At 61.8% G+C, this 115343-nt stretch carries 102 protein-coding genes and 1 riboswitch (1 of these 103 cut by a window edge); of the genes, 53 read left to right on the top strand and 49 right to left on the bottom strand.

All coding sequences use genetic code 11. The features are described 5' to 3' along the window. Both QN219_RS06020 and QN219_RS06015 read right to left on the bottom strand, forming a co-directional pair. Positions 1–195, bottom strand: partial view of an NAD(P)-dependent oxidoreductase gene (locus QN219_RS06020; protein ID WP_283998678.1) — the 5' end (the start) only. 675 nt of this gene lie to the left of the window's left edge; 195 of the gene's 870 nt are visible here — the first part of the coding sequence; it begins with the start codon at positions 193–195; the stop codon falls past the left edge of the window. 108 nt (positions 196–303) lie between these two features. Continuing rightward, entirely contained in the window at positions 304–1131 is an 828-nt protein-coding gene (locus QN219_RS06015; protein ID WP_283998677.1) for a methyltransferase domain-containing protein, read from the bottom strand. A 212-nt stretch (positions 1132–1343) separates the two neighbouring features. Between QN219_RS06015 and QN219_RS06010 the strand changes: the two genes are divergently transcribed. From QN219_RS06010 to QN219_RS06000, 3 genes are read left to right on the top strand one after another with little or no spacing between them, the layout of a single operon-like run. Beyond that, positions 1344–2075, top strand: a complete 732-nt coding sequence (locus tag QN219_RS06010; protein WP_283998676.1) for a DUF2270 domain-containing protein — start codon at positions 1344–1346, stop codon at positions 2073–2075. After that, a complete protein-coding gene (locus QN219_RS06005; RefSeq protein WP_283998675.1) occupies positions 2068–2325 on the top strand; it encodes a hypothetical protein in 258 nt (85 codons plus the stop codon). Before QN219_RS06010 ends, QN219_RS06005 begins: the two co-directional genes overlap by 8 nt. 43 nt (positions 2326–2368) lie before the next feature. Beyond that, positions 2369–3073, top strand: coding sequence for an SDR family oxidoreductase (locus QN219_RS06000; protein WP_283998674.1), 705 nt, complete (start codon positions 2369–2371; stop codon positions 3071–3073). Positions 3074–3097: 24 nt separating this feature from the next. Here QN219_RS06000 and QN219_RS05995 read toward each other — a convergent pair whose 3' ends face one another. From QN219_RS05995 to QN219_RS05980, 4 genes are all read right to left on the bottom strand, one after another. After that, positions 3098–3364 (bottom strand): usg protein, encoded by a 267-nt coding sequence (locus tag QN219_RS05995; protein WP_283998673.1) that lies wholly within the window; start codon positions 3362–3364, stop codon positions 3098–3100. Positions 3365–3582: 218 nt separating this feature from the next. Then, positions 3583–4413 (bottom strand): ABC transporter permease, encoded by an 831-nt coding sequence (locus tag QN219_RS05990; protein WP_283998672.1) that lies wholly within the window; start codon positions 4411–4413, stop codon positions 3583–3585. Continuing rightward, the gene (locus tag QN219_RS05985; RefSeq protein WP_283998671.1) at positions 4410–5213 is read right to left on the bottom strand and encodes an ABC transporter permease; all 804 of its coding nucleotides are present in this window, start codon (positions 5211–5213) and stop codon (positions 4410–4412) included. Before QN219_RS05985 ends, QN219_RS05990 begins: the two co-directional genes overlap by 4 nt. A gap of 271 nt (positions 5214–5484) precedes the next feature. After that, on the bottom strand, positions 5485–6267 hold the full coding sequence (locus QN219_RS05980; RefSeq protein WP_283998670.1) for an ABC transporter substrate-binding protein: 783 nt from the start codon (positions 6265–6267) through the stop codon (positions 5485–5487). Between the two features lie 388 nt (positions 6268–6655). Between QN219_RS05980 and QN219_RS05975 the strand changes: the two genes are divergently transcribed. Next, a complete protein-coding gene (locus QN219_RS05975; protein WP_283998669.1) occupies positions 6656–8953 on the top strand; it encodes an OmpA family protein in 2298 nt (765 codons plus the stop codon). A gap of 101 nt (positions 8954–9054) precedes the next feature. On the opposite strand, the gene mobB is transcribed toward QN219_RS05975, so the two are convergent. Genes mobB through QN219_RS05960 form a run of 3 tightly spaced genes read right to left on the bottom strand, consistent with a single transcriptional unit; the run spans position 9055 to position 11144 of the window. Beyond that, complete coding sequence (mobB, locus tag QN219_RS05970; protein WP_283998668.1) at positions 9055–9567, bottom strand: molybdopterin-guanine dinucleotide biosynthesis protein B; 513 nt, start codon at positions 9565–9567, stop codon at positions 9055–9057. Further along, entirely contained in the window at positions 9564–10217 is a 654-nt protein-coding gene (mobA, locus tag QN219_RS05965; protein WP_283998923.1) for a molybdenum cofactor guanylyltransferase MobA, read from the bottom strand. Before mobA ends, mobB begins: the two co-directional genes overlap by 4 nt. Positions 10218–10235: 18 nt before the next feature. Then, positions 10236–11144, bottom strand: a complete 909-nt coding sequence (locus QN219_RS05960; protein ID WP_283998667.1) for a DMT family transporter — start codon at positions 11142–11144, stop codon at positions 10236–10238. 437 nt (positions 11145–11581) lie between these two features. Here QN219_RS05960 and QN219_RS05955 point away from each other — a divergent pair, with 437 nt between their 5' ends. Then, a complete protein-coding gene (locus QN219_RS05955; protein ID WP_283998666.1) occupies positions 11582–14131 on the top strand; it encodes a methyl-accepting chemotaxis protein in 2550 nt (849 codons plus the stop codon). 76 nt (positions 14132–14207) lie between these two features. On the opposite strand, the gene moaA is transcribed toward QN219_RS05955, so the two are convergent. Beyond that, entirely contained in the window at positions 14208–15257 is a 1050-nt protein-coding gene (gene moaA, locus QN219_RS05950) for a GTP 3',8-cyclase MoaA (RefSeq protein WP_283998665.1), read from the bottom strand. 289 nt (positions 15258–15546) lie between these two features. Here moaA and QN219_RS05945 point away from each other — a divergent pair, with 289 nt between their 5' ends. Further along, on the top strand, positions 15547–15921 hold the full coding sequence (locus QN219_RS05945) for a DUF971 domain-containing protein (protein WP_283998664.1): 375 nt from the start codon (positions 15547–15549) through the stop codon (positions 15919–15921). Between the two features lie 15 nt (positions 15922–15936). On the opposite strand, the gene QN219_RS05940 is transcribed toward QN219_RS05945, so the two are convergent. Then, entirely contained in the window at positions 15937–16416 is a 480-nt protein-coding gene (locus QN219_RS05940) for a MarR family transcriptional regulator (protein ID WP_283998663.1), read from the bottom strand. Positions 16417–16463: 47 nt separating this feature from the next. Between QN219_RS05940 and QN219_RS05935 the strand changes: the two genes are divergently transcribed. Together QN219_RS05935 and QN219_RS05930 are read left to right on the top strand one after the other, a co-directional pair. Further along, entirely contained in the window at positions 16464–17381 is a 918-nt protein-coding gene (locus QN219_RS05935; protein WP_283998662.1) for an alpha/beta hydrolase, read from the top strand. 67 nt (positions 17382–17448) lie between these two features. Further along, positions 17449–18057 (top strand): pyridoxamine 5'-phosphate oxidase family protein, encoded by a 609-nt coding sequence (locus QN219_RS05930; protein ID WP_283998661.1) that lies wholly within the window; start codon positions 17449–17451, stop codon positions 18055–18057. 55 nt (positions 18058–18112) lie between these two features. Here the strand turns inward: QN219_RS05930 and QN219_RS05925 are convergent, their stop codons facing one another. Next, a complete protein-coding gene (locus QN219_RS05925) occupies positions 18113–19183 on the bottom strand; it encodes a GGDEF domain-containing protein (protein ID WP_283998660.1) in 1071 nt (356 codons plus the stop codon). Between the two features lie 192 nt (positions 19184–19375). Beyond that, entirely contained in the window at positions 19376–20767 is a 1392-nt protein-coding gene (fumC, locus tag QN219_RS05920; protein ID WP_283998659.1) for a class II fumarate hydratase, read from the bottom strand. 520 nt (positions 20768–21287) lie between these two features. On the opposite strand from fumC, the gene QN219_RS05915 reads away from it, so the two are divergent. Further along, entirely contained in the window at positions 21288–23186 is a 1899-nt protein-coding gene (locus QN219_RS05915; RefSeq protein WP_283998658.1) for a murein L,D-transpeptidase, read from the top strand. A gap of 29 nt (positions 23187–23215) precedes the next feature. Here QN219_RS05915 and QN219_RS05910 read toward each other — a convergent pair whose 3' ends face one another. Then, on the bottom strand, positions 23216–23899 hold the full coding sequence (locus QN219_RS05910) for an HAD family hydrolase (protein ID WP_283998657.1): 684 nt from the start codon (positions 23897–23899) through the stop codon (positions 23216–23218). 222 nt (positions 23900–24121) lie between these two features. On the opposite strand from QN219_RS05910, the gene rpiA reads away from it, so the two are divergent. The 5 genes from rpiA (at position 24122) to QN219_RS05885 (ending at position 29245) form a co-directional block, all read left to right on the top strand. Beyond that, positions 24122–24817, top strand: coding sequence for a ribose-5-phosphate isomerase RpiA (gene rpiA / locus QN219_RS05905; protein WP_283998656.1), 696 nt, complete (start codon positions 24122–24124; stop codon positions 24815–24817). 119 nt (positions 24818–24936) lie between these two features. Then, on the top strand, positions 24937–25482 hold the full coding sequence (locus tag QN219_RS05900; RefSeq protein WP_283998655.1) for a DUF2059 domain-containing protein: 546 nt from the start codon (positions 24937–24939) through the stop codon (positions 25480–25482). A gap of 265 nt (positions 25483–25747) precedes the next feature. Beyond that, positions 25748–27139: a glutathione-disulfide reductase gene (gene gor / locus QN219_RS05895; RefSeq protein WP_283998654.1), complete on the top strand. Its 1392-nt coding sequence runs from the start codon at positions 25748–25750 to the stop codon at positions 27137–27139. A gap of 207 nt (positions 27140–27346) precedes the next feature. Continuing rightward, the gene (locus QN219_RS05890; protein WP_283998653.1) at positions 27347–28720 is read left to right on the top strand and encodes a class II 3-deoxy-7-phosphoheptulonate synthase; all 1374 of its coding nucleotides are present in this window, start codon (positions 27347–27349) and stop codon (positions 28718–28720) included. A gap of 129 nt (positions 28721–28849) precedes the next feature. Continuing rightward, positions 28850–29245: a GFA family protein gene (locus QN219_RS05885; protein WP_283998652.1), complete on the top strand. Its 396-nt coding sequence runs from the start codon at positions 28850–28852 to the stop codon at positions 29243–29245. A 10-nt stretch (positions 29246–29255) separates the two neighbouring features. Here QN219_RS05885 and QN219_RS05880 read toward each other — a convergent pair whose 3' ends face one another. From QN219_RS05880 to QN219_RS05865, 4 genes are all read right to left on the bottom strand, one after another. Continuing rightward, entirely contained in the window at positions 29256–30161 is a 906-nt protein-coding gene (locus QN219_RS05880) for a hypothetical protein (RefSeq protein WP_283998651.1), read from the bottom strand. Between the two features lie 250 nt (positions 30162–30411). Beyond that, positions 30412–30873: a hypothetical protein gene (locus QN219_RS05875; RefSeq protein WP_283998650.1), complete on the bottom strand. Its 462-nt coding sequence runs from the start codon at positions 30871–30873 to the stop codon at positions 30412–30414. Then, a complete protein-coding gene (locus QN219_RS05870; RefSeq protein WP_283998649.1) occupies positions 30855–31436 on the bottom strand; it encodes a hypothetical protein in 582 nt (193 codons plus the stop codon). Before QN219_RS05870 ends, QN219_RS05875 begins: the two co-directional genes overlap by 19 nt. A gap of 195 nt (positions 31437–31631) precedes the next feature. Continuing rightward, positions 31632–33554, bottom strand: a complete 1923-nt coding sequence (locus QN219_RS05865; protein WP_283998648.1) for an LTA synthase family protein — start codon at positions 33552–33554, stop codon at positions 31632–31634. A 267-nt stretch (positions 33555–33821) separates the two neighbouring features. Here QN219_RS05865 and QN219_RS05860 point away from each other — a divergent pair, with 267 nt between their 5' ends. Together QN219_RS05860 and QN219_RS05855 are read left to right on the top strand one after the other, a co-directional pair. Next, complete coding sequence (locus QN219_RS05860) at positions 33822–35504, top strand: NAD+ synthase (RefSeq protein ID WP_283998647.1); 1683 nt, start codon at positions 33822–33824, stop codon at positions 35502–35504. 3 nt (positions 35505–35507) lie between these two features. After that, positions 35508–36332 (top strand): TolB family protein, encoded by an 825-nt coding sequence (locus tag QN219_RS05855; RefSeq protein ID WP_283998646.1) that lies wholly within the window; start codon positions 35508–35510, stop codon positions 36330–36332. A 24-nt stretch (positions 36333–36356) separates the two neighbouring features. Here QN219_RS05855 and QN219_RS05850 read toward each other — a convergent pair whose 3' ends face one another. Beyond that, on the bottom strand, positions 36357–37379 hold the full coding sequence (locus QN219_RS05850; RefSeq protein ID WP_283998645.1) for a LacI family DNA-binding transcriptional regulator: 1023 nt from the start codon (positions 37377–37379) through the stop codon (positions 36357–36359). Positions 37380–37476: 97 nt separating this feature from the next. Between QN219_RS05850 and QN219_RS05845 the strand changes: the two genes are divergently transcribed. The 3 genes from QN219_RS05845 (at position 37477) to bluB (ending at position 40601) form a co-directional block, all read left to right on the top strand. Next, positions 37477–38670 carry a phytanoyl-CoA dioxygenase family protein gene (locus QN219_RS05845; protein ID WP_283998644.1) on the top strand — a complete coding sequence of 398 codons (1194 nt, stop codon included), beginning with the start codon at positions 37477–37479 and terminating at the stop codon, positions 38668–38670. 71 nt (positions 38671–38741) lie between these two features. Continuing rightward, positions 38742–39563, top strand: a complete 822-nt coding sequence (locus QN219_RS05840; RefSeq protein WP_283998643.1) for an SDR family oxidoreductase — start codon at positions 38742–38744, stop codon at positions 39561–39563. 81 nt (positions 39564–39644) lie between these two features. Beyond that, positions 39645–39859: riboswitch (cobalamin riboswitch) on the top strand. Positions 39860–39902: 43 nt separating this feature from the next. Next, a complete protein-coding gene (bluB, locus tag QN219_RS05835; protein ID WP_283998642.1) occupies positions 39903–40601 on the top strand; it encodes a 5,6-dimethylbenzimidazole synthase in 699 nt (232 codons plus the stop codon). A gap of 93 nt (positions 40602–40694) precedes the next feature. On the opposite strand, the gene QN219_RS05830 is transcribed toward bluB, so the two are convergent. From QN219_RS05830 to QN219_RS05815, 4 genes are all read right to left on the bottom strand, one after another. Further along, the gene (locus QN219_RS05830; protein WP_283998922.1) at positions 40695–41738 is read right to left on the bottom strand and encodes a DUF2865 domain-containing protein; all 1044 of its coding nucleotides are present in this window, start codon (positions 41736–41738) and stop codon (positions 40695–40697) included. Between the two features lie 355 nt (positions 41739–42093). After that, positions 42094–42738: an acyl-homoserine-lactone synthase gene (locus QN219_RS05825; RefSeq protein WP_283998641.1), complete on the bottom strand. Its 645-nt coding sequence runs from the start codon at positions 42736–42738 to the stop codon at positions 42094–42096. 155 nt (positions 42739–42893) lie between these two features. Then, positions 42894–43631 carry a LuxR C-terminal-related transcriptional regulator gene (locus QN219_RS05820; RefSeq protein WP_283998640.1) on the bottom strand — a complete coding sequence of 246 codons (738 nt, stop codon included), beginning with the start codon at positions 43629–43631 and terminating at the stop codon, positions 42894–42896. 172 nt (positions 43632–43803) lie between these two features. Next, positions 43804–46116, bottom strand: coding sequence for an NADP-dependent malic enzyme (locus QN219_RS05815; RefSeq protein WP_283998639.1), 2313 nt, complete (start codon positions 46114–46116; stop codon positions 43804–43806). 175 nt (positions 46117–46291) lie between these two features. Between QN219_RS05815 and QN219_RS05810 the strand changes: the two genes are divergently transcribed. Together QN219_RS05810 and QN219_RS05805 are read left to right on the top strand one after the other, a co-directional pair. After that, positions 46292–47137 carry a UDP-2,3-diacylglucosamine diphosphatase gene (locus QN219_RS05810; protein ID WP_283998638.1) on the top strand — a complete coding sequence of 282 codons (846 nt, stop codon included), beginning with the start codon at positions 46292–46294 and terminating at the stop codon, positions 47135–47137. A 140-nt stretch (positions 47138–47277) separates the two neighbouring features. After that, positions 47278–48498, top strand: coding sequence for an MFS transporter (locus QN219_RS05805; protein ID WP_283998637.1), 1221 nt, complete (start codon positions 47278–47280; stop codon positions 48496–48498). Here the strand turns inward: QN219_RS05805 and dgcA are convergent. After that, a complete protein-coding gene (gene dgcA / locus QN219_RS05800) occupies positions 48450–49433 on the bottom strand; it encodes an N-acetyl-D-Glu racemase DgcA (RefSeq protein ID WP_283998636.1) in 984 nt (327 codons plus the stop codon). The two genes, QN219_RS05805 and dgcA, sit on opposite strands and share 49 nt — an antisense overlap. A 203-nt stretch (positions 49434–49636) precedes the next feature. Between dgcA and QN219_RS05795 the strand changes: the two genes are divergently transcribed. From QN219_RS05795 to QN219_RS05780, 4 genes are all read left to right on the top strand, one after another. Further along, positions 49637–50791 (top strand): ABC transporter permease, encoded by a 1155-nt coding sequence (locus tag QN219_RS05795; protein ID WP_283998635.1) that lies wholly within the window; start codon positions 49637–49639, stop codon positions 50789–50791. Between the two features lie 10 nt (positions 50792–50801). Continuing rightward, a complete protein-coding gene (locus QN219_RS05790) occupies positions 50802–51611 on the top strand; it encodes an ABC transporter ATP-binding protein (RefSeq protein WP_283998634.1) in 810 nt (269 codons plus the stop codon). Between the two features lie 97 nt (positions 51612–51708). Further along, positions 51709–53079, top strand: a complete 1371-nt coding sequence (locus QN219_RS05785; protein WP_283998633.1) for an MlaD family protein — start codon at positions 51709–51711, stop codon at positions 53077–53079. Between the two features lie 87 nt (positions 53080–53166). Next, positions 53167–53784: an ABC-type transport auxiliary lipoprotein family protein gene (locus QN219_RS05780; RefSeq protein ID WP_283998632.1), complete on the top strand. Its 618-nt coding sequence runs from the start codon at positions 53167–53169 to the stop codon at positions 53782–53784. Positions 53785–53866: 82 nt separating this feature from the next. Here QN219_RS05780 and QN219_RS05775 read toward each other — a convergent pair whose 3' ends face one another. Together QN219_RS05775 and hemF are read right to left on the bottom strand one after the other, a co-directional pair. Next, positions 53867–54145, bottom strand: coding sequence for a BON domain-containing protein (locus QN219_RS05775; RefSeq protein WP_283998631.1), 279 nt, complete (start codon positions 54143–54145; stop codon positions 53867–53869). A gap of 90 nt (positions 54146–54235) precedes the next feature. Continuing rightward, a complete protein-coding gene (hemF, locus tag QN219_RS05770) occupies positions 54236–55147 on the bottom strand; it encodes an oxygen-dependent coproporphyrinogen oxidase (protein ID WP_283998630.1) in 912 nt (303 codons plus the stop codon). Positions 55148–55388: 241 nt separating this feature from the next. On the opposite strand from hemF, the gene QN219_RS05765 reads away from it, so the two are divergent. Beyond that, positions 55389–55649: a hypothetical protein gene (locus tag QN219_RS05765; protein ID WP_173513216.1), complete on the top strand. Its 261-nt coding sequence runs from the start codon at positions 55389–55391 to the stop codon at positions 55647–55649. Between the two features lie 186 nt (positions 55650–55835). After that, on the top strand, positions 55836–57017 hold the full coding sequence (locus QN219_RS05760; RefSeq protein WP_283998629.1) for an MFS transporter: 1182 nt from the start codon (positions 55836–55838) through the stop codon (positions 57015–57017). Here QN219_RS05760 and soxR read toward each other — a convergent pair. Continuing rightward, complete coding sequence (soxR, locus tag QN219_RS05755) at positions 57014–57487, bottom strand: redox-sensitive transcriptional activator SoxR (RefSeq protein ID WP_283998628.1); 474 nt, start codon at positions 57485–57487, stop codon at positions 57014–57016. The genes QN219_RS05760 and soxR overlap by 4 nt on opposite strands. Positions 57488–57567: 80 nt before the next feature. On the opposite strand from soxR, the gene QN219_RS05750 reads away from it, so the two are divergent. Together QN219_RS05750 and QN219_RS05745 are read left to right on the top strand one after the other, a co-directional pair. Then, complete coding sequence (locus QN219_RS05750) at positions 57568–58143, top strand: NADPH-dependent FMN reductase (protein ID WP_283998627.1); 576 nt, start codon at positions 57568–57570, stop codon at positions 58141–58143. After that, a complete protein-coding gene (locus QN219_RS05745; RefSeq protein ID WP_283998626.1) occupies positions 58140–59378 on the top strand; it encodes an MFS transporter in 1239 nt (412 codons plus the stop codon). The genes QN219_RS05750 and QN219_RS05745 overlap by 4 nt, the downstream gene beginning before the upstream one ends. Positions 59379–59395: 17 nt before the next feature. Here the strand turns inward: QN219_RS05745 and QN219_RS05740 are convergent, their stop codons facing one another. Beyond that, the gene (locus QN219_RS05740; RefSeq protein ID WP_269283374.1) at positions 59396–59857 is read right to left on the bottom strand and encodes a tRNA (cytidine(34)-2'-O)-methyltransferase; all 462 of its coding nucleotides are present in this window, start codon (positions 59855–59857) and stop codon (positions 59396–59398) included. A gap of 469 nt (positions 59858–60326) precedes the next feature. Between QN219_RS05740 and QN219_RS05735 the strand changes: the two genes are divergently transcribed. From QN219_RS05735 to QN219_RS05715, 5 genes are all read left to right on the top strand, one after another. Next, a complete protein-coding gene (locus QN219_RS05735; protein WP_283998625.1) occupies positions 60327–62180 on the top strand; it encodes an ABC transporter ATP-binding protein in 1854 nt (617 codons plus the stop codon). Positions 62181–62431: 251 nt separating this feature from the next. Next, a complete protein-coding gene (locus tag QN219_RS05730; protein WP_283998624.1) occupies positions 62432–64297 on the top strand; it encodes an ABC transporter ATP-binding protein in 1866 nt (621 codons plus the stop codon). A gap of 363 nt (positions 64298–64660) precedes the next feature. Beyond that, positions 64661–65239 carry a ubiquinol-cytochrome c reductase iron-sulfur subunit gene (gene petA / locus QN219_RS05725; RefSeq protein WP_283998623.1) on the top strand — a complete coding sequence of 193 codons (579 nt, stop codon included), beginning with the start codon at positions 64661–64663 and terminating at the stop codon, positions 65237–65239. A 14-nt stretch (positions 65240–65253) separates the two neighbouring features. Continuing rightward, entirely contained in the window at positions 65254–66534 is a 1281-nt protein-coding gene (locus QN219_RS05720; protein ID WP_283998622.1) for a cytochrome b N-terminal domain-containing protein, read from the top strand. Positions 66535–66566: 32 nt separating this feature from the next. Beyond that, positions 66567–67439, top strand: a complete 873-nt coding sequence (locus QN219_RS05715; RefSeq protein ID WP_283998621.1) for a cytochrome c1 — start codon at positions 66567–66569, stop codon at positions 67437–67439. 320 nt (positions 67440–67759) lie between these two features. Here QN219_RS05715 and QN219_RS05710 read toward each other — a convergent pair whose 3' ends face one another. Together QN219_RS05710 and QN219_RS05705 are read right to left on the bottom strand one after the other, a co-directional pair. Then, positions 67760–68182 (bottom strand): VOC family protein, encoded by a 423-nt coding sequence (locus QN219_RS05710; protein WP_283998620.1) that lies wholly within the window; start codon positions 68180–68182, stop codon positions 67760–67762. Positions 68183–68724: 542 nt separating this feature from the next. Then, a complete protein-coding gene (locus tag QN219_RS05705; protein WP_283998619.1) occupies positions 68725–74964 on the bottom strand; it encodes a kinesin in 6240 nt (2079 codons plus the stop codon). A gap of 517 nt (positions 74965–75481) precedes the next feature. On the opposite strand from QN219_RS05705, the gene QN219_RS05700 reads away from it, so the two are divergent. Then, the gene (locus QN219_RS05700; RefSeq protein ID WP_283998618.1) at positions 75482–75850 is read left to right on the top strand and encodes an Hpt domain-containing protein; all 369 of its coding nucleotides are present in this window, start codon (positions 75482–75484) and stop codon (positions 75848–75850) included. A gap of 207 nt (positions 75851–76057) precedes the next feature. After that, positions 76058–76378, top strand: a complete 321-nt coding sequence (locus QN219_RS05695) for a 2Fe-2S iron-sulfur cluster-binding protein (protein ID WP_173513229.1) — start codon at positions 76058–76060, stop codon at positions 76376–76378. Between the two features lie 491 nt (positions 76379–76869). Here the strand turns inward: QN219_RS05695 and QN219_RS05690 are convergent, their stop codons facing one another. Beyond that, on the bottom strand, positions 76870–77496 hold the full coding sequence (locus tag QN219_RS05690; protein WP_283998617.1) for a DUF922 domain-containing Zn-dependent protease: 627 nt from the start codon (positions 77494–77496) through the stop codon (positions 76870–76872). 207 nt (positions 77497–77703) lie between these two features. Here QN219_RS05690 and folP point away from each other — a divergent pair, with 207 nt between their 5' ends. The 3 genes from folP to folK are packed head-to-tail and all read left to right on the top strand — an operon-like array spanning position 77704 to position 79452. Continuing rightward, positions 77704–78555 (top strand): dihydropteroate synthase, encoded by an 852-nt coding sequence (gene folP, locus QN219_RS05685; RefSeq protein WP_283998616.1) that lies wholly within the window; start codon positions 77704–77706, stop codon positions 78553–78555. A gap of 14 nt (positions 78556–78569) precedes the next feature. Continuing rightward, on the top strand, positions 78570–78941 hold the full coding sequence (gene folB, locus QN219_RS05680) for a dihydroneopterin aldolase (RefSeq protein ID WP_283998615.1): 372 nt from the start codon (positions 78570–78572) through the stop codon (positions 78939–78941). Continuing rightward, positions 78928–79452, top strand: a complete 525-nt coding sequence (gene folK, locus QN219_RS05675) for a 2-amino-4-hydroxy-6-hydroxymethyldihydropteridine diphosphokinase (protein WP_283998614.1) — start codon at positions 78928–78930, stop codon at positions 79450–79452. Before folB ends, folK begins: the two co-directional genes overlap by 14 nt. A gap of 64 nt (positions 79453–79516) precedes the next feature. Here folK and QN219_RS05670 read toward each other — a convergent pair whose 3' ends face one another. Beyond that, a complete protein-coding gene (locus QN219_RS05670; RefSeq protein WP_269283398.1) occupies positions 79517–80068 on the bottom strand; it encodes a hypothetical protein in 552 nt (183 codons plus the stop codon). Between the two features lie 239 nt (positions 80069–80307). Between QN219_RS05670 and QN219_RS05665 the strand changes: the two genes are divergently transcribed. Beyond that, positions 80308–81162: a cytochrome b/b6 domain-containing protein gene (locus QN219_RS05665; RefSeq protein ID WP_283998613.1), complete on the top strand. Its 855-nt coding sequence runs from the start codon at positions 80308–80310 to the stop codon at positions 81160–81162. After that, positions 81159–81950: a molybdopterin-binding protein gene (locus QN219_RS05660; protein WP_283998612.1), complete on the top strand. Its 792-nt coding sequence runs from the start codon at positions 81159–81161 to the stop codon at positions 81948–81950. The genes QN219_RS05665 and QN219_RS05660 overlap by 4 nt, the downstream gene beginning before the upstream one ends. 42 nt (positions 81951–81992) lie before the next feature. Here the strand turns inward: QN219_RS05660 and QN219_RS05655 are convergent, their stop codons facing one another. The 3 genes from QN219_RS05655 to QN219_RS05645 form a co-directional block, all read right to left on the bottom strand. Next, positions 81993–83060 (bottom strand): TIGR01620 family protein, encoded by a 1068-nt coding sequence (locus QN219_RS05655; RefSeq protein WP_283998611.1) that lies wholly within the window; start codon positions 83058–83060, stop codon positions 81993–81995. Then, on the bottom strand, positions 83057–84553 hold the full coding sequence (locus tag QN219_RS05650) for a YcjX family protein (protein ID WP_283998610.1): 1497 nt from the start codon (positions 84551–84553) through the stop codon (positions 83057–83059). Before QN219_RS05650 ends, QN219_RS05655 begins: the two co-directional genes overlap by 4 nt. Before the next feature lie 165 nt (positions 84554–84718). Then, entirely contained in the window at positions 84719–85255 is a 537-nt protein-coding gene (locus tag QN219_RS05645; RefSeq protein ID WP_283998609.1) for a histidine phosphatase family protein, read from the bottom strand. A gap of 399 nt (positions 85256–85654) precedes the next feature. On the opposite strand from QN219_RS05645, the gene dksA reads away from it, so the two are divergent. Next, complete coding sequence (gene dksA, locus QN219_RS05640; RefSeq protein ID WP_136505565.1) at positions 85655–86074, top strand: RNA polymerase-binding protein DksA; 420 nt, start codon at positions 85655–85657, stop codon at positions 86072–86074. A gap of 161 nt (positions 86075–86235) precedes the next feature. Here the strand turns inward: dksA and QN219_RS05635 are convergent, their stop codons facing one another. Then, complete coding sequence (locus QN219_RS05635; protein ID WP_283998608.1) at positions 86236–87219, bottom strand: flagellar biosynthetic protein FliO; 984 nt, start codon at positions 87217–87219, stop codon at positions 86236–86238. A 373-nt stretch (positions 87220–87592) separates the two neighbouring features. On the opposite strand from QN219_RS05635, the gene cckA reads away from it, so the two are divergent. After that, positions 87593–90205 (top strand): cell cycle histidine kinase CckA, encoded by a 2613-nt coding sequence (gene cckA, locus QN219_RS05630; protein WP_283998607.1) that lies wholly within the window; start codon positions 87593–87595, stop codon positions 90203–90205. A gap of 171 nt (positions 90206–90376) precedes the next feature. Here the strand turns inward: cckA and QN219_RS05625 are convergent, their stop codons facing one another. Together QN219_RS05625 and QN219_RS05620 are read right to left on the bottom strand one after the other, a co-directional pair. Then, positions 90377–91306 carry a pseudouridine-5'-phosphate glycosidase gene (locus QN219_RS05625; RefSeq protein ID WP_283998606.1) on the bottom strand — a complete coding sequence of 310 codons (930 nt, stop codon included), beginning with the start codon at positions 91304–91306 and terminating at the stop codon, positions 90377–90379. Positions 91307–91437: 131 nt separating this feature from the next. Continuing rightward, positions 91438–92385, bottom strand: coding sequence for a carbohydrate kinase family protein (locus QN219_RS05620; RefSeq protein WP_283998605.1), 948 nt, complete (start codon positions 92383–92385; stop codon positions 91438–91440). Positions 92386–92652: 267 nt separating this feature from the next. Here QN219_RS05620 and recA point away from each other — a divergent pair, with 267 nt between their 5' ends. Continuing rightward, the gene (gene recA, locus QN219_RS05615; protein ID WP_173513243.1) at positions 92653–93744 is read left to right on the top strand and encodes a recombinase RecA; all 1092 of its coding nucleotides are present in this window, start codon (positions 92653–92655) and stop codon (positions 93742–93744) included. A 223-nt stretch (positions 93745–93967) separates the two neighbouring features. Continuing rightward, a complete protein-coding gene (gene alaS, locus QN219_RS05610) occupies positions 93968–96631 on the top strand; it encodes an alanine--tRNA ligase (RefSeq protein ID WP_283998604.1) in 2664 nt (887 codons plus the stop codon). A 45-nt stretch (positions 96632–96676) separates the two neighbouring features. Here the strand turns inward: alaS and QN219_RS05605 are convergent, their stop codons facing one another. The 3 genes from QN219_RS05605 to QN219_RS05595 form a co-directional block, all read right to left on the bottom strand. Next, complete coding sequence (locus QN219_RS05605; RefSeq protein WP_283998603.1) at positions 96677–98335, bottom strand: SulP family inorganic anion transporter; 1659 nt, start codon at positions 98333–98335, stop codon at positions 96677–96679. 135 nt (positions 98336–98470) lie between these two features. Next, the gene (locus QN219_RS05600) at positions 98471–99238 is read right to left on the bottom strand and encodes an HAD family hydrolase (RefSeq protein ID WP_283998602.1); all 768 of its coding nucleotides are present in this window, start codon (positions 99236–99238) and stop codon (positions 98471–98473) included. A gap of 90 nt (positions 99239–99328) precedes the next feature. After that, positions 99329–100543 (bottom strand): NADP-dependent isocitrate dehydrogenase, encoded by a 1215-nt coding sequence (locus QN219_RS05595; protein ID WP_283998601.1) that lies wholly within the window; start codon positions 100541–100543, stop codon positions 99329–99331. A 311-nt stretch (positions 100544–100854) separates the two neighbouring features. On the opposite strand from QN219_RS05595, the gene QN219_RS05590 reads away from it, so the two are divergent. Together QN219_RS05590 and murI are read left to right on the top strand one after the other, a co-directional pair. Next, on the top strand, positions 100855–101685 hold the full coding sequence (locus QN219_RS05590; protein ID WP_283998600.1) for an RNA methyltransferase: 831 nt from the start codon (positions 100855–100857) through the stop codon (positions 101683–101685). Beyond that, positions 101672–102517 carry a glutamate racemase gene (gene murI / locus QN219_RS05585; protein WP_283998599.1) on the top strand — a complete coding sequence of 282 codons (846 nt, stop codon included), beginning with the start codon at positions 101672–101674 and terminating at the stop codon, positions 102515–102517. Before QN219_RS05590 ends, murI begins: the two co-directional genes overlap by 14 nt. Here murI and QN219_RS05580 read toward each other — a convergent pair. Beyond that, entirely contained in the window at positions 102514–102705 is a 192-nt protein-coding gene (locus QN219_RS05580) for a hypothetical protein (protein ID WP_283998598.1), read from the bottom strand. The genes murI and QN219_RS05580 overlap by 4 nt on opposite strands. Positions 102706–102964: 259 nt before the next feature. Here QN219_RS05580 and QN219_RS05575 point away from each other — a divergent pair, with 259 nt between their 5' ends. The 5 genes from QN219_RS05575 (at position 102965) to QN219_RS05555 (ending at position 108194) form a co-directional block, all read left to right on the top strand. Beyond that, on the top strand, positions 102965–104479 hold the full coding sequence (locus tag QN219_RS05575; RefSeq protein ID WP_283998597.1) for an ATP-binding protein: 1515 nt from the start codon (positions 102965–102967) through the stop codon (positions 104477–104479). Between the two features lie 244 nt (positions 104480–104723). After that, complete coding sequence (gene rpsD, locus QN219_RS05570; RefSeq protein ID WP_173513251.1) at positions 104724–105341, top strand: 30S ribosomal protein S4; 618 nt, start codon at positions 104724–104726, stop codon at positions 105339–105341. Positions 105342–105438: 97 nt separating this feature from the next. Next, a complete protein-coding gene (locus QN219_RS05565; protein WP_283998596.1) occupies positions 105439–106386 on the top strand; it encodes a glutaminase in 948 nt (315 codons plus the stop codon). A gap of 102 nt (positions 106387–106488) precedes the next feature. Next, complete coding sequence (gene ttcA / locus QN219_RS05560; RefSeq protein WP_283998595.1) at positions 106489–107373, top strand: tRNA 2-thiocytidine(32) synthetase TtcA; 885 nt, start codon at positions 106489–106491, stop codon at positions 107371–107373. Then, entirely contained in the window at positions 107370–108194 is an 825-nt protein-coding gene (locus QN219_RS05555) for an inositol monophosphatase family protein (RefSeq protein ID WP_283998594.1), read from the top strand. The genes ttcA and QN219_RS05555 overlap by 4 nt, the downstream gene beginning before the upstream one ends. A gap of 3 nt (positions 108195–108197) precedes the next feature. Here QN219_RS05555 and QN219_RS05550 read toward each other — a convergent pair whose 3' ends face one another. Then, a complete protein-coding gene (locus tag QN219_RS05550) occupies positions 108198–109157 on the bottom strand; it encodes a LysR family transcriptional regulator (RefSeq protein WP_283998593.1) in 960 nt (319 codons plus the stop codon). A gap of 87 nt (positions 109158–109244) precedes the next feature. Between QN219_RS05550 and QN219_RS05545 the strand changes: the two genes are divergently transcribed. Then, positions 109245–109694: a cupin domain-containing protein gene (locus tag QN219_RS05545; protein WP_283998592.1), complete on the top strand. Its 450-nt coding sequence runs from the start codon at positions 109245–109247 to the stop codon at positions 109692–109694. Between the two features lie 61 nt (positions 109695–109755). On the opposite strand, the gene QN219_RS05540 is transcribed toward QN219_RS05545, so the two are convergent. The 6 genes from QN219_RS05540 to QN219_RS05515 all read right to left on the bottom strand — a co-directional run. After that, positions 109756–111063: a multidrug effflux MFS transporter gene (locus QN219_RS05540; protein ID WP_283998591.1), complete on the bottom strand. Its 1308-nt coding sequence runs from the start codon at positions 111061–111063 to the stop codon at positions 109756–109758. A gap of 87 nt (positions 111064–111150) precedes the next feature. After that, the gene (locus tag QN219_RS05535; protein WP_283998590.1) at positions 111151–112389 is read right to left on the bottom strand and encodes a multidrug effflux MFS transporter; all 1239 of its coding nucleotides are present in this window, start codon (positions 112387–112389) and stop codon (positions 111151–111153) included. A 459-nt stretch (positions 112390–112848) separates the two neighbouring features. After that, a complete protein-coding gene (grxD, locus tag QN219_RS05530) occupies positions 112849–113184 on the bottom strand; it encodes a Grx4 family monothiol glutaredoxin (protein WP_153440927.1) in 336 nt (111 codons plus the stop codon). Between the two features lie 136 nt (positions 113185–113320). Beyond that, positions 113321–113563 carry a hypothetical protein gene (locus tag QN219_RS05525; RefSeq protein WP_283977286.1) on the bottom strand — a complete coding sequence of 81 codons (243 nt, stop codon included), beginning with the start codon at positions 113561–113563 and terminating at the stop codon, positions 113321–113323. Between the two features lie 6 nt (positions 113564–113569). Continuing rightward, positions 113570–113803: a BolA family protein gene (locus tag QN219_RS05520; RefSeq protein ID WP_057248940.1), complete on the bottom strand. Its 234-nt coding sequence runs from the start codon at positions 113801–113803 to the stop codon at positions 113570–113572. A 226-nt stretch (positions 113804–114029) separates the two neighbouring features. Next, positions 114030–115343: AIR synthase-related protein (locus tag QN219_RS05515; protein ID WP_283998589.1), on the bottom strand; the 1314-nt coding region annotated here is incomplete at its 5' end.

Here is a 115343-nt window from a genome sequence, read left to right as displayed (position 1 = left end):
GGAGAACACGAAATCCTGGCCGTCCGCTGCGTCGGCCGGCGTCGCAGCCGTGCGGCCACCAAACTCGGTCGCCCACTTTTGCGCCTTCTCTGCGGTGCGGTTATAGACGGTCAGTTCGTGCCCGCCTCGAACCTTGAGGTGACCGGCCATGGGGTAACCCATGACGCCGAGACCGATGAATGCGACTTTGGCCATTTCCTGCAGACTCCCATTTGCTTCGGAGCAGGTGTAACCGATGGCCGGCGTGCATAAAAGAGCCGGGATGCGTTCGCCGTCGCATCCGCTGGTTTCACGCCCCTCGTCTCAGGGCTTGAAGCGGGCGACCACCAACTGCCCGGCGATCGGCTCGCCTTCCTCCATGCGCACCGTGATATCACCGATCTCGATGATTTCGAACCCGGTCGCCGTCAGGCGATCGCGCAGGTAGGCTTCCGAATGGGCGAAGCGCTGATGCGGACCAACCTTGTAGTCGCGGCCGGCGAACGCTTCCGTGGGAAGCGTTTCGCTGGAGAAGATCAGCAGACCACCTGGAACGAGATTGTCGACGGCACCGAAGAACAACGCTTCGAGCGCGCCCATATAGGGCAGCACATCGGTGGCGACGATCAGGTCAAAGGGGGCTTCGTCGTTATCGTCCAGGAAATCGGCCGCTTCGGCGACGTAGAGCGTCTCGTAGAGATCCTTTTCGTGGGCGATCTCGACCATGTTTTCGGACAGGTCGATGCCAGTGATGTCTTCCGCCATGTCGCGCAGCGCGCCGCCGGTGAGGCCCGTGCCGCAGCCGAGATCGAGAACGCGCTGGAAGGGTCCGAGTTTCAGTGCCTGCAGGCGCTGGCGAACGAGCAGCGGCACGCAATAATCGAGCTGATCGACGAGGACGTCCTCGAAGACGTCGGCGTGCTGGTCGAAGAGCGTCGCGACATAGGCGTCGGGTGCCTTCAACGGCGTTTCGCCGCGACCAATCGATGCGAGGCGAACGGCAGCGCCGCCGTGATCCTCCGGGTCGAGTTCCAGGACTTCCGCGTAAGCCGCTGCGGCCGCATCGAGATTGCCGGACTTCTCCAGCGTAAGCGCGCGGTTGTACGCCTCCGCCAAGGCTTCCTCGTCGATTTTCTTGCTCTGTTGCGTCATGGGCGCTTCTTACGACCGTCCACAGGCTTTGGCAATCCGCCTTTCGCCGTGCGCCCCGGGAGGGCGACTCATTCATCGAATGGCGTGCCTGAAACAAAAAACGAATATTTAGCGTTCGGTAAAAAATGACAATGCTCAGGCTCGACGGGATTTATCCCCGGCTGGAAAGGAGTCATCATCCATTCAACAACGAAGACCGGGAGGAAATGCCGATGTCCGCTGAACTGAGCCCGCTGACATTGGAAACGGAAACCCAATTGCCGGAGCGGCAGGGGCCGCCGTTGCCGCAGACGTCCCAAGAGACGATCAACACGATCGTGCACTATTATCGCGGCGAAATGGGGCGAATGGCCGGATGGCGGGACCGCATCGACCGCACGTCGAACTGGGCGATCACCGTTGTTGCGGCGATGCTTTCCGTATCTCTGTCGACGCCGTCCTCGCATCATGGTGTCCTGCTGTTCGCGATTCTGCTGATAAGTTTGCTGCTGTTGATCGAAGCGCGACGTTATCGCTTCTTCGACGTCTATCGCGCGCGTGTACGCCAACTCGAGCGTGGTTATTTCGCGCAAATTCTTGCGCCGGAGGGGGTGCCGAGCCTCAAATGGTCGGCGTCGATCGCAAAAAGCCTGCGCAAGCCCGCCTTCCTGATGAGTTACCGCGAAGCCGTCTATCGGAGGCTCCAGCGCAACTATTGCTGGATGTACCTGATCTTGCTTTTGGCCTGGGCGCTGAAGATCTCGTCGCCGAAGATTTCCACCAACGGCGAACCCTTCGGTCACGTTCGTTCCTGGGCCGACGTGACTGAAAATGCCGCGCTCGGGCCGCTCCCGGGCTGGGCGGTGATGATCGGGGTCGCGCTCTTCTACGTCCTTGTTCTTTACGCGTCGCTGCACAAGGAACATCACGAGGGCGAACTCGCCCACGGCGAGGTGCATGTCTGACGTTGCGCATCGCGCATCGATGATGTGTGCATTTGTTGCTGTCATCAGAAATTGTCGTTTGCGGTCAGCGAAAATGACTGCTTCAACTGCATCCGCTCTCGGGGCGGCTTCGGCCAGGGAGAAGCATGCTTGGTTTGAAATCAACGCGACTTTTGCGCCTTCGGCGTATGCCGGCGACTACAGCGCCGCGCATCTTGTCGGACGCACCGAGGACGCTAATGGCACTTTGAATTGCTGCATGTTTCCTTAAGCCGGCTGCGATTTGAGGAAACTTGCAATAAGGGGACGAGAAAATGAGTGGAGAGAAGGTAGCGATCATCACCGCCGGCGGCTCGGGCATGGGCGCGGTTGCAGCGCGAAGAATGGCGGCGGAGGGCTATCGCGTCGCGATCCTCTCCTCATCCGGCAAGGGGGAAGCGCTGGCGCACGAACTCGGCGGCATCGGCGTCACCGGCTCGAACCAGTCGAACGACGACCTGAAGCGCCTGGTCGATTCGGCCTATGATGCCTGGGGCAGGATCGATGCGCTGATCAATTCGGCCGGCCATGGGCCGCGTGCACCCGTATTGGAGTTGACCGACGAGGACTGGCACAAGGGAATGGAGGTCTACTTCCTCAACGCCGTGCGGCCGACCCGGCTGGTAACACCGATCATGGTCGAGCAGAAATCCGGCAGCATCGTCAACATCTCGACCTATGCGGCGTTCGAACCAGATCCCTTGTTTCCGACGTCGGGCGTCTTCCGTTCCGGTCTCGCCGCATTCACGAAGCTCTTTGCCGACCGCTATGCCGCCGACAACGTCCGTATGAACAATGTTCTGCCTGGCTTCATCGACAGCCTGCCGGAGACGGAAGAGAGGCGTAACCGCATTCCAATGGGACGCTACGGCACGTCGGAGGAAGTCGCTGAATTGATCGCGTTGCTCGCGACCGATCGCGGCGCCTATATCACCGGCCAGAACATCCGTATCGACGGCGGAATCACGCGTTCCGTGTGACGCTGGCAGGAACAATGCCCGCGCTCAGTGGAGAATGAACTCTCCCTTGAGCGCCCGCCATTCGCTGGCGGATACCAGCCTGCGATGCACATAGCGCACTGAATGCAACGGGCCGTCCAGTTTCTCCTGCCAGAACTTCAGGAAGTGGCGCATCTCCGGAAACTCCGGCGCGATGTCGTAATGTTGCCAGATATAGGTCTGGAGGAAGGTCGGATGGTCAGGCATCCGGTAGAGAATCTGGGCCGTTGTCAGGCCATAACCCTTGAGCTGCAGTTCCATCTCACTCGTCATCAGGACCTCACTTCTCGCAAAGGTGGTCTCTATGATGAAACGCTTGATCTATTAATCAAGTCCTAATATTCGTGTCGGAATGAGATTTCTTGCGGAATAACAAAGGCTTGTCAGCACTCGCTGATCAGTGCTGCCAAGCCTTCGAAGGAGCGGTTATTCCTGCTTCACACCGGCCTCGCCGAAGGCAGCCGAGAGACAGCTACCGTGTCGCCGTTCCGCTATCGCTTCAGATGCCGCGTCAGCCGTGCCTCGAACCAGGCCCAGATGTTGCGCAGCAATTCGACCATCAGCAGGTAGAGAACCGCTGCCCAGAGATACATCTGGTAGTCGAAGGTGCGGGAGAAGGCGCGGCGCGTCTCTCCCATCAGGTCCAGGACGGTGACGATCGCAACGATCGCCGAGCCCTTGATCATCAGGATGATCTCGTTGCCGTAGGGGCGCAGCGCGACGATCATCGCCTGCGGCAGAATGATCTTGAAGAACGCGACGCGCTGCGGCAGCCCAAGGGCCGCGGCGCCTTCGTGCTGGCCGCGTGGTACGCTCTGAATAGCGCCGCGCAGGATTTCGGCCTGGTAGGCGGCCGTGTTCAGCGTGAACGTAAAGAGCGCGCAGTTCCAGGCATCCCGGAAGAACCACCAGAGCCCCACCGCTTCGAGCTGCGGACGGAAGCTGCCGAGGCCGTAATAGACGAGGAAGAGCTGGGTGATCAGCGGCGTGCCGCGGAAGAAATAGACATAGGCATAGGAAAGCCAGGACCAGATCTTGTTCTTCGACATGCGCCCGAGCGCCACCGGCAGCGACAGGATGGCCCCCATGATGATCGAGGAGATCACGAGCGTCAGCGTCACGCCGAGACCGGACAGGAAACTCGGCCCGTATCGCGAGAACTTCTCCGGGTCCCAGCCGTTGACGACGGTGAGGAAGATGCCGACGGCAAGCGCAAGCCAGATGCCGAGCGTAACGCTGCCGATGAAGCGCGAAAGCGTATAGGGCCTTGGCGGAGCCGGTGGCGGTGCCTGCGGCGGGATCATGGTTTCGGCAATGCTCATCGGCTCATCTCCGCTCGTTTGGTCCAGCGTTCGAGCGCCGAGAAGACGATGGATGAAACCATCGCCAGGATGAGGAAGAGGATACAGGCGATGCCGAAGAACTCGAACGCGTGCTTGGTGACGCGAGCGGCGACGCCTGTCTGGCGGAGAATGTCGGGCAGCCCGACGACCGAAACGAGGGCGGTATCCTTGAGCAGCGCCATCCAGAGGTTGCCGAGGCCTGGAAGCGCGATGCGCACGAGCTGCGGCAGGATGATCAATCGCATCGTCTTGCCGCGATGGAAGCCGAGCGCATCGCCGGCCTCATACTGCCCGTGTGGAATGGCCTTGAACGCGGAGAGCAGCACTTCCGAGCAGTAGGCGGAGAAAACGACCCCGAGCGCAATCATGCCCGCAACGAAGGCGTTGATCTCCACCGGGCCCTCGTAGCCGAGGGTCGCAAGGAATTGCTGCACGAGGATCTGCATGCCGTAATAAACGATGAAGAGCGTCAACAACTCGGGCAGGCCGCGAAAGATCGTCGTATAAATGTTGGCCGTAAGGCGCAGCGACTTCTCGTTCGATTGCTTGGCAAGCGCGATGAAGAAGCCGACGACCAGCCCGACGGGCAGGGTGGCGATCGCAAGGCTTGCCGTGACAAGAAATCCGTAGGCGATCTCGTCGCCCCATCCAACGTCGCCGCACGCCAGAAGCGTGCCGGAGCCGAACCAACGAAACACTCCGACCGGACCACAGAGCGGATCGATGATCGATCCGATCCAGCCGAAAACGGAGAAAAGGGCGGCGAACAGTCCGCTCATGCCAATAAATTCCCCTTGCAGCGTTCTTTTTGGCGTCAATGACGCTTATTTTCGAAGGTTCTTGTCAAACAAAAACGGCGGAAGGGCAAGCCATCCGCCGTTGCATTTTTTGCATCAACCGAGATTTCCCCGGCATGATCGGCGCGAAAATCGAGCCTACTGCATGTATCCTTAAATCGGAGCCGATTTAAGGATAAAAACATGCAGCGATTCAAAGTGCTACAGCGACCTTTGTCCGTCTAAGAGGCGCACGGCGCTGTAGTGGCGCCGATCAGCTGCCGTAGACGTCGAACGGGAAGTACTTTTCGTTGATTTCCTTGTACTTGCCGTTTGCGCGGATGGCTTCGATCGCCTTGTTGAGCTTTTCGCGCAGCGCGTCGTCGCCCTTGCGGACAGCGATGCCGGCGCCTTCGCCGTTGATGACCGGGTCGATCGGCAGCGTGCCGAGCAGCTTGCAGCAGGCGCCGTCCTCGGTCTTCAGCCACTCGGAAAGCACGACGACGTCGTCGATGACGGCGTCGACGCGGCCATTGGCGATGTCGAGCTTGTATTCGTCGGCGGTCGGGTAGAGTTTCAGCTCAGACTCCTTCATATGCGCTTCGGCATAGTTGGAGTGGGTCGTGGAACCCTGCGCCCCGAGCGTCTTGCCTGCGAGTGCGGCTTCGGTCGCCTCGGTGATCGGAGAGTCTTTCGGAACGACGATCGCCGGCGGCGTGTTGTAGTACTTGTTGGTGAAGTCGACCTGCTGCTTGCGTTCGTCTGTGATCGACATGGAAGCGATGATCGCATCGAACTTCTTGGCGATCAGCGCCGGAATGATGCCCTCCCAATCCTGCGTCACAAAGGTGCACTCGGCTTTCATTTCCTCGCAAAGCGCCTTTGCGATATCGACGTCGAAACCTGTCAACGAGCCGTCCGGCTCAAGAACATTGAAGGGCGGGTAGGCGCCTTCCGTGCCGATAACGACCTTTTCGCCCTCTGCCATGGCGGTAGTGGCCATGAGCACGAAAACTGCAGCCGATGCGGCGGCTGCCAGCCGTCTGGAAATACGCATGATTATCCTCTCTGTTGGCTGACACCCGTTTTTTCTTTTTCGCGGATGCCAATTAGGGCCGGGGCGTACGCCGCGGTTGGCGGGATATTCGTACTTCTCCTGCAAAAATCAACTGGAAAGCGCCATCGCCCACCGCGAACCGCGGATCACGCGCCGTCCGCCCCTGCGAGGGAAGATGAACGGCCCGTTCAGCGGAGGTTAATGTAGCCTCCGATAGGCCTTGAAGCGGAACCGATCCGCGACTGCAGCGTTGCGATTACGAATGTGACCGACCACAAAAAAGTCGGAAACCGCGGGTCATGGCCCTGTGGGTGCAGGCATGCAGGTGTGACCGTTCAAGGACAGGACGCGCAGCGAGCCGAGCCTCCCAATAAGAGGAAGGAAGACAATGTCGATTCGATCCAGACTTTTCGCAACGGTGGCCTTGCCGGTATTCGCGGCAACCTTCGCCGTACAGCCCGCGCTCGCCGAGAGCCTGATGGCGCCGTTCGAAGTTGCTCAGGAAGGCGCGGAGCAGCCGTCGCCCGAGGATTTGCTGCTGCTCAAGAAGCGCAGAAAGCAAGCCGAGGAATCCCAGGGACAGGCTGAAGAGCAGCAACCGCAGGCCGAAGAGCAGCAGGCCCCAAGGCGCAAGAAGCGCCAGCAGCAGGCCGAGGAACAGCAACCGGCCGCTGAGGAAAGCGCCCCGCAGCAGGCCGAAGAGCAGCCGGCTCCAAGACGCAAGAAGCGCCAGCAGCAGGCCGAGGAACAGCAGCCGGCCGCCGAGGAAAGCGCCCCGCAGCAGGCCGAGGAGCAACAGGCTCCGAGGCGCAAGAAGCGTCAGCAACAGGCCGAGGAACAGCAGCCTGCCGCTGAGGAGGCCGCTCCGCAGCAGGCCGACGAGCAGCAGGCGCCAAGGCGCAAGAAGCGCCAGCAGCAGGCTGAGGAACAGCAGCCCGCCGCCGAGGAGGGCGCTCCGCAGCAGGCCGAGGAGCAGCAGACGCCGAGGCGCAAGAAGCGCCAGCAGCAGGCTGAGGAACAGCAGCCCGCGGCTGAGGAAGCTCCGCAGCAGGCCGAGGAACAACAGGCTCCAGCGCGCAAGAAGCGTCAGCAGCAGGCTGAAGAACAGCAGCCCGCCGCCGAAGAGGGTGCTCCACAGCAAGCTGAGGAGCAGCAGGCTCCGGCACGCAAGAAGCGCCAGCAGCAACAGCAGGCTGAGGAAGGCCAACCCGCCGCCGAGGAGGGCGCTCCGCAGCAGGCTGAGGAGCAACAGGCTCCTGCCCGCAGGAAGCGCCAGCAGCAGGCTGAAGAACAGCGCCAGACGGATCAGCCAGCCGAACAGATTGGTGAAGGCGAACAGCCCGCTCCTGGCGCGGAAGCACCCGCAACGGCAGAGCAGGGCACCGGAGAACCGCCGCGTGGCCAGCGCGCTCCGGAAGTGGTCGACGAGCGCACGGAGGATGAGAAGGTCAAGATCGCCAAGGATCCGGCGGCGACCGATGACACAGTTGTGCTTCCGGTCGAAAACGGTGCAGCCGTACTCGACAGCGACAAGGATGCCGACAATGTCGGCGGCAACCGTGCGCGCGAGGCTCGGCGCAAGCAGCGTGAGGAATTGCGCGCCAAGGAAGAAAGCGTAGCGCCTCCGACCGACGATGCCGCGGCCCAGGCGAAAATATCGACCGAGGTCCGGGAACAGATTCCACAGAGGATCGAGGCGAACCTGAACGAGGAAGGACAGCGTATCGAAGAAGCGCCGGTCTTCGCCGTGCCTGAGACGACCAACATCGTCAACAACACGATCGTCAACAACACCGTGATCAACAACACCACGACGAACAATGTCACCGAGGTGGAAGTGGTCGAGGAGGTCGATGACCGCGTGATCCTCGGCGTCGGCGATCGCATTTTCGTCCGCGGCGACGACCGGCCGCGGCTGCGGCGCGACTCACAGGAATCCTTCTACGACCAACTGCCGCGCGACCGCGTTCGCGAGACGATCGTCCGCCCCGATGGTTATCGAATCGTCACGATCTACAACCGCTACGGCGACATTGTGCAGCGCTCGCGCATTGACAGCGACGGCAATGAATATCTGATGATCTACGCGCCCGAGTACGACGAGGATCGGGACCGTCCGGCGATCGTCGACGTCGGTTACGAACTGCCGCCGATGCGCCTGACCATACCGGTGGAGGAATATATCGTCGATTACGCCGATGATCCGGATCGGGATTATTACGAATTCCTTTCCGAGCCGCCGGTAGAGCAGGTCGAGCGCGTCTACACGATCGATGAGGTGCGCAACTCCGCCCGCCTGCGCGACAAGGTTCGCCGCATCGACCTCGACACGATCCACTTCGAGACGGGTAGTGCCGAGGTGTCGATGTCGCAGGCCAAGACGCTGCGCGGCGTCGCGGAGGGCATGTCGAAAATCCTCGAGAAGGATCCGGGTGAAACCTTCTTCATCGAGGGCCACACGGATGCCGTCGGCTCGGACCGCTCGAACCTGGTTCTTTCCGACCAGCGTGCGGAATCGGTCGCGGTACTCCTCAGCGAAGTCTATGGCGTCCCCGCGGAAAACCTCGTGACCCAGGGCTACGGCGAGCGCTTCCTTAAGGTGCGCACGCAAGAAGATGAGCAGGAGAATCGCCGCGTGACCATCCGCCGCGTGACCCCGCTCGTGCGGCCGGTTGCTCAGCGCTGACGACAGCCTGCTGCCACTGCTTGATAAAACGGGGCCGGGAGACCGGCCCCGTCCTTATGTATGGCGCAGGAAGCCTTGAGAGATGAGTTCGGTCCGGAGGTTCAGCCGCGCAGTCCCGTAACCTTTTCGACGAAGTCGGCGATTGCGGCCGTGTCGTCGAGATCGAAAACCGAAAGGTCCGTGTCGACTACTGGATGATCAGCGGCGATGGCGACGATATGCGGGTCGGTCGGCGCCAGCGGCTGGCGGTTGGCTGATTCCACGCGGCGTGCTTCGATCTTCGGGATCGGCTCGCGCTTGTAACCTTCGATCAGGACGAGATCGCAAGGTGCAAGCCGCGCCAGGATCTCTTCGAAGGACGGTTCCGGCGCACCACGCAATTCATGCATGATCGCGAAGCGCGTCGAGGAGACGATCGTCACCTCATGCGCGCCGGCCTCGCGGTGGCGGTAACTATCGGCGCCGACCTTGTCGATGTCGAAGTCGTGGTGAGCATGCTTGATCGTAGAGACGACATAGCCGCGCCGTGTCATTTCACTGACGAGGCGGACCATAAGGCCGGTCTTGCCCGAATTCTTCCAGCCGGCAATGCCGAATATCCCGGGTTGGGTCATTGTTTGTGTTCCTTGAGGCGTTGCAGCCATGCTTCGGCCTCTCGAAGCTCTTCCGGCGTATTGATATTGAAAAAGGGGTCGAGCGGACCAGCCTTCGTGGCGATCATCGGAAAGTCTACCGCTAACGAAGGATGGCGCCCAACGAAAGCGCGTACGCGCAATTTGGTGTCGGTGCGGATCCAGGCTTCCAGATCATCGGCGATCGCGATTGGCCACAGCGCGAACAGCGGATGCATTTCCCCGTCGGAACAGGCGACGACAATTCTTCCCTCCATGTCGGGCGCGGCGGAAAGCCGGGCGACGAGGTCATCGGGGAAAAACGGTGTGTCGGCCGGCACTGTCAGCACGTGGGCGGCATGCGGTGCGACCTGCGCAGCGTGGCGCATGGCGGTTAGAACGCCGGCGAGAGGGCCGAAATAACCCGGCACCGTGTCGGCAATCACGGCAAGATCGGGGGGCAAGCCGATGCCGGGATCGGCATTGAGATTGAGCGCAATAACATCCGCTTGCGGGGCGAGACGCTCGACGATGCGATCGAGCATCGTTCGGCCATCGAGCACGAGGCCCACCTTCGCCCTGCCCATGCGCGAGGACCGGCCGCCGGCGAGAATGACGGCGGGCGGGCGCGGCAGTGGTTCTGGGACGTTCATAGCCATCGACGCGTTCCTCTATTCGAGAGGGCCGGCAAGGGAGCGTTGGGCAACGGCCTTCCTGCCGCGCCGGCTCTCGCGATAGAAGGTGTAGAGGCCGGAACCGACGATGATGGCGACCCCCGCCAGCATCCAGCGATCCGGTGTTTCCGAAAAGAAAAAAATGCCGATCGCGACCGACCAGAGCAGGCTTGTGTAGCGGAATGGCGCGATCACGGAAATGTCGCCGTCGCGCATCGCGAGCACGATCGTCTGATAGCCGAACATCAGGAGAACGCTGGCAGCGGTAATGTTGGTGAGCGACGTCGCCGACATTGGCTGCCACCCCCCGAACGGCACGATCAGCACGGCGCCGACGAGCGTCGTAATCAGGGCCGTCGTGACGGTGATGAAGAGCGACGGCACGTCGCTGCCGATGCGGCGGGTGCAGAGATCACGCGTCGCGGTGCAGAAGACGCAGGCGACGACGGTCAATGCTGCCGTGGTAAAGCCTTCCGGTCCGGGTCTCAGCACGATCAGCACGCCGACGAAGCCGATGGCGATTGCCGCCCAGCGGCGCCAGCCGACGGGCTCTCGCAGGAAGAGCGCCGCGCCGAGCGTCACCGCCAGCGGCAACGCCTGCATGATTGCCGAGGCGTTTGCTAGTGGTAGCTGGCCGAGCGCCGAAATATAGGTGATAGACGCTAGCGCCTCCATAGCAATGCGCAGGATGATCGCTGGCCGCAGGATCGTTCGGATCGGGCGAAACGCACGGAAGTGGACGGCGATGACCAGCACCATCACCGTGGTCAGCAGGCCGCGCACGAACATGATCTGGCCGGTATTCATGGCGCCGGTCACGGACTTGACGAGCGCGTCGTTGCAGGCAAAACTGACCATGGCAAGGCACATGAAAACGATGCCGCGGAAATTGGCAGATGAATGCATTCGTCTTTCCTGGTGGCCCCGGCCGGGGCCAATGCCGTGCTTGGCGGGAGGAGGCGAATCCGTCTGGCGAGATGCGCGCCCAGTGGCCAAGCATTGACCGTCCTTTCGCGCAAACTCAAGCATCGTTTGTGCGAAAACGCCCTCCACGGAAAGGTGAGCCGCACCGGCGCGGGATTTCTGGCAGCGCGCCACCGTGCCGCTGCTTCCGAGGAACATTCGCTGAATCTTAAGTTTCGCTGCCTATCGTCCCGATGATTCCGCAGTCCAATCGCATGAAGCGATCGGTGGAGACGGCCGTCAGATCTTTTTTGCGCCGTTCATCCGCGAAGTTCCCGCTGGAGCCTGGGAGGTGCTCCCGCCGGCATTTCATCGCCGCTTCCGTCAAGAGAAGCCACCGTGCGGGCATGTTCCTCATAAAAAAGAACCCGGGGTCCGCAATGTCTATGATCGATCGCCTTTTACAGCGCCTGCGTATCGTCACAAAAGTCCTCCTCTTCGTGGTTCCGCTCGTGGCCCTGATCGCCGGGATCGGTCTCGTCGGTTTCTTCACCGCCCGCACGCTCAACGGGCATATGACCGTGACCCGCGAGACCATCAACAATCTCTCGGATTTTCAGGCGCTGCGCAGCGCGTTGCAGGCCTTCGCCGACAGTCCGAGCGAGGAGGCGCGCGATGCCCTTGTGAAGCAGATCGATGAGCAGGAGCAGGGCGTCAGGACCCTGGAGGGGCTGTTGGCACGCGAGGCGGACAGGGCGCAAATCGCCTCTGTCGTCGCCCTTGGCTCTCAGATGCGCAGCCAGACCGACAAGCTCTGGGCGGTAAAGACCGAGCAGGACACGGTGACGACGTCCCTTGAAGCGGCGCTCGCCGACATGACCGAGAAGGGCAACGGCGCCTACAAGCAGATCGATATCATCCGGAAGGAATCGGGAGACAAGGAAGCCTTCGCCAAGGCGCTGCTCTTCGATGCGGCTGCTTACCAGGGCGTTGCCGAGCGGATCAAGAAATTCCGCCTGCCGGTGACCATGGCCGTCAATCCCGATGCCAAGATAGAGCAGGCAAACAAGCTGCTGCCGCATCTGCTGAAGCAGATCGGTGAAGCCGAGAAGATCGCCTCCGAAAAGGTCCAGAAACCGATTGGCGAACTCAAGGAACAGGCGCTGAAGATCCAGGCGATCCTCGCAAGTGCCGAGGAAAACGAAGCGAAGAAGACCGCACTCGTGCCGATCCTCAGCAAGCTCTCGAAGTACGAGGCCGATTTTGCCAAGGAAGCGGTCAAGAATTCCGACACCGCAGCCAAGCGCTTCGTCGGCATGGACGAAGAAATTTCGACACTCAAGACGTTGATCGCTTTGATGAGCGATACCTTCAAGGGTCTCGACAATACCCGGTTTCATATCAGCGAGTTGCACCGTTCGCGCGACGCGGCAAGCCGCGACCTCGTGATTGCCGATATCAACGGTGTGCGCGAAACCGCCCACAAGCTTTCCGAGCTCGGCGGCAAGAATGCAGCGCTCCGCGACCTGCCGGCGAAGCTTGGCCCCTCGCTCGACAGTATCGATAAGGGCACTGCCGCATTGATCGATGTCGGCGGCCGCTGGCAGGCCGCCAAGAGCGAGGCCGCGACGCTTGTCGCCGATGCAAGCCGCACGCTTGAAAGCTTTGTCAGCAGCGCGCAGGAAGCCGGGAAGCAGGACAGCCAGCGCTCGGCGACGGTGTCGATCATCGCCATGGTCGCCGGAACGCTGCTTTCCATCATCGGTGGCCTGATGCTGGTCGAGACACTGCGCGGCCCGCTGAAACGCGTGACAGAAACCATGACTCGGCTCGCCAACGGCGACCTCGAAGTGGCGATCGAAGGCCGCAATCGCGGCGACGAAATCGGCGACATGGTGCGCTCGGTTGCCGTCTTCCGCGACAACGCATTGGAAAACGTGCGGCTGGAACGCGAGGCGGAAGCAGCGCGGACCCTGTCGGCCGCGGAGGAGGCCCGCCGCTCGCAGGAACGCGCGCGCATCGAAGCCGAGCAGATGCAGGCGCTCAATGCTCTTTCCGACGTCCTTGCCCAGCTTGCCGCCGGCAACCTCGAGGAAGGCATGGCGGAGGATCTGCCTGCGGACTACGTGATCATGGCTCGCACCTACAACAACGCCGTCGAAGCGCTGCGTGCGACGCTGACGGATGTACGGCTCGTCACGGAGGAGATCACCGGCGGTACCGGCAATCTCTCGGCCTCGGCCGACGATCTTGCCCGGCGTACAGAGCAGCAGGCGGCGGCGCTCGAGGAAAGCTCGCGCGCGCTCCGTCAACTCACCGAACTCGTCCGCTCGACCGCCGAAAGCGCGCGCAGCACGACCATATCGGTCGATGAGACGAACAACTATGCCCGGCATTCCGGCCAGGTCGTCGCCAAGGCGATCGATGCCATGGCGGAAATCAATCGTTCGTCCGAGAAGATCGGCACGATCATCGGCGTGATCGACGAGATCGCCTTCCAGACCAACCTGCTGGCGCTGAACGCCGGGGTCGAGGCGGCCCGCGCCGGCGAGGCGGGTCGTGGCTTCGCCGTCGTCGCCCAGGAGGTGCGCGAGCTGGCGCAGCGTTGCGCGGGAGCGGCACGCGAGATCAAGGGGCTCATCTCGGCAAGCTCCGCCCAGGTGCGCAGCGGCGTCGCGTTGGTGCAGGAGACAGGCGACGCGCTGGCGGTGATCAACGACCACATCGCGACCATTCACCAGCTCGTCAGCAATATCGAGGCTTCCGCAGCGGAACAGTATACCGGTCTCAGCGAAGTCAATTCAGCTGTTCACGAGGTCGAGCTGATCACGCAGCAGAACGCTGCGATGGTCGAGGAGAACACGGCGGAAATCCACGGCCTGCGCCGGCAGGTCGAAGCGCTCAACGAGAAGATCGAGCGTTTCAAGACCGGCACTGGCGGGCTGAGCGACCACAGGCAGCTTCGTTACGGCTCAACTTACGCTGCCTGAACTATATTGAAAGCAGAAGGCCCCGCGGTCGCCGACGACTGCGGGGCCTTCTGGTTTTTCTGGTTCTGGGAAAACGTCAGCCGCCGGTTACGCTCATGTGGCGTGCGACGGCCGGGCGGTTGTGTTCGCGATCGATGATGAAGTCGTGGCCCTTCGGCTTGCGGGAGATCGCCTCATCGATAACGCGGGAGAGATAGGCATCGTCGTCGGTGGTGCGCAGCGCCGCGCGCAGGTCGGCGGCGTCGTTTTGGCCGAGGCACATATAGAGGGTGCCGGTGCAGGTGAGCCGGACACGGTTGCAGCTTTCGCAGAAATTGTGCGTCATCGGCGTGATGAGCCCGAGGCGTCCACCGGTCTCCACCACCTCGACGTAGCGGGCAGGTCCGCCGGTCTTGTAGGCGATATCCTTCAGCGTGAACTGGGTTTCGAGACGCTCGCGCATCTCGGACAGCGGCAGGTAGTGGTCAGTCCGGTCCTCGTCCACTTCCCCCATCGGCATGGTCTCGATCAGCGTCAGGTCCATGCCGCGTCCGTGCGCCCAGCGCATCAGTTCGGGAATCTCGGCAGCGTTGAAGCCCTTGAGGGCGACCGTATTGATTTTTACCTTGAGGCCGGCTGCCTGAGCCGCGTCGATCCCCTCAAGTACCTTCGAGAGGTCGCCCCAGCGGGTGATCTGGCGGAACTTGTCGTGATCGCGGGTATCGAGCGAAACGTTGATCCGCCGCACGCCGCAATCAGCCAGTTCGGCCGCGAATTTCGACAGCTGCGAGCCGTTCGTCGTCAGCGTCAGCTCGTCCAGGCGGCCAGCGTGTATCTCTTTGCCGAGTTCGCGCACGAGGAACATGATGTTCTTGCGCACCAGCGGCTCGCCGCCGGTGAGCCGGAGCTTGCGCACGCCCTTCGCAATGAAGGCGGAACAGAGCCGGTGCAGCTCCTCGAGCGTCAGCAGATCCTTCTTCGGCAGGAAGGTCATGTGTTCCGCCATGCAATAGGTGCAGCGGAAGTCGCAGCGGTCGGTGACCGAAACGCGCAAGTAACTGATCGCCCGGCCGAAAGGATCGATCATGGGCGTCTTCGAGCTGTCGAGCGGCTGTGCGCCGGTTCTGTCTATGGCGGCAGTGTTCAAGATTTTTCTCCGAGCGCTTCCAATGTCGGGGGCAAAAACCCTCGCGTCAAGGCGCATACTGTCGCAAATTTCGGTGAAGCGGCATTCGGTCCCAGCGTTATCTCCTGAATCTGGGCGGATGAAGCGTATTTGCGCCCGAAAGGGCTGGAAAGATTTGAAAATGTTTCGGCTTTTCCGGGATGTTTTCTCCTTTTCGGAGGTGAAGATCTGGTCTGCCGGGTGCACGAATCTGGTAGTTCCAGGGCCCGAACTGGGGTAGTGCTCAGCGGATGAATGCGGAGTGAGTATCATGAGTGAATTCTGGCCGACCGAGCTGCGCGTATCGAAAGACCGCCACCGCCTGACTGTCGCATTCGACGACGGCGCTTCCTTCGACCTGTCGGCGGAGCTTCTGCGCGTGCTTTCGCCTTCGGCCGAGGTGCAGGGACACGGGCCGGGCCAGGGGGTCACCGTACCCGGCAAGCGCAATGTCCAGATCATTTCGGTACAGCCGACCGGCAACTATGCCGTGCGCATCGGTTTCGATGATTTCCACGACACCGGCATCTTCACCTGGAGCTATCTGCGCGAATTGGGAGAGAAGGGTCAGGAACTCTTCGCCGCCTATGAGCAGGAGCTGGCCGAGAAGGGCATGTCGCGCGACAAGTCGGAAAAGCCGCGCTGAGCGGCGTCGATGCGCTCAATCGGCGTCTTCCTTCAGCAAGACGGCGATGATGCGCTCCATCGACTGCGCGACCGTCATGCAGTCCTCGATCGGTGAACCGGTCAGCGACTTCTCGATCAGCGCGGTCTGGATCTCCATTGCCTCCTCGGTGAGCGTACGGCCGGCCGGCGTCAGCGAGAGCCGCAGCACGCGCTTGTCACGCTCGTCTCCCCGCCGTTTTATCAGGCCGCGCTTCTCCAGCTGCGGTAGCAGCATGCTCATGTTGGAGCGGCCAACGAGCATCTTGCGGGCGAGTTCCTGCTGCGTGATGCCGTCGAAGCGATAGAGATTGATCAGGATATCGAGATGCGGCGGCTTGATGTCGAGGTGGACGAGCTCCCGCGTCAACGTCTGCTGCATCAATTGGCAGGCACGGGCAACGGCGATCCAGCTTCGAAATCGCGGATGATCCCAGGGGAAGTGATGATGTTCTGTTGTCACTTGCTTTTTGTTCATCGTTGTACAATCATGTTCAAAAGTGAACATTCGAAGAGAGTCTCACTATGACATCCTTCGGGATCAAGGTCATCCGTACCGGACTGAAGGCCGTATCCGCCGTCTCTCCCGAGGCTGCCGGTAGGCTGGCCTTCAGAATCTTCTGTCTCACGCCGGGCCGCAAGCCGAAAAGCGGCAAGGAGGCGGCCTTGTTGAAAGCGGCAGTGCCGATCATGGAGCACTCGCGGAAGGTCACACTGTCCTTCGCCGGCGGTTGGGTCGTTGCCCATCACTTCGCGCGGCGCGTCGATTCGGACGGGCCGCGGATCCTGCTCGCGCACGGCTGGGGATCGCGCAGCGACTATCTCGGGGCCTTGATCGATGGCCTGCTCGCAACCGGGGCGGAGGTGGTCGCACTCGACTGGCCGGGCCACGGTGCGTCGCCGGGACGGTCGCTGACCATGCCTCAGGCGGTGAGGGCGATCGACGCGGCCTGGCGCCACTTCGACGGCTTCGACGTGGCGATCGGCCATTCCTTCGGCGGCGCGAGCCTCGCCTGCGCGGCAGGCGCGGTCGTGTGCGACGTGCCCGCGCGTGTGCCGGCAAAAATGGTGCTGATCGGCGCGCCTAGCGAAATGACCTGGCTCTTCAACGGTTTCGGCAAGATGATGGCCCTTGCGCCGGCGGCCCAGGCAGCTTTCGAAGGCATGGTCGAACGCCTCTCGGGACGCCGGGTCGATGCCTTTGATGCGGCCCGCATTCTCGGCATGCTGAGGAAGCCGGTGCTCGTCGTTCACGCGGAGGACGACAAGGAGGTTTCCGCCACCCATGCCCGCCGCTACGGCGCGGCCGGACCGAATGTCGAATTGTACTGGGCGAACGGCTTCGGTCATCGCCGCATCGTTTCCGCGGACCCGGTCATCGACAGGATCAAGGCCTTCCTCAACGATAGTAGAAAAGGTGCTCACCTGAGAAGAATCGCGTGATGCTGTCATCAGGGCGTCATGCTATCCATCGAAAGCGCGTGCAAGAGCAAGCGTCACGGAGGATGAAATGACGATCATCAGCACGGTCGAGGAACTGAAGGCACTTTACGGCGACACGAGCGAAGCATCGGTGGTCAAGGTGACGAAGACGCTGACGGCCGAATACCGGCAGATGATCGAGGCCTCGCCCTTTGCCGCGCTTGCGACCGTCGGACCGGAGGGGCCCGATTGCTCGCCGCGCGGCGACGGCCGATGTGTCGTCCGGGTCGCCGACGAGAAGACCGTGCTGATGCCCGATTGGCGCGGCAACAACCGCGTCGATTCGCTTCTCAATATTGTCCGCGATCCGAGAGTGGCGCTGATGTTTCTCGTTCCCGGGTCGAATACGACGATGCGCATCAACGGCACGGCCGTCGTCAGCGTTGATCCGGCGCTGACCAGTTCCTTCGAGGTCGACGGCAAGCATCCCCGCAGCGTCATCGTGATCACGATCGGGGAGGTTTATTTCCAATGCGCGCGGGCGCTCATCCGTTCGCAGCTCTGGAATTCGGATCGCTTCGTCGATCCGGCATCGCTGCCGACGCCCGGCACGCTGCTGAAAGCCGCAAGGGCCGATTTCGACAACGAAACTTACGACCGGGAATGGGCCGGACGCGCCGCCAAGACGATGTGGTAAGCGCCGTCGATCATTCGATGACGGAGGCAGAACGCTGCTTGCATGGCTGCGGCGCCTAGCGGCGATAGATCAGCCAGTTGCGGCCGGAATCCTTGCGCATTCCTTCCTCGAAGAGAACCGTCCGGTTTCGTCCGGCATTCTTGGCCGAATAAAGAGCAATATCGGCCTTGTTGTAGAGATCGACCGGGTCGTCCGCTTCGGTCGCCATGCAGACGCCGACGGAGAGGGTGATCGGGCCATAATTAACGCCGGTCCTGGAATTCTTGAAGGGCGTGCCGGCAAGCACGGTGCGGATTCGGTCGGCCGCCTGCAGGCATTCTTCCTGGGTGCAATCGCTGAGAATGATGGCGAATTCCTCGCCGCCGGTGCGCGCGACGAACGCCTCCCGCCGCAAGTTGGCGCGGATGACATTGCCGACCGTGGCAAGGATCTTGTCGCCGACCGGATGACCGAACGTGTCGTTGACCTTCTTGAAATGATCGATATCGGCGACGAGCAGGCCGCTGAAGTTACGCACATGTTCGCTGTTGTAGACGGCAGCCAGGGTGTCGTCGAAGGCCCGCCGATTGGCAAGACGCGTCAGCGAATCGGTGTTGGCGATGCGCTTGTATTCATCGAGCTCCTGCCGGATGACCTCCATCTCGAAGGATTTCTGGACGACGGTCTGAACGCGCTCCTTGCCCTGGTTCATCGTGTCGACGGTCGCTTCGGTGAGGATGCCGATGGCGTGGCGCAGAATGTCGGCGCTCGCGGCGCTCTTGCTGGTCATGTTGAGATAGGCTTCGTCGAGAACCTTGTTGTAGTTCTCGAGCGCATATTGCTCGTCCTTCAAGAGGTTGACGAGCTCGGCCAGCTTGGCGGCAAGCGTGTTATGCGCCCGCTCGATGCCGTTCGGATGGTGAATATGGCTGAAGTATTGTGCGCCGATCGCGTCCAGTTCTTCCTGCGTCGCCCGGCTGCCAAGCGCCGCAAGCTCCTTGGACAGTTGCGGGTTCGAGCCAAGATAAGCCTCGTAATAAAGCTCGTAGTTGCGCGGTATCGGCGCCACCCCCATCATCCGCATCGCGTGGGTGACCTGCGCTGCGATATCGGGCGTCGGCGTCTTGCTTGAGGTTGCCGTTTGCATATGCAAGCCTCCTTAATTTATCCAATTCTAAATTCCGGTGATTTTTAGGGGGAAATGATTTGTGAAGTCTTAACAATTGCTTGAGCGCATCGGGACAATTCGACCAATTTCGGGCTGATGCGCCGAGCCGCGATATACTGGCGGCGGATATTGCCGCGGCGCCGGAAACAGGGGCCGCGGCAATCTGATCAATCAGGCAGGGCTGATCATCGTTTCCGGACGGACGATCGCATCGAACTCTTCGTTCGTCACATAACCGCCGCCGACGGCCTCCTCGCGAAGGGTCGTGCCGTTCTTATGCGCAGTCTTGGCGATCTTCGCGGCATTGTCGTATCCGATCTTCGGCGCCAGCGCGGTGACGAGCATCAGCGAGCGGTCGAGCGCCGCCTTGATGTTGTCTTCGCGAGCCTCGATGCCGACGACGCAGTTGTCGGTGAAGGAGATCGCGGCGTCAGCGAGAAGCTGTACCGACTGAAGGAAGTTGTAGGCCATGAGCGGATTGTAGACGTTGAGTTCGAAATGGCCCTGGCTGCCGGCGAAGGTCAGGGACGCATGGTTGCCGAACACCTGGACGCAGACCTGCGTCAGCGCCTCGCACTGCGTCGGATTGACCTTGCCCGGCATGATCGAGGAGCCGGGTTCGTTTTCCGGCAGCGCGAGTTCGCCGAGGCCGGAACGCGGACCGGAGCCGAGGAAGCGGATGTCATTGGCGATCTTGAAGAGTGCGGAGGCGGTGGCGTTGATGGCGCCGTGGCTGAAGACCATCGAATCGTGGGCCGCGAGCGCTTCGAACTTGTTCGGCGCGGATGTGAAGGCGATGCCGGTGATAGCAGCGATCTCTTGCGCCACCTTCTCGGCGAAGCCGACCGGCGCGTTGAGACCGGTGCCGACGGCAGTGCCGCCCTGGGCGAGTTCGCAGAGGCCGGGCAGGGTCATCTCGATGCGCTTGATCGATGAGGCGACCTGCGCCGCATAGCCGGAAAACTCCTGACCAAGCGTCAGCGGCGTCGCGTCCTGCGTGTGGGTGCGGCCGATCTTGATGATGTGGTCGAACGCCTTCACCTTTTCTTCAAGCGCCTTGTGCAGGTGCTTCAGCGCCGGCAGCAGGTCGTGGATGACGCGTTCCGCACAGGCGATGTGCATGGCCGTCGGATAGGTGTCGTTCGAGGACTGGCTCATGTTCACGTGGTCGTTCGGGTGAACGGGCTTCTTCGAACCCATCACGCCGCCGAGCAGTTCGATCGCCCGGTTGGAAATGACCTCGTTTGCATTCATGTTCGACTGCGTGCCGGAACCGGTCTGCCAGACGACCAGCGGGAAATGATCATTGAGCTTGCCGTCGATGACTTCCTGCGCGGCATTGACGATCGAATCGCCGATTGCCGGGTCGAGGCGGCCGAGCGCCATGTTGGCACGTGCCGCTGCCTGCTTGACGATGCCGAGCGCCCTTACAATCGCGACGGGTTGCTTTTCCCAGCCGATTTTGAAGTTCCCGAGCGAGCGTTGCGCCTGAGCGCCCCAGTAGCGGTCGTTCGCCACTTCGATGGGGCCGAACGTATCTGTTTCGGTGCGGGTCGATGTCATCGTGATACCTGCCTTCGTCTGCGGTTCATGAAGCCGAGGCGAGAAACGTGTCTCAGCCGGTCGTTCCACCCCGGTGCCGGGCATCTCTCTGCCCCGGTCACACAAGCTTGTAAAGGGGCGGCAAGTGCATCGCAGGGCCTACAATCGTTTGAATTGTTGCACTGCGGCGATTGCTCTGTTTCCCGGCTGCGCCGGCTGATCCGAGGGATTGCGGTCGCGGAGGTTGTGACCTTTCCGTCACATTGCGCGTTTTCCTTTTGCAGGGGCGACTGTGTCCGGGGAAACATCGAGACGCGCGCGAGGAGGGGAAAATGAAATGCGAATCAAATTTTTATGACGCTTCACGCATCTTCCGAGGGATGTGTTTTGGGACAGGTTTTGGCAGGTTTCGGCCGCGCGGGGGCCGGGCGTTTCCTTTTCATTCACCATCCTTTTCTATAAGTCGGAGAGCACGAGGGCGTGGCGAGAATCTGGCAGCGGCCGAATTCGGCGGCAACGCGATACGGGGATCTTTGTTCTTATGAAAATAATCAAATCGGCAGCGATTGTGGCGCTCATGGCCGGGTGTGCGGTCGCAACCATCGATGTGCAGCCGGCGTCGGCGATCACCCTGATGGACTTCATTCGCGGCGGCAAGAAAAGAACGTCGCCGGAGCGCGTCCAGCCTGGCCAGCCGCTGCCGGGCGCAGGCATGATGGTGCCGCAGCAGATCGACCCGCGAACAGCTGCAAAACCGCCGCGCGTCACCGGGCCGCGGTATTATACCTATAAGCCCGAACCGCTCCGCCGGATCGCCACGGACCGATTGCTTGATCCAGTTGTCACCGGTTCGGTGCAGAACGGCGCCTTGCCCCCGATGCTGCGCCAGCCGCTTTCCGATGCGCGGCAGTTTCTTCCCGAAATCAACGTCCGCGCCACGGCCGATGTCGCGAAGGCGGTCGAGAACTACTATGGCGCACGGACGGACTTCGTGTGGATCGATGGCACCGGCGTCAGCGCGCGCGCCAAATCGGCACTTTCCGTACTCGCGCAGGCCGCGAAAGTGGGCCTTGATCCCCAGGACTATGCGGTTGACGTGCCGTCCGACACCTTCGATCGCGGCGACATGATCGCTCGCGAAAAGGCGCTGGTGCAGTTCGAAATAGCGATGTCCGTTGCGACCCTGACCTATGTCCAGGACACGGTGCGCGGGCGCATCGATCCGAACAAGATCTCCGGCTATCACGACTTCAAACGCAAGAGCGTCGATCTCTTCGCCTTCCTGGACAAGCTGGCGGGAAGCGATGATGTCGCGGCGTTGCTCGAAAGCCAGAATCCCAAGAGCACACAGTTCCTGGCGTTGAAGGCGGACTTGGAACGTCTGCGCGCGCAGACCGATGCGACGCCGCGCGTGGAAATCGCTGCCGGTACGCTCCTGAAACCCGGCCAAAGCAACCCGGAACTCGCCAATGTCATCGCCGGCATCAAGCTCAAGGCGTCGGAAACGCTGAAGGCCGAACACGCCGTCGTGCTCGCCAGCTATAACGGGACACCGGACTATACGCCCGAGTTGGTATCCGTCGTCGAAGCCTTCCAGAAGGAGCACGGGCTGAAGGCCGACGGCGTCGTCGGCCAGGCCTCGATCCGAGTGCTGACGGGCGGCGACACGACCGCCAGCAAGATCAACAAGCTCGAGATCGCGATGGAGCAGGCGCGCTGGCTGCCTGACGGATTGGGCAGCCGCTACGTCTTCATCAACCAGCCGGCCTTCACGGCGTCCTATACGGACCAGGGCGTGGAGCAGTTCTCCATGCGTGTCGTGGTCGGCTCTAAGACGAACCAGACCTACTTCTTCCAGGACGAGATCCAGACAGTGGAAGTCAATCCCTACTGGGGCGTGCCGCAGTCGATCATCGTCAACGAGATGCTGCCGAAGCTGCGCAGCGATCCCGGCTATCTCGACCGCATGGGCTATCAGGTCGAAGTGGGTGGCCGCGTCGTCTCGTCGTCCGCCGTCAATTGGTATGCATCGACCTCCTCGATCGCAGTGCGCCAGCCGCCGAGCAGCGACAACGCGCTTGGCGAACTCAAGATTCTCTTCCCGAACGCCCACGCAATCTACATGCACGACACGCCGTCGAAGAGCTTCTTCAAGCGCGACCAGCGGGCGCTCAGCCACGGCTGCGTTCGCCTCGCCGATCCCCGCCGAATGGCGGCAGCGGTCCTCGGCGTCAGCATGGACGAAGTCGGCAAGGAGATTGCCGCGGGGCACAACCGGGCTTTGCCGGTGCCTCAGAAAGTGCCGGTCTATGTTTCCTATTTCACGGCATGGCCGAACAAGGACGGCAAGGTCGAGTATTTCAACGACGTCTATGACCGGGACATGTACATGAACCGGGCATTGGAGGCGACGCGCAGCACGCGACGCGCCGAAGGTTAGGAAAGGAAGGGCCGCGCAAGCGGCCCTTTTCATTTGGGCTTCCGGCCGATTACCGTCTCGACCAGATGTGGCGTCAGTTCATCGAAATGCTGGATGATACGATCGGGCGAGAGGCTTTCGATCGGCACGTCGGAATAGCCGAACGGCACGGCGATCGACGGAACGGAAGCGTTGCGGGCGACAAGGATATCGTTGAGGCTGTCGCCGACCATCACCGCTCGTTCCGCGAGGCCGCCGGCATTGGCGACCGTCGAGAGGAGGTGCTCGGCATGCGGCTTGCGCACGGTGAAGGTGTCGCCGCCCGAGACGGCCGCAAACCGGTCGAGCAGACCGAGCCCGTCAAGCAGGCGGCGTGCCAGCATCTCAGGCTTGTTGGTGCAGACGGCGAGCTTAAGGCCGGCATCCTGCAGGCGGTCGAGTGCGGCGACGAGCCCCGGATAGGGAACGGATGTCCCCGGCATCGAGCCGTGATAGAAGTCCACGAATTCCTTCATCTGCCAGACAAGATTCTCTTCGCTGAGTGCCTTGCCGCGCAGCGCAAACGTGCGCTCGATCATTGCACGGGCGCCATGACCGACGAGATGGGTCAGGTCGGCATAGGTGACGGGCTCGACGCCGGCCTGCGTGACGGCGTGATTGAGGCTGGCGACGAGGTCCGGAGCGGTGTCGACAAGTGTACCGTCGAGATCAAAGACGACAAGGGGAGGAGACACTGGGAACCTCGCGTTGGCGGAAATCGTAATGTTCGGGTAGGCGAAGTCCGCAAGAAAAGCAATGGCGCGGATCAGCGCAGCCGGCTTCGGGAATCCGGCAAAGCTCTCTTATTTTGACTTTTGTTTGCGGCGACGGGCGTGTAAGTGTCTCAGCGGAAATTGGACAGTGGCTGGCCTGCATCGGCCCTGTCATCTGCGCGATCATGAGGGAGCGAGTGGCGCATGGACGCCCGCCAAATGAAGATCAGGGCCGCCGCTGCGGCGCTTGAATATGTCGAAAATGGCATGCGGCTTGGAATCGGTACTGGTTCGACCGCCGAAGAGTTCGTCCGGTTATTGGGCGAAAAGGTTGCGTCGGGCTTTCAGATCGTCGGAGTGCCGACGTCCGAGCGCACGGCCAGGCTCTGCCTCGAGCTCGGTGTGCCGTTGAAGTCGCTCGACGAGGTGCCGGAACTGGATCTCACGATCGACGGCGCCGACGAGGTGGATGGAAAGCTTCGCTTGATCAAAGGCGGGGGCGGGGCGCTGCTGCGCGAGAAAATCGTCGCCAGTGCCTCTGCGCGGATGGTCGTCATTGCCGACGAATCGAAGATTGTCGACGTGCTCGGCGCCTTCAAGCTGCCGATCGAGGTAAATCCGTTCGGGCAGGTCGCGACGCGGCTGGCGATCGAGAAGGTGGCATCCCGGCTGGGATTGACTGGCGATATCGTCGTTCGTGCCTCGGGCGACGGCCCCTTCATGACCGACGGAGGACACCTCATTCTCGATGCATCTTTTGGCCGTATTCCTGATGCAGATGCGCTCGCGGCAGAGCTCAATGCCATCCCCGGGGTGGTCGAGCACGGGCTTTTCATCGGGATTGCGTCATTGGCGATCATCGCCGGTCCGGAGGGAGCGCGTACCCTGACGGCGTCCTGAGCCGATCCGACGCTTCGATGAGGCGTTGCGGACGGCGCAGAAAATAGGTTTCCGCACATATCTGCCTGGCGGCGGCAATCGGCCGGGCGACATGTGCCAACACAGGAGCATGGATAAAAATGAACAAACTCACAGGTCTTGCCCGCACTTTCGCAGCTGCTGCCGTCCTCGTTTCGGTTGCGGTTCCGGCAGTTCGCGCCCAGGACGTGTCGGAAGATCAGATCAAGGCAGCCCGCGCGACCATCGCTGCGCTTGGCGTGACCAACACTTTCGACAACATTCTGCCGCGTCTCGCCGAACGCCTGAAGAATACGCTTATTCAGTCCTCGCCCAACCACCAGGAACTGATCACTGCGACGGTCGACGAGAAGGCGCTCGCTCTTGCCTCCCGGCGTGCGGACCTGGAGCGCGAGGCCGCTGCCATTTACGCCAAGACCTTCTCGGTCGAAGAACTGAACGCGATCACCGATTTCTATGCCTCGCCCGCCGGCAAGAAGCTGCTGAACGATGGTCCGATCGCTTCCCGCGAGTTGCTGAAGGCCGCGGATATCTGGGCCGCCGGCGTTTCGCGCGACCTGACCAACGACGCCACCAAGTCGCTCGATGCGACCATCGGCAGCGCGCCTGCGGCCGACGCCGGCACGCAGGCTCCGGCGCAGCAATAAGCTGCGGCTACGGCGCCGCGCGTCTTATCAGACGCGGAAAGGTCGCTGTAGCACTTTGAATTGCTACGTGTTTTATCCTTAAGTCGGACACGATTTTAAGGAAACATGCAGCAGGCCGACAGCTTGTGCATAAAGCCCGGAGCGATCCGGGCTTTTCTTTTCTCGCGTCCCAATACTATATCAAAGACAAGGGCAGGCCCGGTTCCGTGCCTCGCCTTTCCAACCCAAATGCTTTCGACCGCAACACCGCGCCAGGAGTTCTCCCATGACCGCTTTCGACTATGACCTCTTCGTGATCGGCGGTGGTTCGGGTGGCGTCAGAAGCGGGCGGCTGGCAGCGGCGCTCGGCAAGAAGGTGGCGATCGCGGAGGAGTTCCGTTACGGCGGCACTTGCGTGATCCGCGGTTGCGTACCGAAGAAGCTCTATGTCTACGCTTCGCAATATTCGGAACATTTCGAGGATGCGGCGGGCTTCGGCTGGACCGTTGGCGAAAGCCGCTTCGACTGGGCGAAGCTGGTTGCCGCCAAGGAGCAGGAAATCACCCGTCTGGAGGGCCTCTACCGCAAGGGGCTCGCCAATGCCGGCGCCGAAATGCTTGATACCCGCGCCGAACTCGCGGGGCCCAACGCGGTGCGGCTCCTGGCGAGCGGCAAGACGGTGACGGCCGAGCGAATCGTGATCGCCGTCGGCGGCCATCCGAGCCCGCACGAAGCGCTTCCTGGGCACGAGCTCTGCATCAGCTCCAACGAGGCTTTCGATCTCGCCGAGCTGCCGAAATCGATCCTCATTGCCGGCGGCGGCTATATAGCCATCGAGTTCGCCAACATCTTCCACGGATTGGGCGTTGAGACGACGCTGATCTATCGCGGCAAGGAAATTCTCTCGCGCTTCGATCAGGACCTCAGGCGCGGCTTGCATGCGGCGATGGAAGAGAAGGGCATTCGCATCCTTTGCGAGGATATCATCCAGTCTGTATCGAACGACGCGCACGGCCGACGCGTCGCCCAGACGATGAAGCACGGCGAGCTTGTCGTCGACCAGGTGATGCTCGCTCTCGGCCGCGTGCCGAACACCGCGAGCCTTGGTCTCGAGAATGCGGGCGTCAAGGTCAATGAGCGCGGCGCAATCATCGTCGATGCCTTCTCGCGCACGAGCGCGCCGGGTATCTACGCGCTCGGCGATGTGACCGACCGCGTACAGCTGACGCCGGTGGCGATCCATGAGGCGATGTGCTTCATCGAAACGGAATACAAGAACAATCCGGCTTCGCCCGATCACGACCTCATCGCGACGGCCGTCTTCTCGCAGCCGGAGATCGGCACGGTCGGCATGACGGAAGAAGATGCCGCGCGGAAATTCGATGAGCTCGAAGTCTACCGCGCCGAGTTCCGCCCGATGAAAGCCACGCTTTCGGGGCGCAAGGAAAAGATGATCATGAAGCTTGTGGTCAATGCCGCCGACCGCAAGGTGGTGGGCGCGCACATCCTCGGGCACGATGCGGGCGAAATGGCGCAATTGCTCGGAATTTCGTTGAAGGCCGGGTGCACCAAGGACGACTTCGACCGCACGATGGCCGTCCACCCGACGGCGTCCGAAGAACTGGTGACCATGTATCAGCCGTCCCACAGGGTCAGAAAGGGCGAAAGGGTCGCTTGAGCCACTTGGAGTCGGCAAAGCGGCCGCCGATGTTTTCTGGTAGAATGGCTTTCCAAGCCCCATGTTAACGTTTATAAGCCGCATCCGCGAAGTCATCGGCTCGGGGCGGGCGCGGCGGCTTGGATCATGGAAATCCGAATACCGGGCGGTTTGAACACCGCCGGCGCGACGTGCGCGGGCCCCCGCGTCAGATAACAGGTGATGGAAATGGCACAGACTTGGACTCCGAACAGCTGGCGGCAGAAACCCATTCAGCAGGTGCCGGATTATCCGGAACTCGCAGCGCTCGAGGCAGTGGAAGCACGCCTGGCGAAATATCCGCCGCTGGTCTTTGCCGGCGAGGCGCGGCGTCTGAAGTCTGCTCTTGCCAATGTTGCCGAGGGCCGCGGTTTCCTGCTGCAAGGCGGCGACTGCGCGGAAAGCTTTGCCGAGCACGGCGCCGACACCATCCGCGACTTCTTCCGCGCCTTCCTGCAGATGGCCGTTGTCCTGACCTTCGGCGCACAGCAGCCGGTGGTCAAGGTCGGCCGCATCGCCGGCCAGTTCGCCAAGCCGCGCTCCTCGGGCGTCGAGAAGCAGGGTGACGTGACGCTGCCGAGCTACCGCGGCGACATCATCAACGGCATCGAGTTCACGGAAGAGGCCCGCGTGCCCAATCCGGAGCGGCAGGTCATGGCTTACCGCCAGTCCGCCGCAACGCTGAACCTGCTCCGCGCCTTCGCAATGGGCGGCTACGCCAACCTCGAAAACGTGCATCAATGGATGCTGGGCTTCGTCAAGGACAGCCCGCAGGCCGAGCGCTACCGCAAGCTCGCCGACCGGATCTCCGAGACGATGGATTTCATGAAGGCGATCGGCATCACCTCGGAAAACCATCCGAGCCTGCGCGAGACCGATTTCTTCACCAGCCACGAGGCGCTGCTGCTTGGCTACGAGCAGGCGCTTACCCGCGTCGACTCGACGTCCGGCGACTGGTATGCGACCTCCGGCCATATGATCTGGATCGGCGACCGCACGCGTCAGCCCGACCATGCGCATGTCGAATACTGCCGTGGCATCAAGAACCCGCTCGGTCTCAAATGTGGCCCGTCGCTTAGCGCCGACGGCCTGCTGGAACTGATCGACCTGCTCAATCCGGCAAACGAGGCAGGCCGCTTGACGCTGATCTGCCGTTTCGGTCACGACAAGGTGGCCGAGCATCTGCCGCGCCTCATCCGCGCCGTCGAGCGCGAGGGCAAGAAGGTCGTGTGGTCCTGCGATCCGATGCACGGCAACACGATCACGCTCAACAACTACAAGACCCGGCCCTTCGAGCGGATCCTGTCGGAAGTCGAAAGCTTCTTCCAGATTCACCGTGCGGAAGGCACGCATCCGGGCGGCATCCACATCGAGATGACCGGCAACGACGTCACCGAATGCACCGGCGGCGCACGTGCGCTTTCCGGCGACGATCTTGCCGATCGCTACCACACCCATTGCGATCCGCGCCTGAATGCGGATCAGGCTCTCGAACTTGCCTTCCTGCTCGCCGAGCGCATGAAGGGTGGCCGCGACGAGAAGAAAATGGTCGTCAACGGCTGACCGGAAGAGTGTAGTGCTGGTTCAAAATTTCTGAACGACCAGCGCGTCATCTGAATTTGACAGAGCCGGGCCAGCCGATAAAGCTGGCCCGGCTTTTGTTTGACTTGGAAAATGGGGGACGGGGACGGAATGGAGACTCATGAAGGCGCCTGCCTTTGCGGCGCTGTGCGGTTCAAGACGCGCGGGAAGCTCAGAGAGATCATCTTCTGCCATTGCTCGCAGTGCAGGAAACAGACAGGCCTCTATTACGCCGCCACGAATGTGCAGAACAGCGACATCGACGTCGAAGGGGCGGACAATGTCACCTGGTATCGTTCGAGCCCGGAGGCGCAGCGCGGCTTTTGCCGGTTCTGCGGATCGGCGCTTTTCTGGAAAGCCGAGGGACTCGACTATACGTCGATCCTTGCAGGCACATTCGAGGCGCCGACGCGGCTCGAACCCGGCTATCATATTTACTGCGCGGACAAGGGCGATTATTACGAAATCGACGACCGCTTGCCGCAGTTTGCCCAAGGGCGCGGCTGACAGGGCTCGCCTATGGAGCCGGTTCCGTGGCCGCCCGCTCGAAAGCGCTCGCCAACGCTTCGAACTTGACGGCCTGCCAGAAGACATACTCATCGATCAATTGTTCGCTCAGCCAGAACCGGCCCCGCGTGCCGTCATCCGGCCTGCCGATAAAGCCGGACTTTTCTGCGTTTGAAAACAGCCGGCGGACATGGGTGTTCGATATCAGGTAATGCTCTGCGAGCGTCGCCAGATTGACGTTGATCCAAACTTTTCCGTCGACGGGAACAAGGCTCGAGGGGCGCGCCATCAGGTCATCGAGCAGTATGCCGCCAGACTCCGACCAGACGAAGACGGCGACCCCTTGTGGAGGCTGCGTCCATTTCCTGTCAGCGAGGAGGCGCCGGGCCGCAAGCGGCTGAGCACGTTCAAAGATGGCGATATCGGCCTCTATGCGTTCGACCCTGGTTCCGCCGTCCAGCAGGTCGAGCGTCGTCATCTGGCTCTTGAACCAGAGCTGCATCGCATGCTGGCTGATCTCCGTCGGCTCAAGCGGGCGTGTCCTCCTCGTCCGCCCGCCGTTGGTCGGGCGGAGCAGTTTATAGGCGACCAATTCGGCAAGAAACGCTGTCGCGGTGTTGCGGCTCGCACCGCCGGTATCGCGCATCAGCTTCAGCAAGCGTGCCGCGGTGACGCCAGAGTCGGGATTGTTGCGGTCGCGTTCGAGGTGGAGCGCATAGGCCGCGTGGGTCAGCATCCACTTCTGGTGGGCCGCCACCATGCGTGCGACGCGGGGGAAGAGGTCATTCACCGCTATCAGGTTGCGTGCACCGATCTGCAGGACCGACCGAAATTCCGGGTTCTGCAGCAATGCCTCCACCGTGAAACCGGGTGGGCTCTTTTGCTCGACGCTTTCCTTCCCCGCAACCCGCTGCATCTGCACGCATGTCCTCAAGGGCGCTGCATCGGAACATGGCAATCGACGCGTGTTCCGGGGCAACACACAACTCGCTCTGGTCGTTCTCTAGCATTCCTACCTTGTGCCGAACGTGCAAGTCCGTTGTTTCGTTCAGACGAAGTTTCCGCACGCCACGCCCGTAGTGGCGGCAGTTTGCCGATCAATTGGATGAGAACGCGTCACTGTTCCCGCCAGCGATGTCATCGCGGCCGGTCGCTGCCAATGCTTGTCATTGGACCAAAACCGGCGGCTGGCACTTGACGCCGGTGACGCGCACGTCGGCCTCGCCGATGCGGACGCCGACCAATAGCAGCAGGTTGTAAAGCAGCTCATCGACGGGTGCGGTGACGGAGCCCAGCGTCTGCGCCAGTGCCTGCTGCAGCAATGTCGGCGTTCCGAGGGACAGAGGCCCCACATGGATCTCGGCGTTCAGGTTGTTGAGCAGGGTTTTGGTGGTCGAGGTGAGAATATCCTTCGTCGATACGCTTTTGATCGTCCGCGACGCGACTTGGTTCGGGCTGAAGCTCAGGCGCGACGCCTGAAGGTTCTTGGATTCGACTTGGGCGATGGCGTCGATCTTGAGGGCGGTCGCATCGACGAGGCGCGCGGGCGTCACCCTCGCATCGGCAGAGAAGCTCGCGAGGATAGTGGGGTCGACGTCGCCGATGGCGATTAAGGCGATGCCGGGCACTGCGTCGACGCGATACCCGGAAGACCGGCAACGGCATCCAGGGCAATCTGTCGGTCGCCATTGGCGATCGCTGCCGCCGCGGAAACGAGCTGCAAGGCGCTGACCTTCATCGCCCAATCCGATCCGGCGTTGACGCTCAGGCTCTTCTTCGGGTCGATATTGAGGACCTGGGCCAGCGTGAAGGTCTGTTTGTTGCCGGCGGCGGCGAGTTCGATCGTTTTCAGAGCGGAGGTAACGGTGCCGGACAGACCCTGCACAAGTCTCATCGACGCGAGCAACTGCGGCATCGTCAAATCGGCCGTCAGCACGTCCTCGTAGGATGCAGCGGTCAGGTTCAGGCGGGTGGCGATTGTCTTCAGGAAAGGCTGGACGTCGATATCGGCATCGATCAGAGCTTCGTAGTCCATCACCTTGAGCGAGACGGTGGTGCCAAGCATCTGTCCGAGAACGGCGTTCAGCAAGCCACCATTGAGGCTGGCAAGGCGGGACCCCACGGAAGAGGCCGCGACCTTGGAGCTGGCAGCGGTACCCGTGACGCTCAGGTCCGGCGGGCCGCTGAACATCGCGGCGAGGTAGAGGTCTCCCTTCTTTTCGAGAGTGACCCGGACCGCGTCGGCCGGGACCGCGTCGGCGGAACGCGGTGCGGCACTGACTTGTGGTCACGTGCGATCATTCGACGTCGTGAGAATGGCCGACCGGCAAAAGCGTGAGAGGCTTTGTCAGCGGCCGAGGCAGATTGCGCCCCGCCCGTCGAGATCTCAGGAGCCCACGGGGAAGAGTTCGGCGTGGGACTTGAAGAAACGTTCGGTGCTGTACCGCTTGCCGAACATCATGTCGTGCTGGAGGAAGCGGTAATCGCGCAGGGACGCAGGTATCTTCGGCTGCCGCGACCATTCCGCAATGTCCTTGCCATTCTTGCGAACCACCATATAGCGGTCGAGGATGCGGTACTGGTCGTAAACCTTGCCGAGGAAGCCGGTGTAATAGGGGTGCTCGTAACCGGCCTGCTTGAGGATCTGATAGGAAAGGAAGGCTGGGCTGATCGTTCCGATGTTCTTCTTCGGGCCGGTCTTGTTCGACCAGACGACGAGCGGCGTTTCATGCTGCGCCTTCATTTGCTCCTTCGAACCCTTACGCGACGCCGTCACGTCATTCATGTAACCGGTATTGGTGTAGACGGTGTTGAGCGGCGGCAGATGATCGCCGAAGAGCACGATGATCGTCTCGCGGTCGCGGTTCTTCGCCCAGTCCATCAGCATTTTCAGGCTGTCGTCCGCTTCCTTGATGCCCTGAGCATAGGTAGCGAGCACCTGGCGGTCACTTTCGGGGAGATTGCCTTCGACCTTGATCGTGTTCTTCGCATAGCGGTTCGGCTCATAGGGGCCATGGCCCTGCAGGGTCACCGTAAAGAAGAAGAAGGGGTCCTCCATGGCATCCGCCTGGCGAATGATTTCCTTCGTCAGCGCTTCATCCGAAGCGAAGATGCCGCGCTTCTGCATCACCGGCAGGTTCTCTTCCGAGCGAAACGTGTCGAAGCCGAAGGCCTTGTAGACGGCGGTGCGGTTCCAGAACCAGCCCTGGAAGGGGTGGATGGCGCGCGAGACATAGCCTTCGCTGCGGAAGAAGGTCGCCAGCGAGGGGATCGGGTTGCGGATATATTGCTGGTAAGGAATGCTGCCATAGGGCAGGAACGCGTTTGAGAACCCGGTCAGCGCCTCGAATTCGACATTGGCGGTCATGCCGCCGAACTCCGGCGAGAAGACGTTGCCCACCTGCATTTCGCGGACCGTTGGCATCGGATCGGGCGAAAGCTTCACATTTGGAAGACGGGTCGGATCCCAGAAGGATTCGCTCATCAGCACGATCACGTCGGGCTTGCCGCGATGCGTCGTTCCGGCAGGCGTCGGCTTGACCGGAATGCGGTCGATCGCGTCGGCCATATAGCCCGCAGGCGCGTTGACATTGGCCATCGGCAGGTTGATCGCGAAGGCAAGCGCAAAGCCGTTGTGACGATAATTCTCGGTCTGGTCCCACATGATGGGAACGACCCTCAGCCGGTCGCGGATCCACGAGAACTGGTTGTAATCCATGATGTGCCAGAAGGCGACGAGCAGGGGCAGGGCGAAGGCGGCGCGAACGATACGCTCCTTGCGCGTCAGCTTGGGGAAGTTCCGCCACGCATAGCGCAGGAGCAGGCCGATAACGGCGACCATGGCGATCAGCCCCACGACGACGCCAATGGCGGTCCCCGGCCGGTCTTTAACGAGAACCGGCATCAGCTCCATGATTTGCCGGCCGAAGAGAAAATCGGTCGGATAAAGTGGATCGGAGAGGAAGACTTGCTTCTGTTGGCAGACAAAGGCCGGAAGAACGGCGAGCGGCACGACCAACAGGCCCGCCTTGTGCTCGCGGCCGAACAGCGCGTCGATTGCAAGCAGAACGAGGAAGAATGCCGCAACCGTCGTCCAGGCGGGGCGCATCGGGTCGATAAAATAGGCGACGGTATCGGCAAAGGATTGGCGGACGATCAGCTCGATCGCGAACACAAGCGCTGCAGCAATGAAAAGAGAGAAGAACGCGCTGCGCGTGCCGGCCAGTGTCTTGGCGTTTCTGACGGAGGAGCCAGACCTGTCGATATAGGCCTGGGAGCGTCTCGCGGCGGCGGAATCGATACTGGCCAAGAGCTTCTCCAATTTCATAAATCCTTCGTCTAACTGTCATACGACTGTCATCTTGAACGGGGGATGAATGGGTAAACCAGCGCGGTTGGTTGCAAGTTCCGCGCGCGGCAAAAGATCGTCGTCTCCCCGCGTAAAGGGCCGGAAACGCAGAATTTTTCGGAATTTTTGAGTTGATTGCGATTGGCTGTGGGTTTTTTGTCGCGGTATGCGATAGAACATGCCGTACGTCAGAATGTATTCGCTGAGAAAAGACCGACAGGGCCGCTCATGACTGCACAGAATGCCGTTCCCTCGACGCTACGGATCGCCGTGGCCCAGCTCAATCCAACGGTCGGCGACATCGCCGGCAATCTGGCGAAGGCACGCGAGGCGCGCGCGGACGCGGCGCGCCAGGATGCCGATTTGCTGGTGTTCACCGAACTCTTTATCTCTGGCTACCCGCCCGAAGACCTCGTGCTGAAACCTGCGTTTCTGACGGCCTGCTTGCAGGCGGTCGAGAAGTTCGCCGCTGAAACGGCTGATGGCGGGCCGGGCGTCGTCATCGGGTTTCCCCGTCAGGCCGGAGCGCTCCGCCATAATTCGATCGCCGTCCTGGACGGAGGCAAGATCATCGCGGTCCGCGACAAGGTGGACCTCCCGAATTACGGGGAGTTCGACGAAAAGCGTGTGTTCGACGCCGGCCAGATGCCGGGTCCCGTCAACTTCCGCGGCGTGCGCATCGGCATACCGATCTGCGAAGATATCTGGGGCGATCTCGGCGTCTGCGAGACCCTCAAGGAAAGCGGCGCCGAAATCCTGCTTTCCCCCAACGGTTCGCCCTATTATCGCGGCAAGGTCGATGTCCGCCATCAGGTTGTCCTGAAACAGGTCATCGAGACCGGCCTGCCGATGATCTATGCCAACCAGCTCGGCGGACAGGACGAACTGGTCTTCGACGGTGCGAGCTTCGGCTTCAATGCGAACAAGTCGCTGGCCTTCCAGATGAGCCAGTTCGAGGAAGCGGTCGCAATCTCGGAATGGAGGCGGGGCGAGGACGGTTGGGCTTCATCCAACGGGCTCAATTCACGCATCCCGGAAAGCGAAGAGGCGGATTACCGCGCCTGCATGCTGGGCCTCAGGGACTATGTCAACAAGAATGGCTTCAAGAATGTCGTGCTCGGCCTGTCGGGCGGCATCGACTCGGCGATCTGCACGGCGCTAGCGGTTGATGCGCTTGGTGAGGAGCGGGTGCGCACGGTGATGCTGCCTTACCGATATACGTCGCAAGAATCGCTGAAGGACGCCGAGGCCTGCGCCAAGGCGCTCGGCTGCCGCTACGATATCGTTGCCATCGAGGAGCCGGTCGAGGGCTTCCTCAGCGCGCTCTCGGATGCATTCGAGGGCACCGAATCCGGGATCACGGAGGAGAACCTCCAGAGCCGCACGCGCGGGACGATCCTGATGGCGATCTCCAACAAGTTCGGCTCGATGGTCGTCACGACCGGCAACAAGTCCGAGATGTCGGTCGGCTACGCCACGCTCTATGGCGACATGAACGGCGGCTTCAACCCGATCAAGGATCTCTACAAGATGCAGGTCTATGCGCTTTCGCGCTGGCGCAACGGCGCCGTGCCGCCGGGGGCGCTCGGGCCCACGGGTGAAGTCATCCCGCGGAACATCATCGACAAGGCGCCGTCGGCCGAACTTCGGCCGAACCAGACCGACCAGGATTCGTTGCCGCCTTATCCGGTGCTCGACGACATCCTCGAATGCCTCGTGGAGAAGGAGATGAGCACCGAGGAAATCGTCGCGCGTGGCCATGACGAGCCGACGGTCCATCGCATCGAGCACCTGCTTTACATCGCCGAATACAAGCGCCGCCAGTCGGCTCCTGGCGTGAAGATCACCAAGAAGAACTTCGGTCGCGACCGGCGCTATCCGATTACCAATCGCTTCCGCGACCGGGGTTAGTCCATGCGCAGTTCGGTGGAAATCTTCGATCTCAGCAGCGGCGAGGCGCGCGTCGTCTGGCAGACCGAGCGGCTGGTCGAGGCGCCGAACTGGTCGGCGGATGGACGCTATCTAATCATCAATGGCGATGGCCGGCTTTATCGGCTTGCGCTCGACGGCTCCGAGCCGGTGGAGATCGACACGGGCTTTGCCCGGGAGTGCAACAACGACCATGGTATTTCCCCTGATGGCCAAACGCTCGTCATCAGCGACAAGACCGAATTCGGCAAGTCGGCGATCTACGTCCTGCCGATCGAAGGCGGTTCGCCCCGATTGGTGACGCCGAACCTGCCGTCCTACTGGCACGGCTGGTCGCCGGACGGAAAGACGCTTGCCTACTGCGGCATCCGTGACCAGATCTTCGACATCTACACGATCCCGGTCGAAGGCGGCGACGAGCGTCGGTTGACAACGGGCGAGGGCCGCAACGACGGACCGGACTGGTCGCCGGACGGGAGCTGGATCTATTTCAATTCGAGCCGCACCGGTCGCATGCAGATATGGCGCATTCGCCCGGATGGCAGCGACGTGCAACGCATTACCGACAGCCCTTATGGCGACTGGTTCCCTCATCCTTCGCCCGATGGCCGGCACCTGCTGGTGCTTTCCTATGACGGCGATGTCTTCGATCACCCACGCGACCTTGACGTCAGGCTTCGCCTTATGGACCCGGAAGGCGGCAATGCGCGGGTCCTGTTCGAGCTCTTCGGCGGGCAGGGGACGATGAACGTTCCGAACTGGTCGCCGTCGGGCGAGGCATTTGCGTTCGTGCGGTATCAGCCGGAGTGACTCCCTCGCAGCGTGGATGCCGCCTCAGGCAACCGGCAGATTGTAAGGTGTGATCACCTCGATCGCGGAAAGGCGTTGGCTTCCGGAGCCGGGCAGAGCGGCTCTTCTCCTCGTGATGGCGCGAAATGCTGTTCGCGCGTCCGTCCTCAGGTTGTGATGCAGGACGAAATGCACGCGTCCGTCCCTCAGGAGTTCCAGATTATCCTGATCGAGGTCATGAGCGATGAAGATTGAGCAAGTGCGGTCGAGCTGACGGAAAGCGGCGAGCACGGCCCGGTTTCCTCCACCGATCGAATAGACGGCGTTGATCTCGGGATGGCGCATTAGCGCCTCAAGCGCGAGGACGCCGGTTTCCTCGTTCTTGCCGTAACCCTCGCTGATCTCGACGATGCCGATCGAGGGGTAGCGTGCGCGCAATATCCGGCGGAACCCAATCTCCCGTTCCTCCTCCCCGCGGAAACGGTTGCTCGAGATCGTGACCAATACGGTCGCTGCCTGATGGGCAAAGCGCTCGCCGATCAGATAGGCGGCGGTCTCGCCGGCTGCGCGGTTGTCGGCGCCGGCATAGGCCGTTCTGGCGGAGTGGGGAAGGTCGGTGACAAGCGTCACAACCGCAATCCTTGCGCTTTCGAGCCGTGCCACGGCAGCGGTCACCTCGGGCACATCCGGTGCCTTGAGGACGATGCCATCGGTGCCGCGCAGGCGGATTCGGTCGAGCAATTGCGCGATCTCATGCGCTCGCATCGTTTCCGCGCGATATCTGCGCCAGCGGAAGTTCGTCGGCATGAAGGTCGTCGCTTCGTTTTCGAAAGCGCGTCGCACGGCGTCGGTAAACCGTTCCGGCGCTTCCATGACCACGTCGATTGCGTATTTCCGCCCCTGGACCTCCATGCCGGCCTGTTGTTTCTCAAGATCGCGGATCGCCGCCTTGACGCGGGCTTTCGTCTGCGGGCGAACACCCGCGCGATCATTGAGCACCCGGTCGACCGTGGCGGTGCTCACGCCTGCCTGGAATGCGATATCCTTGACAAGAAACGGGTGCGCCACCCCAGGGCTCCTGATGGTTTTTTGATGGATTTCTGCTCTATCTCAGAATTGGGCGACCCGTATAGTCGGTAAAGTGGTTTGCGAGGGAGAATGCCCGATGAAGACCGACAACACGGCGAGGATGCGCGTCGAACGCGTATGGCTGACGGAGGATTCCTGCAGCATCGAGGCGTTTCGCGTCGAGGTCGAGCGCCGCACCAACCCGGCAGACTATCCGCATGCGGCGGATTGCCAGAAGAACGTTCTGATCTATGACAGCGCCAGCCTTATTGCCGATTGCGCGACCGACGATGGCCGGCGCGCGGCCTTGGCGGAGATTTGCGAGGTCCTTGCAGAAGGGCCGGGCGTTGCCGTGTTCAAGCGCGCCTTCGCGGACACGAGCGTTATCGACGAGGCGAGCCGCATCTTCGACGAGATCATCGAGGAGCAACACCGCACAAACAGTGGCGGCGGCGACCATTTCGCCAAACCGGGCGCCAACGACCGGATCTGGAATTCGCTGGAGAAGCATTGCCTCTGCGCTCCCGAAAATTTCGCGGCCTACTATGGCAACGCGGTCATCGCGCTCGTCAGCGAGGCCTGGCTTGGGCCGAACTACCAGATGACGGCGCAGGTCAATCGCGTCAATCCGGGCGGGGCGGCGCAATCGGCGCATCGAGACTATCATCTCGGCTTCCAGACGTCGGCGCTCATCGAGCGATATCCAGCGCACGTGCACAAGCTCTCGCCGGTGCTGACGCTGCAAGGCGCCGTTGCCCATTGCGACATGCCGCTCGAAAGCGGGCCAACCTTGTTCCTGCCCTACAGCCAGACCTATGTGCCCGGCTATCTCGCGCTGAAGCGACCGGAATTCAGAGCCTACTTCGACGAGAACCACGTCCAGCTTTCGCTTGAGAAGGGCGATGCAGTGTTCTTCAACCCGGCGCTCTTTCATGCCGCCGGCACCAACCGCTCGGCCGACATCAAGCGTGTCGCAAATCTCCTCCAGGTCTCCTCCGCCTTCGGACGCGCGATGGAAACAGTCGATCGCGAGCGAATGTGCGGCGTGCTCTATCCCGCCCTGAAGGCGCTCGCTGCCGACGGGAAGCTCTCGGCGGCCGAAATCGCCAATGCGATTGCCTCCTGCGCCGAGGGTTATTCGTTCCCGACCAATCTCGATCGCGATCCGCCGCTCGGCGGCCTGGCGCCGAAGACGCAGGCGCAGCTGATGCATGAAGCACTCGCGGCTGGTTGGGATACCGAGACCTTCGTGGAAGCACTCGCGGCGCAGGCAGCGAAGAAAAAAAGCTGAGCAAGGCCCGAGTTAGGCGTCGGCCGCCGCGTGCGGAGCCTGGAACTGCAATCTGTCCCAAGGAGGAGTTCATGAGCACGGATTATGGTCGTCTCGATGGCAAGATCGCCATCGTTACCGGTGGCACGCAAGGGCTCGGCGCGATGATCGCCGCGCTCTTTGCCGAACGGGGCGCGACCGGTATCGTCATCTGCGGGCGCAATGCCGCGAAAGGCGAGGCGAAAGCGGCCGAAATCAGCAAGGCGACCGGCACCAAGGTGGTCTATGTCCCGGCCGATCTCGAACGGGTGGAGGATGCCCGCGAGGTGGTCGCCACTTGCGACAGCGAGTTCGGCCGAGTGGACGCGCTGGTCAACGCCGCCGCGATCACCGATCGCGGCACGATCCTCGACACGACGCCGGAACTCTTCGACCGCATGTTCGCGATCAATGTGCGAGCGCCCTTCTTCCTGATGCAGGAAACCGTGAAGGTGATGCGGCGCGAGAAGATCGAGGGCACCATCGTCAATATCGGCTCGATGTCGGCCAAGGCGGGTCAGCCCTTCATCGCCGCCTATTGCGCGTCGAAAGGCGCCCTGGAGACGCTGACCAAGAACACGGCTTACGCGCTTCTCCGCAACCGTATTCGCGTCAATGGGCTCAACATTGGCTGGATGGCGTCGGAGGGGGAGGATCGCATCCAGCGCGAATATCATGACGCACCGGCGGACTGGCTGGAGAAGGCGGCGGCGAACCAGCCTTTCGGCAGGCTTGTCGATCCGGCCGAGGTCGCGCGCGCCTGCGCCTATCTCTCCTCGGCGGAATCGGGCCTCATGACCGGTTCGGTGATCTGCTTCGACCAATCGATCTGGGGGGCCTATGACGGCTCGCCGCATCCGTCGGCGCCGCTCTGAAATCAGGCCGCTCTGCGTTTGACAAGCGAAGGGTCGCACAGGCGAGGTGTTTCGCTCGTCTTGCCTTTCGCCGACGCCTGTGTCCATATGCGGCCGTCAGGTGCCCGCCGCGGCGGGAGAATCGGGAAGCCGGTGCAAGTCCGGAACGTGCCCAACGCTGTGATGGGGACGGCCGCGCCGAAATAAAGTTCTGTTCTTGTTGCAGGGCTTTGCCACTGAATCTTGATGCGATTTGGGAAGGCGGCGCGGCTGGATGATCCAAAGTCAGAAGACCGGCCTGGCGAGATAGACCGGCCCCGCGCGGACGGCGGGAGGTTGTGCATTGTTGGGGATCGAACGATGCGACCTGACCCGATTGGCTGCCTTGCGGCGGCCGGAGCCTTTTCGCCGGACGAGCGTGCCGCCGTCTACCGCGCCATCGAGACACGCCGCGACGTGCGCGACGAGTTCCTTTCCGATCCGCTGCCGGACGAGCTCGTTGCCCGTCTGCTTGGTGCCGCCCACAGCGCGCCTTCGGTCGGCTTCATGCAGCCCTGGAACTTCGTTCTCGTCCGCCAGAAAGAGACGCGCGAGAGGGTCTGGAAGGCATTCGAGCGCGCCAATGAGGAAGCAGCCCTTATGTTCTCCGGCGAGGCGCAGACGAAATACCGCTCGCTGAAACTCGAAGGTATTCGCCAGGCGCCGCTCAGCATCTGCGTCACCTGCGATCGAACACGCGGTGGTGCGGTTGTGCTTGGACGAACGCACAATCCGCAAATGGACGTCTATTCGACCGTCTGTGCGGTCCAGAACCTCTGGCTCGCCGCACGTGCGGAAGGTGTCGGCGTCGGCTGGGTCAGTATCTTCCACGAGCCGGAGATCAAGTCGATCCTCGGCATACCCGAGCATATCGAAATCGTCGCCTGGCTTTGCCTTGGATTCGTCGATCGGCTCTATCAACAGCCGGAACTCGCGGTGAAAGGATGGCGTCAGCGCCTGCCGGTCGAGGATCTGGTCTTCGAGGAAGGGTGGGGCATCCAAGGGCGAAACCGCGTGTAGATTCCATGGGAAAAACGCAATATCTGCACCGTTGTGGGAGTAGGCAGTGCAGTGTCCGCGGGCGCTCGAACACAGGATCTGCGGCAGAACAATTCAATTGCCCTGGATCGGCTGGTAACCGGGACCGAGCGGGTTTTTGAGATCGATAGCGCTTTCCTCCTGCGGCAGGAATGCCGGGCCTACGACACGGACCTTGCTGTTCTTCGGGTCGTAGGGCCGTTCCTTCACGGGCTTTGCTTGCGCCGAACCCTCGGCCGGCTTCCGGTCGCCGTTGATGGTGATGACCGACGGTTCGCTGCCCATCGTCGCTTTGCCGAGATCCGTAGCCGGACTTTTTGGGATCCGGCAGCCGCAGACCCCCGGTGCACCGACGCCACGCGCGCGGTAGGCAAATGCGGTCGGCAGCTCGGTATAGGGCCTGCCGGTCGAGGCCGAGACCATCTGGTCGCTCTCTTCCGTCGCGAGGGCGTGGTAGTAGAGTTCCGTCTCCGCACCGGGGCAGCGTGCCCGGCAAAGTTCGGCATCGCGCGCAAAATCTGCCGGCGTTGCATTTGAGGAGATCGGGAAGAAGGCTCCGTCGCAGGTGCGCACGCACATGGTCCTGAGACTGCCGGCCGGCTCTTCGCTGAGGAACTGAAAATCCTGCATTCCGGCATCGTCATTCAGCAGTGGGTAATCTTCACTGTCAGGTGGGAGATCCCTGAGGATGTTGCGGGGGAGATCGGCGTCGGCGCTGGCGAACTCGTCCTGCCCTTCGATCGGCTCCGCGCCCGCCTCACCCTGGCAACTGTTCAACTCCAGCGCTGCGAGAATACGCCGGCGCGCGTCGCCCGTGTCGCCCGAGATCAACGAGCGGCGGTGCGCCTTGAGCCTTTGAAGATTGTCCTCCATGCGGGCGATCGTCTCATCGAGCGCGGCACATGCCTCGCCATTATCGCCGTCGATCACGACGACACTGCCGGTGCTGCACTCCATGCGACGGCGCTCATTTTTTGCCCGACGGAGCTCAATGTTCTGGCGGGAGACGGCGCCGGTGAAATCGCGCAGGTTGGCTGCCGGGGTAACGATCGTCGAAAGATCGGCCAGTCGAGCGTTCAGGCGTTCACAAACGGTCGAGGCCGCCGCGCCGTCGGCCATCGCCAGCAGCGCCGGAAGCAGGGCCACCGCCACGCGCTTGAAGTTCCGGGACACGATACTCCGGGACACTGGCTCTCGTCTCTTCCTGCAATCCGGCGCGATCCTTTTTTTCAAGGACGGCGACGGCAACTCCGGTTTTCCATATCATAAAGGGCTGCCGTGACAGCGCAACGTCAAGGCGGAGTTTGCGTTAATGAGAACCGCAGCAAAGAGAAGAGGTCCGGACCGCGGAGCGGCCCGGCTACTGCATGTGTCCTTAGATTGTAGCCGACCTAAGGACGAAAACATGCGGCAATTCAAAGTACTACGACATATTTTTTGCGCGTCTGATACGACGCGCGGCGCCGTAGGCTCGTCAGGCGGCCCGTGCGGTTTCGAGCGACATCGGGCGCTCAAGCACGGTTCCGTCGATCGCGGCGACATGCTTCATCGTATCGAGCAGCTCTCGGGTCACTTCCCACGCCACGGCCACGGCATAGACGGAGCCGATCCGGTGCGGCTCGGCAATGCGTTCTCCCGGGCACCCCATGCGCCGGAACATCCTTTCCAGGAAGACATCGGTGACCGTGACAATGTGGCTGATGCCGGAGGCAAGGCCGAGTTCACCGACGCCGCACATGAGTTCCGCGGCGGCGATCGTCACCTGGTTCGACGAGCGGTCCTGCGAAATATCCGGATCGATGCAGAAGCGGCTCGATTCCCAGACGGAGGCGCTGCGGATTTCGGGATTGTCGCCGAGCAGGATTGGAAATGTATCATCCAGCATATTCGGCCCAAGCGTCGGCAGCAGCCGCAGCGATCCGCGTAATTTTCCGGTTTCCGGTGAGTACGACATGACATAGAGAGGGTTCGCCTTGTCGTAGTGGTCGATTTCCCACTCGCCGTCGGTCTTCACGTCCCACTTCAAGAAGTCATGGAACACGCGCTTGCGCAGCCGGAACATTTCGTCGATGGCCCGCGGGTGCTGTCCGCGAGCGTTGCCGTTCAGAATCCTGATCATCTTTCGCTCCATCGTTTTTGCGCGATGGGCAGATGCTGTCAGGCTCAAGTGACACATGTAACTGTCTATAGTGACAGTTCAAAAGCGGATTTTTTCCCACTAAATTTGCGGGGGTTTGGGCCGAGGTCTGACGGGTAACCGTGTGACCGAACCCGTCAGATGGTGGGGATCAGCGCGTGGCGAACCGCCTGCGCCACGGCCTGTGTATTGGAGACGACGTTCAATTTGCGGCGCGCATTGGTCATGAAGAAGCGGACTGTACGCTCGGAAATGCCGAGGATCGTGGCGATTTCCCAGTAACTCTTGCCGGCAGCCGACCAGGTCAGCACTTCAGTCTCGCGGCCTGTTAGGCGCATGTCGCGCTCATCGATCGCGCCTGCCATGGCGGCATGTTCCAGCATCGACGCATGGAAGAGGTTGGCGGCCAACTGGAAGTCGCGCAAATGGCAGCGCCGGTAGGCGGACCATTCCGCCGGCGACATATTGGCGTTGATGGCGAGGAGCGCCATGCGTCCTGCGGGTGACGGTAGCGGCAGCGCGACGCCTTCGGTCGAAAGCCCGATTTCCTCGGCAGCGTGAAAGAGCGGCTCGCATTCGGGAAAGCGCCGCCGAGCGGTCGCCCATTCGACAGGTCTCACGCCGCCAAGCGCAAGCCGCAGGATGGGGTCGATCCGGTAGAGGCCCTTCGAGAGATAGATCTCCGCGGCATAGGCGCCGAAAGTGTGGTGCAGTCGGCAGACCTTCAGGCCGTCGGCAAGCGGCTCCGCTTCAAGGTATAACAGATGCGCGATCTTGAAGGTGCGGCGCATCAACGCGAAGAATTGCTCCGGTTCGGCGCAGCCCCCGTACTCCACGATGTCCAGTAGATCGAGGACAGCCTGTTGATCAGTCATGCCGCAACACCGAATCTTGTCCTACAACAAGCATGGTAAGGGGGGCATGCTTTGTCTAGTGTAATATTTCGCAAACGCTGCAACTGCTACCCCCTCCTCAATCCAAGGTTGAATTTCGACTGGAGTAAACGCCGGCCCCCCCCGGTTGACGGCCCGGCGGAGTATCGGTCCGCTATACCGGATGGCTTGCCTCCACGACCGCAAGTGCGGCCATATTGACCACGCCGCGTGACGTCACGGACGGCGAAAGAACGTGTGCCGGCAGCGCCGAGCCGAGCAGGATTGGCCCGACATGCAGGCTGTCCGTCATGGTCTTGACCACGCCGAGCGTAATGTTCGCGGCGTCCAGATTTGGGAAGACGAGCAGGTTGGCTTCGCCGTTCAGCGTGCTGTCCGGCATCACCCGTTGGCGGAGGATCTCGGAGATCGCCGAGTCCCCATGCATCTCGCCGTCGACTTCGAGATCGGGGGCGAGTTCACGCACGAGGTGCAACGCCTCACGCATTTTCGCAGCGCTCTCGGAATCGCGCGAACCGAAGTTCGAATGTGACACGAGCGCTGCACGCGGGGTAATGCCGAAGCGGCGGATTTCTCCGGCCGCCATTGCCGTCGTCTGCGCGATCTGCTCGGCGCTCGGGTTGTAGCTCACATAGGTGTCGGTGAAGAAGGTTGCGCCGCGCTGCGAGATGAGCAGGCTCAACGCCGAGAAATCGAGAACCCCCGGCCGCTTGCCTATGATCTGTGAAACGTCGCGCAGGTGTTTGCTGTAGCGTCCTTCGACGCCGCAGATCAGCGCATCCGCTTCGCCGCGCTTGACCGCAAGGGCGCCGATCACCGTCGTGTTCGTGCGCACGATCGTACGGGCCGCTTCCGGGATGACGCCGCGGCGGCCGACGAGGGCGAAATAATCGTCGACATAGTCGCGATAACGCGGATCGCCCTCGGGATTGACCACCTCGAAATCGACATCCGGACGGATTCGCAGGCCGTAGCGGCGAAGACGCGTCTCGATGATCTGCGGACGGCCGATCAGGATGGGCTTGGCGGTGCCTTCCTCAAGCAGGACCTGGGCGGCACGCAGCACCCGTTCATCCTCACCCTCCGCGAAGATGACGCGGTTCTTCGTAGCATTCTTGGCCGCCGCGAAGACCGGCTTCATGATGAATCCGGAGCGGAAGACGAAGCGGTTCAGCTTGTCGAGATAGGCGTCGAAATCCTGGATGGGGCGGCTCGCGACACCGCTTTCGGCCGCCGCCTTCGCAACAGCCGGGGCGATGCGCAGGATCAGCCGTTGATCGAACGGCGAGGGGATGAGGTAGTCGGGTCCGAAGATCGGCGTTTCGCCCGTATAGGCGCGCGCGGCGACGTCGGAAGGCTCCTCGCGCGCCAGTCCGGCGATTGCGCGAACGGCCGCCATCTTCATCTCTTCATTGATCGTGCGCGCACCGCAATCGAGAGCCCCGCGGAAGATGTGCGGAAAGCAGAGAACGTTGTTGACCTGATTCGGGAAGTCCGAGCGACCGGTGCAGATCATCGCGTCCGGGCGCGCCGCGCGCGCAACTTCCGGCATGATCTCGGGCGTCGGGTTGGCAAGCGCCATGATCAGCGGCTTCTCGGCCATCTGGGCGAGCAGTTCGGGCTTGAGGACGCCGGCCGCCGAGAGACCCAGGAAGACGTCAGCCCCACCGATGCTGTCGGCGAGCACGCGGTTGTCGCTCTCCTGTGCGTAGACGGCCTTCCACTCGTCCATCAGCGCTTCGCGACCCTTGTAGACAAGGCCTTCGATGTCGTGGACCCAGATATTCTCCCGCCTGGCGCCGAGCGTGACGAGCAGGTTGAGGCAGGCGAGCGCCGCGGCGCCCGCACCGGAGGCGACGATCTTCGCTTCGGCAATGTCCTTGCCCGCGAGTTCGAGGCCGTTCAGAACGGCGGCGGCGACGATGATCGCGGTTCCATGCTGGTCGTCATGGAAGACTGGTATCTCCATCTTCTCGCGCAGGCGCCGCTCCACCTCGAAGCACTCCGGCGCCTTGATGTCCTCGAGATTGATGCCGCCGAAGGTCGGCTCCAACGCCGAAACGACATCGACCATGCGCTCGACGCTCGGCGCATCGATCTCGATGTCGAAAACATCGATGCCGGCGAACTTCTTGAAGAGCACGGCCTTGCCTTCCATGACCGGCTTGGAGGCGAGCGGGCCGATGTTGCCGAGGCCGAGAACGGCCGTGCCATTGGAAATCACCGCGACGAGGTTGGCGCGCGCCGTGAAATCGGCGGCTGTTTCGGGATTGTCCTTGATGGCGAGGCAGGGCGCAGCGACGCCTGGCGAATAGGCCAGCGCCAGATCGCGCTGGTTGCCGAGCGGCTTGGTCGGCTGGATTTCAAGCTTGCCCGGGCGAGGGTAGCGGTGGAAGAAAAGTGCCTGCTGGTCGATATCTCCGCTCGCCGGAACCGATTGGGATTTCGCTTTTTCGCCCGTATTCATGCCTTGCATTCCTCTTTCTTGGTCGAGGCCTTTTGGCACGAATTGCGAGCGGCGTACAGTTTCGCCGCGGTTCTTTTGCGACGCCCGGATTGTCGCATGCGCACCCCGTGTCATCTTCCTGAAACACGAGTCTGATTTTGACGGGTTCAAAAGGCTCAACCAAGACGAGGCTCGCATGACCGCGGCATCGGTATCCCAACAGAACTCGGTTCGGAAACTGCGGACGCTTTTCATCTCCGACGTCCACCTGGGCTCCAAGGCAGCCAAGACCGACTACCTGCTCGATTTCCTGCGTCATCACGAGGCGGAAACGATCATCCTCGTCGGGGATATCGTCGACGGTTGGCGCCTGAAGCGTAGCTGGTACTGGCCGCAATCCTGCAACGACGTTGTCCAGAAGCTGTTGCGCAAGGCTCGCAAGGGCTCCCGCATCATCTACATTCCCGGCAACCATGACGAATTCATGCGGGATTTTCCGGGCGTGCATTTCGGCGGCATCGAGGTGGCGCAGCGTCACATGCATAAAGGCGCCGACGGGCGCAACTATCTCGTCCTGCACGGCGACGAATTCGACGTCGTGGTGCGCAATGCGCGCGTGCTCGCGTATCTCGGCGACTGGGCCTACGACATGGCGATCGCCATCAACATCGGGCTGGCGGCGATCCGCCGTCGCCTTGGCATGCCCTATTGGTCGTTCTCCTCCTGGGCAAAGCTGCAGGTCAAGCATGCGGTGAATTTTATCGGCGAGTTCCAGAAGGTCGTTGCGGAGGAGGCGCGCCGTCACGACGCACAGGGCGTCATCTGCGGCCATATTCATCACGCGGTGATCGAAGAGATCGATGACGTCCGCTACATCAACACCGGCGACTGGGTCGAAAGCTGCACGGCGATCGCCGAGCATTACGACGGCAGGATGGAGCTTATCACCTGGCACCGGATGGGTGGCGGCCTGGCCGAGGTGGAAAGCTCGAGCGAGGCCGAAAAGATGCTGGCACAGGTCCTCTCGCCACAGGCCGCCTGACCCTTTAGGGGTGCGGGGCCGAATGCAAGGGCAAGTTTTCCCTCGCTCTTTTTCCCGAGACGCACCTGTGGCGAAAACTAGCTTATGGTGGGCGGCGACGCGGTTGTGCTAGAGATGGCCCACAGCCATCAGGTCACTCCATGATTCCCTCATCCGCGCCCTCGAACGTGGGGCCTCCGCCGCGCAAGTTCGCGCTCCGCATAGCGCTGCTTTTTTGTGCGCCATTGATCGTCAACGGCTTTGCCATGCCGTATTTTCCGGTCTGGCTCAGCACGCTGTCGATGAGCGATTTCGAGATCGGCGTCGTTCTCGCCGTGCCGATGTTCATTCGCGTCATCACGGCACCGCTCGCGGGCTTGCTTGCGGATAGGATCGGCGAACGGGTGATCGTGCTGATCTGGTCAGCCGTCCTGTCGCTCGCGACGGCCTTCGTTCTTTTCTATGCGCAGAGCTTCTGGCCCGTGCTCATCATCTATGCGCTGCAATCGGCGGTCTATTCGCCCTATGTCCCGATCGTCGAGGCGATCGCGCTTTCAGGCGTGAGGCGCTGGGGCTTCGATTATGCTCACATGCGCGTCTGGGGATCGGTGGCCTTCATCGGTGCGACCATGCTTGGCGGCTGGATGATCGGCAGATTTGGCGGTCCAATGGTGCTGCCGGCAATGGCCGTGGGCTTCGGACTTATGGTGCTGATGGCCCTCTTGGCGCCGCGGGTCGGCCGGCCGCGGCGTCCGTCGCCGATCACGGCACTGACCGAGCCACCGCCGCAATCGCTGCGCCAGCCCGACCTGCAACTGCTCCTGATAGGCGTCACGATGGTGAACAGCAGCCATGCGATGCTCTTCGCCTTCTCGGCCATCTACTGGCAGCATATCGGCTACAGCGGCACGCAGATCGGAGCGCTCTGGAGCGCCGGCGTGGCAGCCGAGGTGCTGATGTTCGTTTTCGCCAAGGCCATCATCCGACGCTTCAGCGTCTGGGCGATGATCTTCTCCGGCTGCGGACTTGCCGTCGTGCGCTGGCTGATCTTCCCGATGGACCTCGGCTTCTCCGGCTATTTCGTCCTGCAGTGTTTCCACGCCTTCACCTATGCGATCATGCATACGGGCATGCAGCACAAGCTGGTGGAGAGGGTCGCGGAAGAGCAGGAGGCTTCGGCCCAGGGCCTCTACTTCTTCTACACCGGCTTCTTCACGGCGATTTTCACGTTCCTGTCCGGCTATTTCTATGCCTGGTTCGGCGTCGACGGCTTCTATTTGATGTCGGCGGTCGCCTTCATCGGCTGCTGTTTCGCCTTTGCCGGCTGGTATCTTCAGCCCCAGAGGTTGGCCTCAGGCGGAAAGACGAGAGAAGCCTCGTAGCGCAGGCCAGGCTTGCGATCTTCCGCAAGCAGGAGCGGACCGTCGAGATCGACGAAATCGGCGCCCTGAGCGACGAGCATTGCCGGCGCCATGGCAAGCGAGCTGCCGACCATGCAGCCCACCATGATCTTGAGCCCGAGCGCCTCGGCCGCGGCGCGCATGCGAAGCGCTTCGGTCAATCCGCCGGTTTTGTCGAGCTTGATGTTGACCGCATCGTAGCGTCCGGTAAGGTTTTTGAGGTCATCGGTCCCATGCACGCTTTCGTCGGCGCAGACCGGAACCGTGCGCGTGATCGAAGCGAGCGCCCGATCACGGCCTGCCGGCAGCGGCTGCTCGACGAGAGCGATGCCGTTTTCCGCGCAAGCTGCGAAATGGGCGGCGAGATTGTGCTCCGTCCAGCCCTCGTTCGCATCGAGGATGATCCGGCTCTCCGGCGCCCCCTGACGGACGGCGCGGATGCGCGACGTGTCGTCCGCTGTGCCGACCTTCACCTTCAACAGGGCGCGATGCGCGTATTTTTGCGCCTGCGCCATCATCTCCTCCGGTTCGCCGAGGGAGAGGGTGTAGGCGGTCGTCAGCGGGACGGGAGCGGCGATGCCGGCCAGCGCATAGGCGGGCATGCCGCGTTGTTTCGCCTCCAGGTCCCAGAGGGCGCAGTCGACCGCGTTCCGGGCGGCGCCGGGGCGCATGTCCTTCTGCAGCTCAGCGCGCGTCACTCCGCTCTCGATCGACGGACGAACCGCCTCGATCGCCGCCAGAACCGATTCGAGCGATTCGCCATAGCGGGCATAAGGCACGCACTCCCCCCAGCCGGCGACCTCGCCGTCGCTGATTTGGCAGGTGATGACGCTCGCTGTGGTCTTCGAGCCGCGAGAAATCGTGAAAACACCGGCGATCGGAAAGTGTTGGACGGTCGTCGTCAGGAAATGTGGCATAGGATCCTCTCCGCCGGGCCTTATGGATGACATCACCGCCATCACCCGCTATGACGTTCTGCGTTTTAGAAGCGCATTGGACAGTGTATCTTTTCAGCCGCACAAAGGTCGCTGTACGACTTTGAATTTCTGCACGATTTTGTCCTTAAATCGAATCTGGTTTAAGGAATTGTGCAAAGGCCAACCGGGAAGACCAGGATCACGTGACGCGTTCCTCATCCAAGATCGCTGCAGATGTCACGCTCGACGAGAGCGCGAGAGAGCAAGGCAAGCGCTACGTCTTTAGCGGCAACTGGCGGCACGAGACAGCCGAGGCGATGGCCGCGAAGCTGAAGAAGCTTGGGCGTCCTTCCGGCGGGCGATATGAGTTCGATTTTTCCGGCATTACGGCGATGGATACGGCCGGCGCCTGGATCATCCGCCGGTTCATGAACGGCATTGCGGGCGAGGCCGGCGCGGAAGTGCATTTCGCGAGCGGCGGCCAGCGTTATGTCGAGCTCGTGCAGGCGCTGCCGGAAAAGTTGCGCCCCCCGGAACGCGACACCACGAGACTTCCGCTTTTCCAGCGGCTGTTTGCGCCGATCGGCGAGGTAACCGTGTCTATATGGACCGACACGGTCGCGGCGATGTTCATCCTCGGCTCCGCCGTCCGCGGCGCTCAGTTGAAGCTCGGGCGTCATGCGGGCGTCTCGCCCGCCGCGATCGTGCACCAGATTGACCGCATGGGCGTCATGGCGGTGCCGATCATCACGCTCATGTCGTTTCTGATCGGCGCCATCATCGCCCAGCAGGGCGCCTTCCAGCTCAGGTCCTTCGGCGCCGAGATCTTCGTCGTCGATCTTGTCGGCATCCTGCAACTGCGGGAAATCGGCGTGCTGCTCACCGCGATCATGATCGCCGGCCGGTCGGGCAGTGCGATCACCGCTGAAATCGGCTCGATGAAGATGCGCGAGGAGGTCGACGCGCTGAAGGTCATGGGCCTCAGCCCCGTCGGCGTTCTGGTTTTTCCGCGCCTCGTGGCGCTCACGATCGCGCTGCCGCTCCTGACGATCATCGCGAACTTCGCGGCGCTGACCGGGGCGGCGCTCGTTGCCTGGAGCTATTCAGGCATTACGTTCCCGACGTTCCTGGCGCGGCTGCAGGAAGCTGTCGATTTCTCGTCGGTAGCCGCGGGTATGATCAAGGCCCCCTTCATGGCGCTGATCATCGGTGTGGTGGCGGCTGTCGAGGGCCTCAAGGTCGGCGGCAGCGCGGAGTCGCTTGGGCGGCGTGTGACCTCGTCGGTCGTTAAATCGATCTTCGTCGTCATTCTTATCGACGGGTTGTTCGCCATGTTCTACGCGGCAATCGACTTCTGAGGCATGCGGCATGATTGAAGCGGTAATGGAAAAATCGGACGAAGCGGCGGAGCGGCGCGAAGCCGTGCTTTCCGTTCGTGACCTGACGGTCGGTTTCGGCGATAATATCGTTCTCGACAAACTCAATCTCGAGGTGTTGCGCGGAGAGATCCTCGGCTTCGTCGGGGCTTCCGGTACGGGCAAATCGGTACTGATGCGCACGGTGCTCAGGCTCTTGCCCAAGCGGTCCGGTACGATCGAGATCCTGGGCGCCGAATACGAGAAGATGAGCGAGGCCGACCGCATCGCGCTCGACATGCGCCTTGGCGTGCTGTTTCAGCACGGTGCGCTTTTCTCCGCGCTGACGGTGCGCGAAAATATTCAGGTGCCGATGCGCGAGTATCTCGATCTGCCGCAGGATCTTATGGACGAGCTTGCGCGGCTGAAGATCGAGCTGGTGGGCCTCGCGCCGGAGGCGGCGGAAAAATATCCGTCTGAGCTCTCCGGCGGCATGATCAAGCGCGCGGCACTTGCGCGTGCTCTTGCGCTCGATCCGGATCTCGTCTTTCTCGACGAGCCGACCTCGGGTCTCGATCCGATCGGTGCGGCGGAGTTCGACGAGTTGATTGCCAAGCTGCGCGACACGCTGGGATTGACGGTGTATATGGTGACGCACGATCTGGACAGCCTGTTCTCGGTTTGCGACCGGATCGCGGTTCTCGGGAAGAAACGCGTTCTGGTTTCCGGCACGGTTGAGGATATGCTCGCCTGTGAGGAGCCATGGGTGAAATCCTATTTCCGTGGCAAGCGGGCGAGGTCGATCGTTCGCGAGCATGAGTGATGCGCGCACGGCGCATGGTGGTGACAAGCTTCGGACAAGCCCGTTTGTCGAAGCAGTATGAATGAGCGGCTGGTTGTCGCGAAGGTAGTCGGAGCCAATGGAAACCAAAGCGAACTATGCCATTGTCGGCTTCTTCACGGTGTTCGTCATCGCGGCCGCATTCGGATTCGTCTACTGGATGTCGCAGTACGGCCGAAGCGGTGAGATGGTCGAGCTCGTGGTCAATATACCGGGTTCGGCCAACGGCCTGTCCGTTGGCTCACCGGTGCGTTTCAACGGCATCAATGTCGGTACCGTTCGCAACCTCGCGATCGACGCGAATGATCCACGCTTTTCGATTGCCATCACCGAGGTTTCGACGGACGCGCCCGTGCTCAAGTCCACCAAGGCTACGCTCGAAGTGCAGGGGCTGACCGGTGCCGCCTATATCGAACTCAGCGGCGGCAACAAGGGCGACGAGAACATCCTGAAGACCGCCATCGAAAAAGGGACGCAGGCACACATCCTCGCCGACCAGTCGAGCGTTACGAGCCTGCTGGCGACCGCGGACCAGATCCTCGACCGGGCGAACAACGCCATTGGCGACATACAGGGCTTCGTCACGGAAGTACGCGGTCCGCTTACCACGACGATCGGCAATGCCGAACGCTTTTCCAAGGCGCTTGCCGACAATTCCGGCGCGATCGACGACTTCCTGAAGAGCGTCGGGGAGCTCTCGACGACGGTCAGCGCCGCGTCCAAGAAGCTCGACACGACGCTTGCCAGCGCCGACGCGTTGATCAAATCGGTGGACCCGAAGAAAATCGATCGCATCGTCAGCAATGTCGAGCAGGTGAGCAACGACCTCAAGGCCGCCTCCGGCGGCGTTTCGGAGACGATCGCCACCTTCAGGCGAACCGTGGAAAGCTATCAGGAGGTCGGCAGGAGCGCCCAGCAGACGTTGAAGCGCGTCGATACGCTGGTCGCATCGGTCGATACCCAGAAGGTCGAACTGGTCGTCAACGACATTTCGGCCGCGAGCGCCGATGCTCGCAAGACCGTCGCCCGGATATCCGATTTTGCGGAGAAGATTTCCGCACGGCAGGAGGATATCGACCAGACGATTACCGATTTCACGGAGATGTCGAACAAGCTGAACGCGGCGTCGAAACGCGTCGACGGCATTTTGGTCAAAATCGATGGCTTCCTCGGCGATGCGGACGCGCCGTCGCTTTCCGCCCAGGCGCGTTCCACGCTTGAGGCCTTCCGCAAGATGGCCGACAGCCTCAACGCACAGATTGGTCCCATTACAGAAAACCTGAGGCGCTTCTCGAATTCGGGGCTGCGGGACGTGGAGGCACTCGTCACCGATACGCGCCGCACGGTGCAGAGCCTGGAGAATACGATTTCAACCTTCGACAAAAACCCGCAAAGACTGCTTTTCGGGGGCGAAACGGTAAAGCAGTATGATGGCCGCACGCGACGGTGATTCGCGCGTTGATCGAACGTTGCAAGCGGCATGCACCCGACGGGTTAGGCTGGAAATTGCGCCGGAGTGGATGGGGATATTGGCTGTATGAATTTTCGGGGGCTGGTAGTTGTGCGTAGGGGGAAGGCGACCCGGTCCGCCGTAATCTTCTCATTGGCGATGGCACTCGCGGGTTGCGGCACGCGCGCAGCCGTCAACGACACGTTCAGTCTTGCATCTTCGCCAATCGTCCGGGGACAGGCATCGACCAGCAGACAGATTCTCGTGCCCGAGCCGACCGCGCTCCAGACCCTCAACAACAATCAGATCGTCATCCGGCTATCCAGATCGGAACTGCAATATCTCGCCAGGGCGCAATGGGGCGACCGGCTCCCGAGGATGGTGCAGGACAAGCTCGTCCAGACCTTCGACAACACCGGGAAGGTGGGGGGCGTCGGCAAGCCGGGCCAGGGCCTTGCAATCGACTACCAGCTCCTCACGGAAATCCGATCCTTCGAGATCTCCACAGAAGGGGCGGACACGGCGGTCGTCGAGATCTTCGCCAAGCTGCTCAACGATCGCGACGGCACTGTCCGGACGCAGCGCGCTTTCCGTGCCGGCGTGCCCGTGCGGGGCGCGAACAGCCCAGCCTTCGTCGCCGCCCTCGACGCGGCCTTTGCCCAGGTCGCTGCGGAGATCGTCAGCTGGACGCTCGCGTCCATCTGAACTCCAGTCCAGTTATTCCTGAACTCCAGTCCACGTCTTCGCCTCCCGGCGGTTAGATGATGGCTCGATCCGTGGGCGGCGCTTAGCCCGTGCCGCCTTTCGAAAGCTCGATGTGGTTGATTACTTCTTCAACGCCCTCGACCGCCTTTGCCGCTTCCTCTGCGCGGACCATTTCCTCCCTGGTCGCCACCGTTCCGCCGAGCACGGCCGTGTTGCCCGTGACGGTGACCGTAACATCAATGGCGTCTAGTCCAGGCGAGACCGCGAGACAGTGCGCGACACGGCGTTCGAGTTCAGCAGGATGCTCCGCCGGTTGTCTCTCCGGCTCGTTGCCGAAGAATGTCCGTTTCTTGAAAATCATGCGCCGATCCTTCTCTCTTGCGGAAAGAACGCCGGCCGCGGGGTTTTGTTCGCTCGGCCTTGTTCGACGCCCGCGACGCTGCTGTTCGCGTCACGGCCAGCGCACCACCGGGGGCAGGGAAGAGAGGATCGATTCGACGTTCCCGCCGGTCTTGAGGCCGAAAATCGTGCCGCGGTCGTAGAGCAGATTGAATTCGACGTAGCGCCCGCGGCGAACCAGCTGCTCGTCACGATCCTCTTCCGTCCACGGGGTATTGAAATTTGCCCGGACGATTTTCGGATAAACGAGAGCGAAGGCCTTGCCGACATCGCGTGTAAAGGTGAAGTCCGCCTGCCAGCCGCCCAGTTCATCCGGCGAATGCAGCCAATCGTAGAAGATGCCGCCGGTGCCGCGCGGTTCGTTCCTGTGTTTGAGGAAGAAGTACTCGTCGCACCATGCCTTGAATTTCGCGTAATCGGCGACCGTATGGCGATTGCAGGTGATTTCCATTGCCCGGTGGAAGAGTAGCGTGTCCGGGTCGGTCATGACGCGCCGACGATCGAGAACGGGCGTGAGGTCGGCGCCGCCGCCGAACCAGTGGCTCGTCGTCACGACCATGCGGGTGTTCATGTGCACGGCGGGGACATTGGGGTTCACCGGGTGGGCAATCAGCGAAATGCCGGACGCCCAGAAGCGCGGATCCTCGCTGGCGCCGGGGATCTGTTCGCGAAACTCCGGCGAAAACTCGCCATAGACGGTTGATGTGTGGACGCCGACCTTCTCGAAGACGCGACCCTCCATCATCGACATGCGGCCGCCACCGCCGGCTCCGTCCTCGCGCAGCCAGTCCTTGCCGACGAAGCGGCCCGGCGGCTGGTCGGAAAGCGGTCCGGTCAGGTCATCCTCGAGCGTCTCGAAGGCCGCGCAGATCGTGTTGCGCAGGCTTTCGAACCAGGCTTTCGCCTCGGCCTTCTTGTCTTCGATGTCAGCAGGCAGGCCCTGCGGCAATTGCGGTCTTTCCATGGGAATTCAGCTTCCATTCGCGGCCTTTCGCGCGGGAAAGCCGCCGATTCGAGTGGTTTCGCCACAGTTCATATTTTTGCCCGGATGGCAACGGCGCGACCTTACCAACAGACTAGCGCAGGAATGGGCCGAGATTAGAAATGATCTCGCCAATCCGGGTCGCCCGCGGCGCAGGACGGGTTCCGACGAGGGCTGGCAATCGCGCGGCAGTCATCCTATCTTCCTCATAGAGGTATGGCCCATGGCAAAGATACCCGCAGGACCGCCGCTTGAAGGTTTGCGGCGTCAGATTGCCCGGCACCGCCGGGAGAACCCCACGCGGAGCGACAGGCTCTTCGTGCGGGAGACGTTTCGGCTCGAGCGAAGCGCCGCCCGCGCCAAGGCGCGCGAATGGTTCGAGACTTGGCCAAAGGCGGCCTATTGGACCGAGGTGGAAAGCTGGCGCCAGCTCGACGGCGATGAGATCGAGTTCACCATGCGCCGGCTGCCGAGCGCCGACTGATCGCCACCAACTTCGCTTGGCATTTACGACGCCTCCGACGGTTTTCGCTTGCATGTGACGATCGCTATGCCCTCGCGAAAATAAGGGGCGCGCGGGAAACATGGTCGCCACAGCGCGACCTTCGCGCTACAAGTGGGGGGCGTCTCGTCCGAGCCGCCCCGTCCTCATTCAATACCCGTTGATTCCATGCTCGTCTTTCGTTCGGTCGTCGTTCTGTCGGCAACGCAAATCATTGCCTGGGGCGCCATGTTCATGGCCATTTCGGTGACGGCCGCCGACATGGCCGGCGATCTCGGCCTGAACCAGTCGAGCGTCTATCTCGGTCCAACCGTCATGCTGGTGGCGATGGCGTTGTGTTCGCCGCCGCTTGCCTCAATCTATGCGCGGCACGGAGCGCGGCGGGTGTTGGCCCTCGGCTCGATTTTTGCGGCCCCCGGGCTTTGGCTGCTTGCGGGAGCGCAGGGGCCGTTCTCCTACTTTGCCGCCTGGATGATGCTTGGCATGGCAGGTGCTGCGACCTTGACAACCTCCGCCCATGTCTTTCTCAACGAGATAGCGGGTGAGGATGCCCGGCGCGCTATCGGTGCGCAAATGGTCGCCATGGCACTCGCGCCAAGCCTCGCCTGGCCGGCCACCGTCTATCTGGAGGTTCTGTTCGGTTGGCGCGGCACCTTCGTGCTTTATGGCGCGGTGATGCTGCTTGTCTGCGCGCCGTTGCATTTCTTCGCCCTGCCGAAGACTGCGGCACGTGCCGGCGCGCTCAAAACCCGGTCGCCAGAGGCTTCCAGCCGGCATCAAACAAGACACAACCGGCTCGTCACCGCGCTGATTACAGCCGCCGTCGCGCTGAACGGCTTCGTCACCTGGGGCTTCCAACTGGTGGTGATCGACCTTTTCCGCAGCTTCGCCGTGCCGGATTATCTCGCCGTAGGCTTCGGTTCGGCGATCGGTTTTGTCCAGCTGTCGGCACGGCTTTTCGATTTCCTCGGCGGAAATCGCTGGGACGGCCTGACGACCGGCCTGGTCGCGGCGGCCGTCATGCCGCTCGCGCTGTTGGTATTGATTCTCGGCAATGGAGCCGAGTGGTCAATCATCCTGTTTCTCGCGCTCTATGGCCTGTCGAGCGGCGCCATGTCGGTCAGCCGGGCGACGATGCCGCTCGTATTCTTCACGTCAGGACACTATGCCTCGGTAATGGCGCGCCTCGGTCTTCCCCTCAATCTCGCCTTCGCGGCAGCCCCGCCCTTCTTCTCGTTCGTTCTGGGCGAAGCCGGAAACCGGTGGGCGCTTGCAATTGCGCTCTTCTGCTCCTTAGGCACGCTGGCAAGCATGGTCGCGCTTGACCGCATGAGACCGTCTCGGCGTTAATCCGTTCCATCCATCGGATCGATCAGACGCGGGCCTGCTCCTTCACCGCCGAGCATATCGTAAGGGTTGCGTAGGGGACACTCGCGCATCGAAAGGCAGCCGCAGCCGATGCATCCCGTCAGATGGTCGCGAAGCGCCGTCAGCTTCGCGATGCGCTCGTCCAATTGATGCCGCCAGGTCATCGAAAGTTTCGCCCAGTCCTCGACGGTCAACGGCCGGTCGTGGGGCAAGACGGAAAGCGCCGATTGGATCTCGGCCAGCGGAATGCCGGTGCGCTGGGCGACCTTGATCACGGCCACGCGCCTGAGCACGGCGCGCGGATAGCGCCGCTGATTGCCGCGGCTGCGGTTGCTTCTGATCAGCCCCTTGGTCTCGTAAAAATGGAGCGTCGACACCGGAAGACCGCTGCGTTCGGCAACCTCGCCGACGGTCAGTTCCCGCGCGAAATCACCGGTCCTGCCTTTTTCCATGGGATACTATTGACCTCAACTATGGTTGAGGTTCTATAGCATGAGCTCCCTGATTGCGACAACAAGGAGCTGATACCAACATGACAGAGAAGATGACCCTTGCCGTGATCTACGGCAGTGCGCGGCAGGGCCGATTCTGCGATACGGTCGCCAGTTGGCTCATCCGAGAAATTTCGACATCCAGCGTCTTCAGCCTGACGATCATCGATCCAGTGAGACTGAGAACCTCCCGCGGTGCCGAAAAGGCGGTCGATCCGGCCGAATGGATGGAGCGAAAGGTCGCCGAGGCGGATGCCTTCATCGTCGTCACGCCCGAATACAATCACGGCTATCCGGCCGCCCTGAAGGAACTGATCGATTCGGTCTACGAACCGTGGCACGCAAAGCCGGTTGCCTTCGTTTCCTACGGCGGCGCATCCGGCGGCATCAGGGCCGTCGAGCAGCTCCGCCAGGTCTTCGGCGAACTTCATACGGTTACCATGCGCGACGGCATAAGCTTTTCGAAAGCGTGGTCGAAATTCGATGCGGCCGGACATCTTTATAAGCCCGAGGAAATGCGCGCGCCGCTCTTCCTGATGATGGACCGGCTGACCTGGTGGGCCCGCACGCTGAAAAACGCACGCAAGACGACGCCGTACAGCGAGATCGCGGCATGAGCGGTCCAACCTTCCACGCAGCCCCCGCCGCGCAGGGGGTGCTTTCCGCCGCAACCAGGGCCCGCAATCTGACGCTTCTCTGCGTAAGCGCATTGACGATCATGTCGGGCGCCACGATCTCCGCATCCTTGCCCGGCATCGAAGCCCGCTTCGCGGAAATCGAGGGCGCTGCGCTCCTCAGTCGGCTGATGCTGACGCTCCCGGCGATCTTTATCGCCGGGCTCGCGCCCGTTGCCGGCGTCATTGCCGACCGGTTCGGTCGGAAGCGCCTGCTGCTTCTTTCGCTCGTCATCTTCGCGCTGGCCGGATCGTCCGGTCTCGTTCTTGACAGCCTTCCGGCCTTGCTCGTCGGTCGTGCGGTGCTCGGCATTTCCGTCGCGGGCATCATGACGACGGCGACTGCGCTGGTCGGTGATTTCTTCGAGGGCGCTGCACGTGATCGTTACATGGGATTTCAGGCCGCCTTCGTCGGCATTGGCGGCGCCTTCTTCCTGTCGGGAGGCGGACTGCTCGCCGACCTGCATTGGCGCGGACCTTTCGCGATCTATTGCCTGGCTTTCGCGCTGTTGCCGGCAGTCCTGTCGCTCATTCCGGAACCGGCCAGGGCCGATGCTTCCCGCGTGGCAGACGTCAAACCGGGACCAGGTTACGGCTTCGCATTGCCGCTTGCCCTGGTGCTGCTGGCGGCGGGCCTGCACTTTGCGATCTTCTACATGCTGCCGACGCAACTGCCCTTTTATCTGAAAAGCCTTGGCATCGCCCAGCCGAGTCGTGCCGGCATCGCGATCGGAGCAGGGCAGGTGGTCGGTGTCGCCGCGGCGCTTTCCTTTTCGCGGGTGAGAGGCCGGATCGGCCGGATGGGCGTCTTTGCCCTCGGTTTCGCGGCGCTCGGCGCCGGCTATGTTGGATTGGGAAGCGCCCAGTCCTATGCGGGCATTCTTGCCGCCACGGCGATAACCGGGATCAGCATGGGGTTGATGACGCCGAACCTTTCAGCCTCGTTGCTGGCGATCGCGCCGCCGGCGCTGCGCGGCCGACTTTCGGGAGCCCTGATCGCCAGCATCTTTGCCGGCCAATTCATATCGCCGCTCGCAAGCCAGCCGCTTGTGCGCAGCTGGGGCTATGCGGCTGCCTTTACGGGCGCCGGCATATTGCTCGGCGCGCTCGCCTTGGTCTGCCTGGCAAGCCGGATGCTGGTCGTCGTCCGGCCGCGACAACAAGAGGATAGGGCATGATGCTTTTCGCGGTCCGGTCAGCCTGGCTCGGTTTGGCGGATGGCTTCGCCGACGATCATGGCGGCCGAGATGGCGATATTGAGCGAACGCTGGCCTGGCGCCATCGGGATGACAACCCGCCCGTCGGCGCGCTCGTGGACGTGATCCGGCACGCCGGCGCTTTCGCGCCCGAACAGCAGGAGATCGTCCGGGCGGAAGCTGAAGCGCGTATAAGGCTCCGCCGCCTTGGTCGAAGCCAGCACGAGGCGCCTGCCGGTGGTCGCCCTCCAAGCTTCGAAGCGCTCCCAGTTGACGTGGCGGGTGAGGGTGACGGCCGCGATATAGTCCATGCCGGCGCGCTTGAGGTTGCGGTCCGAAAGATCGAAGCCGGCCGGTTCGATGATGTCGACCGCAAGGCCGAGACAGGCCGCAAGCCGCAGGATCGTGCCGGTATTTCCCGGAATATCCGGCTGGTAGAGCGCGATGCGGAGATTGTTCATGGGCTTTCACCGGAACGTGATGGGGCGCAGAAAAGCGACGGCTTGTATGACAGTGAATTGCCCCACGATCCACCCATGGCTTTGCGGTTGAACGATACATTCTGCATCGCTGCTTTTGCGCTCGCTAATCTGTGCCGTATCGGCAACAGCCGATACGGCGATCATAAAATGAGCAAGAAAATACCCGCGACAATCTGGCGCGGGGGCGCGAATAGGTTTACAGCTCGCTCATCTTCAACGCGAACCGATGGAGGCATGCATGCATATTCCGATGATGACACGCCTCTGGGCCGGGTCCTTCCTGGTCTGACCGGTTCCGCGCCCTTTCTTTCTATCGATCGATTGACGCGCGCTCCGGTTCTCCGGAGGTCGTAGCTCGCTCTGTGGGCCCCATTTCCGGTTTCGATTTTTCAAGATAAGAATGCGGGGCGACCCGCCTTCCTTCAAAATACTATGAAGGAGCTCGAGAATGTTTGGCTGGTTTGAATCCCGCCTCAATCCCTATCCGGCGGAAGCGCCGACGCTTCCGCCAAAGGGCCTTTTTGCCTTCTGCTGGCACTACACGAAGCCGGCTGCTCCCTGGCTCGCGATCATGTCGGTCTGCACCATGCTGATCGCAATCGGCGAGGTGGCGCTGTTCCAGTTCCTCGGCAACATGGTCGATTGGCTCTCCAGTGCCAACCGTGAAACCTTCCTGGCCGCCGAAGGCGGCAAGCTCTTCTGGATGGCGGCGCTGATCCTCATCGGTCTGCCGGCTCTGGTCGCGATCGATTCATTCGTCATGCATCAGGTGCTGCTCGGCAACTATCCGATGATCGCCCGCTGGCAGATGCACCGTTACCTGCTGCGCCAGAGCATGACCTTCTTTGCCAACGAGTTCGCAGGGCGTGTGGCCACGAAGGTGATGCAGACGTCGCTCGCCGTGCGCGAGACGGTGATGAAGATCCTCGACGTCTTCGTCTATGTCGTGAGCTATTTCGCGACGATGCTGATCGTCGTGGCGGCAGCCGATTGGCGGCTGGTGACGCCGCTCGCCGTCTGGCTCGTGGTCTACATCTCCATCGTCACCTACTTCGTGCCTCGGTTGCAGAAGATCTCGAAGGAGCAGGCCGACGCCCGCTCGATGATGACGGGCCGTATCGTCGACAGCTACACCAACATCGGGACGGTCAAGCTGTTCTCACATGCGGGGCGCGAGGAAACCTACGCTCGCGCAGCGATGGACGAGTTCCTCGACACCGTTCACCGGCAGATGCGGAAGGTCACGCTTTTTCATGTGTTCGTCTACACGAACAACAGCCTGGCGCTTTTCGCGATCAGCGCGCTTGGTATCCACCTGTGGCTGACGAGTGCGATCTCGGTTGGGGCAATCGCCATCGCGATCGGCCTTGCGATGCGCATCAACGGCATGTCGCAGTGGATCATGTGGGAGGTGTCGGCGCTGTTCGAGAACATCGGCACGGTCTATGACGGCATGGGCATGATGACCAAGGCGCATGACATCGTCGATCAGCCGAATGCAACCATGCTGAAGGCCGACAAGGGCGCGATCAGCTTCGACAATGTTCGCTTCCACTACGGCAAGGCGAAAGGCGTCATCGACCGGCTGTCGCTCGACATCCGCCCCGGCGAGAAGATCGGCCTCGTCGGACGGTCTGGCGCCGGCAAGACGACGCTGATGAACCTGCTACTGCGCTTCTACGACCTGGAGGCGGGCTCGATCCGGATCGACGGCAAGGATATCTCCACCGTTACCCAGGATAGCCTGCGCTCGCAGATCGGCGTCGTTACGCAGGACACCTCGCTGTTGCATCGCTCCATACGCGATAACATCGCCTATGGGCATCCGGAAGCGACCGATGCAGACATCATTGCTGCGGCGAAGAAGGCAAACGCCTGGGACTTCATCCAGGCGCTGGAGGACAACCTTGGCCGGCGAGGTCTCGATGCGCAGGTTGGCGAGCGCGGCGTCAAGCTCTCCGGCGGCCAGCGGCAGCGCATCGCGATCGCTCGTGTCTTCCTCAAGGACGCGCCGATCCTGATCCTCGACGAGGCGACATCGGCGCTCGATTCGGAAGTCGAAGCGGCGATCCAGGAAAACCTGTTCGCGCTGATGGCCGGAAAGACGGTGATTGCGATTGCACACAGGCTGTCGACATTGACCGAGATGGATCGCCTGGTGATCCTGGAGGCCGGTCGTATCGTCGAAACGGGCTCGCATGGCGAACTCGTCGCCAAGGGCGGGCTTTATGCCGATCTCTGGTCGCGCCAGTCCGGCGGCTTCATTGCCGACGAACTGGAGAAGGAAGAGGCGGCGGAGTGATCCGCCGCTTCCATTGGCGCATTGGCAACAAACGGTTAAAGCGGTTTTCTCGACAGCGCCGCGCGTCTCAGACGCGCAAAGGACGCCGTAGCACTTTGAATTGCTGCATCTTTTTATCCTTAGATCGCTACGATTTAAGGAAACATGCAGTCGTCCGTTCGGGCGAATAGCCGTGCGAATTCACGTATTTGTAATGTAGCCTGCACCGGAAATCGTTTGCCGCCGTTTCACAACCACCTATATCGGAAAACATGCTGCGGGCCATCGTCACCACCTTCGAGAACTGGATCAAGCCCTTCGCGCCGCGGGAGAGCCTGCAGCCGCCAGAATCGCTGTGGGGGTTCGCCTGGTTCTACGCAAGCCAGGCGAAGGGACCATTCCTCGCCATGGCGGTGCTCGGGAGTCTGGTGGCGATGCTGGAAGCCGGGCTTTTCTATTTCGTCGGCCGGCTGGTCGACGTGCTCGACACTGTTCAGCCGGAGGCCGGGTGGAGTGGGCTGATTTCCGCCAACGGTCCGGAACTGCTCTTCATGCTGTTGACGGTGCTGGTGTTCCGCTTTCTCGCGGTTGCGCTCGCCGCGCTCGTCGAGGAACAGGCGATCATCACCGGTTTTCTCAACCTTGTCCGCTGGCAATCCTACGTCCATGTCGCGCGCCAGTCGCTGACCTTCTTCCAGAACGACTTTTCCGGCCGCATCGTCACCAAGGTCTGGTCCGGCGCGCAAGCCACGAGCGACCTCATCGTCTCGCTGCTGCAGGTCGTCTGGTTCATAGTCATCTACACGGCCTCGACCATGGCGCTGATCGCCCAGCTCGACTGGCGGCTCGCGGCAATGGTGGCGTTCTGGGTTGGGATCTTCCTTGCGCTCGCCCGTTATTTCGTCCCCCGGGTGCGCAAGCATGCCCGCGAGACGGCCGAGATGGCGTCGATGCTCAACGGTCGCATGGTCGACGCCTATTCGAATATCCAGACGCTGAAGCTCTTCGGCAGTGACGAGGAGAACGACCGCTACATTCGCGCAGGCTTCGATCGGTTCCAGGGAGCGGTGATCCCCTTCACGCGGTTGCTGACGGCCGTGCGGTCATCGTTGGCACTGCTGTCCGGTCTGATGATCACGGCCATTGCCGTCTACTCGATTCATCTGTGGCTCGCCGGCTCCGTCAGTTCCGGCGCGGTTGCGTTCACGCTGGCGTTGGTGCTGCGCCTCAATATGCTGCTCGGCCGCATGATGTCGCAGTTCAATGCGATCATGCGCAACATCGGCACGATCCAGAATTCGGCCGAACTCGTATCGAGGCCGATCGGCCTCGTCGATCGGCCGGGCGCGCCGAAGCTCATGGTGAGTCAGCCGGAGATCCGCTTTCAACATGTCACGTTTCACTATGGCAAAGGCAGCGGCGTCATCGACGATTTCTCGCTGGTGATTCAGCCGGGCGAGAAGGTGGGCATCGTCGGCCGTTCGGGCGCCGGCAAGTCAACGCTCGTCAACCTCTTGCTGCGCTTCTACGACCTCGAGGGCGGACGCATTCTGATCGACGGCCAGGACATCGCCGCGGTCCGTCAGGAATCGTTGCGTGCCCATGTCGGCATGGTCAGCCAGGACACCTCGCTTCTGCACCGGTCGATCCGCGACAACATTCTCTTCGGCCGGCCTGGCGCGGCCGAGGCGCAATTGATCGAAGCAGCGCGCAAGGCGGAAGCCTACGATTTCATCGTTAATCTGCAGGACCAGCGTGGCCGAACGGCCTTCGACGCACATGTCGGCGAGCGCGGCGTGAAACTCTCCGGCGGGCAGCGACAGCGAATAGCGATCGCCCGCGTCATGCTGAAGGATGCGCCGATTCTGGTTCTCGACGAGGCGACCTCGGCACTCGACTCCGAAGTGGAGGCGGCCATCCAGTCGAATCTGGAGCGCCTGATGGAGGGTAAGACGGTGCTCGCGATCGCCCATCGGCTGTCGACGATCGCCGCGCTCGACCGGCTCGTGGTTATGGACAGGGGACGCATCGTCGAGGACGGCACCCATGCGGAACTGATCGCCCGCGGCGGGCTCTATGCGGACCTCTGGTCGCGTCAGTCCGGCGGTTTTCTGGCGCGGGAAGAAGCGGCAGAATAGGGCGGCCAAACGCCGCTCGTCCGCCGTCTGCGACACCTTGCCGGAAACCACCTGCGACCCCGTCAAGTCCTTGTGCCAATTGGTCGCGCCTTTCCCCGCGACAATCTGCCCACATCCCCTTGTCAAGGCTGGACATAATTTGCGATCAAGCATAGAACGCGCCCGATTGACGGGGAATCTGCGTGCAGTGCATGCGCAGAATTTTCCGGGTTCTGGTGTTCGGTCTATGCTTGTCTCGGCAAGCCGGGTAGGGCGCCAGCGAGTTGCTAGGGCGTGGTTCCTCGGCTCGGGCGAAGGCCTGAACAGGAATCTCGCCGGGGCGGATGCGGTTTCCGCAACATTGCGTGAGAGGATGGTTTAGCCGTGAGCGAACACGACACTTCAAGCGAGACCTTGGGCGAGCCCACTCGCCGCGACTTCCTTTACCTGGCCACCGGCATGGCTGGCGTCGTCGGCGCCGGCGCGGCCGCCTGGCCGTTTATCGACCAGATGCGTCCGGACGCATCCACACTTGCGCTCGCTTCGATCGAGGTCGACGTTTCAAGCCTGCAGCCCGGCATGTCGCTGACGGCGAAATGGCGCGGCAAGCCGGTCTTCATCCGCAACCGCACGGACAAGGAAGTGGAGGACGCCAAGGCCGTTCCTCTGGAAGAGCTGAAGGATCCGGTTGCGCGCAATGCCAATCTTGCTGCCGACGCCGCGGCCAGCGATCTTGATCGCTCCGCCGGGGAGGGCAAGGAAAACTGGATCGTGATGATCGGCTCCTGTACCCATCTCGGCTGCGTTCCGCTCGGTCAGGCGGGTGACTTCGGTGGCTGGTTCTGTCCCTGCCACGGCTCGCACTACGATACGGCCGGCCGCATCCGCAAAGGCCCGGCACCGGAAAACCTCCCCGTGCCGACCTTTTCGTTCGTTTCCGACACAGTTATCAAGATCGGTTGAGGGGACTACTGATAATGAGTGCTGATCATTCAACCTACACGCCAACGACGGGCATCGAGAAGTGGGTTGACTCCCGTCTTCCGCTGCCGCGCCTCGTTCACGACTCGTTCGTCTCCTATCCGGTTCCGCGCAACCTGAACTACGCCTACACCTTCGGCGCCATGCTGTCGGTGATGCTGATCGTCCAGATCCTGACTGGCATCGTGCTTGCCATGCACTACGCGGCCGAAACCTCCGTCGCCTTCGAGTCGGTCGAAAAGATCATGCGCGACGTCAACCACGGCTGGCTGTTGCGTTACCTGCACGCCAACGGCGCGTCGTTCTTCTTCATCGCGGTCTACCTCCACATTGCCCGCGGGCTCTACTACGGCTCCTACAAGGCGCCCCGTGAAATCCTCTGGATCCTCGGCGTGGTCATCTATCTCCTGATGATGGCAACCGGCTTCATGGGCTACGTTCTGCCCTGGGGGCAGATGTCGTTCTGGGGCGCGACTGTTATCACCGGCTTCTTCTCGGCCTTCCCGCTGGTCGGCGAGTGGATCCAGCAGTTCCTGCTTGGCGGCTTCGCCGTCGACCAGCCGACGCTGAACCGCTTCTTCTCGCTGCACTACCTGCTGCCCTTCATGATCGCCGGCGTCGTCGTCCTGCACATCTGGGCCCTGCATGTAGTCGGCCAGACCAACCCTACCGGCGTCGAAGTGAAGTCGAGGACCGACACCGTCGCCTTCACGCCCTATGCGACGCTGAAGGATGCGCTCGGCGTATCGGTGTTCCTGATCGTCTACGCTTGGTTCGTCTTCTACATGCCGAACTTCCTCGGCCACCCGGACAACTATATCCCGGCTGACGCCCTGAAGACCCCGGCACACATCGTTCCGGAATGGTATTACCTGCCGTTCTACGCGATGCTGCGCGCCATCACCTTCAACATCGGCCCGATCGACTCCAAGCTCGGCGGCGTCCTGGTGATGTTCGGCTCGATCATCGTGCTGTTCTTCCTGCCTTGGCTCGACACGTCCAAGGTCCGTTCGGCCGTCTATCGTCCGTGGTACAAGCTGTTCTTCTGGATCTTCGTCGCTAACGCCATCATGCTCGGCTGGCTGGGCTCGCGCCCCGCAGAAGGCCTCTACGTCGTGATGTCGCAGCTCGGCACGCTGTACTACTTCGCCTTCTTCCTCGTCATCATGCCGGTTCTCGGCCTGATCGAAACGCCGAAGCGCATTCCGAACTCCATCACCGAAGCGGTGCTGGAAAAGCAGAATGCAAAGGCGCAGCCGGCAACCGTGCGCGCCTGATCAGAACAGTGATTGATAAGGAACCCACAACAATGAAAAAGCTTGTTACAGGCATTCTGTCACTCGCTGTGGTCGCCGGTCTCGGCCTGGGGGGCGCCATCGCCCAGGAACCGGCAGGCGGGGAGGAGCATGCCACCAGCGGCACGCCTCACTATCCGATCCACAAGCCGGAACAGCAGGACTGGACCTTTGCCGGCCTCCTCGGCCACTACGACAAGGGCCAGCTGCAACGCGGCCTCAAGGTCTACACCGAAGTCTGTTCTGCCTGCCATTCGATGGAGCTGGTGGCATTCCGTACGCTGCAAGATCTGGGCTATTCCGACGCCCAGGTGAAGGCTTTTGCGGCAAACTACGAGGTCCAGGACGGCCCGAACGCGGACGGCGAGATGTTCAGCCGCAAGGCCGTTCCGTCGGATTACTTCCCGGCGCCCTTCCCGAACAAGGAAGCAGCGGCCGCCGCCAACAACGGGGCCGCTCCGCCGGACTTTTCGCTGATCGCGAAGGCACGCGGCATCGAACGCGGTTTCCCGCAGTTCGTCTTCGACATGTTCTGGCCCTATCAGGAAGGCGGACCGGACTACATCCACGCGCTCCTGACCGGCTATCAAGAGCCGCCGGAAGGCGTCGAGGTCGCCGAAGGTACGCATTACAATCCGTACTTCGCCAACGCGGCAGCGCTCGCTATGGCCCAGCCGCTTTCCGACGGCCAAGTCACCTATGACGACGGCGCGCCGCAGACCGTCGATCAATACGCCCGCGACGTCTCGGCATTCCTGATGTGGACCGCCGAGCCGCACCTCGAGGATCGCAAGCGCACGGGCTTCATGGTCATGGTGTTCCTGCTGATCTTCACCGGCCTCATCTACCTGACGAAGAAGTCGGTCTACGCAAACAAGGAGCATTGATCCGAACCCGGCAAACGCCGGTTCGATCATCCGCGAAACTTAGAACGCCCCGGTTCATTGATCCGGGGCTTTTCTTTTGGTTGCACGACGTCCCGACATTGCCAGGCTCTCACCGTTCGGGCGCATTCCCACCACCCGGCCGCCAAGCCTCGGCGTGCGGCGGTGGCCGGACCTACTGCATGGTTCCTTAAATCGGTATCGATTTAAGGATAAATCTTGCAGCAATCCAAGTGTTACAGCGACCTAACCCCTCGAAATGACGCAAGTCCGGACGGAAAACCGTTACACACTTTTCCTGGAATTGCTCGAGCGTACGGCGTTCAATCGGGTACTGTCCATTGCGGGTTCCAGGCGATCTCCCAGAGGTGGCCGTCCGGGTCGTGGAAATAGCCCGAATATCCGCCCCAGAAGCGTTCTTGCGCCGGATTGGTGATGACCGCGCCGGCATGCTCAGCCTGTTTCATGATCGCATCGACCTCGTCCTTCGATTTGACGATGTGCCCGATCGACACCGCACCGAGCCGTGTTGGCGTCGCGGTTATCTTCGCGTCCTTGGCAAGCGAAGCTGTCGGAAACAGTGCGAGGATCAGGTCTTCGCCCATGTGGAAGAAGACCACCGCACCATCTTCGAATTGCTGCCCGACAACACCCTCCGTCGGCAATCCCATTCCGTCACGATAGAAGGCAAGAGACCTTTCGAGATCGCTCACGCCGAGGGTAAGGACTTTGATCCGCGGTTTCATGTCCGCCTCCTGCAACGCCGCGCGTCCAGAGCAATTCCAGGAGCGTGGTTAACGGTTCCGCGAGGAATTGCCTCTTCAATGAGTTAGGGCGTTCATCGCTTCAACAAAGTGCTGAACAGTTCTAGTCGGACGCGCAAGGCCGCCCATGTAGCACCTGAATTCCAGCATCAGTTTATCCCTGAATCGGATCCGATTTAAGGGATCGTGCAAAAAGCTTCGGGGAAGGGGCCGTCCGCTTGCGCCGGTCGCGCATACGCTTCGATGCGCCATGGCAATGGCGCGCTGCCTGTCTCACCTGATGCCGGCCAAAGAACGTCGCGTGGCGCGTACGCGACGAGGCGATTGGGCTCGGACAAATGCCATGGCAACATTCTGGCGCTGAAGGAGAGGCGATCCCATCTGAATTGCACGGGCATGGTCAACTCCATGACACCGCATCGGTCCGCGCGTTCTCGCACCTCAGTGGTCGCTTGCGATATCACGGATAGGAAAACGGCCCCGTCTTTCGACGGAGCCGTTCTCTTCAGGATCTTTCGGCCGGATCAGTTGAAGCGACCGGCCGCGTGGGCGAGCATCGTATAGACCTTGCCCGTGTCGGACGTCAGATAGGTCTGCGTGATGCGCTTGTCCGGATCGTTCCGCGCGACATCGGCCAGCAGCTTCTCGAAATCGGCGATGTAGCGGTCTACCGCCGTCCGGAACTCCGGCTCGCGGTCGTACTTGCGCTTGATCTCGTCAAATGTCTGCTGTCCCTTGAGGGTGTAGAGCCGGCGGGTGAAGACATCGCGTTCGCCGCGCTGATAACGCCGCCACAGATCCACCGATGCATCGTGGTCGATGGCCCGGGCAATGTCGACCGAGAGCGAGTTCAACGACTCGACCACATGACGCGGATTGCGGGTGTCCCCGGCGCGCACCGCAGGTTGGCTTTCCGCCGGCCGCTGGCGTGCGGTGGACGGGGCTTCCTCACGTGAGGCTGCGCGAAGCAGATCACGCATCCAGCCGCCACCTTCCTCGGTGCGGTCTTCCGCAACGTCCTGGCGCGCCGGCGGTTGCGGCCGCGTTGCCTGTTCCAGTCCAAGGCTTCCACGCAAAGCGGGAGCCGGAGCCGGGGCGGGGGCCGGAGCTGGAGCTGGAGCCGGCGGCTCGCGCCGCTCCTCCGCAACGGGTTGCTGCACGGCGGGGCGCGTGGCGGCAGGGGCCGGAGCATTCGAGACGGCCTGCTGGCGAACCGGCTGCGCGACCTCGAGCTGCGTGGAGGACTTGCCGATGATTTCGGAAAGCTCCTGAAGCGCCTTGATCTGCTCGGAAACGGCGCGCCGCATCATCGAGGCGTTCTCCTTTGCCTCTTCGGGCAGGTCGAAGGCGCCGCGCTTCAGCTCCTCGCGGGTCATATCGAGTTCCTTGCGGATCTCGTTGGCGGAGCGTCGGATATCGTCGGTTGCGCCGCTGAAGCGGTTGATCGCCTCGTCGATCGCCTGACGGACAGCTTCGCGCAATTGGGTGGCGACACCGTCGGACTTCTTGCCGCTTTCGGCCAGCATGCGCTCGATATCGGACACCGATGCACCGACGCTGCCGCGCAGGCGCGATGCCACTTCCTTCGAACGTTCCTCGGCATTTGCGAAGGCGCCTTCGATCGAGTGACCGGCGTCCTCGCCAGCCTTGGCGATGGCGCGGCGAAGTGCTTCCGAAGCGCTGAGCGCGCGGCCCTCGACCTGCGACAGGGTGTTGCTGACGTCGGCGAACGACGTCTCGACGCCGGAGCGCAAGGTCTCGGCAATCTGTCGGGTCCGTTCCTCGGCGCGTGCGACGACACCTTCCACCGAGGCGCCGGCTTCCTCGCCGGCCTGCGCCAAAGCGTTGCGCATCGCTTCGGCAGCCTCGTTCGCGCGCTGTTCGGTGCTCGAAAGCAACCGGCCGACGTCCGAGAAGGACGACTGGATGCCGTTGCGAAGATTGCCAGCGACCTGGCCGGAGCGCTCTTCGGCACGCTGGAAGGCGCCATCGACGAAACCTTCCAGTGCCCGCATCGTACGCTCGATTTCCTCCGAGCGTTGCACCAGGCCGACGGAAAGCGTCCGCAGCGCATCCTGACGCTCTTCAAGCGTGCTGACCAGATTCGACTGGGCAGCCGCCAGCAGATCGGACGCCTGGCCGAGAACCTTCGAATGATCCTCGAAGCGGCCGACGATCCCGCCGATCTGCGAGAGCGTCGAGCCGGCGATGTCGGACAGCTTGTCGACCCGGCCTTCGATGAGGCGCGTGGAACTGGACAGCATGTCGGATGCCTGCCGCGTCGTTTCCGAGAACTTCGATGCCGTCGCCTCGAGGCGCTGATCCATGTCGCCGAGATTGCTGCTTGCCTGGTCGATAACGGTCGCGATCGCCGAGTTGTTGGCGGCGAGCTGGTCGATGAGGCCCATCGCCGTCGATTGGAGACGGTTCTCGACCATCTTCATGGCCTTCGCCGTTTCTTCCGCGCGCAACGTGATGGCGTTGAGCGTTTCGTCCGTACGCTCGGTGATCGCATTGATGAGCGCTGCGTTTTCAGCGCGCAGGCGATCCGCGCTTTCCTGGGTGAGGGCTGCGATCCGCTCGGCGGCCTCCTTGCCGGTTGCCGCATATTGCTCGATGACGGGACGTGCCTGTTCATCGAGGAGGCGAGTCAACTCTTGCGAGCGGCCGGCGAGCATCGAATTGAGTTCGCGGGTGCGTTCGTCAAGCGTGCTGCGGATGGCCTGGCCGCGGGCATCGAGCGCCTTCTCCGCATCGGAAAGGCTCTGCTGGATGCCCTGGGCGTGGTTCGCAACCTGGTTATGGGTGGAGGCAAGGCGTGCCGTTGCCGTGTCCGCTGCGTCGGTGACCGAGCGGACGAGATCGGCATGGCGGGCCGCGGTAGCCGATGCGGTCTGCTCGATCGAGGTCGCGAATTCGGCGTTGCGAGCGGCAAGCGCGTCGGCGAAATCAGCGCCGGCCTTGGACAAGAGGTCGGCCGAACGCGCCGCTTCCGCGTCGAGTTCCTGCGCCGCATTGCTTACCGCACCGCGCAAGCTGGTGACGAGGGCGGCTGCCTTGCCTTCGATCGTCCGACTGACGTTCTCGAGGCCGATGTTGAGAGCACGGTCCATCGTGCCGAGCCGCTCTTCGATGCGGCCGGTACCCGCCTCGATCGCCGTGGAGATGCGGACCGCCGCAGTCTCGCTGATCCGATCGATCTCGCCTGCGCGCTCGCCAAGGCTCTCGGCGATCCGCTGTCCGGCATTGTCGACAATGGCGTTGACACTGCCGACACTGTCGCGAATTCGCTCTTCGAGCGAGCCGAGGCTCGTTTCGATGCGAGCCCCGGTGTCGTCGACGATCGCGTTGACGTTGCCGACGCTGCCGCGAATGCGCTCTTCGACGGCGCCGAGCCGGTTCTCGATGCGGACACCCGTATCGTCGACGATGCCGCTGACGGTGCCCACAGTGCCGCGAATGCGCTCCTCGAGCGAACCAAGGCTCGTCTCGATGCGTGCTCCGGTTTCGTCCACGAAAGCGTTGACGCTGCCGACGCTGCCGCGAACGCGCTCTTCGAGCGAGCCGAGGCCAGATTCGATGCGGGCGCCCGTATCGTCGAGACGATTGTTGATGCTGTTGACTGAAATGTCGACGCGATTGGTGAGCGTGTCGGCCGCAATGCTGATCTGGTCGGCCGTCTCGGCAAGGCGCTCTGCGATGTTGCCGGTGGTGGAGCGCATGCGCGCGTCAAGCGACTCGGCGCTGCGGTCGATGACGCCGGCAATCGACGTCTGGCGCTCCTCGAGCGACATTTCAAGCATGCTGGCGCTGGTCGCCAGCGTCGTCGCCATCGCCAGGGACTGATCGGACAGCAGATCCTCAAGCTGTTCGCGGCCCTGGCCGACGGCAAGGTTGATCGCGTGGATGCGATCGTCGAGCGTCGCGCGGATCTGATCATGCGTCGTCGTGAGCGTGTCGCGCAGATGCTCGGTCTTGCCGGAAAGCGCCTGTTCGATTTCGGCGGCCTTGCCGGCGAGCGAGGCGGTCGCCTCTGACGTGCGGGCCGTAAGCGCTTCCGCGATTTCGGCGCTGGTACCCGCCAGTGCTTCCGAGATCTTGCCGACGCGCCCGCTCAGATCTTCGGCAATGCGCGCGCTTGTGTCGGTCAGGGTATGGGCGATCTGGCTGACGCGGCCTCCAAGGTTCTCGGCGATTTCGGACACGCTCTGCGAAAGTTTGTTTTCAATGTCGCCGACACGGTCGGTCATTGTTTCGGCAACAGCCATTGCGCGGAACGTCAGGTTGTCGGCGACGTCCTCGACGTGACGGCTGAGCGAGTCGGCCATTTCGTTGGCACGCGCCGACATGGTCGAGCTGATTTCAGTCGCCCGTTCCGAGAGCACGCTGTCGAGTGCTGCGGTCTGGCTACCGAGCGTTTCGGTAATTGCCTGGCTGTGCCGCGACAGCACGCCGTCGAGCGCCGTCGTCTGACCGCCGAGCGTTTCCGTGATTAGCTGGCTGTGCCGCGACAACGCGCCGTCAAGCGCCGTCGTCTGACTGCTGACCGTTTCCGTGATTGCCTGGCTGTGCCGCGACAGCACGCCATCAAGCGCCGTCGTCTGGCTGCCGAGCGTTTCGGCAATCGCTTTGCCGCGATCGGAAAGGAGATGCTCCAGCCGATCGGCAGTGCCGCCGACAGCACCTTCGATGACGTCGAGGCCAGAGGCGAGCGCCGATGACAGGACGGCGGTGCGTTCCGAAAGCGTGTTGTCGAGACGATGCTGGCTTGCCGCGATCGCGCTCGTGATCTCGTCGGTCGACCCGGTCAGCGTCTGTTCGATACGGGCGTGAGCGGATTGCAAACCATCGATGAAGGCCGATGTGCGCGAATCGAGGCCCTCGGTCAGGCGCTGTTCGCTCGTCGTCAGGGCATTCGCAAGCGCATCGGCGCGTTGGCCAAAGCCGTTCTCAATGCGCTCCTGCGCCTCGGTCAGGGCGCCCATGAGCGTTCCGGTCTTTTCAGAAAGCACGCCGTCAATGCGGCTATGGGCGTTGCCGAGGAGATTGCTGAGTTCGGACGTGCGGTTGCCGATCGTCTCCTCGATGAAGTCCTGCGTCGCACCGAGCGCGGTCGCGAGCGTCAGCGACTGATCGGACAGGGCGGAACCTAGCTTCTCCACGCTGCTGTCCAAGGCGCTGCCAATTGCCTCGGAACCGCCGCTGACGGTCTCGTTGATGCGGTGCAGGCTTTCCATCAGCTTGGTGTCGAGCAGGCTCGCCCGCTTGTCGAAAGCGCTTGCGAACTCATGGAAGCGCTCGTCGAACGCTGTCGCCAAATGGCCCACGGTGGTCTGCAGCTTCTCCTCGAAGAAACCGCCGCGAAGATCGAGGTCCATGATTGCATCGTCTGCGCTCGACTTCAGGCTCTGCCTGAAGCTTGCGCCCTTTTCGTCGAGGGCGGAATTGAGCGAGGCGAGCATGTCGTCGAGCCCGCCGGAGATTGCCTGCTGGCCGACACTCAGGCTCTCGTTGAGGTCGCGGGTCCGTGCGATCAGCGTTTCATTGAGCTGGCGCGCGCGCTCATTGAGTGCGGCATTCAGCTTCTCGGTATTGGCGTCCAGCGTCGAAGCGCGCGTTTCGAACTGGCTGAGCAGATGCTCGCCCCGTTTCTCGAGCGTCTCGCTAAGCGCATCGAGCCGGGCATCGAATTCATTGCTGAGCGCGACACCCGCAGTCGTCAGTCCCGAAAGGAGCGCGTCGGTGCGGGTAGACAGCATCGTGCTGATGGTCTGCAGCGCGTTTTCTGATCTTTCGCTCAGGGTGGCGGCACGCGTATCGATCAGCGAGGCGAACGCCTCGCCGGAAACGGCAATGCGCGAGGCGATGTCCTCGCTCGCCAGTTCCAGATCGTCCTTCAGCTTGGTGTGCGCACCGGCGATCGACGTGCGTATCCGGTCGGCATGTCCGATGATCGCTTCCCGCTCGAGCCCCAGTTCCTGCACGAGGGTGCGAACGCGAAGCTCGTTTTCGCTGTAGCTGCGTTCGAGCGCATTGACCTCGGAATGCACGAGAGTTTCGAGTTCCGTCGCGCGTGCGATGGTCCGTTCGATGCCCTCGTTCATGGCCGAGACTTCGCGACGGACAGCCTGGCCGACCGTCATCACGCGATCCGCGGCCGTCGTTTCCGGTTCGGCCAGACGCAGGGCGACTTCTGCCATCGAGCGCGCAGCGTTGCGCAGGTCCTGCGCTCTCGCGATCATGATGGCAAAGGAGAAGAACAGCATCACGGGAAGGGCGATGCCGATAACAATAGCGATTACGCCCGGTGTGGCGGCGAGATCGGCGAGCGAACGGATCTGCCAGATCTGCGGTGCATAGAGGAGATGGGCGACGGCGACGCCGGCGAAGGCCCAAAGCAGCGACACCAGCGCGGCGGTACGGATTGCCGCGCGGCTGGTGCGAACCTCGAGGGAACGCAGCATCGCGGCTGGCGACCGGCGCGTATCGTCATTTGCCGGCGAAAGCGGCGGTTGCTTCGGAGCGGGTTCGGGCGCGAGGCTGCGCACCGCCTTCGGCACTTCCTGCTGCGCCTTTGGAGCTTGCGCCTGCTCGGACGATGCGGCCGCCTGCTTGCTGGGCTCGGACACACTTTCCTCCGGTTCATCCAAGGAAGTCTTGTCATTCAGAGCCGACTTAAGGTCGTCAAAGTCGATTTTCAGAGCCGCTTCCAGTGCCTGGAACGCCTTCTCATCGATCGACTCACTGCTCTTTTTCGTCGCCATAGGGATACGCCTCACTACTATTGCCCGCCGATGGCCATCTCCGCGGCGCCACATAGGCAGTCCCGAAGACATCCGAAAACAGGGCGGTGACGGCAGGATATGCGCGTCACACCTGCGCAAGACCCTGTCTTATCACCCATTCCATTGCCTCGATGGATAGCCGGAACTAAGGCCTCGCGGCACCGAGCACAGAGCTTATCCACCGGAACAGTTGCCACTTTCGTACGCAAACACGTTCCTGACCGTATCGTAGTGACACATTAGCCAGGTTCTTACAATTAAGCGCAATCGGCATTCATTAAAATCCTAATGATTTCTTAACGAGACGGCAGCCCAACTGTTGAAAAAGCCAAGGAAATCAGCTGGTTTAGCGAGCGTTAACCATTTCCTCAGATTCCTGCATCTATTGCGTCGCGGCTTAAGCCGATGGCAGCGCCGCCGGCCGATGATCCACGTGTGCTCGAAGCCGCGCAACACGCACCGGCGAAAGCGGCACCCAATAACAGGAAACTGGCCCATGGCGGCACTCAAGATAGCCTTCGAGACACCGGAAAATCCGGGAAGCTCTTCCTCCTCCTGCAGAAAACCCATCGACTTCGCCCAACTCGGCAGGCAGACAATGGGGGACAAGGAACTGGAGATCGAAGTTCTGCAGCTTTTCGCCCGCCAGGCGCGGCAAGCGGTGAGCGAGATCGCCGGCGGCGACGCCGATCGGCGGATCCAGGCTGCGCACCGGCTGAAGGGTGCGGCACTTGCTGTCGGCGCCGCGGATGTCGCTGAGGCTGCTGCCGCGATCGAGCGGAAACCAGCGGACGCCACCACTGCCGGCGCACTCGGCGCTGCCGTGCTCGAGGCCGAGCTCTTCATTCTGAAGCTTTGCCGCTGACTTAAGTCCGTCTTTGTAGGACTTCCGTGTATTTGACGCCATTCGTGGCAGTGCCGACGAGCATATGCCACGAAGGCACGACCGGCTGTTGTTGACTGGCTGGCCAATTTGTTGGAAGAACGTGCCCTGAATTTGCGCCGTCGCCCGCCTGTCGCTGCAGGAACTTGCGTTGGCGGCCAGTCCTGCCAATCCATTCCGGAAAGAGAAATGACAAAACTTACGATCGTAGCCTTTGACGGCACGCGCCACGAACTCGATGTCGAGAACGGCTCCACGGTCATGGAGAATGCGGTTCGCAATTCTGTGCCGGGTGTCGAAGCCGAATGCGGTGGCGCCTGCGCCTGTGCGACCTGTCATGTCTATGTCGACGACGCGTGGGCGGCTGCCGTCGGCGCGCCGGAGGCAATGGAAGAAGACATGCTTGATTTCGCCTATGATGTGCGCCCGACATCACGGCTTTCCTGCCAGATCAAGATGAGTGAAGCTCTGGACGGGCTGGTGGTCCATGTTCCGGAGCGCCAGGCCTGACCCCGAGCTTTTTGCAGTAGCCACTTCCGTTCAACGCGCGAAACCGCACAAAAAAATGCCTCGCTGGTCGCATCGACAAGCGAGGCAAGGAGGGCGTATCGCAAGCAGATGAGGGAGGGAACATCTGTTGCACCAGGACACGCCAGGAGAACCTGTTTTTGCTTCATTGCTTCGCGTTATATGAAGAACGCCTTAGCAACGACGCGAAACTCGAATAAGATCGCATACGAGCACAACGTCTTACTATCGATCCATAGCTAAACGCCCGTCTCGTCGAGAGGTTGAACTTTAATTCTACCGCTCACTTCATGGTATGAATATAGCTGAGTCGGCGCCCCACTGCCATCGCTAGAATTCGCCAATAAAATACCGTGGGTTTTGCGCGGCCGCCTTGCGCACCTCCAGATTATAGCCACCCTGTTCTTGGGGGCGAGTTTTTGCTTCTTGAACAAGGCGGCAGTCGCGCTTGTGAGCGCGGCGTGGGAACGGCCTTAGCGCCGTTCTTTGATGCTTTCCAGCCGGTATTGCAGCAGCCGGATCATGCGGCGATCGAAGTTTGCGGCCTCCGTCCGGTCGAAGCGTGCCTGATCCTTGTCGTGGTTTTCGACTTCGGCTGCACTTGTTCGAGCCACTTTGGCCTGCATGCGCTCGCAATCCGCTTCCGGCTTCAGCGCCATAAACGCCTTTTCCATCTGGCGCGCGTGATTACGGGCGATCTCCGCATGCCGCTCCTCGTGGCGCTTTATGTCGCTTGCCAGCGTGTCCCAAACCAAAGCGAGGTCGCGCCCCGCCTGCTTGCGATATTTCCAACGCGGCAGGATGATGCGCGTGCTGAGCGTTACGCGCGCGGTCCCGATGGCGCAGCGTCCGCCGCGGCTGACATAGGTGATCGTGCCGCCAAACTTGATCCGTGTGGCTCCCGGGTGGCGCGCGCCCGTGCTTGTCATCACGGGGCCGGCCGTAGCAAGTGCCTTGTCGAGTTCGGCGGCCGTGCGGCCACCAATCGAGAAATAGGTGAAGGTCTTGCTGAACACAGTCTCTCCCGCGGCGCTGCCTAGCGGAAGGCCGACGAAGAATGCGACAAGCGCGGCTTTCAGCGGAGCGCGTACTCGGTACATCGATGCGTGGTTCTCTTTGGTTGAACTTGGTTCAAGCTTGGGGCATAGCCAGCGTTAGCGCAACACAAATCGACCGGAGATGGCGTTCGGAGCGCTCGGAGTTACGTGAAGAAAGCTTCACAACTCTTTGATATTGAACAGGCTGAACTATTCTTGGTGAAGCCAATGAATATGGCGCGCTTCTCCGCATCGCAGGATCATGGGAACATGACGAACAATCCATATCAGATGTCTCGTTGGCAATTGGCGCATGGACGCAGCCTCGAACTAGGACCGCGTGGCGTTTTGATGGCGATCATCAACATCACGCCGGATTCGTTCTCCGACGGCGGGCGTTTTGTCGACCCCGCCGCGGCCGTCGCCGCCGGGCTGCGCTCGGTCGAACAGGGCGCGGAAATTCTCGATATCGGCGGCGAATCCACCCGTCCGGACGCAGAACCGGTAACTGCCGAGGAGGAGCAGGCGCGCATCCTTCCGGTGATCGCTGGGCTCGCTCGCGAAACGAAGGCGATCATTTCCGTCGACACCTACCGCGCCGAAACGGCGCGCTTGGCCGTCGAAGCGGGCGCCCACATCGTCAACGACGTCCACGGGCTGCAGCGCGAACCGGCGATCGCGGATGTTGCAGCGGCGACGGGGGCAGGGCTCTGCATCATGCACACGGGCCGCGACCGGCAGAAGCGCGACGATGTCGTCGACGATCAGTTTCATTTTCTGGATCGATCGCTGCAGATCGCGTCGGAGGCCGGGGTCGCGCGGGAAAGGATCGTACTCGATCCTGGTTTCGGGTTTGCCAAGGACACGAATGAAAATCTCGAACTGATGGCGCGTTTCCCCGAGTTGCATCGTTTCGGCCTGCCGATCCTGGTCGGAACGTCGCGCAAGCGCTTCATCGGTGCGGTCACGGGACGGGATGCGCCGGAGCGTGACATCGGAACGGCGGCGACGACAGCGCTGCTCAGGGCAGCGGGCGCTGCGATTTTTCGGGTGCATGATGTCGCAATCAACAGGGATGCACTGGTGATGGCGGATGCTATGCTGGCCGCAAAGAACAGCTGACGGGACATGAAGCCATGACTGCGACCTACATCATCACTTTGAAGAACTGCGCTTTCTTCGCCCGCCATGGCGTGCTCGACGAGGAGGAGTTTCTCGGACAGCGCTTCTTCGTCGATGCTGAGCTCGAAGTGGAGCAGGGCACGGCTCTCGCGGAGGACTGCATCGACGACACCGTGCACTACGGCATCGCTTTCGCGGAAATCGAGAGAATCGTCACCGGCCGCCGGCGTTACCTGATCGAAGCGCTCGCGCTCGAGGTCGCAAAGACGCTTTGCGCGCGTTTCCGCCAGATCCGGCGGGCGAAGGTTTCCATTCGCAAGCCGAACGCGCCGGTCCCGGGCGTTCTGGACTACGTGGAAGTCACGGTCGAGCATGTCACGGAATAACCCCTGGCGGCATGCGACGCTCGGTCTTGGCGGCAATCTCGGTGATCCGCCACAGGCGATGGCGGAAGCATTGCGCGCGCTCGACGCGAGACGGGACTGCAGGATCACCGCGGTGTCCCGGCTCTACCGAACACCGCCATGGGGCAAGATCGATCAGGCCTGGTTCTTCAATGCCTGCGCCGAGGTCGAGACGGTGCTCGATCCCGAGGCACTGCTCGACACCTGCCTTGATATCGAACGGGCGATGAAGCGGGTCCGCAAGGAGCGCTGGGGGCCACGCACGATCGACATCGACGTGCTGACCTTCGATAGCGTGAGTTCAGCGAGCGAAAAGCTGGAATTGCCGCATCCGCGCATGACGATGCGCGGTTTCGTGCTGATGCCGCTTGCCGACTTCGCGGCCGACCTTTTGATAGAAGGGCGAACGGTTCGCGAATGGCTGGGCAATGCCGATGTCACCGGAATTGAAGTGGCTGATGACGACGCCAATTGGTGGCGCAAACAGAGCTGAATCTCTGGCGAAAGAAAAAAGCCCGGCGTGAAAGCCGGGCTTTATGCAATTCATTTCGTCGTTGCTACTTGATCGAGCCGACCGCGATGTTGTCCATCTGACGGTTCAGGCTCACGCCGATGACCGGGACCATCGTCTCCTCGACCTTGACGGAAATCGTGATGTTCATGGTTTCCGCGTCCTGCAGCCGGGCGATCATCGCGCCATTGAGCTGCTTGCGGTTGATCCCGACCACGACTTTGTCCTTCGCAACGTTGCCGGACACCACGTCGAGTCCCTTGCCGTCGGCGCCGTCGAGAAACTTGCCGGTATAGCCGTTGCCCTTCTGCGTGATCATCGCAGACATCGGCTGCTTGAAGACGCCGACCCGGCAGAAACCGTCAAGCTTGATCCCGACATCTTTGCCCGATGCCGGTTCGCCGGTGAGGTCGCAGGTGAATTTCGTGCCCTTGTACTTGCCGGCCACGATCTCGCCGGGACCTTTCCACTGGCCGGCTACCTTCTCGAAAAAGGCCTTGTCGCGGGCGCCGGAAGACGCCGGCGTCGCAAGGCCGACAGTGGCAGCAAGCGCGAAAGCGGCAACGCCGCGAACGATCAAAGAAGGGCGCGAGAACATAATCGATCCTCGATGGGTCAACGTCCGAAACTGGTAACCACATTTGCGCTGAAATGGTTAACGGAAGGTTTCTTCGCGGCTCATTTACATGCCAGTTTTCCGGGGCCGCGCCACATAGAAAAGTCTGTTTGCGGCTCACGCGTGTCTCACCGGAAATTGCGCCATCACCGCGCAGCCGTATTCTTGAAACTCCATTGCCGCCTGTTACGTCATTGTCATATCGCGGGAGGGTCCCGAACATGGCGACAGCGATAGACAAGCAGCATGATGGCGCCGACCGACGGACGATCCGCCGGCATGGCCTCGCGACGCGGATCACCCACTGGACATGGGCGATCGCGTTATATTTCCTGCTGCTCAGCGGCTTGCAGATCTTCAACGCCCACCCGTCGCTTTATATCGGCGAGCAATCTGGTTTCGCATTTGACAACAGCGTGCTGTCGATCCGCGCCGTCAGGGGAGCCGACGGCGAAGTGCAGGGCGTGACGACCGCCTTTGGTCGGCGCATGGACACCACGGGTTTTCTCGGCGTCAGCGGACCGGAGGATAGCCGTGCCTACCGAGCTTTTCCGGCTTGGTTGACGGTGCCCTCTTATCAGGATCTTGCGACCGGCAGGGTCGTTCACTTCTTCTTCGCCTGGCTGTTCGCCGCCACGTTCCTGTCGTGGTTGGTCGCGAGCCTCATCAATGGGCATCTGCTGCGTGATATCCTGCCGACCTTCTCGGACATTCGCGGCTTGCCGCGCAGCTTCGCCGAGCATCTGCGTTTCCGTTTTCGTCATCGCCGCTCTTACAATGGTCTTCAGAAAATCTCCTATGCCGTTGTTCTTCTGATCTTTTTCCCTCTGATGATCCTGACGGGGCTGACGATGTCGCCGGCAATGAACGCCGGCGCACCCTGGCTGACGGAAATATTCGGCGGTCGGCAGACTGCACGCACCATCCATTTCCTCCTCATGCTGCTGCTCATCGGCTTCTTTGCGATCCACATCTTCATGGTCCTTGCGGCCGGGCCGATCAACGAAATGCGCTCGATGGTGACCGGACGGTTTCGCATCGACCTGGAAGCGACAGAAGGAGGACCCGAACGATGAGCCGGATGATCATCAACCGCAGGCGGTTTTTGACCGGCGCAGGTGTCGTCGTCTCGACGATCCCCCTGGTTGGGTGCGACGCGCTGGACGGCATGCTGTCGGACGGCGCGACCGTACGCGAAGCAATGGCCAAAGCGAATGATCTGACCTATCGCGTCCAGCGCTTCCTGATCGGCGCCCACAGTCTCGCCGAGGAATTTTCAGAGAGCGAGATCCGACAGGGGCAACGGCCGAACGGCTCGACCGATCCGACGGACGCCACCTACGTCGCCCTTCGAAACGCGGCTTTCGCCGACTACCGACTGGAGATCGCCGGCCTTGTCGACCGGCCGCTGAGCCTTTCCCTCGACCAGTTACGCAACATGCCGTCACGCACGCAAATCACCCGGCATGACTGCGTCGAGGGCTGGAGTTGCATCGCCAAGTGGACAGGTGTTCCTCTCGCCGCCGTCCTGGATGAAGCGAGAGTGAGGCCGGAGGCACGCTACGTTGTGTTTCGATGCTTCGATACGATGAATCTCGGCCTCTCCGGGGAGAGCGCCTACTATGAGTCCATCGATATGCTCGATGCGCGCCATCCGCAGACGATCCTTGCCTATGGATTGAATGGTGGGCCGCTCCCGGTCGCGAATGGCGCACCTCTGCGCCTGCGCGTGGAGCGCCAGCTCGGATACAAGATGGCGAAATACCTTCGCTCGATCGAACTCGCCTCCGACCTCGCGGCCTACGGCCAGGGCAACGGCGGTTTGTGGGAGGACCTCGGCTACGACTGGTACGCAGGCATATAGCGCCGAATAGAGGCAGCAACCGTCTGTCGCCAATTCCCGCGATCAGCTCTCCAATCGTGACGCGCCAGGCGCAAGATCGGAAAGGAAATCACCAATTCCCGGTCGCTTCAGCGCGCGAAACGGCATGGGCCGGCAGAGGTCCATCGCCGCTATGCCGATACGCGCGGTCATCAGACCGTTGATGACCCCCTCGCCAAGGCGCGCGGAGAGTTTGGATGCGAGGCCGTGGCCCAGGACCTGCTGGATAAGGCTGTCGCCGGCAGCAATGGAGCCGGTGACGGCAAGATGTGCAATGACGTCGCGCATGAGCCGCAGCATGCCGAGCGTGCCCGGCCGACCACCGTAGAGCTCCGCCATCGCGCGGATCATCCGGGCCGATTCGTAGAGGACGTAACCGAGATCGACAAGTGCGCGCGGGCTCACGGCGGTTACGATCGACACGCGCTTCGACGCCGCCAGAATAAGCCGGCGCGCCTCGCGGTCGAGCGGTGTCAGCAATTCCCGCTCGGCCAATTCAATGAGATGAGGACCGTCGATGATCTCGCCTTCGGTTTCGGCGAGTCGCGCCCGACCTTTCGCCGTGCGGGGATTGGCGGCCAGCAGGTGGACAAGCCTCGCCGTCGCGGCGCGTGCGGTCTTGGTGCTGGCCGGGGCTTCGCCAACATCTTTTTTCAACTGCTGTATCGCCGTGAGCTGCATCATCCCGTACAGTTCGCGCACGATGACGACCAGGAAGGCGAAGGCGCCGATTGCGACGACGGCGATTGCGCCGTAGCCGAGCCAATCCGCGCGGGAAAAAAGATCGCGGAGCAGACGATCGACCCAAAGTCCCAGGGCAAGCGAAAGCAGGATGCCCAGCGCGCCCATCGCCACCTTGCCGAAGGAGAGCCGACGGCGGCGCGGGCTTGCTTCCGGCAGGTTGAGCGCTTCGATCGCCGCAGTCGTCTCGATGAACGGGTCTTCGGCTTCAGGCGTCATGACGATTTTGTCGCTGAAGCTAGCCGGCGCGCGCCGTTGCTGCTGCTGTCGCTCCCCGCGTTCGGTCTGCGCGTCAGGGTCGACGGAAAAGGCGGCAGGCTTGCGCCCCCGGTTCTTGAAATCGTCACTCATGCCAGGCGATCTCCGAGCAGGAACTGCATCGCACGGTCGAGCCGAATATGCGGCACCGAAAGTTTCAATCCGCCGCGCGTCTCTTCCAGATGTGGTGGGCGGAAGCGCACGAAATTCAGCTCAGGCATCGCGGGCTCCGCCTCCGCAGATTTCGAAGCTTGAGAACGACCATCCTTCGCCTCAAAAAGAACTTCAGGATCTTGCGGTAAGTCTCCAGGAAATATTGCTGTCTTTCTTTCTCCATCGAACATTTCGCCATTGATCCTCTCGCCCGCGATCGGCGTGCCGACGATGACCGGTAACGCGTGGCCATCATGGTTCACCGTCGCCTCGCGGGTCGCGCGGACGGATGCAAGCGCCATCACTTCAAGCCCTGCGCCGCTCATACCGATGCGTTCCGCGGCGCGGCTGACGAGGCGGGCGGTGATGCGTTCGAGCCGGTCGTGGCTTTCGTGGTGCAGATGGTCGGCCTTGGTAGCGGCGATGAGGACCCGATCGATCCTGCGCGTAAACAGGGACGAAAGCCAGGAAGTGGTGCCGGGCCGGAAGCAGGCGAGAACGTCGGCGAGCGCCTGTTCCAGGTCGTTCAGCGCCTCCTGTCTGCGATTGATCGCCTGCAACGCATCGACGAGCACGATCTGGCGGTCGAGACGGGCGAAGTGCTCGCGGAAGAAGGGGCTTACGACGTGGGTCTTGTAGGCCTCGTACCGGCGCTCCATCATCGCCCAGAGCGATCCTTTTGGCGCGTGGCCCGCGGGCAGATCCGGAAGCGGCGAGAAGGTCAGCGCCGGCGACCCCTCGAGATCTCCGGGCATCAAGAAACGGCCGGGCGGCAGCGTCGAGAGGGATCGGTCGTCGGCCTTGCAGGCTTGGAGATAGGCGGTGAAGCTTTCGGCAAGCCGCCGGGCGCTGCCTTCATCGGCTGCCGCAGTGGCACCGCTCACCGATGCAAGCGCCAGCCATTCGCGCGAAAGACTCGCGCGTATGCCGGTGCGCGCGCGTCGCACCGTGTTCTCGCTGAACTGCCGAAAATCCTGCGCAAGCAGGGGCAGGTCAAGCAGCCATTCCCCCGGATAGTCGACGATGTCGATCGACAGCCGCCCGGGCGAAAACATCCGGTTCCAGCCGCTGGCGCTTTCATAATCGAGCGTGATGCGCAACTGCGAAATCGCCCTCGTCGAATCCGGCCAAACCCGATCCCGGACGAGGGCAGCGATATGGTCTTCATACTGGAAACGCGGGACCGCATCGTCGGGCTGCGGCTCCAGCCGCACCTTCGAGACCCGCCCGGATCGGATGGGCTCGAACACCGGCAGGCGACCGCCGTTCAACAAGTTGTGGACGAGCGACGAAATGAAGACGGTCTTGCCGGCACGCGAGAGGCCCGTGACGCCGAGGCGGACCGCAGGATTGACCAGTCCCGATGCCCGATCGGCGAGATTGTCCAGCGCAATCAGGGCATCATCTTTAAAGCTGCTCAGAAGGGGCGCCAATTCTATCCGTTCCTCGGGACTGATCCGTCATTCAGCTTGCCGGCAACCATCAAAGAGCGCCGCCTATATGTGCCAGCCGCCGTCGCGATATAGGAAATCTTTCCGCCAACACAACCCGTAAGACCGATTTCGGCAATCGTCCTTCGGCTCGGGCGGGAGCTTTGGTCACGTTCTACCCGATTCCTCCGGCGCGGCCAGCAACAGTGTCGAAAGCGTCGCCAGCCATCTGGCGCCGGCACTCGGAGGTGCTGAAAAGTCGATAACCGCCAATGCCGCCGGCGGATAGCCGACCGCAAGAACCCTGTCCGCAGCCTCGTCGCCGAGCAGGCGACGAAACAGCTCCTCGATCATCGGATTGTGACCAATGAGCATCAGCGAGGACAGGCTGGAATTTGCTTCGAGAAGCTCGGCGTAGACGTTCATCGATCCCGTATAGAGCGCATCGATGTAACGAAGATCGATGTCTTCGCCGAGCGTGCGACGGAACGGTTCGGCGGTTTGACGACACCGCACTGCGGTCGAGCACAGGATCAGATCCGGTCGGATGTCTTGATCGGCAGCGCTCTGGGCGATCAGCTCCGCCTCGGCATAGCCGATATCGTCAAGCGTGCGGTCGAAATCCCGCTGACCCGGCAGCGCCCAGCCCGAGCGGGCGTGGCGGAGAAGAAAGAGGCGAAATGCCGGGGCGACGCGATCTTGCATATATCATCCGGGGGCGGCCTGGGCGCCCGAGGTTGGAAGCATCTTTCGGCCGGGTCCAGACGCGAGTCCGGCGAGACGGGTACCTTGTCCCGCTGTCGCGGCAAAGATCAAGCCGTAGGCCTAGGTTTTTCGCGGATCGCAGCCCTCTTGAACTGACGCCCGAGGCGCACCAGATGTCGCAATCTGAAATGTCGCGGGCATCGGTCGACGGTTCGCGGGCAGATCGGCCGGACGTAATCCGCGATCAAGATTTCGTGTGTAATTTTGATGAAATATTCGCCAGTTAGCCTGAAATGCAAGCATTGTTAAAATGCGGTCGAGTGTCTGGCACAAGGCTTGAATCGTAGCTTCCATAGGTCTATACACCGCCGCAATGAGATGTTCTTCAGGAGAATCGCGTTGAGTGAGAAGATCGATCTTAGTACCTTTGTTCTCTCCGAGGACGAGGAATTCATGAATGCCAACCACCGGGCGTACTTTCGTGCAAAGCTGAATGCCTGGAAAAATGATATCCTTCGCGAAGCCCGCGAGACACTGGACCACTTGGCAGAGGAGAGCGCCAATCATCCGGATCTTGCGGACCGAGCTTCTTCCGAAACAGACCGGGCAATCGAATTGCGTGCCCGGGACCGGCAAAGGAAACTGATCGCCAAGATCGATGCTGCGTTGCAGCGGCTTGACGAAGGCACCTACGGTTACTGCGAGGAAACCGGCGAACCGATCGGTTTGAAGCGTCTGGACGCCCGGCCGATTGCAACCCTCTCGATCGAGGCGCAGGAGCGCCATGAACGTCGCGAGAAGGTCTACAGAGACGAATGACGGATCCAGGATCTTCCTGATCTGAAAAAAACGGCGCGGTTATCCGCGCCGTTTTACTTTGTCGCGTTGCCCGGGCCAGGATAGTCTTGAGTAGATCCGATCGTCCCGATCGCGCGGTGGCAAACGGGAAACGCCTCATGCGTTTCCTTGCCCGGCCGTTCTCATGGTTTACGCCCGGCGGAAATGTCGGCGAGCATCCGATGCATTTCCTCTTCGATCGTCGGCTCCTTGCGGATATTGTCCGGGGTACCGAGCAGGGGTTCCTGGCGGCCGCCCGCAGTCGGTCGGCTCCCGGCTTGCAGCCCGACCGAAGGCGCTAGCCGCTGCAGATCGCCGCTGATTTCCGCGTCGAGAATCCGCTCGAAATCCGAAACCCTGTCCGGTGCGGCCGGTTGGACCGGCATCACCTGTGTCTGCGTCACTGGCGCGGAAGCCGTTTGCGTAGCGCCCCGTTGCACTGGCGTCGGCTCCCGACGCGGTGCCGCTGGAAGGACCCGCTCGCGGGCCACGTCGAAAATGTCCTCGGCACGTTCTATGGCGGAGACGGCGGGACTCGCGGGCACGGGGGGCGAAACCCTGGCAGGCGGCTGTTGTTGGAGTGGTTGCCCGGCCGTCGCCGGTCTTTGCTCTGCGGCGAGACGAATCGGCGGCGCAGGCTCCGCCCTGGGAGCGGCTTGCGGCTGCTCATCCGCGTCATCCGCGCGCGCGACTTGCCGCTCCGGCACGGTAGCGGCGGCTTCCACCGGCATCGGCGTGGGCGCCGAAACGGGCCTCGGCTCAGGTCGGGGTGTCGCCTTCGGCACATCCGTGGCCTTCTGCTCCGCGGCCGCGCCGGCGCTCGCCTGTGCCGGCGATAGCTCCGGTGCAATCCGACTTTCGATGACGATGTCGGTGGGGCCGCCGATCATGATGAGGTGTTCGACGTCGTCGCGGCGTACGAGCACGAGCCGGCGGCGCGCGTCGACGGCGGCTGCGTCGAGGACGGCAAGCCTGGGCTGTCTGTTCTTACCGCCGCGCACAAATGGGGAGGAGGGTCTCTGGCGCATGATCCAAAGCACGGCGGCAAGGCACAAGAGCCCGGCGGCAACGGCTGCGGCGGCGATGATGAATCGGCTGCCGTTGTCCCCGACAAAGGTTTCCATCATAGGCTGAACTCCTTCTGCCGTTCCCGCATGTCAATATTTGACGGCTTTTTTCGGGCCGGTACAAGCTTGTGTCCGACATTCTCTGTGAATTGACCAGGATGCTTCCGCAGAGACGCTTTTTGCTGTTATCTCTGATTGTTAAAGATGATTCCAGTTCGATGATCCGAACGCGGCAAAGGCATTTGCCGATTTCGCGAAACTTGGGTCGGACGCCGGCGACTGCATGATTCCTTAAACCGGAATCGATTTTGGGGATAGATTATGCAGCCATTCAGAGGATTGCAGCGAGCTTTGCGCGCCTGAACAAGAAGCGCGGCGCTGTTGTAGATGTACAGGGTGGTCGCGCGCGGCCGCAGCGGCAGGTGAGGACCCGATGACGAAATTGCGGCAGTCAGGTGACTACCAGATGCCGGTTGTTGACCGCGGCGTCCGGCCGGGCACCGTCTTGCGGATCATCCTGCTGGCGATCGTCCTCACCGCGTCGGCGGCCGCCTTCGTCGTCTTCAAGAACCAGCTCGAGAACGAGATCGTCCTTGGCATTCTCGGCGTGCTGGCGATGGTCGGCATATTTTTCCTGGTATCGTCGGTGATCGGTTTCATCGAGGTGATGCCGCAGACGCGTCCCGACGAGCTGGCGCGCGCCTTTCTCGATGCCCACGAAGACGGCACGATCGTCACCGACCGCAGGGGGCGCATCATCTACGCCAATGCCGCCTATGGCGCTCTGACCGGTGCAAAGAGCGCCGGCGGCATTCAGTCGCTCGAGACCATCCTCTCCAGAAACCGCGAAGCGACCGAAGCGATCTATCGGCTCACCAATGGACTCCATGAAGGCAAGAAGGGGCATGAGGAATTCCGGCTGCTGAAGCCTCTCGCAAATGGTGCATCGATCGGTTCAGGCGCCCATTGGTTTCGCCTGAAGGCGCGGGTGCTGCCCCTGGAGGACAGCGAAAGGAACCCGCTCTATCTCTGGCAGATCGCCGACATCACGGCCGAGCGCGACGACCAGGAGCGGTTCTTCAAGGAACTGCAGAACGCGATCGACTATCTCGACCATGCCCCGGCCGGTTTCTTCTCGGCCGGGCGCAAGGGCGAGATCTTCTATATCAATGCCACCCTTGCCGATTGGCTCGGCATCGATCTCACGAAGTTTCAACCGGGATCGGTCAGCATTGCCGATGTCGTCGCGGGCGAGGGCCTCGCGCTCGTTCAATCGGTCCAGGCGGAACCGGGCCTCAAGAAAACGAAAGTGCTTGACCTTGATCTCCGCAAGGCCAACGGGCAGAGCCTGCCGGTGCGCCTGATCCACCGCGTCTCGTCGACCCGCGACGGCGCGCCCGGCGAGAGCCGGACGATTGTCATGTCCCGTGAAGACGATGACGGCGATCAGTCGGCTTCGAATGCCGCCATGCGCTTCACGCGCTTCTTCAACAATACGCCGATGGCGATCGCCTCCGTCGATGGCGACGGACGGATCCTGAGGACCAATGCTCCGTTCCTGAAGCTGTTTGCAGGTGTCGTTTCGCAGGACGACGTCGAGCGCGGCGCACTGATCGAAACAGTCGTGCACGAGTCCGAAAGAAACCGCCTTCAGGACGCGCTTGCGGCGGCAAAGGACCGGCAGGGCGATATCGCGCCGATCGACGCCTTGCACCCGAAGGACGAGGGGCGACATTTCCGCTTCTACGTCAACGCCGTGATCGACCAGAGCGATCAGGCGCCAGAGGAAGCCGCCATCATCTATGCGCTGGAGATTACCGAGCAGAAGGCGCTCGAGAACCAGATGGCGCAGACGCAGAAGATGAATGCCGTGGGCACGCTTGCAGGCGGCATAGCGCACGATTTCAACAACGTGCTGACCGCGATCCTGCTTTCCTCCGACCACCTCCTGCTTTCGGCCCGGCCCGCGGATGCGACTTTTGCCGATCTGATGGAAATCAAGCGCAACGCCAATCGCGCCGCCGTGCTCGTGCGGCAACTGCTCGCCTTCTCGCGCAAGCAGACGATGCGCCCGACAGTGCTCAACCTCACCGATGTCATCGGCGACCTGCGTATGCTGGTGGACCGGATGACCGGCACCAACGTCAAGGTTGAGGTCGACTACGGCCGCGACCTCTGGCCGGTGAAGACCGATCTCGGCCAGTTCGAGCAGGTGCTGCTCAACCTCGCGGTCAACGCGCGCGACGCCATGCCCAAGGGCGGAACGATCACGCTCCGGACACGAAATCTACCGGCAAGCGAGATTGCGGCACTCGGACGACGGGAGCTGCCGGAGGACGACTTCGTCATGGTCGAAGTTTCCGACCAAGGCACCGGCATTCCCCAGGAGATCATGGACAAGATCTTCGAACCCTTCTTCACGACGAAGGAAGTCGGCAAGGGCACCGGCCTTGGGCTTTCTATGGTCTACGGCATCGTCAAGCAGTCGGGCGGCTACATCTATCCGGAGTCGGAAGTCGGGAAGGGCACCACCTTCCGCATTCTGCTGCCGCGCCATGTGGAGGAAATCCGCGAGGAAGGGGATTCGCCGGCAACCGAAACGCCGATGCCGGCAGTCAGCGACCTGGTCCTGGCGCCAGCGCCCAAAGCCGAACAGGAACCGACAGATCTCACCGGCGATTCCGCCGTTGTGCTGCTGGTCGAGGACGAGGAGGCGGTGCGTCGCGGTGGCAAGCGCATGCTCGAAACGCGCGGTTACACGGTTCACGAGGCCGGATCGGGCGTCGAGGCGCTCGACATCATGGATGAGCTCAACGGCGCGGTCGATATCGTCGTCTCGGACGTGGTGATGCCGGAGATGGACGGACCGACGCTGCTGCGCGAACTGCGCAAGAAATACCCGGATCTGAAGTTCATCTTCGTGTCAGGCTACGCGGAAGACGCTTTCGCGCGCAACCTCCCGGCCGATGCGAAATTCGGTTTCCTGCCGAAGCCATTTTCGCTGAAACAACTGGCTGTCGCCGTACGCGAGATGCTGGATTCCTGAGCGGGCGCTGATAAGCGGCGCGATCCAGGAAAGTCCTTCAACGGTTTCCCGTCGGGAATTGCGTCGGTTCAAAGAGTTGGATGACGTCACTGTTTCGATGCAACATACGATCTAGCGGCTTCATGAAAAAGGCCCGGTTCAGCGCCGGGCCTCCTTGCCAGCCAACTGAGATCACTTCGCCGTCAGCGCAACGGCGATTTCGGCCGCCAAACGCGCATTGTTTTCGACGAGCGCAATATTGGTTTCAAGACTGCGGCCCTCGGTCATGTGAAAGAGGTTGTCGAGCAGGTAGGGGGTCACCGCCTTGCCGGAGACCTCGTCGCTCGCGGCATTGTCGAGCGCACGGGTGATGTAGATTTCCATCTCCTCCCGCGGAATTTCGCTCTCTTCGGGAACCGGATTGGCAACGAGCATGCCGCCATCGATGCCGAGCAGGTCGCGCATCTTCTGGAAATTGGCGATCGCCGCGGGGCTGTTCAGCATCAGCGGGCTCTTGATGCCGGAATCGCGCGACCAGAAGGCCGGGAAGGTCTCGCTATCATAGGTGACGACCGGAACACCCCGGGTCTCCAACACCTCGAGCGTTTTCGGAATGTCGAGAATGGCCTTGGCGCCGGCGCAGACGACGATGACGCCGGTGCGGGCGAGTTCATCGAGATCGGCGGAAACATCGAAGCTCTGCTCCGCGCCGCGGTGAACGCCGCCGATGCCGCCGGTGGCGAAGACGCTGATGCCGGCGCGCGCGGCGGCGATCATCGTCGCGGCGACGGTCGTGGCACCGGTGCGGCGTTCGGCGATGGCGAAGGCGAGATCGGCGCGCGACAGCTTCATGGCGCCCTCCGTCTTCGAAAGCGCCTCCAGCTTCGCGTCATCGAGGCCAATGTGCAGGACACCGTGAATGACCGCAATCGTTGCGGGCACCGCACCCTGTTCGCGGATGATCGCCTCGACGCTGCGGGCCATGTTGAGATTGCCGGGGTAGGGCATTCCATGCGTGATGATCGTCGATTCCAGCGCGACGATCGGCGCTCCGCGCGCCTTGGCGGCCGCGACTTCATCGGAATATTCCATCGGCAGGGACGGGGAGGAGGGCTTTGTCATGGTCTTTCCCTTTAATCGCGAAGTGTCGGGCTGAATCAACTGGAATCGCGATCGCTTCTAACAAAGTTGGAACGAGATGGGGCTGGCAAACCGCTCAGACCTTTCCTCGCTTGGAGCTCGTCTGTCATTTCTCATGACAGCATTTGCGGAGCCGGCACAAGGGCCAGCGCCTGTTCGAGATTGCTCGCGGACATCTCGTCCGAGACGGCGGACGGCGAACGAAGCGTTATGTTGGCGGCGGCAATGCCGTGGCGTAGGCATCTGCCGAGATCGAGACCCGAAAGCCGCGCTGCCAGGAAGCCCGACGCCAATGCGTCGCCGGCTCCGGTGACGTCCGCAAGTGCCGGAAGGGCGGGCGGTACGACGAGGCAGGCCTCTTCCCGGTCGAAGGCGACAGCAGCGCCGCCGCCACGCGTCACGACGCCGCCTGCGAGGCCGGCCTCCCGCAACAACAGTGGCCAGTTTTCGGGTCGGCCGGCGTCAGTTTCGGTCAGGGCACGTGCTTCGGCCTCATTCATGAACAGAAAGTTCAGCCCTGTCAGGCATTTCCTGAAGCGGGTCACCTTTGCCGGCGACACCGCGATGCCGGCAACAAGCCGGCCGTCACCGGAGGCCAGGCTGACCAGTGCGGCAAGTATTTCTTTAGGCAGATTCGCATCCATCAGCACCAGGTCGCTCGCCGCCAATATTTCGCGCATCGCGCGCTGTTGCAGCCGGCGCGGCGAAAACAGCTGGTAGAGATCCATGTCAGCAAGCGCGATGACGAGATTGCCGTCGTTTTCGAGGATCGCGGTATAGCTCGGCGTCTTCCGGTCGAGAAAGGTGAAGGCGCAATCGATTACACCCGCCGCGGCCGCGGCCGCCGCCACCATTTCGCCCGCGGCGTCGCCGCCACGCGGGCTGATCATCCGCACGCGGTGACCAAGGCGGGCAAGGTTTCTCGCCGCATTGAAGCCGCCGCCGCCCGCTTCCTCGAACCACGAGCCGGGATTGCTCGCGCCGGGAGCAGTGACGCCGCGGATACGGCCGCGACGATCGATGTGGGCGCCGCCGAATACGGCGATTTCCCGTTGTTTCATAAAAGCTCCTCTTTGGATTGCTTCAATCCGAAATCACAGACGGGGCACGGTCGCGAATCGCGCCGGTATCGCCAAACCTGGCCGCGGTCCGGCATGGCCTGTGGAAATGTGGTACAATGTCCGTGAACAAGAATCGAACGCAACGAAAATAACCCTTACCATTCAATTGGTTGCCACTCTGTTGCCAAAGCGGAACAAAACATGTACAAAAACTCCTGCGGCGGCTTCATTGCCTCGATAGCTCCAATAACCTAAAGGTGGGACCAAATGGCACAAAACTCTTTGCGGCTCGTAGAGGACAAATCGGTGGATAAAAGCAAGGCACTTGAGGCGGCTCTCTCCCAGATCGAACGGTCGTTCGGCAAGGGATCGATCATGAAGCTCGGCGCGAAGGACAGCGTAATCGAGATCGAAACTGTTTCGACCGGTTCGCTCGGCCTCGATATCGCGCTCGGCATCGGCGGCCTGCCGAAAGGGCGCATCGTTGAAATCTATGGCCCGGAAAGCTCGGGCAAGACGACGCTGGCGCTGCAGACCATTGCGGAAGCGCAGAAGAAGGGCGGCATCTGCGGCTTCGTCGATGCCGAACATGCGCTCGATCCGGTCTATGCGCGCAAGCTCGGCGTCGATCTCGAAAACCTCCTGATCTCGCAGCCGGACACCGGTGAACAGGCGCTCGAAATCACCGACACGCTGGTCCGTTCCGGCGCGATCGACGTGCTCGTCGTCGATTCGGTTGCAGCCCTTGTGCCGCGCGCTGAAATCGAAGGCGAAATGGGCGACAGCCTGCCGGGCATGCAGGCCCGCCTGATGAGTCAGGCGCTGCGCAAGCTGACCGCTTCGATCTCCAAGTCCAACTGCATGGTGATCTTCATCAACCAGATCCGCATGAAGATCGGCGTCATGTTCGGTTCGCCGGAAACGACGACGGGCGGCAACGCGCTGAAGTTCTATGCATCGGTGCGCCTCGATATCCGCCGCATCGGTTCGGTCAAGGAGCGTGAGGAAGTCGTCGGAAACCAGACCCGCGTCAAGGTCGTCAAGAACAAGATGGCGCCCCCCTTCAAACAGGTGGAGTTCGATATCATGTATGGCGAGGGCGTCTCCAAGACCGGCGAGCTCATCGATCTTGGCGTCAAGGCCGGCATCGTCGAGAAGTCCGGCGCCTGGTTTTCCTACAACAGCCAGCGCCTCGGCCAGGGTCGGGAGAACGCGAAACTTTTCTTGCGTGACAATCCCGATCTTCTGCGCGAGATCGAGATGGCTCTGCGGCAGAATGCCGGGCTGATCGCCGACAAGTTTCTGGAGAACGGTGGACCCGAGAGCGATGACGACGGCGACGCAGCGGCCGAAATGTAAGATCTGAGGCGGCAAGTTCTAAATAGAGCCGGTCGTTCCTTCGGACGGCCGGTTTTTTGCTGCCGTCTGGACAGCGTGATAGACGAAAGATAAAAGCCTGTGGTTCCGGCGGCTGAGGGCGTTGGTGGGCGCGACTGTCACGGACAGACGCGGGGTTGAGATGGCGGTGCGCGGCCCGAAAGGTGCGGTCGCAACCGGGAATGATGCACAGATAGGACGCAAAATGAGCGGCGTGAATGAAATTCGGTCGATGTTTCTCGACTATTTCCGGAAGAACGGCCACGAGATCGTGCCGTCGAGCCCACTTGTGCCGCGCAACGACCCGACATTGATGTTCACCAATGCGGGCATGGTGCAGTTCAAGAACGTCTTCACCGGCCTGGAGCAGCGCCCCTATTCGACGGCCGCGACCGCTCAGAAGTGCGTGCGCGCCGGCGGCAAGCACAACGATCTCGACAATGTCGGCTATACCGCCCGGCACCACACCTTTTTCGAGATGCTCGGCAACTTCTCGTTCGGCGACTATTTCAAGGAACGCGCCATCGAGCTTGCCTGGAACCTCATCACCAAGGAATACGGGCTCGATGCCAAGCGTCTGCTGGTGACTGTCTACCACACAGACGATGAAGCCTTCGGCCTCTGGAAAAAGATCGCCGGCTTCAGCGACGACCGGATCATCCGCATTCCGACCAGCGATAATTTCTGGGCGATGGGCGATACCGGACCCTGCGGCCCGTGCTCGGAGATCTTCTACGATCACGGCGAGCATATCTGGGGCGGACCGCCCGGATCGGCCGACGAGGATGGCGACCGCTTCATCGAGATCTGGAACCTCGTTTTCATGCAGTACGAGCAGATCACCAAGGAAGAGCGCGTCGACCTGCCGCGCCCGTCGATCGATACCGGCATGGGACTGGAACGCGTCGCCGCCGTCCTTCAGGGCCAACACGACAATTATGACATCGACCTGTTCCGCGCATTGATCGCTGCTTCCGAAGAGGCAACCGGCGTAAGGGCGGAAGGCGATCGCCGCGCAAGTCACCGCGTCATCGCCGATCATCTGCGTTCCTCCGCCTTCCTGATCGCCGACGGTGTGCTGCCCTCGAATGAAGGCCGCGGTTATGTGCTGCGCCGCATCATGCGTCGCGCCATGCGCCACGCACAGTTGCTCGGCGCGCAGGAGCCGTTGATGTGGAAGCTCCTGCCGGCGCTCGTCGAGCAGATGGGCCGCGCCTATCCGGAGCTCGCCCGCGCCGAAGCGCTGATTTCCGAAACGCTGAAGCTGGAAGAGAAGCGCTTCCGCAAGACGCTCGAGCGCGGTCTGAACCTTCTTTCCGAAGCCTCGGCAGATCTTTCCGAGGGCGACCAGTTCAACGGCGAGACTGCCTTCAAGCTCTACGACACCTATGGCTTCCCGCTCGACCTGACGCAGGACGCGCTGCGCGCCAAGGGCATCACCGTCGACACCGACGCTTTCTCGGCAGCCATGGAACGGCAGAAGGCCGAAGCGCGAGCCAACTGGGCTGGGTCGGGCGAGGCCGCGACCGAGACGATCTGGTTCGAACTCAAGGAGAAGCACGGCGCGACCGAATTCCTCGGCTATGACACCGAATCCGCCGAGGGTGTGATTCAGGCGATCGTCCGCGATGCCGCGGCGGTCGAGTCCGCCGCCAAGGGCGAGAGCATCCAGGTGATCCTCAACCAGACGCCCTTCTATGGCGAATCCGGCGGCCAGATGGGCGACACCGGCGTCATTACGACCGAGACCGGCAAGCTGATGGTCACGGATACCCAGAAGCGGGGCGAGGGGCTTTTCGTCCACTATTGCGTTGTCGCCGAAGGCAGCGTGAAAACCGGCGAGGCCGCGGCGCTGACCGTCGATCATGCGCGTCGCACCCGGCTTCGCTCCAATCACTCCGCGACCCACCTGCTGCACGAGGCGCTGCGCGAGGTGCTCGGCACGCATGTGGCACAGAAGGGCTCGCTTGTGGCACCGGACCGGCTGCGCTTCGACGTGTCGCATCCCAAGCCGATGACTGCGGAGGAACTGAAGGTCGTCGAGGAGATGGCGAACGAGATCATCGTCCAGAATTCGCCGGTGACGACGCGGCTGATGACCGTCGACGATGCGATTGCTGAAGGCGCTATGGCACTCTTCGGCGAGAAATACGGCGATGAGGTCCGTGTCGTTTCGATGGGGCAAGGCGTTCGCGGCTCGAAGGCGGGGAAACCGTACTCGGTGGAACTCTGCGGTGGCACGCATGTGTCTGCCACCGGCGATATCGGCGTTGTGCGGATCGTTTCGGAAAGTGCGGTCGGTGCCGGTGTGCGCCGAATCGAGGCTCTGACCGGCGAGTCGGCTCGCGCCTATCTCAACGAACAGGATGAGCGCGTCAAAACGCTGGCGTCCACGCTCAAGGTTCAGCCGGCGGACGTTCTCGGGCGGATCGAGGCACTGCTTGATGAACGGCGCAAGCTGGAGCGGGAATTGACAGAGGCGAAGAAGAAGCTTGCGCTCGCCGGCGATGGGCAGAATGGCTCGGCCGACGCCGCCCGCGATATCGCAGGCGTCCGATTCCTTGGCAAGGTCGTTTCCGGCGTCGAGCCGAAGGACCTGAAGAGCCTTGCCGATGACGGCAAGAAAACGCTCGGTTCCGGCGTTGTCGCCTTCGTCGGTGTTTCCGGCGACGGCAAGGCGAGTGCGGTGGTGGCTGTGACTGACGACCTCACTTCGAAGGTCAGCGCCGTCGACCTGGTGCGCGTCGCATCCGCCGCACTTGGCGGCAAGGGCGGCGGCGGACGCCCGGACATGGCCCAGGCCGGCGGTCCGGACGGCAACCGTGCAGCCGAGGCGATCGAAGCGGTCGCCGTGGCGCTCGCCGGCTGAACGGATCCCGAATGAACGGAAGAAAGGGCGCTGCGGCGCCCTTTTTCATGCGGTCTTTTCGCTGCGAATGCTCGCGAGCGCCGCCTGGACCGAAGCGCGCATGATAACGCGCGGCGGACGAACGTCGTGCTGGCGGAGCGTGCGGCGGACCTGCGACCTCGCACCGGTGATGATGAAACGTACGCCCGTCCGCTCGGCCTTCCGCAGCGTCCCCTCGATCACATTGGCGGCGGTCGAATCCATGAAGGGCACCTCCGAGCAATCGAGAATGAAGTTCCGGCGCTGATCGGCGATCCGGTCGAGGACGGTGCCGACGGTCGCCGCCGAACCGAAGAAGAAGATGCCCGAAATCCGATAGATCACCGTATCAGGGTCATCCGCAATGGTAGGATGTTCCACCTCGCCATTTTCCTGCTTCATGGCCTCCAGCGGTTTTGTTTCTCCGACCGAGATGCTCCTTGCCATGCGGTCGATGAAGAGAACGGCGCCGAGGGCGAAGCCGATAACGATGCCTTCCGTGAGTTCGCGGAAAACGACAATGATGAAGGTGGCGAGAAGGACGACCGCGTCGCCGTAAGAGGATCGAAGGAGCGCCGTGAATGCCGGCTTCTCGATCATGTTCCAGGCAACGATGGCAAGCACGCCGGCCAGCGACGCAAGCGGGATGTAGCTCGCAAGCGGGGCGGCGAGAAGCATGAACAGAAGGAGAAAGGCCGAATGCAGCATGCCAGAAACCGGGCTTGTTCCGCCGGCACGCACATTGGTCGCCGTACGGGCGATCGTCCCGGTGACGCAGATGCCGCCAAAGAGCGCCGAGCAGACATTCGCGATCCCTTGCGCGATCAGTTCCATGCTCGAGCGATGTCGCCGGCCGGTCATGCCGTCGGCGACGACGGCCGACAGCAATGACTCGATCGCGCCGAGCAGTGCAAACGAGACGGCATCCGGAAAGACGGCGGCTGCCTTCTCTAGCGATAAAGGCGGCAGCGCCGGCAAAGGCAGGCCATGCGGAATGCCGCCGAAGCGCGTTCCGATCGTTTCCGCCGGCAATTGCAGCAGAGCGACGAAGGCAGAAGCGGCAGCGACGGCGATCAGCATGCCGGGCCAATGCGGCCGCAGCTTTCGCAGCGCGAGAATGATGCCGATCGTCAACGCCGCCGTCAGAACTGCTGCCCAGTTGACCGTACCGGCGGCAAGTCCAAGCGTCGCAAGCTTCTCGATGATGGGCCCGGGCTCGCGGCCGTTCAGAGTGAGGCCGAAGAGATCGCGCAATTGGCTGGCGAAGATGATCACCGCGATCCCGGCGGTGAAGCCCACGGTCACCGGATAGGGAATGAACTTGATGTACTTGCCAAGCCGCAGGTAACCCGCGACAACGAGCATGATGCCCGACATCGCCGTTGCAAGCAGCAGGCCGTCGAGACCGTGCCTGGCGCCGGTTGCAGCCACTAGCACGATGAAAGCGCCGGCAGGGCCGCCGATCTGGACGCGGCTGCCGCCGAGGAGCGAAACCAGAAAGCCGCCGACAATCGCCGTGTAGAGACCGCGATCGGGCGTCACGCCGGACGCGATGGCAATGGCCATGGACAGCGGCAGCGCGACGATCGCGACGGTCAGCCCGGCAAAGGCGTCCGCCTTCAAGCGAGCGCGACCGTACCCCTCTTTGAAGACGCTTACCGTTTTGGGGACGAGAGAATCAGGCATCGACGAGACGTTTCCGGATCTCATTATGGCGGGCCAAACGTGCTGGGCACGATCAGACTATCTGAGTCGTTACGCCCGACAAGCGGACACGATCGAGCGCCTGATATCCGCAGGATTTGTCAAATCGATCGATGCTCAGTTGCTTTCGCGAATGACGCCCCAGCGTCGCAGGCCTTCGAGTACGCCGTCGGCATGGGAGCCGCGGGCGAGAAGATGCCGACGCTGATGCGCAACCGCCTGCCGCAGCTCGGGGAGGGCATTCGCGACCACCACGCCGCGAACTTGCGGCAAGTCGAACATCTCGCAGTCGTTGCCGGTGTCCCCGGCAACGACCACCTCGTCGAAGCTCAGTGAAAGTTCCCGGCATATCCAGGCGAGCGCGCCGCCTTTGCCGCCGGCGCGGGGCAATATGTCGAGGTCCCGGTTGCTGGAATAGATCAGTTTCACGTCCAGGCCGGCGCTCGCCAATTGTCCTGCAATGTCCCGGAGCCGATCTTCTCCGGCATCGGGCAGGTTCCAACTGGCCTTGTACCTGGATTGGTCCGCATCTGCCTGACGCCTTGCCCCCTCGACCGCCTGCATGATTGCCGCGACGGTGCCCGGATCGAGGGGCGGTCCCAGCTGCTCTGTGAAGGCGCGCAGTTCGCGACGCACGAGGCCATCCGCTATTGTCGTGCCGACGCCGCCTATCATGTAGTCTGGTGGCGGCAGATCCTTCGCGTCGACGAGCGCGGCAATATCATCGACCATTCGCCCGCTGTTGTAGACGAGAAGCGGCCGGTCAGCAGGGCCAAGAGCCCACCACGCGGCGCGAAACCGCTCAGCCGCTGCGGCATCGCCGAGCAGCGTGCCGTCGATATCCGACGCCAGCAGCTTCACGCGCTTTTGTCGCATCTGTTCCATCGTTCGTTCTGTCTGATTTTAGCATGACAGCCCGGAACGCAAAAACCCGGCGCGAGGCCGGGTTCATGAAGCGAAATCGGTGAAGCGCCCTTAGGCAGCCATCGCCTTCTTGAGGTTATCGTCGATCTTGTCGAGGAAGCCGGTGGTCGATAGCCACGGCTGGTCCGGACCGATCAAGAGCGCAAGATCCTTGGTCATGAAACCGGCTTCGACCGTCTCGATGCAGACGCGTTCGAGCGTTTCGGAGAACTTCGCGAGTTCGGCGTTGCCATCGAGCTTGGCACGATGAGCAAGGCCGCGGGTCCAGGCGAAGATCGACGCGATCGAGTTGGTCGAGGTTTCCTCGCCCTTCTGGTGCTGGCGGTAGTGGCGCGTAACCGTTCCGTGCGCTGCTTCCGCCTCGACCGTCTTGCCATCCGGCGTCATCAGCACCGAGGTCATCAGACCGAGCGAACCGAAGCCCTGCGCAACGATATCGGACTGGACGTCGCCGTCATAGTTCTTGCAGGCCCAGACGTAACCGCCGGACCACTTAAGCGCCGAGGCGACCATGTCGTCGATCAGGCGGTGTTCGTACCAGAGCTTTTCCGCCTTGAACTGTTCGGCGAACTCCTCGTCGAACACCTTCTGGAATATATCCTTGAAGCGACCGTCATAGGCCTTGAGGATCGTGTTCTTGGTCGAGAGGTAGACCGGGACCTTGCGCTGCAGACCGTAGTTGAACGAAGCACGGGCGAAATCGGTGATCGATTCGTCGAGGTTGTACATGGCCATCGCGACGCCGGCGCCGGGTGCATCATAGACGTCGTGTTCGATCGTCTGGCCGTCCTCACCGACGAACTTGATCGAAAGCTTGCCCTTGCCCGGGAACTTGAAGTCGGTCGCGCGGTATTGGTCGCCGAAAGCATGGCGGCCGACGATGATCGGCTTCGTCCAGCCGGGAACGAGGCGCGGCACGTTCTTGCAGATGATCGGCTCGCGGAAGATCACGCCGCCGAGGATGTTGCGGATCGTGCCGTTCGGCGACTTCCACATCTTCTTCAGCTTGAACTCCTCGACGCGGGCTTCGTCGGGCGTGATCGTTGCGCACTTGACGCCGACGCCATGCTTCTTGATGGCGTTGGCGGCGTCGACGGTCACCTGGTCTTCGGTCGCGTCGCGATTCTCGACGCTGAGGTCATAATATTCGAGATCGAGGTCGAGATAGGGGTGGATCAGCTTGTCCTTGATGAACTGCCAGATGATGCGGGTCATCTCGTCGCCGTCGAGTTCGACGACCGGATTGGCCACCTTGATCTTTGCCATGGGTATGCCTCGTAGCTTTGCGGAGCACCGGACGCGATGCCCCCCGGTGGGAGAAATCCAGAGCCCTATAGCATTGTGAACCGGCAAGGCAAAGCATGCTCGGCTGAAACTTTGGATGGAGGAGGGATCAGTGTTTCGGGCCGTGGGGATCCGTTGGCTAAGGACGCTAAACTCGGCCCGGAGTTGATTTCCATACCGCGGGAGAGGCTCACATTATTGATAGCCGTGCTGCGAGCCGATGAACGGCGGACTTTAAATTCTTGATCGATTGTGCGAGGGAAGCGCCGAACAGAAGGCGAAGGCTTAGGGCAATGGCAGGTACCAACAGCGAGCGCGAACTCTTGACGGAAGGTCCCGCGATCATTCTCGCTTATCCGCAACTCGGCGAGAACATCGGCATGGTGGCGCGTGCCATGGCGAATTTCGGGCTGTCGGAACTGCGCCTCGTCAACCCGCGCGACGGCTGGCCGAGCGAAAAGGCGCGTTCCGCAGCAAGCCGCGCCGATCATGTCATCGATGGCGCCAAGCTCTACGGCTCACTTGAGGAGGCGATCGCGGACTTGAACTTCGTCTACGCTACCACGGCCCGTGACCGCGACGGCTATAAGCCCGTGCGCTCGCCGATCATCGCCGCACGCACGCTGCGTCAGCGTTTCAAGAGCGGGGAGGCGGTCGGCATCATTTTCGGCCGCGAACGCACTGGCCTCACCAACGAGGAAGTGGCGTTGGCCGACGAGATCGTGACCTTTCCGGTCAACCCGGCTTTCGCCTCGCTGAACCTCGCGCAGGCCGTGCTGCTCATGTCGTATGAGTGGATGAAGACCGGAATGGAATCGGAAGACGAAACGTCCTTCCAGGCGATCGGGCAACGTCCGGCGACCAAGGAACATCTGCAAGGTCTCTTCGATCATCTGGAAGAGGCGCTGGAGGCACGCAATTACTTCCGCTCCGCCGACAAAAAGCCGAAATTGGTCGAAAATCTCCGGGCTGTTCTGACAAGACCATCCTTTACCGAATCCGAAATCCAGGTGCTGCGCGGCGTCATCTCTTCGCTCGACCGGTTCACCCGCGAAAATCCGCGCGGCTCCGGCGCGCCAGCGGGGCGCAACAGGAAAGTGCAAGGCGGCGGTGACAACGAGTGAACTGAAACCCATACTCGTCTTCGACAGCGGGATCGGTGGGCTGACGGTGCTGCGCGAGGCGCGCGTGCTGATGCCGGAGCGGCATTTTATTTACGTTGCCGACGATGCTGGCTTTCCCTATGGCGGTTGGGAGGAGGGGGCGTTGAAAGAGCGCGTCATCACGCTCTTCGGCGAACTGGTCGCCGCGCACGACCCGGAAATCTGCATCATCGCCTGCAACACCGCCTTCACACTCGTCGGCGCTGACCTGCGCGCCATCTATCCGCAGATGACCTTCGTCGGCACGGTTCCGGCGATCAAACCGGCGGCGGAGCGGACGCGTTCGGGACTGGTCTCGGTTCTCGCAACACCCGGCACGGTCAAACGCGCCTATACGCGCGATCTCATCCAGTCCTTTGCATCTCAATGTCATGTACGGCTCGTCGGCTCGGAAAACCTGGCGCGCATGGCGGAGTCGTATATCCGCGGTGAGAAACTCGATGACGAGGCAATCCTGGCCGAGATCGCGCCATGTTTCGTCGAAAGGGATGGGAAAAAGACCGATATCGTAGTGCTCGCCTGCACGCATTATCCCTTCATGTCGAACGTTTTCCGGCGCCTCGCGCCGTGGCCGGTCGATTGGCTCGATCCAGCAGAGGCGATTGCTCGGCGCGCCCGCTCGCTGGTGCCACTGCCGAATGGGTTCGAGCCATTGAACGGCTTCGATCCGGCCATTTTCACTTCCCGCAGACCCGATTTCGCCACGCGGCGGTTGATGCAGGGCTTTGGATTGACGGTGATTGCAAACACCGTGCCCGACGAGCGGGCGAAACCCAGCCAAGCTATTGTTTAGAAAACGTCCAGCAAGAACAAAAGTCCGCCGACAAGGACAGCCAAGACGCCTGCGACAATCGCGTTGGCAATCTTCATTTTCGCCGCTTCCTTCTTGGATATGACCCGATGGGCGTCTTCGTGCGCTTCGCGCATGCGTTCATCGAGCTTGTACATCTCGAATTGTTGTTTGGTTTCGTTCTGGTGCATCGCTGTCTCTAGCAAGCTGTGACGGACCATACTCATATGTGGACGATCGCGGACCTTAGAAAGATGCTGCGACCCTAATATTCAACTTTCCCTTGCAATGAAGGGGAAGCCGTGAGTTTCCCCTCAGGGCGGCGGGCAACGAAGTATTCCCTGTGGGTTGTCGGAATCTGCGCGATGGTCGTGGGATAAACCGTGCTACGTGTCGCCCGTTTGACGATCCCGACGGATCGCGAATCAATCTGTGATGAACGAGGTATGGATGAAAGTCGGCATCGACATGGGAACGACGTCCGAAGGGACTTCGGCCTCGCTCGATATCGAGGAGCTTCTGGCAACGCGCCTGCTGGTGCAGGGTAATTCCGGCTCCGGAAAGTCGCATCTCTTGCGCCGTCTGCTCGAGCAGTCCGCACCATGGGTGCAGCAATGCATCATCGATCCGGAAGGCGATTTCGTCACCCTCGCCGACAAGTTCGGCCATGTGGTCATCGAAGGCGAGCGCACCGATGCGGAGCTCATTGGCATCGCGACGCGCATCCGCCAGCACCGCGTCTCCTGCGTCCTTTCGCTCGAAGGTCTCGATATCGAGCAGCAGATGCGCAGCGCCGGCGTCTTCCTGAATGCGATGTTCGATGCCGATCGTGAATATTGGTATCCCGTTCTCGTTGTCGTCGACGAGGCACAGATGTTTGCGCCATCGGTCGGCGGCGATGTCTCGGAGGATGTCCGCAAGGTGTCGCTTGGTGCGATGACCAATCTCATGTGCCGCGGCCGAAAGAGGGGGCTCGCCGGCGTTATCGCTACGCAGCGCCTGGCGAAGCTCGCGAAGAACGTCGCGGCCGAAGCCTCGAATTTCCTGATGGGGCGCACCTTTCTCGATATCGATATGCTGCGCGCCGCCGATCTCCTGGGTATGGACCGCCGCACCGCCGAGATGTTCCGGGACCTGAAACGCGGCTCTTTCGTCGCGCTCGGGCCCGCGCTGTCGCGTCGGCCGCTGAAGGTGACGATCGGCTCCGTCGAGACCTCCGCCCGCTCCACCAGTCCGAAGCTGATGCCGCTGCCGGAAGCACCGCAGGACGTCGAGGATCTGATCTTCACGCCGGATCCCGAAGAGTTGACGCGGCCTGTCATGCGCCGCCCGGCTCCGCAGCCACGTCCGGCGACCGACATTCTCGCCGAGCTGTCACGGCCTCGCCCCGAGCCTTTGGCGTCGGTGGAGACCAAGCCAGCCCCGCCGGAGATGTCGCCGGAGGAGCGCGGGGCGCTGCTCGACAGCCTGTTTGCCGAGATCCTGGCCAACCCGGACGCGGCGTTCCGGCCGGACGCCGAACTCTTCCAGGACTTTCTGGTTCGGTGCCGTATCCGCCGCGTACCGGGGCCTGCACTTTCTTTGAGCGCCTTCCGGCGCAAGATGGCCGTCGCCCGGTCCGGCGTCGACGCCGAGACGGCTGCTACCGAGACATGGGCATCGGCGCTCCGGCTTGCCGACCGCGTAACCGAGGACCTGCAAGCGGTGTTTCTGATGATGGCGCAGGCGGCCGTGCGCGGACTGCCGTGTCCTTCCGACGCGATGATCGCGCGGGCCTATGGAACCCATTCCGCCCGCCGCGCACGCCGGCTGCTCGGCTATTTCGAGGAGCACGGGCTCGTCGTCGTGCACGCGGATTTCTCCGGCAAGCGCATCGTTGCTTTCCCCGATCTCGGGAGCGAAACCGCGCCGGGCGATGCAAACGGCTCGGATATCGGCGACGGGGAACGGGCGGCGGCCGAGTGAGAGGCAGTGTATCGAAAATCGCTATGTTTCTGTCATATTCCGTTGACAAATCAGCGACCGATGCGTAAAGACCCGCCCAACGCCGGGCAGCGATGCCCGGTGTTTCATTTGACATGTCCCGTGGCTTCTCCGGCAGCGTGATCGTGAGAGGCCTGTCAGAACTCCCAAACTGGGTTCAGAGGAGGGCGTGTTTCCTTGATCCGGCTTGGCAACAAGCCGGTGTAACTGATTGAAAGGAAATGCGATGAGCAAGCGCGAATCGTCCAAGTATAAAATTGACCGCCGCATGGGCGAAAACATCTGGGGCCGTCCGAAGTCCCCGGTCAACCGTCGTGAATACGGCCCGGGCCAGCATGGCCAGCGCCGCAAGTCCAAGCTTTCCGACTTCGGCGTGCAGCTGCGCGCCAAGCAGAAGCTGAAGGGCTACTACGGCGACATCCGTGAAAAGCAGTTCCGTGCGATCTTCGCCGAAGCTTCGCGCCGCAAGGGTGACACCCCTGAAAACCTGATCGGCCTGCTCGAATCGCGCCTCGACGCCATCGTCTACCGCGCCAAGTTCGTTCCGACCGTCTTCGCTGCGCGCCAGTTCGTCAACCATGGCCACGTCAAGGTCAACGGCGTCCGCGTCAACATCGGTTCCTACCGTTGCAAGCCGGGCGACGTCATCGAAGTCAAGGAAAAGTCCAAGCAGCTCGTTTCGGTTCTCGAATCCGTACAGCTCGCTGAGCGCGACGTTCCGGACTACATCGATGCCGACCACAACAAGATGGTCGCGACCTATGTCCGCGTTCCGGTTCTCACCGACGTTCCGTACCCGGTCGTCATGGAACCGCACCTGGTCGTCGAATTCTATTCGCGTTAATCCGGGGCTTTTTGCCTTGTGAGCTTCCGAAAACCGCCCGGAGACGGGCGGTTTTTTTGTACGAAGATGCCGACCAATCAGTATCGAGGGATGCCGCATGCCGGAGCAGAAAGCGCCGCAAGACCTGCAGGCGATCATCGATGACATTTACCGCGAACTGACGCCGCGCCTCGGCGAGGGCAAAGTGGCCGACTATATTCCGCAGCTCGCACGCGTCGATTCCAGCCGTTTCGGCATGGCAATCGTGACCACCGGCGGTGAGATATATCGGGTCGGTGATGCGGAGATGCCGTTTTCGATCCAAAGCATCTCCAAGGTGTTTACGCTGACGCTGGCGCTTGGCAAGCACGGCGAGAATATCTGGCACCGCGTCGGGCGCGAACCGTCGGGCTCGGCCTTCAATTCGATCATTCAGCTTGAACACGAAGGCGGCAAGCCACGCAATCCCTTCATCAATGCGGGGGCGATCACTGTCAGCGATCTCATCCTCGCCGGCCACACGCCGAAGGAACTGATCGGCGAGATTGTCCAGTTCGTCCGCTACCTCGCCGATGACGACAATATCGTGATCGATCATGAGGTGGCGCGTTCGGAGACGGCAACAGGCTTCCGCAATATCGCCCTTGCCAATTTCATGCGCTCCTATGGCAGGCTCGATCATCCGGTCGAGCATGTACTCGGCGTCTATTTCCATCATTGCGCATTGGCCATGACCTGCGCGCAGCTCGCCAAGGCCGGCCTGTTCCTAGCAGCCGGCGGCACCAATCCATTGACGGGGCATTCCGTCGTTTCGCGCCAACGCGCACGCCGCATCAATGCGCTGATGTTGACCTGCGGTCACTATGACGGCTCCGGCGACTTCGCCTATCGCGTCGGCCTGCCCGGCAAGAGCGGCGTCGGCGGAGGCATTCTGGCCGTCGCGCCAGGCAAGGCTTCCGTCGCAGTCTGGTCACCTGGACTCAACGAGAATGGTAATTCGCTGCTGGGTTCGCTGGCGCTCGAAATGCTTGCCGCGCGCACCGGCTGGTCCGTATTCGGCCCCTGATAATCTCCCCCGAACCATTTTCCCTTGATCTTCGGGACCGGACAGGGCAAGTGCTGGTCTAGGCTTCCGGGCGCTTTGCCTGCATATTCCGAGACCATTGCCATGGAACTTTCAGCATCGCCCCAGCACGACACGGTGAACATTGCCGTGGACGAAGAAGAGACCGGGTTTGACGCTCATCCGCTTTTCGCGCGGATGCCGTCCTCGGTTTCCTTCAATAAGCTCCGCAAGCGCCTGCTGCGGCAAACCCGTCAGGCGCTCGACGATTTCGACATGTTGAACGGCGCCAGACGCTGGCTCGTCGGCCTTTCCGGCGGCAAGGACAGCTACAGTCTGCTGGCTCTGTTGATGGATCTGCAATGGCGCGGTCTGCTGCCGGTCGAGCTCATCGCCTGCAACCTCGATCAGGGTCAGCCGAACTTTCCGAAACATATCCTGCCGGACTATCTGACCTCGATCGGCGTCAAACATCGGATCGAATACCGCGACACCTATTCCGTCGTGAAGGAAAAGGTGCCGACCGGCGCGACCTACTGCTCGCTCTGTTCGCGGCTGAGACGCGGCAATCTCTATCGCATCGCGCGGGAAGAGGGGTGTGATGCTCTCGTCCTCGGCCACCATCGCGAGGACATTCTCGAAACCTTCTTCATGAACCTCTTCCATGGCGGGCGGCTCGCATCGATGCCGGCCAAGCTTCTCAACGACGAGGGCGATCTCATGGTGCTGCGGCCGCTTGCCTATGCAGCGGAAGACGATCTCGCGAAGTTCGCGGCGGCCATGGAATTTCCGATCATTCCTTGCGACCTCTGCGGCTCGCAGGACGGTCTCGAACGCAATGCGATGAAGGCGATGCTTGCCGACATCGAACGGCGCATGCCCGGCCGCAAGGACACGATGCTGCGCGCGCTCGGCCACGTGAACCCGTCGCACCTGCTTGATCCAAAGCTTTTCGATTTCCAATCCCTTTCCCCGGAGCCCAAAGAATGAGCCAATCCGTCGACATCGCCGCACTTGCCAACCTTCTGCAGGAGGCGGCGATCAAGGAAATCCTGCCGCGGTTCCGCAATCTTGGCGCCGGCGATGTGCGCATGAAGTCGGAGGCGATCGATCTCGTCACAGAAGGCGACGAAGCAGCGGAAAGGCTCATCAAGGCCAAGATCGATGCGATCGCGCCGGGCGCTGTTTTCATTGGCGAGGAGTCCGTTGCCGCTGACCCGGCACTGCTCGACAAGCTCGCCGATGCCGATCTCGCAATCGTCGTCGATCCGATCGATGGAACGTTCAATTTCGCGGCAGGCCTGCCGCTCTTTGGCGTGATGGCAAGCGTGGTCGCCAAAGGCGAGACCGTTGCCGGCATTATTTATGATCCGCTCGGAAACGACTGGGTCATTGCGGAGAAGGGGGCTGGCGCCTGGCTGTGCCGGTCCGACGGATCGCAGGAGAAATTGGCGGTGACTGCGGGCGTGCCGCTGGATGCCATGGTCGGCGGTGCTTCGACGGCCTTCTACAAGGAAGAAGACCGCCGGATCGTCATGGGCAATTTGGCCAGGGTCAGGATCGCCACCAGCTACCGTTGTGCGGCTCATGAGTATCGCATCTTTGCCGGCGGCCATCTGCATTTCCTGATGTACCAGAAGCTGATGCCGTGGGACCATCTGGCCGGTACGTTGATCGCCGAAGAGGCGGGCGCTTATGCAGCGCGTTTCGATGGCTCGCGCTATCTCCCCGCCCATACGAACGGCGGCCTGCTTCTGGCAACCGACAAGGAGAGCTGGGACGCGTTGCGGCGAGAGGTTTTCACCGTCTGACATCTAGGCCATGGCCGTCCGTTCGCCTTCATTGAGGGGGCGCATCAACCCGATGATCTTCTCCCTCATCCATCTGTGCAGCGGGCTGGCCGCCGAGCGTCGGTGCCAGACCCCGATGATCAAGGGCGGAACAATCGACATCGGGGGATGGTAGATGTCCAGGCCGATCTGCGGGGCGACCCGCTCGGCCAGCTGACGCGGCACCAATGCGATCAGGTCGCTTTCCGCAACTGCGCGGCAAACGCCGGAGAATACCGGCAAGGTCATCATGACCTTTCGGCGGCGACCCACCCTGGCCAGCGCAGCGTCGCCCATGGCCGAGAAATTTCCCTCAGGCGAGAAAAGCACGTGTCCAATCTCGCAGAACAGGTCCATCGGAACGATTTCGCTTGGTCTTAACCCCGCAGCTGTCAATTGGGGATGGCTGCGTCGCGTGATCACGACGAAGGTCGAATAAAAGAGCGGTTGGCTGCTGGCCCAGTCTGGAACAGGCTGGTTCGGGATCAAGGCCAAATCGGCATGATACTTCTCAAGGCTGTCGATATAGCTGTTCGGAACAAGATCGACGAGCTGCGCCCTGATATTGGGCGCCTGCTTGCGCAGCAGGTCCGCAAGCGCCGGCATCAGCATCTCGGCGAAGAAATCGCTCGCCGTAATCCGAAAGGTTCCCTCCGCCGTTGTGGGATCGAACGTGCTCGGCGGCGCAAAGAGGACTGCAAGTCGGTCCAGTTCCTCCCTGAGCGGCAATTCGATAGACCTTGCATAGTCGGTCGGGACCAGACGGTTGCCTTGGCGCACGAACAGCTCATCTTTCAGCGCGTGCCGCAGCCTGGCCAGCGCGCCCGACACTGCCGATTGGGACATGTTCAGCCGCTTGCCCGCCTGAACTGTCGAACCCTCGCGCAGGATGGCGTCGAGCACGCGCATCAGGTTGAGGTCGAACGTTGCGAAATTGATCTTCACGATAGCTTGTATCTGTACAATCGGTTGGACCGATAGTGCCCCGCAGCATAACCTCAAGTCAATCGGAACACTTTGACGGAGCTACGCATGCACAACGGGATCTTTTACGCCGATGCCATCGATTGGAATGGCGTCAAATATAAGACTATTCTGCCCACCATGGCGACCGACGGCAAACTGTCGATCGTCGACAGCCTATCCCCGATTGGAAGTGGACCTCCGCGACACATCCACGAGGCCGAAGACGAGATCTTCGTGATCCTCACGGGCCGGTGCAAATTCTGGCTTGAAGGCGAAGAGTTCATGCGAGGACCGGGAGAGGCAGTGTTTATCCCCCGCGGATCGGAGCACACCTTCCAGGTCATCGGAGATATTTCCTGCCGCCATCTCGTGATCCTGACGCCCGGCGGCTTCGAGGAGTTCTTCGCGGAAATGGCGGCGGGCCAGTTCTCCATTCCCGACGATATGCCGGCGATTGCAGAAGCCGCAGGCCGGCACAACCTGCGGTTCACCGGGCCACCCCTGGATGTGAACTGAGAGCGTGGCGATGTACAAACCGGCCAGGACGCTTGTTTCCAGCGCGCGGTTGACGACAGCTCTAGATATGGCCGCCGTGATCATGCGCCATGTCCTTGTCGCCGGGATGCGTGAACAGCTTGCCCTTCTCCGCCCAGAGCGTGGCGAAAATGGTGAATAGGCCGAACAGCGCGAAGCCACCGAACAGGGGCTGCAGCGTGCCATTGAAGAGCTGCCCGACGGCGGCGCCGAGTAGCGTCCCGCCCGTCGTCGAGACGAAGCCAGTGATCGCGGTTGCCGTCCCTGCAAGGTGCCCCATGGGCTCGAGGCTGATGGCGGTGAAGTTCGTGGCGATGACGGCGAAGAACATCAGCAGGATCGAGAAAAGCAGGTAGCTGATTGCGAAGGCCGGCGTGCCGACGAGCGACATGACGTAGCCGATAGTTGAAAGCAGAGTGAAGAAGATCATGGCAGCATGCGAGATGCGGCGCATGCCGAAACTGCGGACGAAGAAGCCGTTGGCGAAATTGGCAACTGCAATGCCGCCCGCGGTTCCGGCAAAGGCGATCGGCAGCCAATCGCCGAGACCGTAGACTTCTCCGAAGACCTGCTGAACGCTGACGATATAGGCACAGATAACGGCGGAGAAGAGCGTAAGCCCGATCATATAGCCGCAGGTTATGCGGTTCGTCAGCACGGTGCGGAAGCCGGAGAGGACAGCACCGACCGAAAGCGGCAGCCGCTCCTCCTGCGGCAGGGACTCCTTCATCCGGGTCAGTGCCCAGATGAAGAGGACTGCACCAATGCCGCCAATCAGGATGAAGATCCAGTGCCAGCTCGCGGAGGCGATCACAAGTTGTCCGAGAGAAGGAGCGATGATCGGAATGATCATGAAGACAATCATCACGTACGACATGACTCGTGCCATATCACGGCCGCCGAAACAGTCGCGGACGATTGCCATCGTCGTGATGCGGATGGCGGCGGCACCGATACCCTGGACGAAGCGCATCACGAGCAGCGCTTCGAAACTCGAGGCCTGCGAGGCCGTGAACGAGGTGAGCGTGAAGAAGGCCAAGCCGCCGAGCAACACGATGCGCCGGCCGAAGGTGTCGGAAAGGCTGCCGAAGAATATCTGCGAGAGGCCGAATCCGAGCAGGAAGATGCCAATGACGAGTTGTGCGTCGTTCGCATTTGCGACGTCGAGCGACTGACCGATGCTCTGAAGGGCGGGCAGCATGCTGTCGATCGCAAGCGCGACGCTGGCGGTCATGAGGGCGATCGTCACGATGAACTCGGCGAGGCCCATATGGATGCGCCCCGCGCCCGAGGCACCGTCGACACGCGCGGACTGTTGGGGAATGGAAGATTTTTCTGAAACGGAGGACATTGTTGAATATCCGTAAGAAGAGCTTGAGAGGAGAAATCGGACCGGCGGGGTGGAGGGGCGGCTGACGCCCCCACACCGCGTTTCGGGCTAACCCGCCGGGTTATGCGGTCTGAAAAGCAGGCCGCCCTCGGCGATTAGCACGAATGCGACGGCGAAAATTGCTACTGTGAAAAACCCTGCGGCAAGCGGCGTCACAGTGCCGTCGAAGGCCTGGCCGATGAACGCGCCGATGATCCCGCCGCCGATCGTCTGCGTGAAGCCCAGCACGGAGGACGCGGTTCCGGCCACATGGCCGAGCGGCTCCATTGCCATGGCGTTGAAGTTCGCGGCGATCAGCCCGAACTGGAACATGGTCGCTGCATGCAGGATGATGAAGAGCGGCAACGGCAGCGGCCCCATCAGCGACACCGACAGCCAGACGAAGCTTGCCAGTGTGAAGCCCAGAAGTGCTGCGTGCGAGAGCGCCCGCATGCCAAATCGCTGAACGAGACGCGAATTGGTGAAGGAGGCGATCGCCATCATGCCGGCGAAGGCTGCGAAAACCGCCGGGAACCAGATCCCGAGACCGTAGATGCCGACAAGGATCTGTTGCGCCGAGTTGACGAAGCCGAAGAGCCCGCCGAGGAGAGCGGACGTCGCCAGCGTGTAGAAAAGTGCCAGCCGGTTCGTCAGCACGATGCGGAAGCCGTCCAGTATCACTGAGGCCGTGAAGTCGCGCCGGTTGGCCGGCGCCAGCGTTTCGCGAAGGCTGAGGGCTACCGGGACGGAGATCGTCGCTGCGAACAGCGCGATGACGACGAAGATCATGTGCCATTCGGAGAAGAGCATGATCAACTGACCGATGCTCGGCGCGATCACGGGAACGATCATGAACACCATCATGACCAGAGACATGATCTCCGCCATCTGACGGCCGCCATAGACGTCACGGACGATGGAGACAGTGATGACGCGAGTTGCGGCCGCGCCCACGCCCTGCACAAAACGAAGGAACAGGAGCGCCGTGAAGGTGGGCACGAACACGATCGCAAGCGCGCAGAGGCCGTAGAGCGCAAGCCCGCCCAATAGCGGCCCCTTCCGGCCCAAGCGGTCGGATAGCGGGCCGAAGAACAATTGCGCAAAGCCCATGCCGATGAGGTAGGCGGTGATGACATACTGCCGGTGGTTTTCATCGGCGACCCCGAGGCTGGCGCCTATTTCCTGCAATCCCGGCAGCATGATGTCGATCGAGATCGCGTTGATCGACATCAGCATTGCCATCAGCGCAATGAACTGGAACTTCGTCAGTCCCGAGAGGGTCGCGGTCTGATCAATGGGCCTGGTCATGTCACATGTCCTGCTGATGGCCGCGGGCGGGCAATCGGAATTTGAAACTTGCCCTCCGAACACGAGAGCGCAACGCCTTGAATTTTCGCACTATTCGGATAGAGCAGAGATTGACCCGAGCGATGCGATCGATGCTTTCCGGATCACGCCTCCGGAACTGGCCGACGACGGACGGCCAGCGTGGCGCCGGCCGGCATATTGGTGGTGGGACGCACTTCCACGTCAAAACGAGCGGCGAGCGGAGGTCCGGGCGAGCGGCACCCGCTCCTGTGGCCCTTGGATGGAACCATGCACGTCGCGGGCAACTGATGTCGGGCTATCCAGAACGCTACTGGCGACCGGAAATTTGCCCGCCCGCTCAAGAAGCACATTAGAAATTAGACAATCGAAATGGAGCGCCAGAATCAAAAAAGGCGGTCGCCCGCCTTTCCCGATATATTTCAGAAGACGCCGCTCGGGTCAGGCGGCACCCTTCACGGAAATACCCTGTCCCTGAAGATGCGACTGCAATTCTCCGGCCTGGAACATCTCCCGTACGATGTCACAGCCGCCGACGAATTCGCCCTTCACGTAAAGCTGCGGAATGGTCGGCCAGTTGGAATAGTCCTTGATGCCCTGGCGAAGATCCGCATCGGCAAGCACATTTATGCCCTTGTAGTCGACACCGATGTAATCGAGGATCTGGACAACCTGGCCAGAGAAGCCACACTGCGGAAACTGCGGCGTTCCCTTCATGAAGAGAACGACGTCGTTCGTCTTGACTTCGTTGTCGATGAAATCGTGAATTCCGCTCATTTTGTCTTCCTTCCTGCGCCGGCTTCAAGGACCGGATGTCGATTGGGGCTTAGATAGCATGCGTGCGGGTGATTTTCACCACCCAATCACAACAAATATTGATGGCCCCTCAAAATGTGGCTCCGATACCCCCGGCCTAGGCGGACCGGCGGCGCAGCTTGTTCCTGGCAGCCGCCGTGCGGCGACGGCTCACCTGTTTTTTCGCCGGTTTGCGCACCGCGGCTTCGATGATCTCCGCGAGCAGGCCGCCCGATGCGGCTTTCCTGGTCCGGCGCTTCGTCCGCTTTGTCGCGCTACGCCTTGCGCCGGTCTTCTTCAAGATCTCCTTCAGCGCGCTGTCAACGACACCGCTGACAAGCTCCTTGATCAGGTCCGCCATTGCAACTCACTCCGGCGCGCTGGTCTGGAGGGCGAGTGCGTGGAGCACGCCACCCATATTGCCCTTCAATGCGTTATAGACCATCTGGTGCTGTTGCACGCGGGTCTTGCCGCGAAACGCTTCGGCCACGACTTCGGCGGCATAGTGGTCGCCGTCACCGGCCAAATCGCGGATCGTGACCTTTGCACCGGGAATCCCGGCCTTGATCATGTCTTCGATATCGCCTGGTGTCATGGGCATGATACGCCAACTCCCTTTTATTTTCTGCGCCGGCAGCACTGCCGGCGCCTTTCATGTTCTCAGGGAACCACGATTCAGGTGCGGAAAGCAAATGCTGAATCGGCCCGTTCAGGAAGTCTTCGCGCCTAAACCCTGTCGCGTGAAAAAGAATTCACGCACAGGCTTAGGTCATTGTCTTCGTGCATATCGTTATCGCAAAACCGCTGCACACCTTGCGCGACATGCATCAGTTGTCCGGCGCGAGATCACCGCCCATGTAATCGGGGAACCAGGATTCGTGCACCGAGCGCAGGTCCTTGATCGCGACCGCTTTTGCATCACCAAGCTTGACGGCGTCGCCGCCAGTCTTGCCGATGACCGCCAGCGAAACGCCCGCAGCCTTCGCCCGTTCCAGCACCGCATCGAGATTGCCGGCGGTAGCAGTCACCACATAACGACCCTGGTCTTCGCCGTAGAAAACCGGAATGGGGTCATGCCCCGCCGGAGCGTCGACCGTTGCCCCAATTGCGGACGCCATCGCCATTTCCGCCACCGCGAGGGCGAGGCCGCCGGAGGAGCAATCATGCACCGCCGTCACAAGGCCGACTTCGATCACGCCCCGAACGAAATCGCCAGCCTTGCGCTCATGCGGAAGATCGACATGCGGTGCCGGACCATCGGTGCGGCCATGGATGTCGCGCATGTAAACCGACTGCGCGATGTGGCTGCCCCAGCTTTCCGGCGCCCCGGCAAGCAGGATCGTCTCGTCTGCGGCGGCAAAGCGGATGCGCGCCATCTTCGACCAGTCCTTGATAAGGCCGACGCCGCCGATGGTCGGGGTCGGCAGGATCGCCTGGCCGTTGGTCTCGTTGTAGAGCGAAACGTTGCCCGAAACGATCGGGAACTCGAGCACGCGGCACGCTTCGCCGATGCCTTTGATCGCATGGACGAACTGGCTCATGATCTCCGGACGCTCTGGATTGCCGAAGTTCAGGTTATCGGTCGCGGCAAGAGGCAGCGCACCGGTTGCCGTGAGATTGCGCCAGCACTCCGCGACAGCCTGCTTGCCGCCTTCGAACGGGTCCGCCTCGACATAGCGCGGCGTGACGTCCGAGGAGAAGGCCAGCGCCTTCGTCTCATGACCTTCGACGCGGACGACGCCGGCATCGCCGCCCGGCAATTGCAGCGAATTGCCCTGGATCAGCGTGTCGTATTGCTCGTACACCCAGCGGCGCGACGAGTTGTTGGCGGAGCCGACAAGCTTGAGAAGCGCTTCGGCGACGTCCGCCTGCGGGATGTCGTTGGTGGCGAGCGGCGAGGGAGCCGTTGCCGGCATCCAGGGACGATCGTATTCGGGTGCTTGGTCGCCGAGTTCCTTGATCGGAAGGTTTGCGACTTCATCGCCCTGATGCAGGATGCGGAAGCGCAAGTCGTCGGTGGTCTTGCCGACTATCGCGAAATCGAGGCCCCACTTGACGAAGATCGCCTTGGCTTCCTCTTCCTTGTCCGGGCGCAGCACCATCAGCATGCGCTCCTGGCTTTCGGAAAGCATCATCTCGTA

Origin of the sequence: Sinorhizobium sp. 8-89, from assembly GCF_030124325.1 — a bacterium.
Taxonomy (GTDB): domain Bacteria; phylum Pseudomonadota; class Alphaproteobacteria; order Rhizobiales; family Rhizobiaceae; genus Sinorhizobium.
Note: the sequence above shows the minus strand (reverse complement) of the source record. Positions and strands in the feature narration are given on the sequence as shown.

Bases quoted from the DNA above. Each gene is read 5' to 3' on its own strand.
- QN219_RS06015 (WP_283998677.1), bottom strand. From the start codon at position 1,131: ATGACGCAACAGAGCAAGAAAATCGACGAGGAAGCCTTGGCGGAGGCG.
- QN219_RS06010 (WP_283998676.1), top strand. From the start codon at position 1,344: ATGTCCGCTGAACTGAGCCCGCTGACATTGGAAACGGAAACCCAATTG.
- QN219_RS06005 (WP_283998675.1), top strand. From the start codon at position 2,068: ATGTCTGACGTTGCGCATCGCGCATCGATGATGTGTGCATTTGTTGCT.
- QN219_RS06000 (WP_283998674.1), top strand. From the start codon at position 2,369: ATGAGTGGAGAGAAGGTAGCGATCATCACCGCCGGCGGCTCGGGCATG.
- QN219_RS05995 (WP_283998673.1), bottom strand. From the start codon at position 3,364: ATGACGAGTGAGATGGAACTGCAGCTCAAGGGTTATGGCCTGACAACG.
- QN219_RS05990 (WP_283998672.1), bottom strand. From the start codon at position 4,413: ATGAGCATTGCCGAAACCATGATCCCGCCGCAGGCACCGCCACCGGCT.
- QN219_RS05985 (WP_283998671.1), bottom strand. From the start codon at position 5,213: ATGAGCGGACTGTTCGCCGCCCTTTTCTCCGTTTTCGGCTGGATCGGA.
- QN219_RS05980 (WP_283998670.1), bottom strand. From the start codon at position 6,267: ATGCGTATTTCCAGACGGCTGGCAGCCGCCGCATCGGCTGCAGTTTTC.
- QN219_RS05975 (WP_283998669.1), top strand. From the start codon at position 6,656: ATGTCGATTCGATCCAGACTTTTCGCAACGGTGGCCTTGCCGGTATTC.
- mobB (WP_283998668.1), bottom strand. From the start codon at position 9,567: ATGACCCAACCCGGGATATTCGGCATTGCCGGCTGGAAGAATTCGGGC.
- mobA (WP_283998923.1), bottom strand. From the start codon at position 10,217: ATGAACGTCCCAGAACCACTGCCGCGCCCGCCCGCCGTCATTCTCGCC.
- QN219_RS05960 (WP_283998667.1), bottom strand. From the start codon at position 11,144: ATGCATTCATCTGCCAATTTCCGCGGCATCGTTTTCATGTGCCTTGCC.
- QN219_RS05955 (WP_283998666.1), top strand. From the start codon at position 11,582: ATGTCTATGATCGATCGCCTTTTACAGCGCCTGCGTATCGTCACAAAA.
- QN219_RS05945 (WP_283998664.1), top strand. From the start codon at position 15,547: ATGAGTGAATTCTGGCCGACCGAGCTGCGCGTATCGAAAGACCGCCAC.
- QN219_RS05940 (WP_283998663.1), bottom strand. From the start codon at position 16,416: ATGAACAAAAAGCAAGTGACAACAGAACATCATCACTTCCCCTGGGAT.
- QN219_RS05935 (WP_283998662.1), top strand. From the start codon at position 16,464: ATGACATCCTTCGGGATCAAGGTCATCCGTACCGGACTGAAGGCCGTA.
- QN219_RS05930 (WP_283998661.1), top strand. From the start codon at position 17,449: ATGACGATCATCAGCACGGTCGAGGAACTGAAGGCACTTTACGGCGAC.
- QN219_RS05925 (WP_283998660.1), bottom strand. From the start codon at position 19,183: ATGCAAACGGCAACCTCAAGCAAGACGCCGACGCCCGATATCGCAGCG.
- fumC (WP_283998659.1), bottom strand. From the start codon at position 20,767: ATGACATCGACCCGCACCGAAACAGATACGTTCGGCCCCATCGAAGTG.
- QN219_RS05915 (WP_283998658.1), top strand. From the start codon at position 21,288: ATGAAAATAATCAAATCGGCAGCGATTGTGGCGCTCATGGCCGGGTGT.
- rpiA (WP_283998656.1), top strand. From the start codon at position 24,122: ATGGACGCCCGCCAAATGAAGATCAGGGCCGCCGCTGCGGCGCTTGAA.
- QN219_RS05900 (WP_283998655.1), top strand. From the start codon at position 24,937: ATGAACAAACTCACAGGTCTTGCCCGCACTTTCGCAGCTGCTGCCGTC.
- gor (WP_283998654.1), top strand. From the start codon at position 25,748: ATGACCGCTTTCGACTATGACCTCTTCGTGATCGGCGGTGGTTCGGGT.
- QN219_RS05890 (WP_283998653.1), top strand. From the start codon at position 27,347: ATGGCACAGACTTGGACTCCGAACAGCTGGCGGCAGAAACCCATTCAG.
- QN219_RS05885 (WP_283998652.1), top strand. From the start codon at position 28,850: ATGGAGACTCATGAAGGCGCCTGCCTTTGCGGCGCTGTGCGGTTCAAG.
- QN219_RS05880 (WP_283998651.1), bottom strand. From the start codon at position 30,161: ATGCAGCGGGTTGCGGGGAAGGAAAGCGTCGAGCAAAAGAGCCCACCC.
- QN219_RS05870 (WP_283998649.1), bottom strand. From the start codon at position 31,436: ATGTTCAGCGGCCCGCCGGACCTGAGCGTCACGGGTACCGCTGCCAGC.
- QN219_RS05860 (WP_283998647.1), top strand. From the start codon at position 33,822: ATGACTGCACAGAATGCCGTTCCCTCGACGCTACGGATCGCCGTGGCC.
- QN219_RS05855 (WP_283998646.1), top strand. From the start codon at position 35,508: ATGCGCAGTTCGGTGGAAATCTTCGATCTCAGCAGCGGCGAGGCGCGC.
- QN219_RS05845 (WP_283998644.1), top strand. From the start codon at position 37,477: ATGAAGACCGACAACACGGCGAGGATGCGCGTCGAACGCGTATGGCTG.
- QN219_RS05840 (WP_283998643.1), top strand. From the start codon at position 38,742: ATGAGCACGGATTATGGTCGTCTCGATGGCAAGATCGCCATCGTTACC.
- bluB (WP_283998642.1), top strand. From the start codon at position 39,903: ATGCGACCTGACCCGATTGGCTGCCTTGCGGCGGCCGGAGCCTTTTCG.
- QN219_RS05830 (WP_283998922.1), bottom strand. From the start codon at position 41,738: ATGGCCGACGGCGCGGCGGCCTCGACCGTTTGTGAACGCCTGAACGCT.
- QN219_RS05825 (WP_283998641.1), bottom strand. From the start codon at position 42,738: ATGATCAGGATTCTGAACGGCAACGCTCGCGGACAGCACCCGCGGGCC.
- QN219_RS05820 (WP_283998640.1), bottom strand. From the start codon at position 43,631: ATGACTGATCAACAGGCTGTCCTCGATCTACTGGACATCGTGGAGTAC.
- QN219_RS05815 (WP_283998639.1), bottom strand. From the start codon at position 46,116: ATGAATACGGGCGAAAAAGCGAAATCCCAATCGGTTCCGGCGAGCGGA.
- QN219_RS05810 (WP_283998638.1), top strand. From the start codon at position 46,292: ATGACCGCGGCATCGGTATCCCAACAGAACTCGGTTCGGAAACTGCGG.
- QN219_RS05805 (WP_283998637.1), top strand. From the start codon at position 47,278: ATGATTCCCTCATCCGCGCCCTCGAACGTGGGGCCTCCGCCGCGCAAG.
- dgcA (WP_283998636.1), bottom strand. From the start codon at position 49,433: ATGCCACATTTCCTGACGACGACCGTCCAACACTTTCCGATCGCCGGT.
- QN219_RS05790 (WP_283998634.1), top strand. From the start codon at position 50,802: ATGATTGAAGCGGTAATGGAAAAATCGGACGAAGCGGCGGAGCGGCGC.
- QN219_RS05785 (WP_283998633.1), top strand. From the start codon at position 51,709: ATGGAAACCAAAGCGAACTATGCCATTGTCGGCTTCTTCACGGTGTTC.
- QN219_RS05780 (WP_283998632.1), top strand. From the start codon at position 53,167: ATGAATTTTCGGGGGCTGGTAGTTGTGCGTAGGGGGAAGGCGACCCGG.
- QN219_RS05775 (WP_283998631.1), bottom strand. From the start codon at position 54,145: ATGATTTTCAAGAAACGGACATTCTTCGGCAACGAGCCGGAGAGACAA.
- hemF (WP_283998630.1), bottom strand. From the start codon at position 55,147: ATGGAAAGACCGCAATTGCCGCAGGGCCTGCCTGCTGACATCGAAGAC.
- QN219_RS05765 (WP_173513216.1), top strand. From the start codon at position 55,389: ATGGCAAAGATACCCGCAGGACCGCCGCTTGAAGGTTTGCGGCGTCAG.
- QN219_RS05760 (WP_283998629.1), top strand. From the start codon at position 55,836: ATGCTCGTCTTTCGTTCGGTCGTCGTTCTGTCGGCAACGCAAATCATT.
- soxR (WP_283998628.1), bottom strand. From the start codon at position 57,487: ATGGAAAAAGGCAGGACCGGTGATTTCGCGCGGGAACTGACCGTCGGC.
- QN219_RS05750 (WP_283998627.1), top strand. From the start codon at position 57,568: ATGACAGAGAAGATGACCCTTGCCGTGATCTACGGCAGTGCGCGGCAG.
- QN219_RS05745 (WP_283998626.1), top strand. From the start codon at position 58,140: ATGAGCGGTCCAACCTTCCACGCAGCCCCCGCCGCGCAGGGGGTGCTT.
- QN219_RS05740 (WP_269283374.1), bottom strand. From the start codon at position 59,857: ATGAACAATCTCCGCATCGCGCTCTACCAGCCGGATATTCCGGGAAAT.
- QN219_RS05735 (WP_283998625.1), top strand. From the start codon at position 60,327: ATGTTTGGCTGGTTTGAATCCCGCCTCAATCCCTATCCGGCGGAAGCG.
- QN219_RS05730 (WP_283998624.1), top strand. From the start codon at position 62,432: ATGCTGCGGGCCATCGTCACCACCTTCGAGAACTGGATCAAGCCCTTC.
- QN219_RS05720 (WP_283998622.1), top strand. From the start codon at position 65,254: ATGAGTGCTGATCATTCAACCTACACGCCAACGACGGGCATCGAGAAG.
- QN219_RS05715 (WP_283998621.1), top strand. From the start codon at position 66,567: ATGAAAAAGCTTGTTACAGGCATTCTGTCACTCGCTGTGGTCGCCGGT.
- QN219_RS05710 (WP_283998620.1), bottom strand. From the start codon at position 68,182: ATGAAACCGCGGATCAAAGTCCTTACCCTCGGCGTGAGCGATCTCGAA.
- QN219_RS05705 (WP_283998619.1), bottom strand. From the start codon at position 74,964: ATGGCGACGAAAAAGAGCAGTGAGTCGATCGATGAGAAGGCGTTCCAG.
- QN219_RS05700 (WP_283998618.1), top strand. From the start codon at position 75,482: ATGGCGGCACTCAAGATAGCCTTCGAGACACCGGAAAATCCGGGAAGC.
- QN219_RS05695 (WP_173513229.1), top strand. From the start codon at position 76,058: ATGACAAAACTTACGATCGTAGCCTTTGACGGCACGCGCCACGAACTC.
- QN219_RS05690 (WP_283998617.1), bottom strand. From the start codon at position 77,496: ATGTACCGAGTACGCGCTCCGCTGAAAGCCGCGCTTGTCGCATTCTTC.
- folP (WP_283998616.1), top strand. From the start codon at position 77,704: ATGACGAACAATCCATATCAGATGTCTCGTTGGCAATTGGCGCATGGA.
- folB (WP_283998615.1), top strand. From the start codon at position 78,570: ATGACTGCGACCTACATCATCACTTTGAAGAACTGCGCTTTCTTCGCC.
- folK (WP_283998614.1), top strand. From the start codon at position 78,928: ATGTCACGGAATAACCCCTGGCGGCATGCGACGCTCGGTCTTGGCGGC.
- QN219_RS05670 (WP_269283398.1), bottom strand. From the start codon at position 80,068: ATGTTCTCGCGCCCTTCTTTGATCGTTCGCGGCGTTGCCGCTTTCGCG.
- QN219_RS05665 (WP_283998613.1), top strand. From the start codon at position 80,308: ATGGCGACAGCGATAGACAAGCAGCATGATGGCGCCGACCGACGGACG.
- QN219_RS05660 (WP_283998612.1), top strand. From the start codon at position 81,159: ATGAGCCGGATGATCATCAACCGCAGGCGGTTTTTGACCGGCGCAGGT.
- QN219_RS05655 (WP_283998611.1), bottom strand. From the start codon at position 83,060: ATGAGTGACGATTTCAAGAACCGGGGGCGCAAGCCTGCCGCCTTTTCC.
- QN219_RS05645 (WP_283998609.1), bottom strand. From the start codon at position 85,255: ATGCAAGATCGCGTCGCCCCGGCATTTCGCCTCTTTCTTCTCCGCCAC.
- QN219_RS05635 (WP_283998608.1), bottom strand. From the start codon at position 87,219: ATGATGGAAACCTTTGTCGGGGACAACGGCAGCCGATTCATCATCGCC.
- cckA (WP_283998607.1), top strand. From the start codon at position 87,593: ATGACGAAATTGCGGCAGTCAGGTGACTACCAGATGCCGGTTGTTGAC.
- QN219_RS05625 (WP_283998606.1), bottom strand. From the start codon at position 91,306: ATGACAAAGCCCTCCTCCCCGTCCCTGCCGATGGAATATTCCGATGAA.
- QN219_RS05620 (WP_283998605.1), bottom strand. From the start codon at position 92,385: ATGAAACAACGGGAAATCGCCGTATTCGGCGGCGCCCACATCGATCGT.
- recA (WP_173513243.1), top strand. From the start codon at position 92,653: ATGGCACAAAACTCTTTGCGGCTCGTAGAGGACAAATCGGTGGATAAA.
- alaS (WP_283998604.1), top strand. From the start codon at position 93,968: ATGAGCGGCGTGAATGAAATTCGGTCGATGTTTCTCGACTATTTCCGG.
- QN219_RS05605 (WP_283998603.1), bottom strand. From the start codon at position 98,335: ATGCCTGATTCTCTCGTCCCCAAAACGGTAAGCGTCTTCAAAGAGGGG.
- QN219_RS05600 (WP_283998602.1), bottom strand. From the start codon at position 99,238: ATGGAACAGATGCGACAAAAGCGCGTGAAGCTGCTGGCGTCGGATATC.
- QN219_RS05595 (WP_283998601.1), bottom strand. From the start codon at position 100,543: ATGGCAAAGATCAAGGTGGCCAATCCGGTCGTCGAACTCGACGGCGAC.
- QN219_RS05590 (WP_283998600.1), top strand. From the start codon at position 100,855: ATGGCAGGTACCAACAGCGAGCGCGAACTCTTGACGGAAGGTCCCGCG.
- QN219_RS05580 (WP_283998598.1), bottom strand. From the start codon at position 102,705: ATGCACCAGAACGAAACCAAACAACAATTCGAGATGTACAAGCTCGAT.
- QN219_RS05575 (WP_283998597.1), top strand. From the start codon at position 102,965: ATGAAAGTCGGCATCGACATGGGAACGACGTCCGAAGGGACTTCGGCC.
- rpsD (WP_173513251.1), top strand. From the start codon at position 104,724: ATGAGCAAGCGCGAATCGTCCAAGTATAAAATTGACCGCCGCATGGGC.
- QN219_RS05565 (WP_283998596.1), top strand. From the start codon at position 105,439: ATGCCGGAGCAGAAAGCGCCGCAAGACCTGCAGGCGATCATCGATGAC.
- ttcA (WP_283998595.1), top strand. From the start codon at position 106,489: ATGGAACTTTCAGCATCGCCCCAGCACGACACGGTGAACATTGCCGTG.
- QN219_RS05555 (WP_283998594.1), top strand. From the start codon at position 107,370: ATGAGCCAATCCGTCGACATCGCCGCACTTGCCAACCTTCTGCAGGAG.
- QN219_RS05545 (WP_283998592.1), top strand. From the start codon at position 109,245: ATGCACAACGGGATCTTTTACGCCGATGCCATCGATTGGAATGGCGTC.
- QN219_RS05540 (WP_283998591.1), bottom strand. From the start codon at position 111,063: ATGTCCTCCGTTTCAGAAAAATCTTCCATTCCCCAACAGTCCGCGCGT.
- QN219_RS05535 (WP_283998590.1), bottom strand. From the start codon at position 112,389: ATGACCAGGCCCATTGATCAGACCGCGACCCTCTCGGGACTGACGAAG.
- grxD (WP_153440927.1), bottom strand. From the start codon at position 113,184: ATGAGCGGAATTCACGATTTCATCGACAACGAAGTCAAGACGAACGAC.
- QN219_RS05525 (WP_283977286.1), bottom strand. From the start codon at position 113,563: ATGGCGGACCTGATCAAGGAGCTTGTCAGCGGTGTCGTTGACAGCGCG.
- QN219_RS05520 (WP_057248940.1), bottom strand. From the start codon at position 113,803: ATGCCCATGACACCAGGCGATATCGAAGACATGATCAAGGCCGGGATT.